This window comes from Ruegeria sp. D3, assembly GCF_056534465.1.
Genome location: NZ_JBQFPK010000005.1, coordinates 52,034 through 165,613, shown reverse-complemented (window position 1 = coordinate 165,613; position 113,580 = coordinate 52,034). Strand labels below are relative to the sequence as shown.

Sequence of the window (113,580 nt, the reverse complement as noted above, 5' to 3'; positions counted from 1 at the left end):
CCTTCTCTGACCGTCACAAACCCTCGACAAGGGGAATGATCAAGCGGGCCTTGGCGGGTTTGTTTTCCAAAACTTGACCTGCCGCAAGGTGCTGACGTCCACTGGATGGCATACCAGACCCGGAGCCAGCCATGACCGAGCACGGACACAGCCAACAGGAAATAGCCGAGCGTATCAACGCGCCACCCGGCCGCGGCGTGCTGCGCGATGTCGTGTATGGGGGCATCGACGGATCAGTGACCACCTTTGCGATCGTGGCCGGGGTTGCTGGGGCTGGCCTTTCTCCGTTCATTATCGTGGCGTTGGGGCTGGCCAATGTTTTGGCAGATGGCTTCTCGATGGCGGCGGGCAACTACTCTGGCACAAAAGCTGAATTGGACAACATTCGCCGCATCCGCGCGATCGAGGAACGGCATATCCACTTGTACCCCGACGGCGAGCGAGAAGAAGTGCGCGAGATTTTGGCGCAGAAAGGTCTGTCGGGGCGGGTGCTGGACGAGGCGACCGACGCAATCACTGCAAACCACGACAACTGGATCGATCTGATGATCGAAGGGGAATACGGGCTGGGCAGTGTCGACCCTCATCCTCTCAAGGCGGCGATGGCGACCTTTTGGGCATTTCTAATCGCGGGGATGGTGCCGCTGTTGCCCTTCCTCGCCGGGGTGGATCAGGCTTTTACCATTTCCGCCTGGATGACGATGGCCGTGTTTTTTGCCATCGGTGCACTCAAAAGCCGGTGGTCGCTGGCACCTTGGTGGCGGTCCGGGGGCGAGACGTTTCTGATCGGCGGAGCTGCTGCCTTGATCGCGTATCTAGTCGGGTCGCTGTTTCATCCTTGACGGGCTAGATTGATCCGGCTTGGCGCAGGTGCTTGTTGACGGTAACAAAAATAAACTCGGGCCTTTCATTACCTGTCCAACAACTACTTTAGTTGCGGGTTTCCGGCGATTGCGGTGGTGCAGATCATCTTCGGGCAGTTAATCGTGCGCCTCACGTCTGGCTGCATTTAGACCTGAGTTATACCTGCGAACTGGCGGATTTTCTGACTGTTGCCCAACGGGCGTCTCGGGTAGCCTGACGGTGAAACCAACCGGAGAGCCCATTGGAATCCTTGCTTGTTCTTGTTGGATTGATCGTGCTGGCCATCCCGGTAGGCATCGTTTTTCTGATTGTAAGTCACACCCGCCTGCGCCGTCGGGTTGAGCAGTTAGAGCAGGATCTTCGCGCGCTGGGTGGGGATGTTTCCAAAACCAGCGTTGCACCACCCCGACCCGAACCGCGCAAGCCGACCGAAAAACCGGACAAAGCGCTGAAACCCGCCCCGTGGTCCAAGGCGCAGACACCCCAACCCGCTGCCGAGCAGACACCGCCTGCCGCCGTAGTGTTTCGTGAGGACCGGTTTACCGCGCTTTCGACCTGGTTGCGAGAGAACTGGTTTTATGTGGTGTCCGCCCTTTCACTGGCGTTGGCAGGGATATTCTTGGTTCAATACGGTGTCGAAAATGGGATGTTGCCTCCGTCCGCCCGTGTGATTGCCGCGTTGAGTTTCGGTGTGGTGTTGATCGTGGCCGGAGAAGTGATCCGCCGCAGGTTTGGAGATGATGAAGCCTCGGCCACCGCATATTTGCCCTCGGTTTTCTCGGGCGCCGGTCTGGTTACCCTGTTCGGAGGCATTCTGGCTGCTAGGCAGCTCTACGACTTGATCGGCCCCGAAAGCGCGTTGATTGCAATGGTCGTTGTTGCCCTGTTGGGGTTGATCCTTGGCTGGTTCCACGGCCCCTTGCTGGCTGCTGTCGGTCTGATCGGGGCCTTTGCAGCCCCCTTTGTTGTTGGCGGTACGTCCAAGGATCCGGGCTGGCTATATGCCTATTTCTTTGTGATCGCCGTTTTGGGATTGGGGATCGACACAGTGCGCCGCTGGGCGTGGATATCCGTCCTGACTCTGTTTGGTGCCTATGCCGCTTGCCTGCTGCTGGTGCTGTCCTCACCGCTGACAGAACCGTATTACCTGATCTGCGTCACAGCGTTGGCCGTGATTTCCATTGCGATACCAATTCGGCGTGTCTGGCCCGATCATGAGGGCGCGATGATCAGCCAGATCATCAGTCGCAAAACGGGCGATGCATGGCCCGAATTTCCCACGCGGGTTGCCTTTGGCGCGGTCGCCGTTAGTTCCGCGATTCTTTCGGTGCATTGGGCTGATAGCCCGGCGGAGTTCTGGCTGGGCGTTACCTTGCTGGCGGGGCTGGCGCTTGGCTTGATGCTGTGGGGCAGGCGGGCGGAGGCATTGCAAGATGCGACGATATTGCCAGCGCTGGGCCTTGTCTGGTTCGTTCTGATGCATGGCTGGGATAACGGCATCGTTCTGCGCCACTTCGCTGAGACCTATGCCGAAACCGCCGAAGCGGATTACCCCTGGGTGGTCACAGTCTTGATAATTCTGGGTGGGGTGATTTCCGTCACTGCGGCCTGGCGCTCGATGCATGCGCACAAATATGCGGCCGGGTGGGCTGGCGCCGCTGCGGTCTTTGCGCCCGCGTTGGCCATCGCTCTTGAGGCCGGCTGGCACCCTGCGACTGTGATCGGAGCCTACCCGTGGGCACTGCATTGTATCGCATTGGGTGCGTTGATGGTCATCTTTGCCGAGCGTTTTTCGCGCGTTGACGGAGATCAACGGATGCGCGCGTCGCTGGCGACGCTCTCGGCTTTATCCTGTTTGACCTTTGCCTGCGGCATTGTCCTGAGTTCTGCGGCGCTGACCATTGCTCTGGTCGCGATGGTAGTCGTGGCCGCCGCGCTGGATCGCAAATTCAACCTGCCGCCGATGAGCTGGTTCATCTGGGCTGGTGTCTTCACGGTCACGGTGCGGCTGGTGTTGAACCCGGGGCTTGACTGGGCCGGTACCGCCGCGATCCTTGAAATGACACTGGTCTACGCGGTCGCAACCCTTGGTTTCCTGTCGGGTTGGTTGCTGATCCGCTCACTGAATCGGCCTGTTGCAACTCTATTGCTAGAGAGCGCCACCTGGGCCACCGGGGGTATATTGCTGTCTTTGCTGCTGGAACGCTGGTTGCAGAGTTTTGGCGAGGGCAACGCCACTAATAGCCACTGGGGGCTGGGCTTACTGGCGATAATCTGGTTGCTTCTGGCCTATGCGCAGGTTCAGCGGTTCGAACTGGGCGGAAAGCTGAACTATGCTCGCTATTTGCTTGCGGCGTTTTTTGCTGGGCATGGTCTTTTCCGATTGGTTCAGGCGTTGGTTGATGCGAACCCGTTGCTTAACAAGGTTGCGTCACCGGTTCTGGGTCTGCCGTTATTGAACACGCTCGCGGTCGCTTACTTGTTGCCTGCACTGGCAGTTGGGCTCTCGGTCTGGAGGATTCATGCGACTCCGCTGTGGCTGAAGCGCGCCAGTTGGGGCTTGAGCGGTGGATTGACGGCTGTCTGGTTAGGGCTGATGATCCGTCATGTTTGGCAGGGCGCGGCCGGCATGTATGAGGGCAACGGCGTGACCCAGCCCGAGCTTTACACTTACACCATTGCTCTTCTGGTAATCGGGGCGGTGGTTTTCTACCAGTCGCTGGCGCGCCGATCCGACCTGATGCGCAAAGCCGGGCTGGCGGTGATCGGGCTGGCGGTGGCCAAGGTGTTCCTGATCGATATCGCCGGGCTTGGCGGACTGATCCGGGTGTTCTCGTTGCTGGCTTTAGGGTTGGCTTTGGCGGGTCTGGCTTGGCTTAACCGCTGGGCGCAGTTGCGCCATTCGCCGCATGGGCCGGAACCTCTGGACCATTGAGGGCGGGCGTCCTATAAGCGCGGCCATGTATGACCGGATGGCCATCATTATTCGAATTATATCCCCGGCGCTCTGACATCCTGAGACGCCGGGCAAAGGTGTTTGAGACCTCGCACCGACCGCTTCGATCCACACGACCAGATCATCCAAAGGACGCCCCCAATGTGCGCCGAAACACCTGATTACAAAGACACGCTGAACCTGCCCAAAACCGATTTTCCCATGCGCGCTGGCCTGCCCAAGCGCGAACCCGCATGGCTGGAGCGTTGGGAAACCATCGGCGTCTATGACCGCCTGCGCGAGAAGGAAGGCCGCACGCCCTTTACTTTGCACGATGGCCCTCCCTACGCGAACGGCCACCTGCATATCGGACACGCGCTGAACAAGACCATCAAGGACATGATCGTGCGGAGCCATCAGATGATGGGCCACGACGCGCGTTATGTTCCCGGCTGGGACTGCCACGGCTTGCCCATCGAGTGGAAGATCGAGGAGCAGTACCGCAAGAAGGGCAAGAACAAGGACGAGGTGAACATCGTCGACTTCCGTCAGGAATGCCGCAAATTCGCCGAGGGCTGGATCGACATCCAGCGCGAAGAGTTCAAGCGCCTTGGTATCACCGGCAACTGGCCCGATCCCTACATCACCATGGACTACCACGCCGAGGCGGTGATCGCGGATGAGTTCATGAAGTTCCTGATGAACGGGACTTTGTATCAGGGTTCCAAGCCCGTGATGTGGTCGCCCATCGAGAAAACCGCGCTGGCCGAGGCCGAGGTCGAGTATCACGACAAGGAAAGCTTCACAATCTGGGTCAAGTTCAAGGTTGTGAATGCGGGCGATCTGGATGATGCGTTTGTGGTGATCTGGACGACGACTCCATGGACCATGCCGTCGAACAAGGCGGTCGTCTTTGGCAAGGACATCTCGTATGGCCTCTACGAAGTCACCGGCGCGCCCGAGGAATGCTGGGCCAATGTGGGTGACAAGTTCCTGCTGGCCGATAATCTGGCTGCTGATGTGCTAGGCCGTGCCCGTTTGAACGACGACCAGTGGACCCGTGTCCGCGACGTGACCACGGATGAGCTGGCAGGTGTGCAACTGACCCACCCGCTGGCCGGGGCCGAGGGCGGCAATGGCGAATGGGACGACATCCGCGACTTCCGCGCCGCTGAGTTTGTGACCGATACTGAAGGTACGGGGTTCGTCCACTGCGCGCCGTCCCACGGGATGGAGGAATTCGAACTCTACCGTGATCTCGGGATGCTGGAACAGGTCATCACCTATAACGTGATGGACGATGGCTCTTTCCGTGCGGACCTGCCGTTCTTTGGCGGCAAGTACATTCTGTCCCGCAAAGGCGGTGAGGGTGACGCCAACAAGGCCGTGATCGACAAGCTGGCCGAGGTCGGTGGGCTGCTGGCGCGCGGCAAGATCAAGCACAGCTATCCGCATTCGTGGCGCTCGAAGGCTCCGATCATCTATCGCAACACGCCGCAGTGGTTTGCATCCGTGGACCGCAAGCTGGACGATGGCATGGGAGAGATGGGCGACACCATCCGCGAACGCGCCCTGCGCTCGATTGATGAGCTCGTGAAATGGACCCCGCAGACGGGTCGTAATCGCCTGTATTCGATGATCGAAGCCCGTCCGGACTGGGTGCTGTCTCGTCAGCGCGCCTGGGGTGTTCCTCTGACCTGTTTCACCAAGAAGGGCGCCTTGCCCACCGACGCGGACTACCTGCTGCGCAACGCCAATCTGAACGCGCGGATCAAGGCTGCGTTCGAAGAAAACGGCGCGGATATCTGGTACACCGACGGGTTCAAGGAGCAGATCCTGGACGGTATCGCCAACCCGGATGAATATGATCAGGTGTTCGACGTGCTGGATGTGTGGTTCGATAGTGGCTCGACCCACGCCTTTGTTCTGCGCGACCGCGAGGACGGGACCGAGGATGGTATCGCCGACGTTTATATGGAAGGTACCGACCAGCATCGCGGGTGGTTCCATTCGTCCATGCTGCAGGCTTGTGGCACCAAGGGCCGTGCGCCGTATCGCAACGTCGTGACTCATGGCTTTACGCTGGATGCCAAGGGCAACAAGATGTCCAAATCGCTGGGCAATACCATCGTGCCGGAAGAGGTCATCAAGCAATACGGTGCCGATATCCTGCGTCTTTGGGTGGCCCAGACCGACTATACCGCCGACCAGCGGATCGGGCCTGAGATCCTGAAAGGCACTGCCGACAGTTATCGCCGTTTGCGCAACACGATGCGGTTCATGCTGGGATCGCTGGCGGATTTCACCGAAGCCGACCGGGTCGAACCGCAAGACATGCCGCGCCTGGAGCGCTGGGTGCTGAGCCGTCTGGCCGATCTGGATGAACAGGTCCGTAAGGGCTATGCCGCCTTCGATTTCCAGGGCGTGTTCAGCGCCGTGTTCACCTTTGCCACGGTCGATTTGTCCTCGTTCTATTTCGACGTGCGCAAGGATGCGCTCTATTGCGATGGCGACAACCTGCGCCGCCGCGCCGCGCGAACTGTGCTGGACATCCTGTTCCACCGCCTGACCACATGGCTGGCCCCGGTTCTGGTCTTCACCATGGAAGAGGTCTGGCTGGAGCGGTTCCCGGGCGATGACAGTTCGGTCCATCTTGTGGATTTCCCGGACACACCCGCCGATTGGCGACATGCCGAGCTTGAGGCCGCCATGGCCAAGGTGCGCCGCGTGCGCCGTGCCGTCACCGCAGCGTTGGAAATCCAGCGTCAGGACAAAGTGATCGGGTCCAGCCTTGAGGCTGCTCCGATTGTGTATGTCGAGGATCAGGAAACCCGCGATCTGCTGGCCACGTTTGATGTAGACGACATGTGCATCACCTCAGGCCTGACAGTCAGTGGTGATCCTGCTCCGGCAGAGGCTTTCCGTGTGCCCGAGATCGAGGGCGTTGCGGTGGTGTTTGAAAAGGCTGAAGGCGAGAAATGTCAGCGGTGCTGGAAGATCTTGCCGGATGTGGGTCTTCATGCCCATGCGGGTGTTTGCGGTCGCTGTGACGAGGCTTTGGCTTAGCGTCCGGCGTTGGAGTTTTGCGAGGCTCTGCCTCGCGCTCCGAAGTATTTTTGAACAGAAGAAGGGCGGATCGCCCTGAATGGGGTTGCGGGTGTGGCGAAACATCTGCAACCCTTTTTCTATGCCGATGATTGCCGTTGATACTCAGTTTGGCCGCCTTGGGGTTGAGGAAACCGATGGGGCGCTGACGCGTCTGGTTTGGGACGGGGTGGATGACGGGCCGGTCACGCCTTTGTTGCGTGAGGCTGCGGCGCAATTGCGGGCCTATGACCGAGGCCAGTTGGACCGGTTTGATCTGCCATACCACATCGCCGGATCGAAGTTTCAGCGGCAGGTTTGCGACCTGATGTTTGCCATTCCGCTGGGCGAAACGCGGACCTATGGCGAGATCGCCAAAGAGCTGGGTCAGCCGCCGCAACCCGTAGGACAAGCCTGCGGAGCCAATCCAATTCCCGTTATCATCCCGTGCCATCGGGTGTTGGCGGCAAACGGGCTGGGCGGGTTCTCGGGCGAGGGCGGTGTGGAGACCAAGGTCGCCTTACTGCGACACGAAAGGGCGGCGGGTTTGCTGATCTGAGGAGCGGATTTCTGTTGCAATCCCGTTGCTTGAAGCTCAATTTATCTCATATTGAGAACTCAAGGGATCAAAGATCATGACAGCTCATACAGACCCTGCCGCTCGTAAGAAGGCCATTATTGACCGCTTGATGTCGTTGGAAGAACAGGAACTGGCAACCGCTCAGGCCCACTACGATGCGTTCATGAAAGAGTCGCAGCTGGATGATCGCGAAGGACATGACAAGGACGACATTGCGGCCTCTCGGGAAAGTGCCGATCTGGCGGCGGCGTTTGATGCGCCGGTTCAGGCGCATCACGCCAAGATCGACGTGATCGAAAACACCGATTTCAGTGTGACTGATACGGTCAAGCCCGGAGCCGTGGTCAAGTTCAACAATCGGCGCTTTGTCGTCTGTGTATCGACCACGCGGTTCGAGGTTGAGGGCAAGACCTATATGGGCATCTCAACCCAAAGCCCGATTTATCTGACGATGACGGGGCTGCAAGAAGGCGACGTTTTCACCCATAATGGCACCGAGTTCGAGGTGCAGGAGGTTCTTTAACTCTTGCGCTGGGGGATCACCTGCTGGGCGATCCCTGCAAACACCAGGTAGAGGCTGGTGATCACGAGCCCCCAGTGTGCCCAGCTTTCGGGGTGGAAATCGACCCAGGCGGCCCAACCTGCGAAGAAGGTCCAGGCAAGCGCCATCGGCAGGGTCAAATTGCGCCAGCGCTCGGTGCGGACGGGGTGGACGAATTTCAGCGGTAGGAACATCGCCAGCGACAGCAGCGAGACCAGCAGCAGGATCACCCAGAAATTCGGCTCGAGCGCGAAGATCACGATGACGAACATATTCCAGCAGCCGGGAAAGCCGGAGAACGAGTTATCCTTGGTCTTCATCCGCGTATCCGCGAAATACATGGCGCTGGCAAAGGTGATGACGATGATGGCGAACCAGCCAGTCCAACCGTCCATCAGTCCGGATTTAAACAGGGCGAAGGCCGGGATGAAAACATATGTCAGGTAATCGATGATTAGATCCAGCAGAACACCATCGAATTCAGGCGCATTGTGCTTGACGTGGTAATGCCGCGCCAAAGGGCCGTCGATTCCATCCACGATGAAAGACACAACCAGCCACAGATACATCAGGCTCCACTTTTCCTCGACGGCGGCCAGCATGGCGAGCATGGCAAAAACTGCACCGGTTGCAGTGAAAAGATGAACGGATAGAGCTTTGAATCTGAGTGTCATTCGCGTGTCATGTACGAAGCGTGCCCAAGATGCAAAGCAAAAAGCCGGGACATGCGAAAATGCATTGCGTCACGCCTTGGGATGGGTGCGGTCGTACACCTCCATCAGGCGGGTTGTGTCGACGGCGGTATAGGCCTGTGTGGTTGAAAGTGAGGCATGACCCAGCAATTCTTGTATCGCGCGCAGGTCCCCTCCAGCGGACAAAAGGTGGGTTGCAAAGCTGTGCCGCATGGCGTGTGGGGTCGCTGTAGCAGGAAGCCCAAGTTGCTGACGGGCTTTTGCCATAACCGCCTGAATGGCGCGAGGGTTCAGCGCACCACCCCGCACACCGCGAAACAGAGGTTTGTCTTTGGCCAGCGGATGCGGACACAGGGTCGTGTAACGATCGACGGCCGCCTGTGCGGCAGGCAAGACCGGCACGATCCGTTCTTTGTTGCCTTTGCCGACGATTCGCAGCGATTGGGGTAGAGGAGCGTCGGCACCAGTCAGGGAAAGGGCTTCGGAAATCCGTAGGCCGCAGCCATAAAGCAAGGTGACTACGGCCGCATCGCGGGCCGAAATCCAATCGCTGGTCGATTGCAGCTCGACTGTTTCTATCAAGGCGCGGGCGGCGTCTTCGGCCACGGGGCGGGGTAGCTTTTGGGTGAATTTGGGGGCACGCGTTGACAAAACGGCTGTCGGCTCGAACCCTTCCCGTTCCGCCAGCCAGCGATAAAAGGTTTTAACTGCAGATAGCTTGCGCGCCAAGGACCTTGCGCCGACGCCGGAACTGCGCTGATCGGCCATCCAGGCGCGCATGTCGGATACTGTAATTCGCGCCAAAGCGGCCAGCCCCTGGCGTTCGCTGTGGTGCAGAGTCATGAACGACAAGAATTCGGCCACGTCGCTGCGATAGGCGGCCTGCGTATTTTCCGAGCGCCCGGACAGGGCCACAAGTCCCTCAAGCCAATGCTGCAACGCGTCGCGGCAGGCCGGAGAGATCAGGCTCATGACAGCCAGTTGCGCATTGAACGTTCGAACACGCCGGCGAAAAAGGTCAGCAGATCTGTTCCCAGTTGCGGAGTGAAATGGTTGGGGTCCTTCGCGCTCATTATAATCATGCCCGGCAGGCGACCCTCGCCAAGATCCAGTCTCATGCACGCCTCAGACCGCAGGTGGTCGGCTTGCTCGCCGAATATGCGGTGGGTGGGATGAATGACTTCACGTAACACGACCTCACGTGCGGGGCCGCTGCGGTCGAATGTCAGGTAGTTGTCGACAAAACCGGGTTCGACAACGGCCAATGCACCGCCCAGTTTCTCGATAGCCGGGTCTTGCTGCAGGGCAGTGGTTTCCAGCACCAGAGTGATGCGATCAACGCGCAATATCTCGGCCACATCCGTACCGAGCGTGCGCAGGAAGTCTTCGAACCCTGTGGGCTCCAGCAGGCGCAAGATTGCGCGGTGGACCTGATTGGTGCCTGCAAGGTTTTCGTAAGCGGCGGCGATCACCGAACGGTGCGTGTCTTCAAGCCGATCCAGTCGTGCTTCGAGACGTTGCATGGCGATGCCACGCAGGTCGATGATGTTGTCTCCGCGCGCCCGTTCGTTGGCGGCGACAAGCGCCTGCATCAGGTCCTTGTCGTCGAGAACTGCGTCAGGCTCGGCCAGAATCGCCTCGCGGAGAGTGTCCTTGAGTTTGGTATTGCTGCTCATGTCCCGTCCGGTTTTTTTTATGTTTTGCCGCCTTATAGCACGGCTGGACCGATTTGCCTTGGGAAAAGTGAGCTTGCGGAAGGATTTCCCGTCTTTTGCGCAACGGGGGCCTCTCCCGCCTGCAAGACCCTGATCTGCGATCAGGGCTGGCAGTTGAGCCGGGCGCGGTGCCTTGCAGCACCGCGCGGCAGCTTCAGGGGTCAGAGGATTTTCTGACCGGTCTTGGCCCAGTCGGCCAGGAAGGTTTCAAGCCCCTTGTCGGTCAGCGGGTGATCGGCCAGTTTCTTGATTACGGCAGGCGGAGCGGTGATCACGTCGGCGCCGATGCGGGCGCTGTCTGTTACGTGGTTCACGGTGCGGATGGACGCGGCCAGAATTTCGGTCTCGAACCCGTAATTGTCATAGATCTGGCGGATATCGGCGATCAGGTCCATGCCGTCGAGGTTGATGTCGTCCAAACGTCCGATGAAGGGCGAGATGAAGGTCGCACCTGCCTTGGCGGCGAGCAGCGCCTGATTGGCCGAAAAGCAGAGCGTCACGTTGACCATCTGGCCTTCGTCAGAAAGGGTTTTACAGGTTTTCAGCCCTGCCCATGTCAGCGGAACTTTCACGGCGATGTTCGGCGCGATCTGGGCCAGCTTGCGGCCTTCGGCGATCATGTCGTCGGCTTCGGTGGCGACGACTTCGGCGGATACGGGGCCGTCGACCAGATCACAGATCTCTTTGGTGACTTCCAGAATGTCACGACCTGATTTCAGGATCAGCGAGGGGTTGGTGGTCACACCGTCCACCATGCCCAGATCGTTCAGTTCGGCGATGGCGTCGATCTCGGCTGTGTCTACGAAGAATTTCATGAGGGCAGTCCTTTGATGGGTTGGCCTTGGTCGCGGATGGCTTTACCCCAATAACACCGATGCTGAAACCCCCGACCCGAGGAGATGCGGTGAGCGCGCAGGAGTATTTCGACCAGGGTGAGCTGGTGGCTGTGCTGACCACACAGCCCTTGGACCGGACGCTGGACTATAAAGCGCCCGAGGGCGGGTGTTTTCTGGGCGCGTTTGTCGAGGTGCCGCTGGGCCCGCGCAAGGTACTGGGTGTGGTTTGGGGGCCGGGGCAGGGCGGTTTTGATCTGGCCAAGGCGCGATCCGTGATCCGTGTGCTTGAGGTCGCGCCGATGCGCGAAGAGATGCGTCTGTTTCTGGGCAAGGTGGCCGATTATACGCTGACACCGATGCCTGCGATGCTGCGGCTGGCAACCCGCGCGCCGGGGTTGGGCGATCCGCCGTCGATGCGAAAAATCTATCGTTTGGGTGATGCCGAACCCGACCGTATGACCGACGCGCGGACCCGAGTGCTTGAGGTGCTGCGCGAATACGGAGGGTTGGCGTTCACGTTGAAGGAACTAGCCGAGCAGGCGGGGGTGACGTCCTCGGTCGTCAAGGGGTTGGTCAAGCAAGGCGCGGTGCGCGAGGAAGACAGCCCACGTGATTTGCCCTATCCCCGGCTGGATCCGGACTTGCCGGGCAAGACGCTGACCGGGGATCAGGCCGACGCTGTCGCGCGATTGCAGGCCGGGCAACGGTCCGGCGACTATGGCACGACACTGCTGAAGGGTGTCACCGGCTCGGGCAAGACCGAGGTTTACCTAGAGGCCGTCGCCGAAGCCCTGCGCATGGGGCGGCAGGCGCTGGTTCTGTTGCCCGAGATCGCCCTGACTGCCGAATTCCTGACGCGGGTCGAGGCGCGGTTCGGCGCGCGGCCTGCCGAATGGCACTCGGGTGCCACCATGACCGAGCGCCGCCGGGTCTGGCGCATGGTCGGGCAGGGGGAAGCGCAACTGGTCGTCGGCGCGCGCTCGGCGCTGTTTCTTCCGTTCCGCGATCTGGGGTTGGTGGTGGTCGATGAAGAACACGACACCTCTTATAAACAGGAAGACGGCGTGCATTACAGCGCGCGGGATATGGCGGTCCTGCGGTCCTCGATCTGCGGGGGACGCGTGATTCTGGCCAGCGCGACGCCGTCGCTGGAAAGCTGGGCCAATGCCGAGGCCGGAAAATATGAGAGGTTGGACCTGACCTCGCGCTTTGGGGCGGCAGTGCTGCCCGAGATGAAGCCCATCGACATGCGGGCCGAGCAGATGCAGCCGGGGACATGGATTTCGCCGTCGTTGCGGCAGGCGGTGCGGCAGCGGATCGAACGCGGGGAACAGTCGCTGCTGTTCATCAACCGCCGTGGCTATGCGCCAGTGACGCTGTGCCGGGCGTGCGGCGAACAAATTGCCTGTGATCATTGCGATGCGCGGATGGTGGAACACCGGTTCCTTAAACGCCTGATGTGCCACCAATGCGGTGAGACCAAGCCGATGCCCGACACCTGCCCGTCCTGCGGGGTCGAAGGCAAGCTTGCTCCGGTTGGTCCGGGGATCGAACGGCTGGCCGAAGAGGCGGAGGCGACCTTCCCCGAGGCCAAGATCGCGATGCTCAGTTCTGATCTGTTCGGTTCGGCCCGCGCGCTGAAGGCCAAGATCGAAGAGATTGCCGAGGGCGACGCGGATATTGTCATCGGCACGCAGCTGGTAGCCAAGGGGCACAACTTTCCAAAGCTGACTTTGGTGGGAGTGATTGATGCCGACCTGTCGCTGCACGGGGCCGACCTGCGGGCAGCGGAGCGCACATTCCAGCTTATGCGGCAGGTTGCAGGCCGGGCGGGACGGGCGGATAAGCCGGGGCAGGCGCTGTTGCAGACGTTTCAGCCTGAACACCCGGTGATCCGCGCCATCCTGTCGGGCGATGAGGAAGGGTTCTGGAAGGCCGAGGCCGCCGGGCGTCAGGCCGCAGGCGTCCCGCCCTATGGGCGCATGGCCGGGATCGTGCTGTCCGGGCCCGAGGTCGGTCCGGTTTTCGACATCGGCAACGCGATGGCACGCAACGATGCGCCGCTACGTGCCATAGATGCCCAAGTCTTCGGACCTGCGCCCGCGCCAATAGCTCGAATACGCGGGCGGCACCGTGTACGCCTGCTGGTCAAAGCCCCCAAAGGCGCGCCGATTCAGGATGCTATCGCCCGCTGGATTGCGCCCCTGCGTCTGAAGGGCGATATCCGCCTGACCGTCGATATCGACCCGCAGAGTTTTTACTGACCTCTGCACCGGTGCAGACCGCCTGTGCGTCTGCCCCCTCGCCAAACCGAAAAAATGAGCGTAGAGCGGTGTCATGCTGAAACCCATGCCGCTCTCTGATGCGCAGAGCCTTCCGTTCTGGCGCCGTCCCATAACGCTCTTGTTCATGATGGCGTTGATGATGCCCATTGCGTTCAACGCGTGGAGCGCGCTGCTGAACAATTTCGTCATCGAAGTGGCGAATTTCGACGGAGCGGATATTGGTCTGCTGCACACCGTTCGCGAAATTCCGGGCTTTCTGGCCGTTGGTGTGATTGCGGTGATCATCTTTATCCGCGAGCAAGTGTTGGCGATGATCTCGCTGATGATGCTGGGCGTTGCGACTGCGATCACGGCGTGGTTCCCCAGCCTTGGCGGGCTGCTGTTTGTGACCTTGTTCAGCTCGATCGGGTTTCACTATTACGAGACGGTAAACCAGTCGCTGCAGCTGCAATGGTTGCCCAAGGATCGCGCACCGCAGGTGTTGGGCTGGCTGGTGGCCATGGGTTCAGCGGCGACAGCAGTGGTTTACGGGTTGATCGTGCTGACATGGGACCGGTTCGATCTGTCCTATAACCTCGTCTTCATGGCAGCGGGCGGCGTGACGGCCTCGTTGGCGCTGTTCTGCCTGCTGGCTTACCCGCAATTCGATGCGCCAACGCCGCAGACCAAGAAACTGATCCTGCGCAAACGCTATTGGCTGTATTACGCGCTGCAATTCATGGCCGGTGCCCGGCGGCAGATCTTTGTCGTCTTCGCAGGCTTCATGATGGTCGAGAAATTTGGGTTCGAGGTGCATGAGCTGACCAGCCTGTATCTGATCAATCTGGTGATCAACATGGCCGCCGCTCCGATGCTGGGCAAAGCCGTGTCCGTGTTCGGCGAGCGCCGCACGCTGATCTTTGAATATGCCGGTCTGGCCATCGTGTTCGCGGCCTATGGCGGCATCTATTGGTTTGGCTGGGGCGTGGTGCTGGCCGCGATCCTTTACGTGATCGACCACGTGCTGTTCGCGCTGGCATTGGCGCTGAAAACCTATTTCCAGAAAATCGCCGACCCTGCCGATATCGCACCAACCGCAGCCGTGGCGTTCACGATCAACCACATTGCCGCTGTATTCTTGCCTGCGTTGCTGGGTTTGCTGTGGGTGGTCTCGCCCGGCGCGGTGTTTACGCTGGCGGCAGCGATGGCGATGATCTCGCTGGCCTTGTCGTTGCTGATCCCGCGCCATCCCGAGCCGGGCAATGAAACCATCCTGTCAAAATACGCCCCGGCTCCTGCCGAATAAGCCAGCGCTTGACCTTGCCTGCCCGGCGGCCTAGGCGCAGGGGAAACCCAAACAGGAGGCCCCCATGCCCACATTCACTGCGCTGACCACTCTGATGGGCAAGAAAGCCGCCGAAGGCTTGGGCGAAGCAATGGAGCGTCTGGAGCCGGAACCCACCGGCGTTGGTGTGTTCGAGGTCGAGGATGGCTCGGGCCTGTGGGAAGTTGGTGGCTATTTCACCGAAACCCCGGATGAAACCGCGCTGGCCGTTCTGGCCGCCGCATTCGAGGCCAAGCCCTTTGTCGTCTCGGAACTGCCCGAAACCGATTGGGTCGCTCATGTGCGACGCGAACTCGCCCCGGTCGAGGCCGGGCGGTTCTTTGTCTATGGCAGCCACGACGCGGACAAACTGCCCGAAGGCCGCATTCCCCTGCTGATCGAGGCCGCGATGGCTTTTGGCACCGGACACCACGGTACGACGCTGGGGTGCCTCAAGGCGCTGGATCATCTGCTGAATGAGGGGTTCCAGGCGACGAAGGCGGCCGATATCGGCTGCGGCACCGCTGTTCTGGCCATGGCCGCGGCGCGGGTCTGGCGGGGTGATATCATCGCCAGCGATATCGATCAGGTGGCCGTCGATGTGGCCGAGGCGAACCTGAAAGCCAATGGCATGGCCGGACAGGTGCAGTGTGTCGAGGCGGCGGGGTTCGACCATCCCGACCTGAAAGCGCATGCGCCCTACGATCTGATTTTTGCCAACATCCTGAAAGGCCCTCTAGTCGCGTTGGCACCCGAGATCGGGGCGAATCTGAACGCTGGCGGGTATGCGATTCTATCTGGAATCCTGAACGAACAGGCCGATGATGTGGTCTCGGTTTATTCTCAAAACGAGTTCAATCTTACCCAAAGATCCCAGATTGGCGAGTGGACGACGCTAATCTTAAGCAAACAGGGCTAAATTCGGGCCATTTACAGGAGTTTTGTGGATTCCTGCCACTTTTTTGGCGCAATCTCTTTTTACCGTTCAAGCATGGATATCGGGGGCGGTTTGTGGAGGCTGCCATGACTGGAAAACAACTGGAATTTGATCAGCGCATTCATCGCCTGAACAAAAAGCACGCAAAACTCAGCCGAGGCTATCGCGCGACGATGCGCAAAGATGGTCTTGTCGTTATGAGGCCGCAGCGTGTTCAGTCGGCTGTGCCGTTCAAAGTTCTTGTGATGGCTTTTTTGGGCTTTATCGCATTCAAAACTTTCTTGCTTACGAGCTTAGGTTCTGGCGGGTATCAGTATCGCGTGGACAGCCTTGCCGAAGGCACTCAGGTCGAAAAAGCTGGTGCGTGGATCATGCAGATTGATCCGCTTTCTTCGTTTCTCTCAACTCAGGTCGCCAAATATTTGCCCTGAGTTTCGTCTGCTCTGACGAAAAACGCCGCGCATAGATGAATGCGCGGCGTTCTTCTTTGCCCCCGAGGGAGAAAGGGGCTTGTGAGTGGTGGGGGTGTGCTAATCCCTACCGGCGGCCTTCTGCCACGACGTCGATGTCGCCCCGGCACAGACCGATATCTTCCAGTTCGCGATCTGTCAGACCGCTCAGCGCATTACGGGTCATGCGGGCGTCATTCCATTCGATAACGGCGCTTACGGCCGATGCAAAAATTCCGCCGATACGGCCAGCAGGGCCGAGTGAGCCAGTGGTGGCGCGGGTGGTATCCAGTGCAGCCATATCCTGTTTCCTTCTGGTTAGAGTTCCATGAGTGTCATTCGATTTGACGGGCATTTAGGGATGTCGTTCTGACACTGCAAGTGATGAAAACGCATGTGTCCTATGCGTTTTTTGCAAGTCTCGGAATTTGTGAAAACCCCTTAATATTATGGCCATTTTACGGTCATAAAACATGTCGAAAACAGGCTTTCTGCTGTCGTAAATTGACTGATTTGTCGGTGGCGAAACAGGTCTGTCGTTTTTAGCCCGCCCGTCAATTCGCTTGGAAAATGTTCACGCTTCGTGCTAACCCGTAAGAAAGATCACAAAAACCCGAGCAGGCTGGGGCACAACATGCGGATTTTGGGCATTGATCCGGGGCTACGAACCCTGGGATGGGGCGTCATCGAATCGCATGGCAGCCGCCTGAGCCATGTGGCCAACGGGCTGTGCAAATCGGATGGGGATGATTTGGGTGAGCGTCTGTTGTCTCTGCACAACCAGATTGTCGAGGTGATCGCCGAACACGCACCCGATCAAGCCGCGATCGAGCAGACTTTCGTGAACAAGGATGGCGCTGGAACGCTGAAACTGGGTCAGGCGCGCGGGGTTGCGCTGCTTACTTTGGCGCAGGCGGGGTTGCCAGTAGGGGAATACGCGCCTAACCGGGTCAAGAAAACGGTGGTAGGTGTCGGGCACGCCGAGAAAGAGCAGGTCTTGCACATGGTAAAGCTGCAGCTGCCCGGTTGTCAGCCCAAAGGTGCGGATGCGGCAGATGCGCTGGCGATTGCGATCTGTCATTCCTACTACGGCACGGCGCCGCAGGCGCGGATGAAAGAGGTACGCGCATGATCGGAAAACTCACAGGACGACTGGATTACCGCGCGGCGGATCACGTCCTGATCGACGTGCGCGGGGTTGGGTACATCGTCTATTGCTCGGACCGGACCATGGCGGCGCTGCCGGGTGTGGGTGAGGCGGTCTCGATCTATACCGACATGGTCGTGCGCGAAGACCTGATGCAGTTGTATGGTTTCTTGTCTCTGGTCGAAAAGGAATGGCATCGGCTGCTGTGTTCCGTTCAGGGCGTGGGGGCCAAAGTGTCTTTGGCGATCTTGTCGGCGCTTGGCCCAGATGGCGTCAGCCGCGCGATTGCCTTGGGCGATTGGGGCGCGGTCAAGGCGGCCAAGGGTGTGGGGCCGAAGACGGCGCAGCGCATCGTTCTGGACCTGAAAGACAAAGCGCCGGGTGTGATGGCCATGGGCGGCACCGTGACCGAGGCGATGGATGGCCCTGTGCTGGAAACGGTCGAATTGGTTGAGCCCGCGCCTGCGCCGAAACGCGCTGCGAAACCGGCCTCGGGCAATGCGGCGGCCTCGGCTGGTGCTTTGTCGGCGCTGTCCAACCTGGGGTACGGCCCGTCCGAGGCGGCCTCGGCCGTGGCTGAAGCGGCCGCCAGCCTGCCGGATGCGGGCGAGGCCGAGTTGATCCGGGCTGCGTTGAAATTGCTGGCTCCGAAAGGCTGAATGAATGACTGACGCCGATCCCACTCTGCGCCCTGACCCTTTGCCCGAGGATAACGATCGCGCCCTGCGCCCTCAGGGTCTGGACGAGTTCATCGGTCAGGCCGAGGCGCGCGCGAACCTGCGCATTTTCATCCAATCGGCTCGTCAGCGGGGCGAGGCGATGGATCATACACTGTTCCATGGTCCTCCGGGCCTTGGCAAGACAACGCTGGCGCAGATCATGGCGCGCGAGCTGGGGGTGAACTTCCGCATGACCTCTGGCCCGGTGCTGGCCAAAGCGGGCGATCTGGCGGCGATCCTGACCAATCTGGAATCGCGCGACGTTCTATTTATCGACGAAATCCACCGCCTGAACCCCGCCGTCGAAGAGGTTCTGTACCCGGCGATGGAGGATTTTGAGCTGGATCTGGTGATCGGCGAAGGCCCCGCCGCGCGCACCGTTCGGATTGAGTTGCAGCCCTTTACTCTGGTCGGAGCGACCACGCGAATGGGTCTGCTGACCACGCCCTTGCGCGACCGTTTCGGCATTCCGACAAGGCTGCAATTCTACACCGTCGATGAACTGCACGAGATCGTCACCCGTAATGCTCGCAAGCTGGGCGCCCCAGCGGATGACGCAGGCGCGCGTGAAATCGCGCGCCGGTCGCGTGGCACGCCGCGCATCGCGGGGCGGCTGCTGCGTCGGGTGGTGGACTTCGCCATCGTCGAAGGCGACGGGCGGATCACGCAGGAACTGGCCGATGGCGCGCTGACCCGTTTGGGCGTGGACAATCTGGGCCTGGACGGTGCGGACCGGCGCTATCTCAAGCTGATTGCCGAAAATTACGCTGGGGGACCGGTGGGGATCGAAACGCTCTCGGCGGCGCTGTCAGAAAGTCGGGATTCGCTGGAAGAGGTGATCGAGCCATACCTGTTGCAGCAGGGTCTGATCCAACGAACGCCCCGTGGGCGGATGCTGGCGCAAAAGGCGTGGACGCATCTGGGTATGGCCGCGCCCAAGGGGCAAAGCGATCTGTTTGGTTGAAGCCTGAGACCAGAACTTTTATGGGTGCGCCATGGCAGCCACCCAGTGTCGAGGATTGCGTGTGACCCCTGAAGACATACAAACCCTGTTCACCCGCGAAAGCGGAGAGTTCCTGTTCGCCCGCTGGGGGCGCCCAATCGTCCCGATCGTTTTTGGGGTGCAGGACGATACGCTCGCCACCGTCAAAGGCGCGTTTGAGGCGGTTGTAACCTTGGCCGGGCACAAGATGGCCGAAACCGACCCCGAGTTGGGCGCAAACTGCATGGTCTTCTTTTTCCGCGACTGGAAGGAGTTGCTGGAGGTTCCCGATCTGGACCGCCTCATCCCTGACCTTGCGCCTTTGGTGGATCGACTGGTCGCGGCAGATGCCAATCAATACCGCGTTTTCCGGTTCGAAGAGGATGGTGCAATTCGGGCGGCGTTTGTCTTTCTGCGCATGGACAATGAGCTGTCGAAAGTTCCGGCTGAAACCCTGGCGCTTAGCCAGGTGGCACAGACAATACTGCTTTGGTCTGACACCGCTTTTCGGGCGCAATCACCGTTGGCTGTGGCAGGTGAATCAACAGTGTTGCGCCCCGATGTCGCCGCGTTGATCCGGGCCGCTTACGACCCCGTGTTGCCAGGGGCAACGCAGGATTCCGCACATGCTTTACGATTGTTCGCGCGTCTGCAAGCAAGCCACTAGGTCGAACTTCAGGGGATTTTGCTGTGGAACGCTGACAGCAATGCGGTCTCGTCGGTGAAAAAGGCTTCCTCTCCGACCAGATCGGTGACGCCGTACCTGTCCAGTTCCGCGCGCACCTTTGGTGAGACAAGCAAGAAAACTAACCGAATGCCCTGTGCGTCCAGCATCCGGTACATGTCGCGCAACGTGAAACCGGCGGAGTAGTCCACGTCATCTACGGCCGATGCTTCAAGGCAGAACCAGCGTATATCGTTTTGTGGGTCCGACGTGATCGCCCGGATCTCATCTGCAAGCCGCTGCGTGTTTGCATAATACAGGCTGTGGGAAAAACGATAGATCACCAGTCCGGGGTCAAATTGGTTGGGTGGCGCGATGGATTTGGCACGCCAGCCTTCGCCAGTTTTATTGCGCACGATCACGGTGTTTCTGGGGTGATAGCCGCGTCGCGTATGGTCGATCAGGGATAGGGCCATCGCCAGAATGATCCCTTGTTCGACTCCAACCAGCACAACAACTGCGGCGGTTGCCACTGCGATCCAGAATTCGGACCGCGCCTGGCGATAGATCGCTATCAGACCCTTTACGTCGATCAGTTTAAGCCCGATCAGAAACACGATGGCAGACAGGGCGGCGTTAGGCAGATACGCCAGTGGACCGGTCAGGAACAGAATGACAATAAGCACGATCAGCACGGTGGTCAGCTGCGCAATCTGACTGCGCCCACCCGCGCTTGCGACCATTTCGGTTTTTGTGGGGCTACCGTTAACCACAAAAGTCCCGCTGAACGCAGCGCCAATATTGGCCAGACTCAACCCGATCAAATCAGTGTTTTCGTTGAAGCGCTCTTCATACCGGGCAGCGTATGCGCGCGAGGTTGCTGCACTTTGTGCCAGGATGACAACAAAGATCGAAATGGCCGTCGGCAGCAATTGTTTGAACAGGTTCCAGCTCCAGTCGACGTTTGGAATGGACAAGGAGGGCAAACCGCTGGGGACAGGGCCAAGCACTGCAATTCCTGATGCGCTGAGTTGGAACGCCCAACTGCACAGGATGACGCCGATAATGGCGATCAAAGGCCCCGGAATTTTGTTCGACAAGCGTTTGCAGCCGAAGACGATGACTAAAACGGCAGCGGACACCAGTAGCGTACCGGAACTGATCTGATCAATCTGTTGCACGGTATCTGCCAGCTTTGCGATTGTGCCTTGTCCGGAAGTCTCGATCCCCAATAAGCCGGGGAGTTCACCGCACGCGACCTGGATACCGACGCCGGTAAGGAATCCAACAAGCACCGTTCTGGACAAGAAATCCGCAAGAAAACCTAAGCCGATAACTCGGGCAACTATCAGCAATACCCCGGCCATCAACGCCAGGAGTGAGGCAAGGGCCAGATATTCGTTGGATCCCGAAACCGCCATGCCCGCCAGCGCCGAAGCCGTAATTGCCGCCGTCGCTGAATCTGCGCCCACGACCAAATGCCGCGAAGATCCGAAGATTGCGAACAGCGCCATCGGTATAAGGATAGTGTACAGGCCAGTCACGACCGGAGTGCCTGCGATTTTGGTGTATCCCATCACCTCAGGGATCGCGAGGCAGGCAAAAGTCAGCCCTGCCAGAACCTCGGCCGGCAGTCTGGGCAGGTTCAGCGGCAGAATGCCCTGAAAAATCGGTAGCGCCCTGTTTTCTCGGCCTTTACCTGCCACGTTGCCCCCTATGCAATGTCGGTTTCTTGAGTGAGAGTGTATCGGGAGGAGCGTTGGAATACGAGCATCTGTACCTGATCACGAAAATTAACAGGTCTTGGGGATTGCAGGTGGCACGGCGGACATGCATCTGTTTGGAGTGGGGGATGCCCCGTTTGTTCAGAAGTCCTTATGTGGCCGGAATTCAGATCATGAACCAAGATTCAGACGCGTTGAAAAAGCACATTTTCCCGATCCGGGTTTATTATGAAGACACCGATATGGGCGGCGTGGTCTACCACGCGAACTATCTGAAATACATCGAACGTGCCCGGTCAGACTATGTACGCAATATTGGTAACGACCAGAACGCGATGCGGGATGCTGGCATCGTCTGGGTCGTGCGAAAAATCGAAGCTGAATACCTGGCCACAGCCAAATTCGATGATGAACTGCAGATCGAAACCTGGATCACAGCACTTTCGGGTGCCAGATTAACGATGGCACAGCGCGTGACGCGAGGGGAAACCGAGGTATTCACTGCCTCGGTCACGGCAGTTTGCATGAATGGGCAGGGTAAACCGGTGCGTCTTCCGGCAGAGATTCGCGCATTGATGTAACAATTTTGACCGCCCGGGTGGTTCTGTTGGCTTTTCATACCCAACTGCGTTAGCGTTCATCAAAACAAGGCCAAAGAAACGGCCGTCAGGCAAAAACTAAAGAGCAGGTTCATGGAAGCTGAAACGCTGGCGCTGGCGCAGGAGATCGACTTCTCCATGTGGGGGCTGTATGCCCGCGCGACCTTTATCGTAAAATTGGTGATGCTGATGCTGATCGGTGCGTCGGTTTGGTCTTGGGGGATTATCATTCAGAAAATCATCAACTATCGGGCCGCCCGGCGCGAGGCGCAGGTGTTTGATGAGGCGTTCTGGTCCGGAAACCCCCTGGATGAGTTGTTCGAACAGATCGGCACACAGCCTGACGGCAGTTCGGAAAAGATTTTCGCCTCGGGTATGATCGAGTGGCGTCGCTCGCACCGTACAGATGGTGGGTTGATTGCCGGCGCAACGGCCCGGATCGACCGGTCGATGGATGTTGCCATCGCGAAAGAGGCTGAGACTCTGCAAAAGGGTCTGCCTGTCTTGGCAACGGTAGGTTCGACCGCACCTTTTATCGGCCTGTTCGGAACTGTTTGGGGCATCATGAACGCCTTTATCGAGATTGCCGAACAACAAAACACCAATCTGGCGGTTGTGGCCCCCGGTATCGCCGAGGCTTTGCTGGCGACCGGTCTGGGCCTGTTAGCCGCGATCCCGGCGGTGATTTTCTACAACAAACTTAGCGCGGATAGTGATCGGATCGTGGGCGGTTACGAGGCTTTTGCCGACGAGTTCGCCACCATCCTGTCGCGACAGTTGGACAGCTAAGATGGGTGCGGCGGTTCAGCAAAGCTCGGGCGGGAATGGGCGCAGACGCGGACGGCGTCGCGGTCGTGCGCAGCCCATGGCCGAGATTAACGTGACCCCGTTTGTGGACGTAATGCTGGTGCTGCTGATCATCTTCATGGTGGCCGCACCTTTGTTGACGGTTGGGGTGCCGGTGGATCTGCCCAAGACGGCGGCAAGCGCATTGCCCGGTGACAACGAGGAACCCTTGACCGTGACGCTGACCGCTGATGGGCAAGTGCAGATCCAAACCACTGACATTCAGCGTGACGAACTCATCGGAAGACTGCGCGCCATCGCGTCCGAGCGCAGCAGTGACCGCGTGTTCTTGCGGGCGGATGGCTCGATCCCTTATGCGCAGGTGATGCAGGTAATGGGTGCGTTGAATGCGGGCGGGTTTTCCAATGTCGGGCTTGTGACTGACACCGGCGGTCCGACGCTTGACGAAGGTGGAGAGTGAGGCGGCACGGTGGATACCGGCACCAAGATCTCGGCTATTGCCCATGTCAGTCTGATCGGATGGGCCTTGTTCGGCGGCACGTTCCGGTCCGAACCCTTGCCTATGGCCGTACAGGATGTCTCTGTGATTTCGGCTGAGCAATTTGCGGCAATGACCGCCCAACGGGACGCGCCCGAAGTGGCCACCCCAGCCGCTTTGCAGCAACCCGAAGCTCCGGTCGAAGATGCAACGCCCCCCGCACAGGTCGAAGAAGAGCAGCCGGTGCCAGAGGTATCGGAACCGGCTGAGCCGGAGCCTGATACGGTTCCCGAAGCGGTTGAGCCCCCTCCTGAACCAGTTGTGATAGAACAACCCCCGACGCTTGAGCCTCCCGAGCCGGACGTAGTTGCCTTGCCAGTACCGCCGGGGCCCGAAGCACAGCCGCGCCCTGCGGACAGGGTTGCGCCCGAGCCCGTCGCGCCGCCTCCGCCCGAGGCCGCACCGGATGATATCGAAACACCCGCTGTGTCTTTGGACGAAGGCGCCGAGGTTCAGCAGGAACAGCAGGATCAAACCGCCCCCGAAGAGGCGACAGATGAGATCGTGACCGAGGCCGAGGAATCCAAGGAATACGCGCCCCGCAGCTCTCCGCGTCCGCAGGTTCGGCCAAACCGACCGACCCCTCCGGCGCAGCCCGAGGTGGCGGAAGCGCCTGAAGCCGAGCCCGAGACGCCTGCACCTCAGCCTGCGGATGAAAGCGCCATCGAGGATGCGTTGGCTGAAGCGTTGGGGCAGGGCAACGAACCCTCGGGCCCGCCACTGACCAGCGGTGAGAAAGATGCGATGCGTTTGGCAGTGTCCAAGTGTTGGAATGTAGGGTCGCTATCGACCGACGCGTTGCAGACTGTGGTCGTCGTCGGGTTTTCACTTACGCCGGATGGCAATGTGGTGGGCGGCAGCTTGCGCCTGATCGAGAGTTCCGGCGGATCTTCCGGCGCTTCAAGACAGGCCTACGAAGCCGCCCGGCGTGCTATCTTGCGCTGTGGAGCCAGAGGATATGACCTGCCTGCTGACAAGTATGAGCATTGGCAGGATATTGAGATTACATTCAATCCCGAGAGGATGCGGATCAAATGATAAGATTTCTGACCAGCCTGTTGCTTGGCCTGACGCTTTTGACAGCGCCGGTTTATGCCCAGAACGGACCGCTGCGCTTGGAACTGGATCAGGGGATCATCGAACCCTTGCCCTTCGCGGTGCCCAGTTTCGTGCCCGACGGTCCCGCTGCGGCTCAGTACGCGCAAGATATCACACGGGTTGTCGCAGCGGATCTCACCGGCACCGGGCTGTTCCGCGAAATCTCGTCTGATGCGTTTATCAGCCGGGTCAGTAGCTTTGAAGCTCCGCTGCAATTTGCCGACTGGAAAGCGATCAATGCCGAGGCGCTCGTGACTGGGGCGGTTAATGTTTCGGGCAACCGGTTGACGGTTCGATTCCGGGTATGGGATGTGTTTTCCGGGCAGGAGCTTGGCAACGGTTTGCAGTTCGCAGGCACTACGGATGGCTGGCGGCGCATGGCGCATAAGGTGGCCGATCAGGTCTATAGTCGCGTGACGGGTGAGGGCGGTTACTTCGACAGCCGAGTGGCCTTTGTGTCGGAAAGCGGTCCCAAGGATCAGCGCCTGAAACGTCTGGCGATCATGGACTACGATGGTGCAAACGTGCAGTACCTGACTGACAGTGCCGCCATCGTGCTGGCCCCGCGCTTTTCGCCGACGGGGGATCGGTTACTCTATACCAGCTATGAGACGGGCCAGCCCCGCATCTATGTGCTGGATGTCGACCGCGTGCGACGCAGCGAGTTGAACACGCCCGGCGGCACCATGAGCTTTTCGCCCCGCTTTTCGCCGGATGGGCGCTCGATCGTCTATTCGCTGATACAGGGCGGCAATACGGATCTGTGGAAAATGGATCTGGCCTCGGGGCAGAGCACTCGTCTGACCAACACACCTGCGATCGAAACCGCGCCCAGCTATTCGCCGGATGGATCGCAGATTGTATTCGAAAGCGACCGGTCGGGCACGCCGCAACTGTATATCATGCCCGCGAATGGGGGAGAGGCGACGCGGATCAGCTTTGGTGCAGGCCGCTATGGCACGCCGGTCTGGTCTCCGCGCGGCGATCTGATCGCGTTTACCAAGCAGAACAAAGGCCGGTTCCATATCGGCGTGATGCGCACCGATGGCAGTGAGGAACGCCTATTGACCTCGTCCTTTCTGGACGAAGGGCCGACATGGTCGCCCAATGGTCGGGTGATCATGTTCACCCGCGAAACCCAAGGGGCGAGCGGACGGGCGACTTTGTATTCGGTGGATATCTCGGGCCGGAACCTGCGCCCGGTGCGCACGCCGGATGGTGGCAGCGATCCGTCCTGGGGGCCTTTGCAGAATTGATCGCGGGGGCGGTCGGAAAAGTTCACAAGAAACCCGCGCTGTGATACACAGGCGGCAATAAACAGATAAAACAACGAGGCACTTGAAATGAACGTATTGGGCAAAGTGGTAGCAGTGGGCGCGCTTGGCATTCTGGCTGCCTGTACCAGCAACGATCCATCCGATTTGGGCGGGGGCTTTGGCAATGGCGCGAATGGTGGTGGATTGGCGGCTGGGTCACCAAGTGATCCGCGCTCGCCTGCCTATTTCCAGCAGACCGTCGGCGATCGTGTGTTGTTTGCGGTCGATCAATCAACGCTGACACCGCAGGCGCAGACTGTTTTGCAAGGGCAGGCGGATTGGTTGCTGGCAAACCCGGATTTCGTGGCGAACATCGAAGGTCACGCGGATGAACAAGGCACCCGTGAATATAACCTCGCATTGGGCGCACGCCGGGCGAATGCGGCACGGGAATATCTGATCTCGCGCGGGGTGGCAGGCAATCGCTTGACTACGGTCAGCTTTGGCAAGGAACGCCCGATCGAGATTTGCAGCACCGAGGATTGCTATTCCAAGAACCGCCGCGCGGTTACTGTGCTGACCGGCTCAACACTGGGGTAAGGCGATGAAAGTTGCAGGATGGGTCCTGGCGGCGGTTCTGACTACCGCCAGCGTGGCGCAAGCGCAAGATCAGCAGACTCTGGCGGATATTCGGCAAGAACTGACTGTGTTGCATGTGGAAATCCAGCGTCTGAAGCGTGAGTTTTCGACAACGGGCTCTCCGGCACCGAACCTGTCCGGCAGTTCGATATTGGAGCGTGTGGACGCGATCGAGGCCGAGTTGCAGCGCCTGACCCGTCAGACCGAGCAGTTGAACCAGCGGGTGCAGAATATCGTCACCGACGGCACCAACCGCATAGGCGATCTGGAGTTCCGTCTGGTCGAACTGGAAGGCGGTGACCTCAGCGCGCTAGGAGAGACCTCGAGCCTTGGAGGGGACACCGAGATTGCTACCGCGGCCCCGACCTCGCCCAGCGCACCGGTTGCGATTGATCAGGGAGAGCTGGCAATCGGTGAACGGGCGGATTTTGATGCTGCGGTGCAAGCATTGGCTGAAGGTAATTTCCAAGCAGCCGCCGACCAATTTGCCAATTTTGACGTCTCTTACCCGGGCAGCCCACTGGCGCCTGAAGCCAATCTGAAGCGCGGGCACGCTCTTGAGGGCCTGGGCGACACGCGTGAAGCTGCGCGTGCTTTCCTGGCCAGCTTTACCGGCGACTCCGAAGGCGCATTTGCGCCTGAAGCGTTGTTTGAACTTGGCTCGGCCCTTGGGCGTCTTGGGCAGCGGGATCAGGCGTGCATCACGCTTGGGGAAGTCGGGGTGCGGTTTCCCGCCTCTCCTGCGGCGACTAGCGCAACGCAGGAAATGACCTCGCTGGGCTGTCCTTGAGCGAACTTGCCGACAGGTTACGATCCGAGCTTCGTGCAGGTTTGCCTGAACGATTGCCTTCTCGACTAGGTGTTGCCGTATCGGGCGGAGGCGACTCGCTCGCCTTGTTGCATCTGATGAATGATCTCGCTCATGACGAAGGTATTGAACTGAGTGCGGCGACAGTAAACCATCATCTGCGCGCGGAAGCCGCGACCGAGGCGCTGTGGGTTTCGGACCACGCAAAGTCTATGGGTGTGTCGCATGACATTCTGGAGTGGCACGGTTGGAAAAAATCGGGAAACCTTCAGGATCAGGCGCGTCGCGCACGGTACGATTTGCTGGCGGACTGGGCGCGGCGAAACCAGATCGGTGCGGTTGCTTTGGGTCATACTGCGGATGATCAGGCCGAGACCTTTCTGATGCGTTTGGGTCGCGCGGCAGGTGTAACCGGTCTGTCCGGTATGTCGACTGTTCGTGATCGTGACGGGTTCGTCCTGTTACGTCCAATGCTGAAGATCACCCGACAAACCCTGCGGGAATACCTGACCGAGATCGGTGTCGAGTGGATCGAAGACCCTTCGAATCAGGATCGCCGGTTTGATCGTGTCAAAGCCCGTGATGGGTTGGTCGGACTTGGTGAAATCGGCATAACGGTCGAGTCTTTGGCACGGGTTGCTGATAATCTTGCACATGCCCGTGATGCCTTGGATCACTTTACGCAGGAATCCGCTGCCAAGGTGTTGGTTCCGGTGTCCGGTGATGTCTGTTTGGATCGCGAGGGCTTTGATGCTCTGCCCCAAGAGATTCAGCGCCGTTTGTTGATTGGCTGCATCCGATGGATTGCGGGCGGTGACTACCCGCCGCGCCAATCAGCGGTAGATGTGGCCCTGCATGCGATCAAACAGGGAAACGGGGCGACATTAGGCGGTTGTATTCTTGTTACAAAAGCGCAGAAAACATGGATTTGTCGAGAGCTAAACGCGATTTCGCACGAAACATGCGATCCCGACCAGACTTGGGATAAACGCTGGATTCTGTCCGGCCCCTCCGGAAGCGATTTGCAAGTAAAACCACTTGGTGAAGAAGGTATCGCGCAGGTTTCAGGTTGGCGTGATTTTGGAAAACCACGTGCGGCTTTAGTCGCCTCGCCCGCGATTTGGCACAAAGATGTGTTAATTTCGGCCCCATTGGCCGGTTTTGGCAACGGATGGCGCGCGGAAATCGTGTCGAAATGGCCCGACTTTCACTCTTCGTTTTTATCGCATTGAACCTGCTTGAATCCTCTCTATTTTAAGAAGCAACCCGGCGGACACGCATCCGCCGAAATCTTTTGGGAGATTTTCCTTGGGCAACGCTCGTAACATCGCCTTCTGGGTCGTTCTGTTTTTGCTGATCCTTGCACTGTTCAATTTGTTCAGCGGACCGGGTGGAACGCTTCAGAGCAATGAAAGAACCTATTCCGATTTCGTGGCCGCCGCGCAAAGCGGTGAAGTCAAAAACGTTACGCTGGATGGTGAACAGATTCGCTATACCACGCAAAGCGGCGCAAATTATGTGACCATCAAGCCAGCTGACGCCGAAGTCACAAAACTGCTGATCGATGAAAACATCCCTGTGCAGGCAGTCAAACAGCAGCAGTCGGGTTTCCAGTCCTTCCTGATCACTCTGCTGCCGTTCCTGCTGTTGATCGGCGTCTGGGTCTACTTCATGAACCGGATGCAGGGCGGCGGCAAAGGCGGCGCGATGGGCTTTGGCAAGTCCAAGGCTAAGATGCTGACCGAAAAACATGGCCGCGTGACCTTTGACGACGTGGCCGGTATCGACGAGGCCAAGGAAGAGCTGGAAGAGATCGTAGAATTCCTGCGCAATCCGCAGAAGTTCAGCCGTCTGGGCGGCAAGATCCCGAAAGGCGCGCTGCTGGTTGGCCCTCCGGGTACTGGTAAGACACTTCTGGCCCGTGCGATTGCAGGTGAGGCGGGCGTGCCGTTCTTCACCATTTCAGGCTCGGACTTTGTTGAGATGTTCGTGGGTGTAGGTGCATCCCGTGTGCGCGACATGTTCGAACAGGCCAAGAAAAACGCGCCCTGTATCGTGTTCATCGACGAGATTGACGCCGTGGGTCGCCATCGTGGTGCCGGTTATGGTGGCGGGAATGACGAACGCGAACAGACGCTCAACCAGTTGCTGGTTGAAATGGACGGGTTCGAGGCCAACGAAGGCGTGATCATTCTGGCGGCCACCAACCGTAAAGACGTGTTGGACCCCGCGCTGCTGCGTCCGGGCCGGTTTGACCGCAACGTAACGGTTGGCAACCCTGACATCAAAGGCCGGGAGAAGATTCTGGGCGTACACGCGCGCAAAACCCCCTTGGGGCCGGATGTCGATTTGCGGATCATCGCGCGCGGTACTCCGGGGTTCTCGGGTGCGGATCTGGCAAACCTCGTGAACGAGGCCGCGTTGATGGCCGCGCGTGTGGGCCGCCGCTTTGTCACTATGGAAGATTTCGAAAACGCCAAAGACAAAGTGATGATGGGTGCCGAGCGTCGCAGCATGGTGCTGACGCAGGACCAGAAGGAAAAGACCGCGTATCACGAGTCCGGCCACGCTGTGGTTGGTTTGGAACTGCCGCTTTGCGATCCGGTCTATAAGGCGACGATCATTCCGCGCGGTGGTGCGCTGGGTATGGTTGTGTCGCTGCCGGAAATGGATCGCCTGAACTATCACCGCGATGAGTGCGAGCAAAAGCTGGCCATGACCATGGCCGGTAAAGCCGCCGAGGTCATCAAGTATGGTGAAGATCACGTCTCGAACGGCCCTGCTGGAGACATCATGCAGGCCAGTCAATTGGCGCGCGCGATGGTGATGCGCTGGGGCATGTCGGACAAGGTTGGCAATATCGACTATGCCGAAGCGCATGAGGGCTATCAGGGCAACACTGCAGGTTTCTCGGTCTCGGCCCATACCAAAGAGCTGATCGAGGAAGAGGTAAAGCGCCTGATCCAGCAAGGGTATGAGCGCGCTCACCAAATCCTGACCGACAAGAACGAGGAATGGGAGCGTCTGGCCCAAGGTCTGCTGGAGTATGAGACCCTGACCGGCGATGAGATCAAGCGCGTCATGAACGGTGACAAGCCAACCGAAGATGATGACGAAAGTGACAAGCCGGACGAAGGCAGCGCACCCAGCGTGACGGCTATCCCAAAGACCAAGGTCAAAAAATCTCCACCCGATGGCGGGATGGAGCCGGAACCGACGGCATAGTTCAAAAACCCGGGCTAAGACCCGGGTTTTTCTTTTCTTTCCCGTGTGCCTGCATTCTAGTGGCGGCTGGAACAGAGCGAAGGAGAGAGAGACGATGCCGGTCTTACGCAAAACGGAATTCACGGCCGAAGTTGTCTGGCTTGGTCAGGTGCCGGCTGGGGCCTCCATCAGGGCCGAGGCCGCGGCCTCATTGTCTCTTGGGTTCGCGGGGGTTGCAGGAGAGCGACACGAGGGGGAAAACCGCGCGTCCTGTGTGCGCATGACAAACATCTATCCGAAGGGCACGGAAATCCGAAATGTACGGCAGCTCTCGGTGTTGTCCCAAGAGGAAATGCAGGAAACTGCGGCCGAGATGGGGCTGGACACGCTTGATCCGTCCTATCTTGGGGTCAGTATCCTGTTGAAGGGTATCCCCGATTTCACCCATGTGCCTCCGTCATCGCGCCTGCAAGGGCCGGATGGAGTAACGATCACGATCGACATGGAGAACCGCCCCTGTGTGATACCGGGACGCGAGGTCGAAGCCGATCTGCCCGGTCACGGTGCCGCTTTCAAGCCTGCCGCGCAGGGACGGCGCGGTGTGACGGCTTGGGTCGAACGCCCCGGAGTTCTGAGCTTGGGTGATTCCCTGACGTTGTTTGTTACCGATCAGCGCGCTTGGGCACCTTAAGACACAGGCTTTCCGATGCGAAACGATCAAAGTTACGTGACGCCACCCTGTAAGTGACGCTACGCCGTTTCAAGACATGATTATGTCGGAATCCACATCTATCGCCACGGTACACGACGGTATGGGTTGACCAGCGCCGACGCCCTGCGTCGGTTTTGCACGGCATTCAATCAGGGACCCTGCCCAATGAGCTATAAATCCGACATCGAAATCGCCCGCGAAGCGAATAAGAAGCCGATTCAGGAAATCGGTGCCAAGATCGGCATCGACTCTGCCGATCTGCTGCCTTACGGCCATGATAAGGCCAAGGTCAGCCAGGACTTCATCAACTCGGTTCAAGACCGCGAAGACGGCAAGCTGATCCTTGTCACCGCGATCAACCCGACCCCTGCGGGTGAAGGCAAGACTACCACCACCGTTGGCCTGGGCGACGGTCTGAACCGCATTGGCAAGAACGCGATGATCTGTATCCGCGAAGCCTCGCTGGGCCCGAACTTCGGCATGAAGGGCGGCGCTGCGGGTGGCGGTTACGCACAGGTTGTTCCGATGGAAGAGATGAACCTGCACTTCACCGGCGACTTCCATGCCATCACCTCAGCCCACTCGCTGCTGTCGGCGATGATCGACAACCACATCTATTGGGGTAACGAGTGCGACATCGACATTCGCCGCGTTGCATGGCGTCGTGTGGTCGACATGAACGACCGTGCTCTGCGTCAGATCACTGCCTCGCTGGGTGGCGTGTCGAACGGTTTCCCGCGTGAAGCAGGCTTTGACATCACCGTTGCGTCGGAAGTTATGGCGATCCTGTGCCTAGCAAACGACCTGAAAGACCTGGAAAAGCGTCTGGGCGACATCATCGTTGCTTACCGCCGCGACAAGACTCCGGTCTACTGCCGCGACATCAAGGCCGAAGGCGCAATGACCGTTCTGCTGAAAGACGCGATGCAGCCGAACCTGGTGCAGACACTGGAAAACAACCCGGCCTTCGTCCATGGCGGCCCCTTCGCGAACATCGCGCACGGCTGTAACTCGGTCATCGCGACCAAGACCGCGCTGAAAGTGGCTGACTATGTTGTCACCGAAGCGGGCTTTGGCGCCGATCTGGGTGCCGAAAAATTCATGAACATCAAGTGTCGCAAGGCGGGCATTGCTCCGTCGGCGGTGGTTCTGGTTGCCACCGTACGCGCGATGAAGATGAACGGCGGCGTCGCCAAGGCTGACTTGGGCGCAGAAAACGTCGAAGCGGTTCAGTCCGGCTGCGCCAACTTGGGTCGCCACATCGAGAACGTGAAATCCTTCGGTGTGCCGGTCGTTGTCGCCATCAACCATTTTGTCACCGACACTGATGCCGAAGTTGATGCGGTCAAGAAATATTGCGCCGATCACGGAGTCGAAGCGGTTCTGTCACGTCACTGGGAACTGGGCTCGGAAGGCTCGGCACCGCTGGCCGAAAAAGTCGTGGAAATCGTCGAAGGTGGCACTGCTAACTTCGCGCCGATCTACCCCGATGACATGCCGCTGTTCGAGAAGGTTGAAACCATCGCCAAGCGCATCTACCGCGCCGATGAGGTTCTGGCCGACAACAAAATCCGTAACCAGCTGCGCGAGTGGGAAGACGCGGGCTATGGCAACCTGCCGGTCTGCATGGCGAAAACCCAGTACTCGTTCTCGACCGATCCGACCTTGCGCGGTGCGCCCACCGGCCACTCGGTCCCGGTGCGTGAAGTCCGCCTGTCCGCTGGTGCCGGCTTCATCGTGGTTGTCTGCGGCGAGATCATGACCATGCCCGGTCTGCCCCGCAAACCGGCCGCGGAAACCATCTGCCTTAACGACGCAGGCGAGATCGAGGGCTTGTTCTAAGCCCCCAAATAAGACATCTCGTGGTCCGGGGATATCCCCGGGCCATGAGGAGACGAACATGCCCACTCTGACACCTCCGCAGGACTGTCATTCAATGCAGGAACTGCGGGTTCAGATCGACAAGCTGGACCGCCAACTGATCGAGATGTTGGTGATGCGTGCGGGATATATCGACCGCGCCTCGCAGTTGAAACCGGCCGAGGGGCTGCCCGCCCGCATCCCGGACCGTGTCGAGGAAGTGGTGCAGCGCGTGCGCGCAAGTTCGGACGATCTGGGTATGGACCCGGACCTGGCCGAACGGCTGTGGCGCATATTGATTGATTGGTCGATCGCACGCGAGGAACGTGTGCTCGGCGCCGACTGATCGGGCGTTTCAGGCGCCTGATCCGTTTTTGATAGAAGGGATGACAGGATGGTAGCCGAGGTTATCGACGGTAAAGCTTTTGCTGCGAAAGTGCGCGCGCAGGTGGCGGATCAGGTTGCGAAGCTGAAAGAGCAAAGCGGCATCACGCCCGGTCTGGCCGTAGTTCTGGTTGGTGAAGACCCGGCCAGCCAGGTCTATGTCCGCTCGAAAGGCAAACAGACCGTCGAGGTCGGCATGAACTCGTACGAGCATAAGCTGGATGCCGAGACCTCGGAAGAAGATCTGCTGGCGCTGATCGACAAGCTGAACAACGACCCCGCCGTGCACGGTATTCTGGTGCAGTTGCCTCTGCCCAAACACCTGAACGAAGACCTTGTGATCAACTCGATCGACCCGGCCAAGGATGTGGACGGCTTCCATATCTCGAACGTGGGTCTGCTAGGCACCGGTCAAAAATCGATGGTGCCCTGCACCCCGCTGGGCTGCTTGATGATGCTGCGTAACTACCACGGGTCGCTGTCGGGGATGGACGCGGTGGTTATTGGCCGTTCGAACATCGTGGGCAAGCCGATGGCGCAGCTGCTGCTGGGTGACAGCTGTACCGTGACCATCGCGCATTCGCGCACCAAGGACTTGCCAGACGTTGTGCGCCGGGCCGACATCGTCGTCGCTGCCGTTGGCCGCCCCGAAATGGTGCCGGGCGACTGGATCAAAGAAGGCGCAACCGTAATCGACGTAGGCATCAACCGGATCGAGCGTGACGGCAAGAACAAGCTGGTCGGTGACGTGGACTATGCCAGCGCGGCCGAGCGCGCAGGCGCAATCACCCCGGTTCCGGGCGGTGTCGGTCCGATGACCATCGCCTGCCTGCTGGCCAACACCCTGACCGCCTGCTGCCGTGCAAACAGCCTGCCGGAACCTGAAGGGCTGACTGTCTAGCGCGTACGATCCGCGCAAACCAAAGAATACGACGGGCCGGGAGTGGAAACACTTACCGGCCCGATTGTTTCACGGAACAATCAACGAAACTTAATCTGGCAGGGTTTGAATATGGCGAGAACGATGATAAACCTATGATCTCAGCGAGTTAGGCGCTTGAGTGTCATGCTCGACTGGAAACAGGAGAGAGTATCTGAGCTGTCATGCCGAATAAACTAAGCTCATTGGTTGCCGAGTTTACGATGCGCCGGGTGGTTGCCGGTGCGATTTTCCTGCCCTTAATGGCCATTGCATTTCAACCGTTCCAGAATATGGATCTGAGCTTTTCCTTGCGCCTGATATTTTGGACCGGGGTCACAGCCTTGGCTTTGGGGGTGACATGGGCGGCGCGACAACTGCTGAAGAAATGGTTCGCTGAAACCTCTTTCACGGGGTGGGATCTTGCTTTTACGTTTGTTGCTTTTGCGCTGTTCGTTCCTTCGCTGTGGCTGATGACCTTGCTTGTCTTCTCGGCTGGTGGGCAGCAGGCACCAGACGTCCTGTCAGTGGTATCTTACGGAGCTTTGTTTACGACCGGGCTGTTGATCATCCGGCGGGCTCCGGTTCAGTCAGCTACGGATCATGACATCGACCGCTTTGCGCCACGACTTTACAGGCGATTGCCGCAAGAGTTCACGGGGCAGGTTCTGCGTCTGGCAGTCCGGGATCATTCCGTTGACGTCGTCACCACCGAGGGACTTTTCACCATCCGATCAAGGTTTACTGATGCCATTGCCGAGATGGAGCCCGAGCGTGGGCATTGCACCCACCGCTCGCACTGGGTGGTCGACGCTGCTGTGACCGGGATTGAAAAGAGTCACGGAAAGACTTTTCTACGCCTGACAAATGGCGAACTGGTCCCAGTCAGTCGCAAGTACAAACCCATACTTGAAAAAGACGGCGTGATCTAAACGCCTCAGCGAGGCATCGGGATCATCTGCGGGGATTGGCCCGTTAGAATCGCCATAGCGCGGTCGCTCATTAGTCCTTTTAGCGCTTCGTCAGAGCTGTATAGACCGCCGGTGTATGTACCATACGCGGGCAACAGTAGGCGCGTTTCGTCGACCAGAAACGCAGCACGCGTGATTGTTCGTCCGCGCAGCCGGAACCGTGCCTTGGGATGGTAGTGACCTGAAACCTCTGCTTGACCGTCCGGTAGGGCTATGTGTCGGAACACAAGCGATCGCAGCTTGTGCTCAGCCAGATGGGTGCCACCCAATTCGACCGGGCCGGGGTCGTGGTTGCCTTCGATCCAAATCCAGGTCCGACCGGCTTGCAATGCCGCGATTTGCAGCTTTTCCCGATTTCCAAGGGCAGAGGCCGCATCTAGGTCGTCAAAGCTGTCACCAAGGCAAATCACTGTGGTTGCTTTGGTGTATTCCACATCGTTTGCTAACCGCACCAGCGTGTCCAGCGTGTCGTAGGGCGGTAGTGAAGCGCCTCCTCGCCGTGCGATGCGTTCTGCCTTTCCCAGATGCAAATCCGACACGCATAGAAGGCTTTCTTCCGGCCACCACAAAGCCCCGGTTCCAAGTGCGCGCAGGTCATGACCGGCGAAGGAAAACGACAATTCGTTCATGGTACGTTCTTTGCTTTTTTACGCGCCCGAGGCAAGTGATTCCAAGCCCGCTTCTTGCAGCAAACGCGCGCTCTCTTCGGCCAGCAGGCGCTCTTCGGCTGATCCTTTGACTGGGACCTTTCCAACCTCAAGAAACAGCGGTGCCGCAAGGGGCGACACCCGGTTCAGCCGTTTCAAGTCGATCTGGTCGCCGATACGCGCAATCATGGCTTCGATCCGTCCGAAGTCGACCAGGCCTCGCATGGCTTCTTCACGGGTAATTTGCATCAGCAGGTGATCGGGGTCGTATTTCAGCAATGTGTCGTACAAAATATCCGAAGAAAATGTTGCCTGACGACCGCTTTTGCGTTGTCCGCCCGTGTTCCGTTCGATTAGCCCTGCAATAGTGGCTGAGGCGCGGAAGGTTCGCTTCATAACGGCGTTCCCGGCCAACCAAGTCTCAAGCCCATTGCGCAGAGCTTCTAGTTGAAAAAGTGGGCGGGGGTCCGTTACGGCATCCAACCCCCAAATCAACGTTGCGTAGTCGGTCGCGACAAAGCCCAAGGGGGCAAGGCCGGTTTCTTCCATCCGTTTTGTCAGCAACAAGCCCAGTGTTTGCTGCGCGTTGCGACCCGCAAAACCGTAGACGCAGAGGTGTTCGCGCCCATTATCGGGAAAGCTTTCGATTAGCAGCCTGTCGCGGCTGGGCAGGCGCGAGACCTGCCGCTGGAGCGTCAGCCATTCGGCCGTATGCGCGGGCAGTTGCGGCCAGTCGGGTTGCGCGAACATGCGCAGAATACGATCGCTCAACTGGGTTGAGGTGGCAAATTTGGTGCCCGAGAAGGTGGCGATCTTAGGCTTTTTGTCTGCGCGGCGGCTGACCTCGACCGTCATCTCGCGCAGCCCCTCATAGCGCACGATCTGACCGCCGATCAGGAAGGTGTCGCCGGGGGTGAGCGAGGCGGCAAAGGCCTCTTCGACCTCGCCCAGTGGCTTGCCGCCCCGGCTGCGTTTCAGGCGCACTTTCAGCGTATCGGTGTCCTGAATTGTGCCCAGATTCATGCGGATACGCTGCGCGGCACGGGGGTCACGCAGTTGCCACAGACTGTCAGGGCGCTGTTGCAGCCGCTGCCAGCGGTCATAGGCGCGCAGGGCGTAGCCGCCGGTGGCGCAAAACTCCAGACAATCATCGAACTGCATGCGGCTGAGATCGGCAAAAGGCCCGGCGGTCGTCATTTCGGAATAGAGCGTATCCGCATCAAACGGCCCCGCCGCCGCCGCGATCAGGATATGTTGGCACAGCACGTCACGGGGGCCTGTGCCGCGTGGCTCTCCGTCCAGATCATGCGCGCGGGCGGCCTCAAGCGCTGCGACGCATTCTACCACCTCGAACCGGTTGGCCGGCACCAGTAGGGCCTTGGAGGGCGCGTTGTATCGGTGATTGGCCCGCCCGATCCGCTGGACCAGCCGTTTGACGTTCTTCGGCGCACCGATCTGGATCACAAGGTCCACGTCGCCCCAATCGATGCCCAGATCAAGGCTGCCGGTGCAGACGATGGCGCGCAGATCGCCGCGCACCATGGCGGCTTCGACCCGCTCGCGCTGTTGCCGGTCAAGGCTGCCGTGATGGATACCGATAGGCAACGCATCGTCATTGGCCAGCCAGAGATTGTGAAAGAAAATCTCGGCTTGCGCGCGGGTGTTGTGAAAGATCAGCGTGGTCTTGTGCTGTTTGATCTGCTCCAGCACAGCGGGGATGGCATAGGCGGCACCACCTCCGGCCCAAGGCGGCAGCTCCTGCGTTTCCAACATCCGAATGTCGGGGTCCGGACCTGGATCGGCCTGCACGATCTGGCAGGGATCAGGGTGGCGTGCCAGAAAGCGCGCGATGGCCTGCGGGTCTTCGACCGTGGCCGACAGACCCACCCGGCGCAGATCAGGGCACAATGATTGCAAACGCGCAAGCGCCAGCATCAACTGATCACCGCGCTTGCTTTCGGCCAGCGCGTGAATTTCGTCGATGATCACCCGCTGCACCCCCGCGAACATGCGCGGCGCGTCCTCATACGAGGTCAGCAGAGCAAGACTTTCCGGCGTCGTCAGCAGGATATGCGGAGGGTCCACCCGCTGACGTTTCTTCTGCGTGGCCGAGGTGTCGCCAGTGCGGTCCTCGATCCGGATGGGCAGGCCCATTTCGTCAGCAGGGCCGCGCAGGTTTCGGCGGATATCTGCGGCCAGCGCTTTTAGGGGCGAAACATAGATCGTGTGCAGACCGCTATGCGCGCCATCGGCCAACTGCGCCAGAGTCGGCAGAAATCCGGCCATGGTCTTACCCCCACCCGTCGGCGCAATCAGCAGCGTCGCCGGATCGGCAGCCCGGTCGAACATCTGTTGCTGATGAGGGTGGATCGACCAACCTTTGGCAGTGAACCAGTCGGTGATCCGGGCGGGAATCTGCGTCATGGGCGCAGACTACCTGCCCGGCATCGAAATGACAGTGGCCTAGTGAACGATCTTTTCTTCGCGCACGAACATGTTGGCCCAGGCGCGGTCGATCAGGTCGGGGCTCATCTGATAGGGGATGCCTTCGAATTCACAGATCGAGATCATCTGGTCGATCAGGAAGATCGGCTGATAGTTTGCATAGATATTGTTGATGGTCGGGTATTTGACCTTCAGCAGATGCACCAGCGCGGCCTCATCCAGCGGCATCCCGCGTTTGCGCGCCACCATGGCAAAGATTTTCAGGAAGTTCTCCTGGTTCGGCCCGTCGATCTTGATCTTGAAGAAGATCCGGCGCAGGGCCGCTTGGTCGAAGATCTCATTCGGGTGGAAGTTGGTCGAGAAGATGACCAGCGTGTCAAAAGGCACCTCGAATTTCTCACCTGACTGCAGGCCAAGGATATCTTTGCTTTCTTCCAGCGGAACGATCCAGCGGTTGATCAATGCCTGAGGAGGCTCGGCCTGACGTCCAAGGTCGTCCACGATAAAGATGCCGCCCGTCGATTTAAGCTGCAGTGGGGCCTGATAGGTCCGCGCAGTGGGGTTGTAGACCAAGTCCAGCATGCTGAGCGACAGTTCACCACCGGTCACAACGGTGGGGCGCTCGCATTGTACATAGCGTGAATCGAACCGTTTGCGGCGGCGTAGGCTGTTGGGGTCGTCGGCCTCTTGCTCGATGGCTGTGTGAACGATCGGATCATAAACGGTGATTACCTGACCGGCATACTCAATTGCGCGCGGGACATAGACATTGTCGCCAAGCGCGTCACGAATACCGTTTGAGATGGACGACTTACCGTTACCCGGAGGACCATACATCAGGATCGAACGGCCTGCGCTTACTGCAGGTCCAAGGTGATCCAAAAGACTGTCGGGCAGAACCAGATGCCCCATTGCCCCGGTTAGCTGGTCGCGGGTGACCTGAATGTTTCGGATGGATTGGCGTTTGACCTGTTCGCGGTAGACATCCAGTGGAACCGGCATGGCACCGAAATATTCCGACTGGCTGAGCGCGTCCAGTGCACGGGCTTTACCTGCATCTGTCAGCTGATAGCCCATCTCGTTGCCGCTGTTGGCGTTCAGGGTACCTGTCGCCTCGATCAGTTTCTGTTCGCGCGAGATATCGATCAGTTCTTGAGTCACCGAGCCCGGCAGGCAGATCGCTTCCGCCACTTCCGAGACCGTATCAACGTTCTTGCGAAAAATGGTTTTCAACAAAATGTCCCGCATCATCACGATGGGCAATTGCATTTCGCCCAAGCCTTTGGGGGCAGGGGGGGCCATTACCGAGGTCGTCTGCATATTCATGAGGGGTGCTCATCCATCCAGTATTCACGCCATTGGCCCACTCGGGCCGCTTGCGAAAAATCTGGTCCCGCTTTGTGGCATCACCAAGGCGGGGACAAGGCGGAGTAATGATAGTTTACGAGCCGTAAACAGTCCCAAGGATCAGGTAGATGGCGAGGCTGCCGCCAAGTGCAAATCCCATGGGAAACTGTTTGTCGCGGGACCAACTTTCCCAATTAGGTGCGATAGCGCGCAGAGCAGTGTTTTTGGCCAGCCTGTGCGTTACAAACGCTGCGAGCGTTGTGGACATTAGAATGAACATCATCGTCACATAGTCGCCGCTCCAAACGAACGCGGAAGCAGCCGCAATAAATTTGGCGTCGCCCGCTCCCATGACCCCGGCTGCGTTGGCAAGAATGCCTATTACTAAAGCGACAAGAATGTGCAGCAACTGCCAAAGGTAGGGCGGAAGCGTTACCGCAAAGGGGCCGATCCAGCCTTCGGACCAATCGGTCGTCCATGGCGGAACGACGATCAGACCGACAAAGGCAAATACTCCGGCCAAGGCAATAACCGCGTGGTTCTTGATCAACATGTCGCGCATATCAGTGAACGCGACATAAAAGCAGATCGGCAGAACGAAAGGCAAAAACCACCCCGCCGCGGCTGCCGGAATTTGCATCAACTTAGGCTTCCTCGAGCGCGCGCAACGAGCGGACGGCTTCTTCGAAGTGTTGCGGATGCGTTGCAATTGCTTCGCGGAACAGGTTCTTTGCAGTTGTTACATCGCCCTGTTTGACCGCGGAAATGCCCATAGTATTCAACAGCATGGCCCGTTCGGCCTGTGTCAGCGGCACGACCGGCATGCTGTAATTGCCCTGCGCCGCGCGGGCAAGAACGAGGTTGTTTTTGGCTGTGAACAGAGACTTGTCCTGTCGAATGGCTTCAGCGAACAAGCGCTCGGCTTCTTCATATTGACCGCGTGTCAGTTTGGAATAGCCCCAGTTGTTCATCACGCCGCCAGGCCGCGTGGTCAGGCCAATCGCCGTTTCATAGAATTGATCCGCCCGTTTCCAGTCCTGGTTTGAGTCGGCGACAACAGCCTCTAACCGATACCTTTTGAAGGTCTCGAAAGTCGGCGGAACGGAATCCAGTACTTTTTTCGCCTCGGTCCAGTTTCCTGCGCGAACCAGTGCGTCGGCATATTCGACCCGATCAACACTGGCCGAGCCCTTCATGTTGGTCACTTTTTTCCAGGCGGCTGCTGCCTCGGTGGTGCGCTTTGCCCGCGCCAACGAAATCGCCAGCCCTCTTTGCAGGTCAATGCGACCGGGATTTTTGGCTGCAGCACCCTGAAAATAGGTGACGGCCTCATTAGGATCGGCTGCTGTTAGCAACACTTCGTTCAGGTTTGTTTCGTCGATAACGTTCACTTCCTGAAACGTCTTTTCGACCTTTTCTTCTTCGGTTTCTTTCGCGCAGGCGGACAGGATCAGCCCGCACGTCACCAATGACATAATCAAGAATTGTTGGCGCATTTTTGCGTCCCTTACTGCTCTTGCCTGTTTTCCTGAAGCTTGCGAAGCTTGAATTGCCCGTCGCCTTGTTGCTCCAGCGTGTATTCTTGTTCTTCGACGTCAGTATTATCAGAATTTTCCATTTTTGCGAGTGCTAAGCGCAGATTGTCCCGAATTGCGTCACTTTCGCCATTGTCTAACGCAAAAGCCCGTCGAAACACCTGAGCCGCCTCTGGATACTCGCCTTTCTCCATCAGAATGACGCCCAGATTGTTCCATGCAACCGGCCAGTCGGGTTCCTCGGAAACGGCGCGACGCAGCAGAGTTTCGGCGGGCTTCAACTGGCGTAATCCCAGGTTGGCAGTACCCATGGCAGCCATGATTTCGGCGGTCATGCCTTGGTTCAGCGCGGCACGGGCAAGGGAATCCAGTGCCAAGTCATACTCACCGGCACGCAGCAGTCGGTTCCCGACCACCAAAGGATCCTGACCTTGGCCTTGTGGATCAATGCCCGGAGCATCCAAATCACCAGGCAGGTTTTCTGTGCAAGAGGCCACCATGGCACATACCATGGCGGCCCCGATCACGTGGCGAATCCTTGGCCGGACACACCTGAGTGTTGAAATCATAAGGCTATCAGCCCCCTGGATTACCGCCTGCAAACTCTGCGATACCTTTTGCCGAAGGTCCAACCAGAATGACCAGCAACGGCGGCACCGTCAGCATCATTGTGGCAAGTGTCATTTTCGTTGGCAACTTGTTAGCAGCTTCTTCTGCACGCATCACGCGTTTGTCACGCATTTCGCCGGCATAAACACGCAGGGCTTCGGCAATCGAAGTACCGAATGTGGCCGATTGGATCATAACGGTCACAAATGAACTGACGTCCTGAACGCCGCAACGTGTTCCGAAATCCCGAAGAACAGTGTCCTTGTCCTTACCAGCTTTCATTTCGTGGGCTACAACCTCGAATTCCTGCGCAATGTCAGGATAGGAAGCCTTCATCTCAGCCGCGACGCGCACGATAGCCTGATCCAAAGACTGGCCTGCCTCAACACAGACAAGCATCAGGTCAAGGGTATCAGGAAAACCGGCGACAATCGCTTCTTCCCGTTCTGCGACACGGCGGGTGATCCAATACCGTGGAAGGAAGTATAAGGCGATGGCGGGGAAACCAATGCGGATCGCCATTTGTTGGCCGGTAAACTCGTTGTCCCCAGCCAAAACGGTCACCAACATCACGCCGATCGCGATACCGACCATCCCCAAAGCAAACTGGGCGAAGTGAAAGAACCGTACCGCGTCCTTAGAGTGATATCCCGCCTGCCGCAGTTTAAGCTGCATCGCTGACAGCTCTTCCTGGTTCTGCGGTTCCAGGAACGTAGAAAACTTTTCAAGCTGTTCGTTGCGGCCGGCGTTGCGCAGGCGATCCTGCTTGCCCATTTTCGTTTTCTTCGGAGCTGCCGTTGAACGCTGTAGCTTTTTCAACGGATCTTCTGGTTGGTTCATCATCAAAGGAACCGCGACCAGGATCATGATCAGGCCGAGGACACCGACGACAATAAGCGGACCGAACTGTCCAAGGTTTTCAGTCAGTAAGGTGTTGATTTGGGTCAAAAATTCCATGGCACTGCCCTCAGACCTTAATGTTTGTCAAAATGCGCATGACGATCAGGTTCAACGTCAGCATGATGCCGACAAAGAAGCAGGCCGGAATGAACCACGGATGGTCAATCACCTCGTCATAATAACCGGGGTCTTTCACAAGGATGAAGACAAGACAGAAGACAGGGAAACCTGACAGGAACTTGCCCGACCATTTGGCCTCGGCAGTGATGGCCTTGACCCTTCGGAACAGGCGGAAACGAGCGCGGATCACCTGTGCCAGACCGGCCAGAATTTCCGCCAGGTTACCACCGGATTGCTGTTGGATGCCGACCGCAACAGACAAGAAGCGAAGGTCCTGCATGTCCAGCCGCTGCGCGAGGTCTTTCAGCGCTTCGCCGACGTCACGGCCATAGGCGCACTCATCTGCGATGACGCCAAACTCGGTTGCCAGGGGATCCTGAACTTCGTTTGCAACAATCTGGATCGAGGATACAAACGGATTGCCCACCCGCAAAGAACGAACCATCAGCTCTACTGCGTCGGGCAGTTGTTCCTCTAGCAAAGCCATCCTTTTCGAAGCTTTATGATTGACCCAAGCATAAACGCCACCGACACCGATAGCGATCGAGATGGCTATCCTCAGAAATGTTGCAGTGGCGGTGCCGATGCTGAGCCCGACAAAGGCGAAAGCAGAAACCAGCACCATTATCATGATCAATTGGCGCGGCGAGAACGCAATCGCAGCCTTCTGCGCCTTATCCGCGAGCAGTGAATAAAGCGGGATGGACTGCGTTTGCATGTGCTGCTGCATCTCTTTACGCAGCTGCTCAAGCACTTGTTCTCGGCCGACGCCTTTGTCCAACATGTCCAAACGCCGGTTTACGCGGCTGTTCAGACTGATGGATTTGCCGAATGCGACCAGATAAATACCTTCGACCAGAGCCAGAACGGCGACGAAGATCACGACATATATGAGAGCCTCAATAGGCAGTTGCATCTCAGGTTCTCCTTACATCGTAGTTGGATCATAGATGGCGGCGGGCAGGTCAAAGCCCCACAACCGGAAGCGTTCGGAATAGTGGCTGCGCACGCCGGTGGCCGTGAAATGGCCTATAATCTTGTTGTCGGGCGTAAGGCCAACACGCTGAAATCTAAAGATTTCTTGCATTGAGATAACATCACCTTCCATGCCCGTGATCTCGGTGATCGAGGTCATTCGGCGTGAACCATCCTGCAGACGGCTGGCCTGTACAATCAGGTTCACAGCGCTTGAGATCTGGCTGCGGACCGCTTTGATCGGCATTTCGATACCTGCCATTGCGATCATGTTTTCCAAACGCGAAATGCCATCACGGGCCGAGTTGGCGTGGATTGTCGTCATCGAACCATCGTGGCCAGTGTTCATGGCCTGCAACATGTCGATCACCTCGGCGCCACGCGTCTCACCCACGATGATGCGGTCGGGACGCATACGCAGGGCGTTCTTCAGACAGTCGCGCGGGCTGACTTCGCCTTTGCCTTCTACGTTTGGTGGACGGCTTTCCATCCGGCCCACATGGGTCTGTTGCAACTGAAGTTCCGCCGTATCCTCGATGGTCAGGATGCGTTCGGCATCGTCGATAAAGCTGGACAGAGCGTTCAGCGTGGTCGTTTTACCAGAACCCGTACCACCCGAAACGATCACGTTCAGGCGTGTCGACACCGCAGCTTGCAAATAGGCGGCCATTTCTTCGGTGAACGCACCAAAATTGACCAGGTCGTCGATGCCCAGTTTGTCCTTTTTGAACTTACGAATGGACACCAACGAGCCATCAACCGCAATCGGCGGCACCATGGCGTTGAAACGCGACCCATCTGCCAAGCGGGCGTCAACATAAGGGTTGGATTCATCAACACGGCGACCCACAGCGGATACGATCTTGTCGATGATCCGCATCAGGTGCTTCTCGTCCTTGAAGGTGATGTCGCTGATTTCCAGCTTACCGGCACGCTCCACAAAAATCTGCTGCGGACCGTTCACCAAGATATCGTTGACCGTGTCGTCTTGCAGCAAGGTCTCAAGCGGGCCAAGACCGGTAACTTCGTCATAAAGCTCTTTGTTCAGTTGGAAACGATCGTCCCGATTCAGAACAATGTTCTTGGTCTCAAGGACTTCACTTGCAATGGCACTGATTTCTGAGCGAAGGTCGGATTCGTTGGCGTTTTCCAGTGCAGCAAGGTTCAGGTTTTCAAGTAGTTCACGGTGCAACTCGATCTTGATCTCGCTCAACCGCTCTTTGCGCTTGCGCTCGCGATCGGATGCTGTCGGCTCAGCGGCCTTTTTTGCCACAGGCTTGCGGATCATCGCGTTTGCTGTGGGTGCCTGTGGGGCTGCAGAGGTGGGCGTTGTCGCCTTGACCTCGGCCTGAACAGGCTGCGCTTCGGGCTGTTTTTTGTATCTTGAAAACACGGCGGTTCCCCTTTCGGACCTGTCTTACGCAGCTTCTGCGTCGCTGCTGCCAAGGCTGTGGAGCGATTTTGCCAGCTTTGCGATTTCACGGCGCAGCGGGTTTTTGGCGGCTGAACTTGCCAGCGGTAAACCATGGTCACCGCTTTGCATGACGGGTTTTCCCCCATCCGGCAGTTGCAGGTCGATGGATATTCCAAGGCTTTCACCCATCCGTTTGACGCGGCTTTTCCCGTTCAGATCGGTAAACTTCGGAGCTCGGTTCAACGCGAAACGCAGTTTGTTGAACGGTAGCTCTTCCGCTTGAAGAGCGCGCTTCAGACGCAGGGCGTTTTGTGCCGAGCGCATGTCGAGTTCGATGACTGCAAAATACACATGGGCCGCTTGCAGGATGGTCTCGGACCATTGCACCAAAGTCGACGGCATGTCGACAATCACGTAGTCAAAATGCTTGCGCGCAGTGTCAATAACGCGCTGGATATCTTCCGGAGTGATCAGATCCAACGGCACCATGTCAGACGGCGCGGTCAGAACCTCCATCTTGTCCTCGTAGGACTGCAGCGCCTGAGAGAACATGTCGTCATCCATGGACGCCGTGTCAGACAGCATTTCGAACACTGTTTCTCGGCGCGGTAGATCCAGGTAAGTCGAGACCGTACCAAACTGTAGATCCAGGTCGATCAGGCATACCTTGGGAGAAGTCTTGTCCGACGTGGTCGCAAGTTCCCAAGCCAGGTTCACGGCCATGGTGGTAGATCCGACTCCACCGGCCAATCCGTGAACCACAAACAAGGCACCTTCCTTTGATGCCCCTTGGGGCAGAGACACGGCCGTTTCCTGTGTCACAACCGCGGGATCAGGTTTGTTCATACGCGCAATGGCTTCCTGCAACTCACCTTCCGGAAGCGGGTAGGGGACGAATTCATCAGCGCCTTTCCGCAAGAGTTGGTGCAACGCTGCAGGAGTCACGTCCTCGGCGATCAGAACCACTTTGATCCTCTTTTCCTTCGCGCGAGAGATGATTTCACCCATCATGGTCAGGTCATCTTCGTCCTCACCATCAATAGCTAGGGCCACGAATTCTAAACTGTCGGCTTCAGGCTGGCCGAAAAACGCAAGAGCTTCTGCAAATCCCAGGTCGCCCCAACGCTCACCCAGTGCCGCTTCCATATCTTCAATCAGCAGATCAAAGTTCTGGACGTCACGACTGATCGTGCAGGCCAGAATGGCGTTGTTGTCTTCGTTTGTCGTGGCGTTCGTCATTAACAAAATCCTCGTCCAGAGGGCAGCAAACCGCGACGAACCGTTCAGGTTTGCCTCGGCGAGCTGATGCCCGGTTGCGGCTTTTTTTGCCGCACTACACCCAATTGTTGAGAATTTGGCTTGGAACTTAGGCGAGAATGGGGCGCAAAAGAACCAATTGTTGGGAATTGGGCGACGATGTCGCCCAATTCGCGTTATTATTACTCAGATGCCTCGGCGGCGTCTGTGTCTACGATGAAGCTCTCGGTTGTCGCGCTTTCAACGTATTCGCGGTAGATGACTTCCGCGTACTTGCCGTCAAGTAACTGAGGTTTGCGATCTACAAAGCCAGACACTTCTGTAATCGTACGGCGGTTGCGTCGATCCCTGTTCGGCGTGTCGATCAGAGGCTGCGTTTTACCGAAGGAAACAACAGCTTCTAGCCGCGAGCGCGAAATACCTTGCCGTGTCAGGAACGCGACCGCTGCATTGGCGCGACGCTGGCCTAGGCTTTGGTTATACGACTGAGAGCCGACTCGGTCCGTATGGCCGTAAACGCGGAATCGCGCTTCGGGGAACTGCTTGATCCAATCGGCTTGCCGTAACAGTACACGCTGTGCGTTTGCGTCAAGCTGTGCGCTGTCGAACGCAAAGTTGATCTGCGTTGGCACTTCCGCCGCGAACCTGCGACCTAGGATCTGAGCATAGGTGAGTTCACCTGTCATAATCTGCCGGTTGTTCAGAGTTGCGTTTCCGAAGGCACCTTGGTCGACTTCATATCCGGCCTCACGCGTACAAGCGGCGACAGCGACCGAAAGACCCAGTGCTATAATCCACTTCTGCATTGGTCCTATCCTCCTAATCATTCCAGGATGTAGCCGTAGGAGCTACCAAAGTCCTGTTTGGCGACTTCAGACGCACCACCTGATCCTAAACGTTCGGTGCGTGCTGTCTTGCCGTTGATGAACAGATCAAACTCGCTTGGGGGCTTGACCCGGTCGGTCGGCAGAGCCAGCGCTTCACCACGTGTGGGCGAGACCAGATGCGCAGTGACAATCACGACGAGTTCCGTTTGCTGGCGCTGGTATTCAGCACTGCGGAACAGCGCACCCAGTACGGGAACATCGCCGAGCCACGGAACCTGATTGTTCAAGTCGCTGAAGTCATCCTGAATCAGCCCCGCAATCGCAAAGCTCTCACCATCCCGCAGCTCAACCGTGGTTCTGGTCCGACGGGTGACAAAGGACGGTACGTTGTTACCCGCAATCGTGAAGTCCGAGCTGTTGTCGATGGCCGACACTGACGTACCCATTTCCAGGTTAATCAAGTCGCCGTCCACAACGCGCGGAACAAACAGGATCTGAACACCAAATGCGCGGTATTCAATCGCGATGTTGCCGTCATCCGCGGGAACCGGGATCGGCACTTCGCCACCTGCAAGGAATTCTGCTTCCTGACCCGACAGCGCGGACAGGTTCGGTTCCGCAAGGCTACGCGCCAAGCCTTTAGCTTCGAGCGCTTCCAGCAACAAGCGAACCTGTGTGGAGCCTGCGCCAAAACCGAACAGAATCGCACCTGTGTTGGTTTGTTGCAGAGGAATGTTATTATTCAACGCGTTAGCCAAAGCACCGGCAGAGTTAAGTGTGTTGAAACCCCCGGTTACGTCGCTTCCTCCAAAGCCCAGCGACGCCGTCAGGCTTTTTGCCACTGATCGGCTCATTTCGGCAAAGCGCACTTTCAGCATAACCTGCTGGACGCCGCCGACCGACATCAGGTTGGAAACACGCTCGGGCGCGTAGCGCTCGGCCAGTTCCAATGCCCGCGCCAGTTTGGCTGAGCTAGAGATGGTGCCCGACAGTACAATACCGTCATTTGCGGTCCGCACTTCGATCGGCTCATTCGGCAGGATCTGCCGCAGCCGTTCTTTGAATTCGGATACATCCGGGGAAACCCGAACGCGCACGTTGGCCAGCAAATTGCCAGCACCGTCGAACAATGTCAGAGTGGTCAGACCGGGCGCCTTGCCCAATACATAAATGGTACGGTCCGAAAGCGACGAAATATCAGCGATTCCCGCGTTGGCAATGCTGAGTTCGGCAAACGGTTCCTCACTCTCAACAACAATTGCGCGGTTCATCGGGACGTCCAGCGTTTCCGCTGTGCCCTTCTTTACCACACGAAGATTTTGAGCCCAGGCTGCATCGCCGATGGAACTCACTACAAGCGTCAACCCCAGAAGGGTTGCGCTAATCCAAGAATGTATTTTCATGTGACCTGCCTCTCCGATCACGCCTCGTTTTAGGGCTAATGCCTTATGTGCAATAACACTGCGTCAATTGCTAATTTATTGCAATAATCAATGGTTTCTGGAATTTTCCTTATGTGGACAATTCGCAACAACCAAAATGAAACAAGCCGCGCTGGGTGCGCGGCTTGTGCCAGTAAATCCCTGATTTAACGTTAGTTTGTACAGGGAATTTGACTCTGAACAATTTCTGCACCACGCCGGATATTGGTGTAGCACTTGCGCTCTTCCACCTTCGCCTCGACAGGCGCGGCTTCCTTGATTCCCAATAGCTTTCGCTGATCAACCTCAATCGCGCTGGCGACCGTTTCGTCCTGAACACCCACCAAGGCCAGAGACATCCGTCCGGTGTTTTGTGCCTGCGCCAAAGACGCAATCTGTTCAGGCGTTGCAGCTACGGTCACAGTACGCGCGATGCTCGCGCCCGTCAGATCAGACCCTGCCGTTTGGTCGACGGCAATCAGTTCGACGTTGGTTTGGATCAGGCGCGTGATTTCACCACCTTCACCCGTAAGGGCCCCTGAAACTGAACCAGTCCAGTAAACATCGACATTGTCACCTGGACGCAAAAAGCCGGATACTCCTGACGCAACGTCGACCCTGATAGCAAAGGCGCGCATTCCCTTTTGGAGGCGCGAGGTCAATCCAGCAGATTCTCCAGGTTTGGTGACCTTGACTTCCAGCAGAGCCTCATTTTTCTCCATGGCTCTCAGAATATACCTGTCGCCCTTTGCGTCTTCGGGAAACAATGTGGCCAGTTCCTGGAAGGTACCTTCTGGAAGTGCGTCTTCAGGCCATTTGACAAGTCGGACATCCTCTTGAACCAGGCGCTCTCCATATTTCAACGGGCGGTTCGATACAAAAACGTCCACGGTGGCGATGTTGGTGGCGTTTGCCATCGCGTCTTGCGCGGCTTTTTTCTCTCGTTCTAGCTGGGCTTGAGTTTGTGCGATGTAGTCTTGCGCCAGATAAACAGCGCCACCGGCCAAAGCGACCCCGACAATCAGGACAAGTCCAAATACTGCGCGCATTTGCGTACCCTCGTATTTCTCTGTTTTGGTTTTGCTGCCGTCATGCGCAGCTAATCTCAATCACAGCTATCGACGAATTGTGTCGAAAAGGGGGACAATCTTTGATTTTTTTTTCGTCAGTGCCAAATCATGAGTTTGGTCACCGACTGATGAGTCAGTAGCTGATATTGAATTCAGGTTGATGAACTTCCATCGATGAAAGCGCAGTTCCTGTTTCCGAATCAACGTGTTGAATCGGATCTGAAAGGTTCAGGAAAATGATTGACCCAAAACCAACCAAGCCGGCCGTTAGAACCACCCAATCAACGGTAACGGCCCCATCTTCGTCTGCAGCAAAGTTTGCAATTCTGTGCATCATGAGAGACCCAACTTAAAAAGAAAGTTTATAAAAAAAGGGCCACGCTCTGAAACCGTGGCCCCCTTCAAGTACGTTAAGTACTAAACTTAGCTTTGCGGTGTGATGGTGGTCACCGGAGTCGAAACTGCAGTACCCGACAGCGCGCCTTCGACGGTGTTCGCCAGCTGGTTGGTACCTTCACCAACCTGGGTGTAAGCAACTGCTGCCAGGCCAACGATGGCTGCGGTCAGAACAACCCAGTCAACTGTTACTGCGCCGTCTTCGTCTTTGCGGAAGTTCTTGATGAACTTGATCATGTTACGTCCCTCCTAAAGGATCAAAAAAGTCAATTAAACCTTGGCGTCTTTCAGAGCTTTCTCTCTCAGTCCGCTCTCGACCGTCTCGGTATGGCATTATGTTTGACGGTCAGGCGTGGCAGGAATTGGGCCAAATCACATTTTTTTTCGCGGAAGTTTAACTTTTTCGCAGGAGTTTAGGTAACGCATTGAAAATAAATAAATAAAAAATCGAAAAACGTATTTCGACCTCACTGTTCCGATGTAATTTTACGGCAAATGAGGCGAAAATGCCCCAATTCACGTTGTTTTTATGGCTTTGAACGCAGATTCTTGGTTCAAATCAGTCAAAAGATAAAATTCATGAGGCGGGCAAAATGAATCTGCGGGACGCAATACTCTGCGCCGGTGCGGTGGCAATGCTGTTAACAGGGCCGGGCTCTGTTGTTGCTCAGACAATTGAACCACGTGGCGTCTATAAAAGGGTGAAGCCGCCGAAACCTGGGTCGCGGCCCAAGATCACCGTGCAGATATCGCCAGAGGAACACGCAGCCCGACCTTCGGCGCCCAGCACTGGTGCGGACCTGGAAGAATCCGAGATTATTACACGTACACGAGTCGCGCCGCCGAGTTTGCCGGGCGGGGCTGACAAACCCGCCGGGTCCTATACGGCTTTTTGGGAAGAAGTGTCGCCCGCGCTAGATCAAGCCGGCGCAGGACGTCTTGATCAAGCGATACAGGCATTGGCAGCCGTCAACGTGTCCTCTCCGCGATTGCAGACTTTGCAGAACATCGCTCAGCAGCAGGGGGTCGATATCCTGCGTTCGACAGTTGGTACGAATGTTTCGCCTGCGCTGGTGTTGGCCGTGATATCGGTTGAATCTGCTGGCCGGGCTGACGCGGTCAGCCACGCGGGTGCCCAGGGGTTGATGCAATTGATGCCAGCAACGGCAAGGCGGTTTGGCGTTGAGGACAGCTTCCATCCGGGTCAGAACATCTCGGGCGGGGTGAAGTATTTAAACTGGTTGATGGAAGAGTTCGGAAACGACCCGATCCTTGTGTTGGCTGGTTATAATGCAGGTGAAGGGGCCGTCCGCAAACATGGCGGCGTACCGCCCTATAAAGAGACGCGCAACTACGTGCCCAAAGTGCTTGCCGCGTTTCAGGTCGCGCGGGCTTTGTGTCTGACCCCTCCGCAGCTCATCTCGGACGGGTGCGTTTTCCAGACGGCAAACTAAAAAGGCCCACGCGGGTTGGTGGGCCTTCTTTGGTTCAGGCGACGATTGTCGCCTCGGTGGCGGCGCGCATCTCGTCTTCGCTGACGCCATCGGCCAGTTCGACGATCCGCAGGCCGCCTTCAACCACGTCCAACACGCCCAGATTGGTGATGATGCGATCGACCACACCCTGACCGGTCAGGGGCAGGGTGCATTCTTTCAGCACTTTCGAGTCGCCGTGTTTGTTGGTGTGATCCATAACGACGATCACGCGGCCTACGCCAGCCACCAGATCCATCGCGCCGCCCATGCCTTTGACCAGCTTGCCGGGGATCATCCAGTTGGCCAGATCGCCTTTCTCGTCCACCTCCATCGCGCCCAGAATGGCCGCTGCGATCTTGCCGCCGCGGATCATGGCGAATGAGGTCGCACTGTCGAAATAAGCGGTGCGAGACAGTTCGGTGATCGTCTGCTTACCCGCATTGATCAGGTCGGGGTCTTCCTCGCCCTCAAAAGGGAAGGGGCCCATGCCCAGCATCCCGTTCTCGGATTGCAGGGTAATGTCCTTGTCACCAACATAGTTCGCCACCAGCGTTGGGATACCGATGCCGAGGTTCACATACATACCGTCTTCCAGCTCATCCGCCGCGCGGGCGGCCATCTGATTACGATCCCAAGGCATTATGCGTCCTCCTTCTTGCGGGTGGTGCGCTGTTCGATGCGCTTTTCGTGGCTGCCCTGAATGATGCGGTGCACATAGATGCCGGGCAGGTGGATGCTGTCGGGGTCCAACGACCCGGTGGGCACGATCTCTTCGACTTCGACCACGCAGACTTTGCCGCAGGTGGCGGCAGGCACGTTGAAATTACGAGCTGTCTTGCGGAACACCAGATTGCCGGTCTCGTCCGCCTTCCACGCTTTGACGATGGCGAGGTCGGCAAAGATGCCTTCCTCCATGATATATGTCTCGCCGTTGAAGTCCTTATGCTCTTTGCCCTCGGCGATCACGGTGCCTACGCCTGTCTTGGTGTAGAAACCGGGAATACCCGCGCCACCTGCGCGCATCCGCTCGGCCAGTGTACCCTGCGGGTTGAACTCCAACTCCAGCTCGCCACTGAGATACTGACGCATGAACTCGGCGTTTTCTCCGACATACGAGCTGATCATCTTTTTGACCTGACGGGTCTGCAGCAGAATGCCGATACCGAAATCGTCGACCCCCGCATTGTTCGAGGCAAAGGTCAGATCCTTCGCGCCCGAGGCTTTGATCGCTTCAAGCAGAAGTTCCGGGATGCCGCACAGGCCAAACCCGCCCGCTGCGATCAACATGCCATCCGAGATCACTCCGTCGAGCGCCTCAGAGGCATTGGCATAGATTTTCTTCATGGAAAACTCCCCCAATGACATGGTGTTGGGCGAGTTGTGCCGCCACGTCACGGGGAAGTCAATGAAACCAAGGGGGTGGTGGTATTTCTACCTATTCCGCCTTGTTGGTCGTCTTTTTGGCGGCTGCGGTTTTCTTTGGCGCGGCTTTCTTCTTGGGGGCAGCCTTCTTTTTGGTGCCTTTTTTGGCGGCGCGTTCGTTGACCAGTTCGATGGCCATTTCCTGCGTCACGTCTTCGGGCTTGATGTCCTTGGGAATGGTCGCGTTGACCTTTTCCCACCTCACATAAGGCCCATAGCGCCCGTCCAGCACCTGCATCACGCCGCCATCGGGGTGATCACCCAGCTCTTTCAGCGGTTTGGCCGCCGCCCGCCGCCCACGCCCCGGATTGGCGCGTTTTTCAGCCAGCATCTCAACCGCGCGGTTCATACCAATTTCAAAGACGTCATTGGGGTCTTTGAGGTTCGCGTAGACCGGCTTAGCCTCTTCCGGCATCTGGTGCATGATATACGGCCCGAACCGCCCGAAATTCGAGCTGATCATGCCGCCCTCGGGGTGTTCACCGATCTGGCGAGGCAGGGACAGCAGGGTCAGCGCCTTGTCCAGATCCATGTCGTCCTTGCTCCAGCCGCGAGGCAGGGATGCGCGGGGCGGTTTCTTGTTCTCAGGCGTGGGTTCGCCACGCTGGACATAAGGCCCGAACCGGCCGGATTTCAACCAGATCTCATCGCCCGCATCTTCGCCCAGCAGACGTTCGTCGCCCTCAGCCCCTTCGCCCGCGATGGGGCGGGTATAGGTGCATTCGGGATAGTTGCCACAGCCCACAAACCCTCCTGTGCGCGAGGTTTTCAGGTGCAGTTGCCCCACGCCGCATTTCGGGCAGACGCGCGGGTCGGAGCCGTCTTCGCGCGGGGGGTACAGCTGAGGGGCCAGCGCTTCATCCAGCTTGTCCAGCACTTCGGAAATCCGCAGCTCGGATGTCTCACCAATCGCGGCCGAGAAATCACGCCAGAACTTGCCCAACAGGTCTTTGTAGTCACGGTCGCCGGCGCTCACATCGTCCAGCTCGCCTTCCAGATTGGCGGTAAACTCATAACCTACGTATTGCCGGAAGAAATTCAGCAAAAAGATTGTGACGATCCGGCCTTTTTCTTCGGGGATCAACCGGTTCTTGTCCTTGCGCACATATTCGCGGTCCTGAATCGTGGTCACGATGCTGGCATAGGTGGACGGGCGCCCGATCCCTAGCTCCTCCATCCGTTTGACCAAAGTGGCCTCGGTATAGCGCGGGGGTGGCTGCGTGTGGTGTTGCAGGGCCAGCACAGCTTCATTCTCGGCCAGCACGGCCTGTTTGTCGTCGCTGGTGGCTTTGACGAATTGATCCTTCAGCGAGGTCTTGGCGAACCGCGCCGGATCGCCTTGCGTGATCTGCGGCAGGCGCTTGTCGTCGTCATCGGCCACGTCGTCGCGGCCTTCCTCATAGACGCGCATGAATCCGTCGAACATGACCACCTGACCAGTGGCGCGCAGGCCGACCTGACCGTCACCGCTGCCGATCTCGACCGTGGTGCGTTCCAGCCGTGCGGCGGCCATCTGACAGGCAATGGTGCGTTTCCAGATCAGATCATAAAGCTTGCGCTGATCCTCATCCGTCACCTTCAGGTCGCTGGCATCGCGGGTCATATCCGTGGGGCGGATACATTCGTGCGCTTCCTGCGCGTTCTTGGCCTTGTTTTTATAGATGCGCGGGCTGTCGGGCACGTAATCCGCGCCATAGCGGTCGGTGATTGTATCGCGGGTGGCGGCCACGGCCTCGGGGGCCATGTCGATGCCGTCAGTCCGCATATAAGTGATGTAACCCGCCTCATACAGGCGCTGCGCCACCTGCATCGCGTGACGCGCGCCCATGCCGAACTTGCGGCTGGCTTCCTGCTGCAGGGTCGAGGTCATGAATGGCGCGCTGGGGTTCCGAGCCGCCGGTTTCGCCTCGACCGAGGTTACGGTTAGCGCGCGGCTGGTGATCGCCTGAACGGCCAGTTCAGCCTGCGTGGCGTTCTTCAGATCATGCTTGTCCAGCTTGTTCCCGGCCAGCGTGACCAGACGCGCCTCATAAGTCTGGCCGCGCGGAGTTTCGAACAACGCTTTGACCGACCAGTATTCGACTGGTTGGAACGCCTCGATCTCCATCTCGCGCTCGACGATCAAGCGCAGGCAGACGGATTGTACGCGTCCTGCCGACTTCGCACCGGGCAGCTTGCGCCATAGAACGGGTGACAGGTTGAACCCCACCAGATAGTCCAGCGCGCGGCGGGCCAGATAAGCCTCGACCAGCGGCATATCGACCTGACGCGGGTTCTGCATCGCTTCGGTCACGGCGTCCTTGGTGATGGCGTTGAAAGTCACACGGCTGACGGGCGTGTCCTTCTTGATCGAGCGGCGCTTGGTCAGCGCCTCTTGCAAGTGCCAGCTGATCGCCTCGCCCTCGCGATCGGGGTCAGTGGCGAGGATCAGGGCGTTGTCTTCTTTCAGCGCGTCAGCGATGGCTTTGACATGCTTGCGGCTGTCATTGCCGACCTCCCATTTCATCTCGAATTCATGTTCGGGATCGACGGATCCATCCTTGGGTGGAAGGTCGCGCACATGGCCATAAGACGCCAGAACCGTGTAGTCGGGGCCAAGATATTTATTGATCGTTTTGGCCTTGGCAGGGGATTCTACAACAACTACAGGCATTTAAGGTGAAACCTCGCTCGACGGATTATGCGCCTTCTATGATGGTGCAAAATGTGGAGGGCAAGAGCGAATTGTCAATGCGTTCCTTGAGGCACAGGAATTTGGGGGGAATTTCAAATTGATACGCACAGAATAACGGTGCGTCCGGCAGGTCAGGTCGAGAGGGACAACAACCCGCCGGGCTGTCTTTGTATGCGTCCATCCAACTCCAGATCGACAAGCGCGGGGCCGATTTCGCCCGCCGTCGCGGCGATATCGCGGATAAGTTGATCTTCGGCCATGGGCGAGGGGCCAAGGCATGCTAAAATCGCCTCGTGCAACGCTGCAACCGTCGTGGGGGTTGTCGATTGAACGGGCGGTTCTTTGGGTTGGTCGGCAGTAAGAAGATCGCGTTTCGGCAAGGATTCGATCACATCCTCGGCCGATCGCACCAAAGTTGCGCCATCGCGGATCAACAGGTTGCAACCGCCCGCGCGGGCATCAAACGGGTGGCCGGGGACGGCCAGAACCTCGCGCCCCTGATCCAGCGCGTCGCGCGCGGTGATCAGGCTGCCGGATTTTGCGGCAGCTTCGACCACCACAACCGCTTGGGCCAGACCCGAGATGATCCGGTTGCGGCGCGGAAAATGCCGGGCTTGCGGTGTCACGCCCATGGGCTGCTCCGATACACGCAACCCGGATTCGGCGATTTTATGGGCGAGATCAGTATTCTCGGCGGGATAGATCACATCGACGCCACCGGCCATTACAGCAACAGTACCTGTATCCAAAGCGGCCATATGCGCCGCAGTGTCGATCCCGCGTGCCAGGCCCGAGACGATGACATGTCCCTTTTTGCCCAGATCCGTCGCCAGCCCTCGCGCCATCCGCGCGCCGAGTGACGAGCAATTGCGCGCGCCAACCATCGCCACCGTAGGGCGGTGCAATATCGACACGTCGCCGATGGCCCACAGTATTGGCGGGGCATCATTGAGATCGTTCAAAGCGTCAGGAAAATCGGCGGACCCAAGGCACAAAAGCTGCGCTTTGGCAGCTTTTGCGGCCTTGAGTTCCGCCTCAATCACGCCGGGCGGGCACGTTTCATACCCTTCAATACCGGCGGCGCGTGCCATTTCGGGCAGCGCGGCCAGCGCATTCTGCGCTGAGCCATGTTCCCGCAGCAGCCGACGAAACGTCGCCGGACCAACCTTGCGAGAGCGCAACAGACGAAGCCAGGAAAACCGATCCTCTTCCGTGGTGGGTGGGAGTGTGGGGTGATAGGAAGAAAGCTGCTCTTCGGTCATCCGTTGCTCCGCCTGATTGCAGAACTGGTTTACGACTGCAGGAGTTAACAGCTTCTGAATCGCTTCAAATTTTCCCAATATTCTTTCGAATTGAGTCGTGAAGATGCTATAGTGCTATGAAAAGAATGGGAAAAATTTCGAGGTGCTGCGCGATAAGCCGAAGTTTTTCTGGAGTCAATAAGCGGTCATCGGGGCGCCGTGTTAACCCTGCACCCCGAGAAAACCGTTTTGATTCTGACCTATGCCGCCGATCCGCCGACGGTTAGCCCATTCATTAAGACCGTCGGCTGTCCAACGCCTACAGGCACCCACTGACCGTCTTTGCCGCACGTTCCCATGCCGGGGTCCAATTCCATATCATTGCCCAACCCTCGAATGCGGTTCAGCGCGGATGGTCCATCCCCGATCAGGGTTGCGCCCTTTACCGGCGCTCCGATTTTGCCGTTTTCCACCCGATACGCCTCGGTGCAGGAAAACACGAATTTGCCATTGGTGATGTCGACCTGACCACCACCAAAACCGACGGCCCAGATTCCGTCTTTGATTTCGGCCACCAGTGATTCAGGGGCGGCATTTCCGCCCAGCATCACAGTGTTGGTCATACGTGGCATAGGTTTATGTGCATAGCTTTGGCGACGGCCATTGCCGGTTGGCGAAACCCCCATCAGGCGAGCGTTCTGGCGGTCATGCATGTAGCCGGTCAGGACGCCGTCCTCGATGAGGACGGTGCGCGAACTGGGCGTGCCCTCATCATCAACCGAGATCGAGCCGCGCCGATCCACAATCGTGCCGTCATCCACAACCGTGACCCCTTTTGAGGCGATCTGCTGCCCCATCAGCCCGGCAAAAGCCGAGCTGCCCTTGCGGTTGAAGTCGCCCTCTAGTCCGTGGCCGATCGCCTCGTGCAACAGGATGCCTGGCCAGCCAGGGCCGAGCGCGACTTCCATTACACCTGCCGGGGCAGGGACGGCGTCCAGATTGACCAATGCGATCCGCAGCGCTTCGCGTGCTTTGTCCTGCCAGTCGGCGGGGTCTATCAGACCGTCCAGGCCCACGCGACCTCCTCCGCCCGCCGAGCCGCTTTCGCGCCGTCCGTTCTGTTCCACGATGACCGAGACATTCAGACGGGTCATAGGGCGCACGTCCCGAACGATCAGGCCGTCGGGGCGTAGAATCTCGACTTCTTGTACTGACGCGGCGATAGTGGCGCTGACCTGTACGACCCGCGTGTCCAAATCACGGGAAAAAGCATCGATCTCGCGCAACGTTTCGATCTTGACCGGAAAGGTGGCGGATTCGATCGGGTCTTCGTCCGTATAAAGCCGCGTGTTGGTGGCCCGAGGCGCATCCGCCAAGGTGCCGCCGCCATCGCCAACCGCCAGGCGAGCCGTTTCCGCGGCCCGTTTCAACGCACCAATCGAGACATCAGTCGAATGGGCGTAACCGGCCACTTCACCCTGCACGGCGCGCAGGCCGAATCCTTCGGAGGCGTCGTAGGATGCCGTTTTCAAACGCCCGTCGTCAAAGATCAGCGACTCGGATTTCCTGCGTTCGACAAACAATTCTCCGTCCTCGGCGCCGGCAGTGGCAGAGCGCAAAACCGCAAGCGCTTCGTCGTGTGGTAAAGCGCTTTCAAATGGTCGAAACGGGTCGTTGGGCATGGGTTGGGACCTTTCGGGTTTGATCCAGATCAAAAATAGCGTCTGTTTGACGCAAGCATTTTGCTTTATCTACCCACCGGAATATGGTTTTTAACGCGGCTAAAGACAACGGGAGAGGTGCGACTGATTCACACCTTTTCGCCAGGGACGCAAAGATCAAACGATCAGGACAGAATATGAAGAATGCTTTGATGCTTTCGGGCTTTATGACAGCCCTATCCAGCCTGCCCGCCATGGCTCAGGAGCTTGAGATTATTGGCAAACCGGTCGCAGGCGGTGTTGGCTTCCAGCCCGCTGTGACGGATTTGGCAACAGGAATCCAAAGGCTGGACGGGATGATTCTGGTGATCATCACCGCAATCTGTATTTTTGTTGCGGGCCTGCTGGTTTACTGCATCGTGCGCTACAATCAACGTGCCAACCCGACACCGGCGCGGTTTTCGCATTACACTCCGGTCGAGATCGCCTGGACGCTTGGCCCGATCCTGATTCTTGTTTTCATCGGCGCGTTTTCATTGCCGGTTCTGTTTAAACAGCAGGAAATTCCCGAAGGCGATGTGGTCATCAAGGTCGTGGGTAACCAGTGGTACTGGACCTATGAGTATGTCGATCACGACTTCGCCTTCGACAGCTATCTTTTGGGCCATCCTGCGACACTGGACGAAGGTGCGCGCCCGGCTGATGCTGATGTGACGCCGTTCGTTTTGGATGATGCGATGCGCGCCAAACTGGCTGACGCAGGTTACAGTGATGACGAGTGGCTGCTGGCAACCGATACGGCTGTTGTCGTCCCGGTCGGCAAGGTGATCGTGATGCAGGTTACGGCCTCAGACGTGATTCACTCGTGGACCATTCCCTCGTTCGGTGTGAAGCAGGATGGTGTGCCTGGTCGTTTGGCCGAACTGTGGTTCCAGGCCGATAAAGAAGGCATCTATTTCGGTCAGTGTTCCGAACTGTGTGGCAAGGATCACGCTTATATGCCGATCACCGTCAAAGTGGTCAGCGAAGAAGCGTACGAGGAATGGCTGCAAGGTGCTCTGGAAGAGTATGCTGGCCAGCCTGTCTCGTACCAAGTTGCCTCGAACTAAGCCCTTCGCGGCCTAGGTTGAAACACGCAGGCTGCGCGGGGAGCGCGCAGCTTCTGCCCCAGAAGGACCCGACATGAGCGACGCAAGCATCAATGCCAGCCAAGTGACCGCCCCGGCGCACGCGGATGAGGCCAGCTTTGGCGATTATTTCGCCCTGCTGAAGCCGCGCGTGATGTCACTGGTCGTATTCACGGCCTTGGTGGGTCTGCTGGCCGCGCCGGTGCCGGTACACCCTTTTGTCGGGTTCTGTGCCATTTTGTTCATCGCCATCGGCGGCGGCGCGTCTGGCGCGCTGAACATGTGGTGGGATGCGGACATTGATCGGGTGATGAAGCGCACCAAGGGCCGACCGATTCCGGCAGGTAAAGTGCAGGAAGGCGAGGCGCTGTCGTTGGGGCTGGCACTGTCGGGCCTGTCGGTGATCATGCTGGGGCTGGCGACCAACTGGTTTGCCGGTGCGTTTCTGGCGTTCACCATCTTCTTTTACGTCGTCGTCTACACGATGTGGCTGAAACGCTCGACGCCGCAGAACATCGTAATCGGAGGTGCGGCAGGGGCCTTTCCTCCGGTGATCGGTTGGGTTGCGGCTACTGGGACGATGTCGATCGAGCCTTGGCTGATGTTCGCCCTGACCTTCATGTGGACCCCGCCGCATTTCTGGGCGCTGGCTTTGTTCATGCGCTCGGATTATGACGATGCGGGAGTGCCGATGCTGACCGTGACCCATGGTCGCCGCGCGACGCGCTGGCATATTCTGGTCTACACGGCTCTGCTTGCCACATTGGCCGTGGGCACCGCGTTCTCGGGCATTGGTGGTCCGATCTATCTGACCGTCGCCGTGGTGATGAACGCGCTGTTCCTGCGCGGCGCGTGGCAGATCTCGCGCCGGACCGAGGAAGATTCCGAGGCGGACAACTTCAAGGTCGAGCGGAGCTTTTTCAAACTGTCGTTGCTGTATCTGTTCCTGCATTTCGGCGCGATTCTGGTTGAGGCTTTGCTGAAACCCTACGGGCTGGGAGGTTGGTCATGAGCCTGCGCAAAAGCCATGAACTGCACGAACGCCGCTTTAGCCGCAATCTGGGCGTGGGCCTGACGCTGGCTGCGTTCATCGTGATCATTTTCGGTCTGACGATCGTGAAAGTCTCGGGCACGGATTTCAACGTGGCGCCGCAGCAGGTGCAGAACTGATGGCTCTGTCCGGTCCTCAAAAGACGGTTGCGCAGACCGTGGGCGTCGTGGTGCTGATGGGCAGCCTCGCCTGGGCGGCTGTGCCGTTTTACGATTGGTTCTGTCGCGTCACCGGATTCGGCGGCACAACTGGCGTGGCCGAAACTGCGCCCGAGGATATTCTGGACCGCAGCGTGACCGTCCGCTTTGACGCGTCGAAAGCCAAGGATATGGCGTGGGAGTTCAAACCGGTCGAGCGCGAAATGGAAGTGCGCATCGGCGAGACCGGCTTGGCTTTCTACGAGGCGTACAACCCGACCGACCGCCCGATCGCGGGGCAGGCGTCGTACAATGTCGCGCCTTATTCGGCGGGTGGGTATTTCCAGAAAATTGCCTGTTTTTGCTTTGAAGAACAGGTGCTGCAACCCGGCGAACGGGTTCAGATGCCGGTAAGCTTTTTCGTCGACCCTGAAATGGTCGAGGATCTGGAAGCGAAATATGTGCATACGATCACTCTGTCGTATACATTCTACGAAATTGACCTGCCCGAGGGCTATGCCGCCCTTGATGCGCAGGCTGATACAAACACGAACTAACGCCTGTAGGTGAGGGACGCTGATGGCACACGCTAAAAACCACGATTATCATATTCTGCCGCCGTCGGTATGGCCGCTGATAGGGGCCATTGGTGGCTTTGTGATGCTGTTCGGTGCTGTCCTTTGGATGCACGGCGTCACATCATTCATGTTCTGGATGGGGCTGGTCGCCGTTCTTTACACCATGTTCGCCTGGTGGTCCGAGGTCGTAGCCGAAAGCCGCGCGGGCGACCACACGCCGGTGGTGCGCATCGGTCTGCGCTATGGCTTCATCCTGTTCGTCATGTCCGAGGTGATGTTCTTCTTTGCCTGGTTTTGGTCGTTCTTCAAACATCGCATGTACCCGATGTACGACTATGCCGGAACAGAGTACATCCAGCCCGATATCCACGCAGTTGACCCGTTCCACCTGCCGCTGATCAACACTCTGGTCCTGCTGCTGTCGGGCTGCGCGATCACCTGGGCGCACCACGCTCTGGTACATGACAACGACCGCAAGGCGCTGATCAACGGTCTGGCCATCGGTATCGTTCTGGGTATCCTGTTCACTGCGCTGCAGGGCTACGAATATTACGAACTGTTGGCCCATGAAGGTTGGGAGTTTGGTGGTGATCAGTTCTATTCGAACTTCTTCATGGCAACCGGTTTTCATGGTGCCCATGTGATCATCGGAACGATCTTCCTGACGGTCTGCCTGATCAGGGCTCTGCGCGGGGATTTCACGCCTGAGAAACATGTGGGTTTTGAGGCGGCTGCATGGTACTGGCACTTCGTCGACGTTGTCTGGCTGTTCCTGTTCTTCGCCGTCTACATCTGGGGTCAGGCCCCGCTGTTCTGATCCGCTCAGATCGGTAAATTGCAAAAGCCGCCCGATGGGGCGGCTTTTTCACTATCCGGGGCGCAAGATTGCGCCCCATACAATTGCGCGGTTGCAATCCTGGCCGCTCCGCCCTTAACAAGACGCCGGTTTCTGTAACAAGGCTTCACCTGACTATGCGCCGCATTCTGTTCCTGCTGATCTTTGGCTTTGCCGGTCTCGGTGTGCTGATCTCGCTGGGCCTCTGGCAGGTGCAGCGACTGGCCTGGAAAGAAGGCGTTCTGGCCGAGATCGACGCGCGTATCGCGGCTGAACCTGTGAGCCTGCCCCAGAGCGTATCAGAAGATGGCGACAAATACCTGCCCGTGACAATTTCGGGCGATATGGAGCCGGGGGAAATCCACGTTCTGGTCTCGGTCAAGCAGGTTGGCGCGGGCTATCGGATCATCCAGTCTTTCAGCACTAAGGACCGCACCATTCTGGTGGATCGCGGCTTTGTACCGACCACGGCAAAACAGGCCGAGCGTCTCACCGGTCCGATGACAGTGACCGGCAACCTTCATTGGCCGGATGAGATCGACAGTTATACGCCGGAACCCGATATCGACGACAACATCTGGTTCGCGCGGGACGTGCCCAATCTGGCCGCCGCGCTTGGGGCCGAACCCATCTTGTTGATCGCACGGTCGGAAACTGACCCGGGCATCACACCTTTGCCGGTGGACACGGCGGGCATTCCCAACGATCACCTGCAATATGCAATCACATGGTTTGGTCTGGCTCTGGTCTGGGCCGCAATGACCGGTTATTTCCTGTGGCGCAACCGCGCCCCTGCACAGAGTGAAGAGCAATGAAATATATCTCGACCCGTGGCCAAGCGCCGGAACTGACCTTTGAAGAGGCGATGCTGACTGGCCTTGCCCGTGACGGCGGCCTGTACCTGCCGGCCGAGATCCCGGTGATGAGCCACGATGAGATCGCCGCACTGGCCGGTCTGCCCTATGAAGAGATCGCGTTTCGCGTGATGTGGCCCTATGTCAGCGGCTCGTTCACCGGGCAGGAGTTCAAGAACATCATTGCCCGCGCTTACGAAGGTTTCGGTCATGACGCCCGCGCGCCGATAAAGCAGCTGAACGAGAACCACTTCCTGCTGGAACTGTTCCACGGCCCCACGCTGGCCTTTAAGGACTTTGCCATGCAGTTGATTGGTCAGCTGTTCCAGGTGGCCCTGAAGCGGCGCAATGATCGTGTGACCATCGTGGGTGCGACCAGTGGCGATACGGGTTCCGCAGCCATTGAGGCGTTTCGCGGGCTGGACGCGGTGGATGTGTTCATCCTGTTTCCGCATGGCCGCGTGTCCGAGGTGCAGCGCCGCCAGATGACGACGCCTGCGGACAGCAATGTGCATGCGCTCGCCGTGGATGGTGATTTCGACGATTGCCAGGCCGCGCTGAAAGATATGTTCAACGATTTCGATTTCCGTGACGGGGTGAAACTGGCCGGTGTGAACTCGATCAACTTTGCGCGGGTGCTGGCTCAGATCGTCTATTACTTCTCGGCGGCTGTCAGTGTTGGCGCGCCGCATCGCAAGGTCAGCTTTACTGTGCCCACCGGCAACTTTGGCGACATCTTCGCGGGTTATCTGGCCAAGCGCATGGGTTTGCCCATAGATCGTCTGGTTGTGGCCACCAACCAGAACGACATTCTGCATCGCTGCCTGTCGGGTGAGGGGTATTTCAAGGGCGACACCATCCCTTCGATCAGCCCGTCGATGGATATTCAAGTCAGCTCGAACTTTGAACGGGCGCTGTACTATGCCTATGGCGAGGATGGCAGCGCTGTGGCGCAGTTGATGGATGAGCTGAAAAGCGGTGGCTTCAATGTCAGTCAGGGCGCAATGGAAGCCTTGCGCGAAAGCTTCGACTCGGGTCGTGTCTCCGAGGATGAAACGCTAGAGACGATCAAACACACGCTGGTCCATAGCGCTGAGCTGGTTTGCCCACACTCGGCTATCGGCATCAAGGTGGGTGAAGATCACCGTACGGTGGATGTACCGATGATCACGCTGGCCACTGCCCACCCAGCGAAATTCCCGGCGGCGGTCGAGAAGGCGAGCGGGGAACATCCGCCTCTTCCATCCCGCATGTCTGATCTGTATGAACGTCCGGAACGGGTGACGCGGATTGCCAATGATCTGGGTGCCCTTGAGGATCATATCAAAGGGCATATCGCCGAGTGACTGTCAGACAAGACCAACTGAAGAACGGATTTCGGATCGTCAGTGAGAACATGCCGGGGCTGCAATCTGCGGCCATCGGCATCTGGGTGACCGCGGGTGCGCGGAACGAGCGGATCGAACAGAACGGGATCGCGCATTTCCTTGAACACATGGCGTTCAAGGGAACCGAGCGCCGTTCGGCGCTGCAAATCGCCGAGGCGATTGAGGATGTGGGCGGCTATATCAACGCCTATACCTCGCGCGAGGTGACGGCCTATTACGCGCGTATTCTGAAAGATGACGTTGCGCTGGCGATGGACGTGATCGGCGACATCGTTCTGAACCCCATCTTCGACCCGCGCGAGATCGAGGTCGAGCGCGGCGTTATCCTTCAGGAAATCGGTCAGGCTTATGACACGCCCGACGATGTGATTTTCGACTGGTTGCAAGAACAGAGCTATCACGATCAGCCCCTGGGCCGCACCATTCTGGGGCCGACCGAGCGGGTCAGCGCGTTTTCGCGCGAAGACCTGTCGGGCTTTGTGTCCGAGCATTACGGCCCCGAGCAGATGATCCTGTCGGCAGCAGGTGCCGTGGATCATGATGCGCTGATGAAAATGGCCGAAGAGATGTTCGGTCATCTGCAACCGCGCAAAGGGTTGATTGCTGAGGCCGCGAAGTTCACCGGTGGCGAAGCGCGGCAGGAAAAGAATTTGGAGCAAGCGCATTTCGCGCTGGCAATCGAAAGCCCGGGCTATCGTGATGATGCGATCTATACGGCGCAGATTTATACCACGGCTTTGGGCGGGGGCATGTCTTCGCGCCTGTTCCAAGAGGTGCGCGAAAGCCGCGGGCTTTGCTATACAATCTTCGCTCAGACCGGGGCCTATGCGGATACCGGCACGACGACGATCTACGCAGGAACCTCGGCCGATCAGGTGGGCGAGCTGGCGACGATCACCATCGACGAGATGAAGCGCGCTGCCCAGGATATGAGCCCGGAAGAAGTCGCCCGCGCCCGCGCCCAGATGAAAGCTGGGATGCTGATGGGGTTGGAGAGCCCATCGAACCGGGCCGAACGTCTGGCGCGGCTGGTGCAGATTTGGGGCCGGGTGCCCTCGCTTGAGGATACGGTCGCCAAGATTGACGCGGTCAGCACCGAGGATGTGCGCGCCTTTGCCGAAACCATGGCGGTGCAGGCCCCGGCGGCGCTGGCGCTTTATGGTCCGGTCTCGGGCGCGCCCACTTTGGTGGAATTGCAGGAGAGGCGCGCGGCGTGATGCTTCTGGGCCGACGCAAGCTGAAACTCGAGACAGCGCGCCTCAGCCTGCGCCCGCCAGTGCATTCTGATTTCAACGATTGGGCGGCTCTGCGGCGGGCCTCGAAAGAGTACCTGACCCCCTGGGAGCCGATCTGGGCCAAAGATCACCTGAGCCGCAAGTCATTTACCAACCGGGTCTATTGGGCGCAGAGGTCGGTGGCCAGCGGCACGGCGATCCCGCTGTTTTTGTTTCGCCGGGAAGATGACACGCTTGTTGGCGCGATCACTTTGGACAATGTTCGACGTGGCCCTGCACAAGCTGGGACACTGGGGTACTGGACTGGTCAGGCCTATGCCCGCAACGGGTATATGCGGGAAGCGATCGGGGCGGTTGTTCACCACGCCTTTACCCGGCTGGACCTGAGCCGGATCGAAGCAGCGTGTCTGCCCGAGAACAAAGCGTCGCGGGGATTGTTGGAGCGGTCCGCGTTCAAATACGAGGGCGTGGCGCAGTCCTATTTGCAAATCAACGGGCGATGGCGGACGCATGTTTTGTATGCCTGTCTGCGATCCGACCGGCGGGGCAAGACGGACGCCGGTTAGGGGTATGGCACGGGGCGAGAGGCCAATGATCTGGATCAGCTATGCGATGATGAGCGTTTCGAGCATCAAAGGGTTTGAAGCTGACGTCGTCCTCAATGACAGAAAGCGCGCTATCGAAGCGATGAAGCGAAACAGACTTGGTGAAGTTCAGCCAGACGAACTTTTCCCAAAAGAAGCTTACGCGAAATACAAAGACAAAAAGGAAAAGAAGCAGCACGACCTGTTCATGGCCGGAGGTTTCTGGACGGTATCTTCTGATTGTGCCGCTGTTCTGCGTCAGTTCGAACTGGGCGAGGGAAAACTCTATCCTGTCAAACTCTTTCAGCATGACCGTACCACTCCGGTTGAGGGTGAATACTTCTGTTTGAACTTTGGAGCACAGAAGACGGCCGTGCTGCCATTTCAATCACCACGTATCCGTAAACCCCATGAAAATAACGACATCTGGGAACCCCCGTTAGCAATGCAAGACAATGACATAGCTATCAGTGCTTCGGCACTCGATGGGCCGGACATCTGGATGGATACTCAACTAGAAGATGCTTTTTTCGTCAGCGATCCGCTGGCACAAGCCTTGCGGGCCGAGAAGGTCTCTCGTGCATTCAAACTGCGCAAGTGCATCGTGATTTGATCGCCTGCCAAGGCTAACCCGCTGTTTTTCCCAATAATGAATCTGAAGGCGTGACATACGCACACGCTGCGCTACACTCCCCTCATGCGCTGGGTTGTTGCGGTATTGGTTTTGATCTCGGGCGGGGCTGCGGCGCAGGAGCGTCGGCCAAGCCATTGTATTGCCATCGCCGATGCGGCGCCCGGCATTGAATATGTTCACAAGGCGGCTTGGACGGATTCGGTGCCTGAGTTCTCGGTCCGGATCAGCTATGTCGCTCATGCTTCGTTTCTGATCCAGACGCAGGGGGGGCTGAACGCGGTTACGGACTTCACGGGTTTCATTGGCGGTGCGGACCTGATCCCGGATGTGGTCACGATGAACCATGCACACAGCACCCATTGGACCGCGAACCCGGATCCGGCGATTCCCCATGTGCTCCCAGGCTGGGGAGAGTTCGGGCAAGGGATCGAGCATCATCTGGATCTGGGTGAGATGCTGGTGCGCAATGTCTCGACCGATATCCGATCTGTCTATGGCGGGGTCGAAGAGCGTGGGAATTCGATTTTTGTCTTTGAGATTGAAGGGCTCTGCATCGGGCATCTGGGACATTTGCACCATATCCCGTCAGATGCGCAGTTTGCGGCCTTGGGACGGTTGGATGTGGTCATGGCAGCCGTGGATGGGGGGACGACCATGCCTTTGCCCGAGATGGTGCAGGTGCTGAAACGGTTGAAAAGTTCGGTCATTATTCCGATGCATTGGTTCTCAGGCTTTTCGTTGGATCGGTTTCTCGTCGATATCCGGGACGAATTTCCAGTCGAGCGGGAAGGTGTTTCTGAGTTGGTCGTTTCGCTTCGCACCCTTCCGGACCGGCCAACGGTCGTGGTTTTGGAGCCTCAGTACCTGATTGACATCGAATAAAGCTTGTCGGGTCTGCCGGAGTTGGGCAAGGAAAGCCTATGACTTTGAAACCCGCTGATGACGCCTTTGCCCAATCCGTCCGTGACGCCCTTGGCGGCGAGGTCTTGCGCAAGCCTGAACCGCGCTATTCTGAGGAGCCCCGTCGCAGGTTTTCAGGGCAGGTCGGTCTATTGGCGGCCCCACGCAGAACAGAAGAGGTCGCGGCCCTGGTGCAGCTGGCTTCTGCCGCGTCGGTGCCTGTTGTCCCCTATGGAGGCGGGACTGGATTGGTTGGAGGACAAGTCATGTCCGCCGGACCTGCGCCCCTTTTGATATCGCTAGAGCGGATGACCGCGATCCGCGCTGTTCATCCGACGGAGAATATCCTGATTGCCGAGGCAGGCGCGGTCCTTGCTGATGTGCAGGCCGCCGCCCAGAGTAACAACCGCCTGTTTCCTTTGTCCTTGGCTGCAGAAGGATCGTGCCGGATTGGCGGCAATCTTGCGACCAATGCGGGCGGGGTCAATGTGCTGCGCTATGGCAATGCGCGCGATCTGTGCCTGGGGCTTGAGGCGGTCTTGCCGAATGGTGAGGTCTGGCACGGGCTCAGCCGGTTGCGCAAGGACAATACCGGCTATGATCTGCGCAATCTGTTGATCGGGTCCGAGGGGACGTTGGGCATCATCACGGCGGCGTCTCTCAAGCTGTCCCCGCGTCCGGCTGGGGTCGGAACGGCGATGGTACAGGTTACGTCGCCCGAGGCGGCCATAGATCTGCTGGCTCTGGCGCGGGATCAGTTGGGCGATGGCGTCAGCACGTTCGAACTGATCCACAGGCAAGGGCTGCAGTTTTTGTCCGAGGTATTGCCAGACGTTCGCCAGCCTTTCGCGATTTCACCCGAATGGTCGGTGCTGATCGAGGTTGGTTTGTTCGGCGGATTGGACCCTCAGACAGCGCTAGAGACGCTTTACGCTGCTGCGGACACACGGGGCCTTGTCATGGATGCCGTGATCGCGCAAAGCGAGGCCCAGCGGGCGGACTTATGGGCAGTACGCGAGCGCATTCCCGAGGCGAACCGGTTGATCGGCTCGGTTTCTAGTCATGATATTTCAGTGCCAATTTCGGATATTCCCGAGTTCATCCGGCAGGGTCCGGACGAAATTGCGCGGATTGGACTGTTCCGCATCAATTGCTTTGGGCATCTGGGGGATGGGAATCTGCACTACAACGTGTTCCCTCCGGCCGGGCGCCAACGGTCGGACTATGATGCGCAGCGCGGACAAATAAAAAGCGCTATCCACGATCTGGTGGATAAGTTCGGCGGGTCAGTTAGCGCCGAGCATGGGGTTGGCCGCCTGAAAACGGATGAATTGGAAAGATATGGGGATCCGGCCAAGCTGACCGCCATGCGGGCAATCAAGTCTGCGCTTGATCCAAAGGGTATAATGAACCCCGGGGCTGTTCTGAAGTCATAGAAGCGGCTCGGGTGTCCCCGAGCCGCTTTTGGCCGTTTTACGAGGCCGGCAGAATCACTTTGTCGATGACGTGGATAACGCCATTCGTTGTTTCGATATCTGCCTGAACGACAGACGCGTCGTTGACCATCACGCCATTGTCCAGATCAATCGTCACTTCGCCGCCTTGAACGGTTGCAGCCGTCATGTCATCGGACAGATCGCCCGACATCACCTTGCCCGGTACCACATGATAGGTCAGAACGGCGATCAACTGATCTTTATTCTCGGGCTTCAACAGCGTTTCGACAGTACCTTCGGGTAGTGCTGCGAAGGCTTCGTCGGTCGGGGCGAAGACAGTGAACGGGCCATCGCCTTTCAGCGTATCAACCAGCTCGGCGGCTTGAACGGCGGCGACCAGAGTTTCAAAGCTGCCCGCGCCGACAGCAGTGTCCACGATGTCTTTCTTGGCTCCGGCGAATGCAGCCGATGCGATCAGAGCGCCGGACACACCGGCAATAGCGAGTTTGCGAAACATGGTAACAGATTCCCTTGTTGGAATGCCGTCAGTGGCATCGACAAGGGGTACGGCGCCCAATCACAACAAGATCACTGAATATTTCGATAAATTGTTATTGAATATGCAGTGACCCGCGCTAAGCCGACGCGGGTTGGAATTTCCACTCACGTTTTTGTGATCGAAGGGCCTTCAAAGACCTTCGAATTCACACAAAACATGCACATCCATGTCCAGATCTTCCAGAACTTTGCGGCCGCCTAGCTCGGGCAGGTCGATGATGAACGAGCAGGACACGATCTCTCCGCCCAATCGTTCGATCAGTTTGATGCCAGCCGCTGCGGTGCCACCTGTGGCCAGCAAGTCATCCACGACAAGAATCTTCTCGCCGGGCTGGATCGCGTCATCGTGGATTTCGACGATGGCCTCACCATATTCCAGTTTGTAGTCTTGGCTGATCGTGGTGCCGGGCAGCTTTCCCTTCTTGCGGATTGGAACGAAGCCAACGCTAAGCTGATGAGCAATTGCGCCACCCAGAATAAAACCACGTGCCTCTAGGCCCACGACCTTGTCGATGCGTTCGCCCGCATAGGGATGCAGCATCTGATCAATTGCCATGCGAAACCCGCGCGGGTCTGCGAACAGGGTGGTCACATCGCGGAACATGATCCCTTCATGCGGGAAATCGACGATGGTGCGGATGTAATCCTTGACCGACTTGTTTCTGGACATGGCGGACCCCTTTGGCGTCAGAATACGCTGGGCTGTTTGGCCCATTGGGGTCAGTCATGCAAGGATTGATTGTGTGATCTTATTTGCGGCGTTTCAAAAGAACGTTCGGCAAACTCTTGTATCGGTACAGAGACGAAGGCAGCCACGACAAATGGGGTTTGCGCCAATTGCGTTGGTCTCGCAAAAGAAATGCCTGAGCAGCATGCAGATTCATTGCCATAATCCTTTTTTATTGTTAGGTGCTCGATAACTACAATTTCTATGCTATGTATATACATTGCATCGCAAAAAGAATCAAGGGTCTGTCAGGGATAGGGCGCGTGGCTAAGAAAGACGGTAAAGGTTCTACCAAGAAAAACAGTCAATTGGTTCTGCGTTTAGACAAAGACGAGCGTGATGCTTTCGTTGAGCTGTGCAAAGAATTGGATACCTCGGCCGCACGGGAAATCCGGCGGTTCATCCGCGGTTTCATGAAGGAAAACGCCGAGGATTAGGTCGGGCGTCGCAGGACTGCGGTCGCCACGCCCATTCCGATCAGGGTCAACCCTCCGAATTTTGTCATGGCATTCAGGACGCCTGCGCGTCCAATCATCATGCGCAACCTGTCAGCCATCAACGCATAGGCCAGAGCGTTCAGCCATGCGAGGCCGACAAATGTCGCGATTAAGATGGCGAATTGCGGGCCCAGGGGGTCTGTCGGACGAATGAACTGCGGGACAAATGCGATGAAGAACGCAATGGATTTCGGGTTCAGGGCCGTGACAGCCACAGCGTGCCCAAAGACACTGCGCGTTGTAACATCGCGACCGGTCTCTAACGTCTCTACGCCGCCCACGGGCGCGCTGCGTAAAAGCTTTACTCCAAGCCAGATCAGGTAAGCCGCGCCTACCCATTTCAGCACCGAAAACAAGGTTGCTGATGCCAGAACCAACGCCCCCAACCCAAGCAATGACGCTGTCATCGCGACCAGATCGCCTAAAGCGACCCCTGTGGCCGAGGCGACAGCGACGCTGCGCCCTTTGGACAACGCATAGCTGAGAACCAGCAGAACGGTTGGGCCGGGGATCAGCAGCAAAGCGGTCGAAGCAGCCACAAAGGCAAGCCAGAGATCAAGGGACATAGGGCATCCTGTTAAACGTTTTGCACCACAAAGCCTGTGCGCTGGCGTCAGGTCAAGCCCTCGAACGATCCGTCACGAAGCGCATCAAAGCTTCAAGCGGACCGCGATGGAAACGCCGACGCCAAACCAGTGCAAATCCGGAGGATGCGACACAGAATCCAACGCCATACCCTAAAATCTGAACCGCGCTCAGGGAACCGTTCAGCAATCCGGCTTCGTCCAGAATACCCATGCCAATCAGAATATGCGCCACATACAGCGTCAAGCTGATGCGTCCCGGTGCTGTCAGGGCTGCAGCAATTCCCAGTCGCTGAATGCGTGGCCAAAGCTTCAGCAGCAACCCGATTACGACGCAGGATGATCCGGTTCCTGCCAGGATATAGAACGGGCCGGGTGGTATCGACGCGGTCCCAAGATAAGGGTCCGAGACCAGTATCCTGGGAAACAGGGCCAACACTGCAGCTCCAAATCCCCTCATGATCAGGCGGTGTTGAATGCAGATCGTATGCAGTTGCGACCGCCCGATGGCCATGCCGATCAAAAGGAAAGCAGCCCATGGCAACACTGGGTGCCAGCCATTGAAAACAGCGTTGCGCAGAAAGCCGGGCAGGGTCCACAGGTCGGTGTAGGTCAGTGTGCTCCAATCCCAACCCCGATCATAATCGAAGATCAGGTGCGCCAGAGCAGATAGCCCAACGATTCCCAGTGCCCCAAGCCACAAGCCGCGTGGAGAGGATGCCAGAAATGCGGCTCCAATCAGGAAATACAACGCGTAGAAATGCAGGATATCGGCGTCAAACACCGTCAAGTTGATTAGGCCGAGCACAAACAGAAACGCCGCGCGTCGAAGCAACAAGCTGACCGAGAGCCGGGCCAACCCGATCCCAATGCCGGCCAAAATGACAAACAAGGCCGCCGCGCGCCCTTCTAATGCGTCTATAAAACCAGAGGCCCAATCCTGACCCGGAACGACCTGTGCTGCGATGCGGAAGTTCACCAACACCATGCCGCAATAGGCCAGAAACCTGGCTGCGTCCAAAGCCTCAAATCTTTGCATACTGCCCTCTGATGCGGTCTCGACTGCGGTTTGACACGCCATTGTGGCGCAACTGCGGCTTAAATTCCCAAGCGGGATAAACAAATCGCGAGCGCGGGCAACGGTTCATTTTGGGTTCGGTACACAAGAGGTGGCCTGCCCCACCGCCGCAGATAAAGATTGGATTAAACCCGCGAGTTGCGCCTTGAAACGTGGCACGTGATGCACGACCTCGGACGAAACCACGTGCTGCGCAAAGGAGTTGAAAATGGTGACCGAGACGACAGATACGAACGCGCGCACAAATTCTGCGCGGTCCGGGTTCGGGCGGCTGAAGCTGTGCCTTGTAGTGGCTTTTCTGTTGGTCGGAGTGGTCTATTCAGGCGTGCTTGGGTACATCTATTTCAACCAGCAATCATTGGTTTTCAAACCCGATGGTGAATTGCCGAAACCATCAGAAGTTGGGTTAGCGGACATGGAGGTTGTGTCTCTGCCCATGTCTGATGGCACTTTGCTCACAGCATGGTCAGCCCCTGCGGTGCGAGAAGGTGCGCCGACGGTACTGTTCTTTCATGGTCAGAGCGGGAACCTAAGCGACCGATCCGACAGGTTGCGCGAAATTCTCAACAGTGGGTTTGGCCTGTTCGCCCCAAGTTACCGTGGTTTTCCCGGCAGTGCCGGCGAACCTTCAGAGGAGGCGCTGATCGCGGATGCGATTTTGATGTATGACCGGCTAGAGGCCGATGGTGCCTCGGTCATTTTGCATGGTCAAAGCCTAGGGACAGGAATTGCAGCCGCCGTAGCAGCCGAACGCCCGAATGCCCGAATGCTGGTGCTTGAGGCTCCTTACACAGCGACAGTGGACATCGCGGCCGAGCGCTATCCTTTTCTGCCTGTCTCTGCCCTGATGAAGGACCAGTTTAGAACTCGGGACCTGATTGAGAGTGTTAAAGTGCCGACTCTGATCTTCCACGGAACTCTGGATGAGACCATTCCGGTTGCGCACGGTCAGGCTTTGGCCGCACTGGCAGGCGAGACCGTTCAGTTGTTCGTCATCCCGGGCGGAACGCATAACGACCTATGGTCACATGGCCTGTGGGATGAGGTGCAAACAGCCCTGTCGCGGTAGGCCGGATTACAATACCCGACCAGCCACAGCATCCAGTTTAGCCAGCAGGGCCGGGTCGCGTTTTTCAGGCGCGGTCAGGATCGCATATTCCAGCGCCCGGTCACAGCCATGAGGACAAGGCGCACGGTCCGGCCCAAGCAGATCGGGCAACCCCTTGACCAGTGCGCGCCCTTTCTCGGCATTCCCGGTCAGAGTTGCAATGATTGCGGTCACGTCGACTTCGCCATGGTCCGGGTGCCAACTGTCGTAGTCGGTGACCATCGCGATCGAGGCGTAACACAGCTCGGCCTCACGGGCGAGCTTGGCCTCGGGCATGTTGGTCATTCCGATCACGTCGCAGCCCCAGTGTTCGCGGTACATTTTGGATTCCGCCAGCGTCGAGAATTGCGGTCCCTCCATCGCCAGATAGGTTCCGCCCCGGCGGATGTTTATCCCTGCCGCCTTGCCAGCGGTTTCGCATGCATCCGACAGGCGGGGGCACGTCGGGTGGGCGACGCTGACATGGGCTACACAGCCAGTACCGAAAAAGCTTTTGTCGCGGGCAAAAGTCCGGTCGATGAATTGATCCACGATCACGAAATCACCCGGCGCCATATACTCGCGAAATGACCCGCAGGCCGAGACAGAGATGACATCGCTCACGCCCAGCCGTTTCAGCGCATCGATATTCGCGCGATATGGAACCTCGGTCGGGGAATGCACGTGGCCGCGCCCGTGGCGCGGCAGGAACGCCATCTCGACCCCGTTCAGTGATCCCGTCAGGATTTGATCTGACGGATCGCCCCATGGTGTTTCAACCGTACCCCATTCAGCGTTCTCTAGCCCGTCAATGTCGTAGATGCCTGATCCGCCGATAACCGCAATCTTGGTCTGGGTCACTTGTTCTCTCCGGGTTGTGGTGCCTGATCCGGGATTTGTGCGCCGCAGTTTTGGGTTTGACAAGGGTCAATACGAGTTACTGCAGCGTCAAAAGGTTACGGGTTTGCGCCTGCTGCTGAAAATCACTCCACGCTGCATCAAATTGCTGCAATGGCCATGTCAGGTCCTGCGCCTGTCCATGTCGGTCACGGAAAACAAAGCGATAAGCGTCTCCGTCCAACATGGCAGCGATGATCTCATCCGCGCCGCTTCCGTCGAAGGTGCAACCAAGGCCGGTAAGGCATCCAGGGCTGCGGGTGCGCCAGACAACGCCGTCGCTGCCGTCAATGCGGAAGCCGGACGGCCAGAACAAGGTGCCGGGTTCTATTCCGAATTCGACCTGAACTCCGGTCGGGGCAGGGGTAATAAAGACGTATTGTGCGCCGAATTTGGGGCGGTACGAGAAGACCTCGGCCCGGCGAATATAGCAGCGCTGCTTCAGCGCGCCGTATTCTTCACGTTCGTCGCAGATCGAGTTCCATACGCCGAACGATTCATAATGGGTCACGCGCCAATTGCTGGCCGTGTCATTGCCCCGCAGGTCCTGTGCGAACGCAGCCATCGGGGCTAGTAGGAAAAGGATCAACCATCGCATGGCCAATAAGTGCGTATCCGTGACGCCCGGTTCAACTCACGACTCTGCGATCGCTCGGTATGCGCTTTTTGCATAGCAGCCTCCCACCTGATGCGGTGGCTCCAAGGTTCGATGACGGGTAGAAAGCCCCTTTCGCGCGCGCACCAACCGACAGGACATCTTATGCCCCGAGCCATGCTGGCAAGCTTTGCCAACCGTATCGCCAAACCCGACCTGCGTTGGGTGCCGGATGAGGGGTTGACCGCCTCGCGCCTGCGGATCGAGCTATTGTCCGGCCTGACTGTGGCCCTTGCGCTGGTGCCCGAGGCTGTGGCCTTTGCCTTTGTTGCCGGGGTTCATCCGTTGGTGGGGTTGTACGCGGCTTTCATGGTCGGATTGATCACGGCGCTGATCGGGGGGCGTCCGGGTATGATCTCGGGCGCGACCGGGGCGCTTGCGGTGGTAATGGTGGCGCTGGTGGCAGAACATGGGGTCGAGTACCTGTTTGCGACCGTCGTTCTTATGGGAATTTTGCAGGTGATCGCAGGGGCGATGCATTGGGGGCGGTTCATCCGTCTGGTGCCTCATCCGGTGATGCTGGGCTTTGTGAACGGTCTGGCCATCGTGATCTTTCTGGCGCAGCTGGGCCAGTTCAAGGTGCCCGGCACCATGGAGAACACCGGCCATGGCATGGGCGGAGGTGAGTGGCTCTCGGGTCTGCAACTCTATACCATGCTGGGTCTGGTCGCGCTGACAATGGCGGTGATCTGGGTCATGCCGCGCATCACGCGGGTTGTTCCGGCCCCGCTGGCCGGGATTGTCGTCGTTGCCGCATTGGTAATCGGCTTTGGCCTGGACGTGCCGCGCGTCGGTGATCTGGCCTCGATCGAAGGTGGCCTGCCGCCCTTCCACATCCCGATGGTGCCGCTGACCTGGGAAACCTTTGAAATCATCCTGCCCTACGCCGTCATTCTGGCCGCCATCGGCCTGATTGAATCGCTGCTGACCCTGAATCTTGTGGGTGAGATAACGGGCAAACGAGGCGGTGCATCGCAGGAATGTATCGCGCAGGGCGTTTCCAACGTCGCAACCGGGTTCTTCGGTGGCATGGGCGGCTGTGCGATGATCGGCCAGTCGATGATCAACGTGAAATCAGGGGGGCGGACTCGCATCGCCGGGATCGCCGCTGCGCTATTCCTGCTTATCTTCATCCTTTTTGCCTCACCACTGATCGAACAGATTCCTCTGGCCGCTCTGGTCGGCGTGATGTTCATGGTGGTGATCGGCACCTTCGCTTGGAATTCGTTTAACATCATGCGAAAAGTGCCTCTGATGGACGCGTTCGTCATTGTGCTGGTGACGGTTGTGACGGTGATGGAGGACCTCGCAGTCGCAGTTGTCGTTGGCGTGATCGTCTCGGCGCTGGCTTACGCATGGAACAACGCAAAACGCATCCACGCGATTACACGTGACTCGGCGACCGAGAAAGGCGCCAAGGTATATGAAATCCAGGGCCCGCTGTTCTTCGGATCGTCCGACGGGTTTGTCGAACTCTTCGATGTCTCGAACGATCCTGAAACCGTCATTGTGGATTTCGCAGAAAGCCGCGTTGTCGATCAATCAGCACTTCAGGCCATCGAGAACATCGCCGGAAAATACGAAGCCGCAGGTAAACGGGTCATGTTGCGCCACCTGAGCCGCGATTGCCACAAACTGCTGAACAAGGCCGGCCATCTGATGGTCGATAGTGATGACGACCCGGATTATGAAATCGCGGTGGACTACTCAGTCCGCACCGGCATTCTGGGTGGCCACTGAGGCTTTAGCGTGGCTCTGCCTCGCGCTCCGGGGTTGTTACAGCCAGATGGATATAGGATCCCTAGCTTCATCTGGCTAAAAGTACCTCGGGGGAGACGCCCGCAGGGCGGCGGGGGCAGAGCCCCTTTTGCGATCAGTCATCGGGACGGTTGAGGGAAAACAGTTCCGTGACCACGGAGTAGTCACGGTACCCTAGCCGTGCCAGTGGCTGGAATGTGGTGACGTCGAATTTACCGTCTTTCAAACAGTCGTCTCTTAAATGCACGCCAGTTACTTCTCCGAAGACAACCCGGTTTGCTTCTCCGGGCAGCTTCACGATCTGGGTCAGCTTGCATTCAAGGGCGGCAGGCGCCCCCTGAATCCTGGCGCAAGGAATGGTTTCACACTCTATTGCAGTCAAACCTGCATGGTCGAATTCATCCACGTGTTTCGGCAATCCCGCAGAACTTGCGTTCATTGCATCCCGATGCGCATGCGCCACGACATTCACACAAAAAACACCTGTGGCTTCGATGTTGGCGATACTGTCTTTGCCACCTTCCTGATCTGGTTTCGTGCCCGTCGTGGCGAACATAACCTGCGGAGGAGTATATGCGACGCCGTTAAAAAACGAATACGGGGCCAGATTGTTCACTCCATCCATGTCGCGGGACGAGATCCAGCCGATCGGGCGTGGCGTGATGATGGCGTTGAAAGGGTTATGCGGCAGACCGTGGCCGTCTTCGGGGCGATAGAACATATGTACTCCAAGCGTTTGCCCAAGGCGTAACGAAGTGCTAGGGCGAATTCCAGCAAGGAAAAGAGGGCAGGGGTGCAGCAATTCGCGATCAAGCCGGAGGAACCGGACGATTGGTGGGAGGTCGAGGCTTTGTACGACCTGTGTTTCGCGCCGGGGCGCGAGGCATTGTCCTCGTACCGTTTGCGTGATGACGTGCCACCTGTTTCCGGGCTTTCATTGGTCGCACGGGATGGGCAAGGGATTTTGGCAGGAGCGATCCGGTTCTGGCCCGTGCATGTCGGGGGTCATGATGCCCTGCTTTTAGGGCCCGTCGCCGTGCACCCAACACACCAGGGCGAGGGTTTGGGCGGATTCCTCATTCACGAAGGCCTGCAAGCAGGGCGCGAAAAGGGGTGGCAGCGCGTTATGCTGGTTGGTGATGCGCCTTATTACGCAAGGTTCGGGTTCTCACGTTTGGAACACATCAAGATGCCGCCGCCAACCAACCCAGATAGGGTTTTGGGCGCGGAGCTGACTGAAGCGGCATGGTTTGGAGTCACGGGTTCGGTGACCCGATGGTCGCGCTGAGCTATTGAAAATCAGTCAACAAGTTCCGATGTTTCTGTCAGGAGGATTTCATGCAGGACATCGCTCTTGTAGAAAAACTGGATACAGAGGCCGAGTTGGATCGGCTTGCCGCGCATTACAAATATGCAGGGGGTGCTGGCGTCAAACTGCTCAACAGTCTTGGCGGTTCGGCTGAAACCTTGCTGGATCAGCTGCCAGACCCGGTCAGGCGGGGGCTGACAGGCGCGACTGAACAGGCACTATGGGCTGCTATGCACGCGGCAGAAGGTTCGCGCCGTGCGGTGCCGGATCAAAAGCCATGGGTAAACACAGCCGTGACCACAGTAATGGGCGCGGCAGGTGGGATAGGCGGTGTGTCTTCCGCATTGATGGAGCTGCCAGCGACCACAACAATGCTGCTTCGTGCGATACAGGGTGCCGCCGCGTATGAGGGGTTCAATCCTTCAGAGGACGGAGTGAAGTTCGATTGTGTTCGCGTTCTTTCGGCTGCCGGGCCACTTTCATACGATGACGGCGCCGATCTGGGCTTTTTCTCGGTCCGCCTGACTCTGACAGGGCCGGCCATGCAAAAGCTGATTGCTGCGGTCGCGCCGAAACTGTCGGTGGTTCTGGGGCAAAAGCTTGCGGCGCAATCTATTCCTGTCCTTGGGGCGTTGGCTGGCGGCGGGACGAACTTCGTGTACAGCCGGTATTACCAACAAATCGCCCGGGTCCATTTTGGCTTGCGCCGCCTTGCCGTTGACGCCGACATTCCTCATGATCAGCTTTTACGTAAGCTCTCTGCGCGAATGTAGGATATTGGACAGCGCATCGCTTAACCGTGAAGCGACAGCGGTGCCCATACGGTTACCTGCAGCCATAGAGGTATTGATATTGCGCTGATGGGCGGTATCTATTCCGCATCTGAAGTCTGGACTGATCATGATTCAATACGCGTTGAAATGCAGTAACGGTCACAGTTTTGACAGTTGGTTTCAATCGGCTGCAGCTTACGACAAGCTGGCAGCTGCAGGGATGGTGTGCTGTGCTGTTTGTGGTAACAGCGGGGTCGAAAAAGCGATTATGACGCCGCGTGTCCGGCCAGCCCGAACCATTGAGGCGCGCTCGGAACCCTCTGAACGTTCGGAAAAGTCGGTGGATATGGCGACGCCTACACCGGATGTTGAGCAGGCTCTTGCCGAACTACGTCGCAAGGTCGAAGAGAACTCGGATTATGTCGGCAAGGACTTTGCCAGTGAGGCCCGTAAAATTCATTTGGGTGATGCGCCCGAGCGGGCGATCTATGGCGAGGCCAAACCCGAAGAGGCAAAGGCCCTGATAGATGACGGCGTTCCGGTGGCGCCTTTGCCCTTTGTTCCAACGCGAAAGACCAACTGACCCATGCATATTATGATCACCGGAGCAGGCCGTGGAATCGGACGCACTCTGGCGGATCGTTATCGGGCGCAGGGGCATAGTGTGACCGGAACCGCTCGCGATGGCAGTGCCGAGATCGTTTTGGATGTCACAAAGCCTGACCAGCAGCGCGCGATGGCGTCACGGCTTAGAGACACTGCCGTCGATCTGCTGATCTGCAATGCAGGTGTCTATCTGGATAAGTCGGAAAGCATCGCGGGTTACCCAGCCGAAATGTGGGCCCAGACATTTGCGTCCAATGTGACCGGAGTATTTCTGACAGTTCAGGCGCTTTTACCCAATCTGCGCAAGGCCAAGGGGAAAATCGCCATCCTGTCTTCGCAGATGGCCTCGCACACGCGGGCGCCGGGTGGCAGCTATATTTACCGCTCTTCAAAGGCGGCTGTGTTGAATTTGGGTCGCAACCTGTCAACGGACCTTCGTCATGACGGCATTGCTGTCGGAATCTATCATCCGGGTTGGGTTCAGACAGATATGGGCGGGCCCGCAGCTGAGATTACCGTAGATCAGGCCGTGGATGGCCTGATGGCTCGGTTCAAAGACCTGTCTTTAGAAAATACGGGCTGCTTTGACACCTTTGACGGACAGGCCCATGCTTACTGAGCGGTCAGGGCAGCCGTCGGGATCTCATAAACTTCGCCGGGATCGACGAAGATCACCATGACATTGCCTTGCGTCTCATAGCTAAGGCGCGCGGCTGAATTTGTTGAATCCGGCACGCCATCGGTGAAATAGATGTTGCGGACTTCGCCGTTGCCCATTCCAACAGCCAGAGTGATTTGCCCATCGTCATGGCGGCGCAGCTCGGCATTGCAACTGCGCAGCGGTTCTCCGGCATTTGTTGCGCAAGGGACAGTTCCCAAAGCATTTTTCCCGTCTGTTCCTGCCAGTGTTGAAACCTGGGCCAGCGCTGGTGTGGACAATAGAGCAAAGACAAGAGCAAGACGGGGCATGTTGGATTTCCTGAAATAACGGATGAGAGCAAGCTGACACCGCTAGGAGCGGTTGTAAAGCGACCGTACGACGCGACCGAACAGGTTTTGAACACTTGCCCTTAACGCCCCCCTGACTTAAGACGCACGGGATCTGAATTCCAAGGCGCGGAGACGACTGCCCCCATGCCCTTACTCGTGATGAAATTCGGCGGCACATCCGTCGCCAACCTGGACCGTATCCGCCGTGCGGCCAAGCGTATCGGCGTTGAAGTGGCAAAAGGCTATGACGTAATCGTCATCGTCTCGGCCATGTCCGGCAAAACCAACGAGCTGGTGGGCTGGGTGAACGAAACCTCTCCGTTGTTCGATGCGCGCGAATATGATGCTGTTGTGTCCTCGGGCGAGAATGTGACCGCTGGTCTGATGGCGTTGACGCTGCAAGAAATGGATATCCCTGCGCGCAGTTGGCAGGGCTGGCAGGTGCCGCTGATGACCACCAGCGCCCACAGCCAGGCCCGAATTGAGGAAATCCCGACCGACAATCTGAATCAGAAGTTCGGCGAAGGCATGCGGGTTGCCGTGGTCGCCGGGTTCCAGGGCATCAGCCCCGAGGGTCGTATCACCACGCTGGGCCGCGGCGGTTCGGACACGACGGCGGTGGCCTTTGCCGCAGCTTTTGGTGCCGAGCGGTGCGACATCTATACGGATGTGGACGGCGTCTATACCACCGACCCGCGAATCTGTGAAAAGGCGCGCAAGCTGGACAAGATTTCGTTCGAGGAAATGCTCGAACTGGCCTCGCTGGGGGCCAAGGTTCTGCAGACCCGCTCGGTCGAGCTGGCGATGCGCTACAAGGTGAAACTGCGCGTTCTCTCAAGTTTCGAAGAACAATCCGACGAGGCCGGCACGCTGGTCGTCGATGAGGAGGATATCATGGAATCCAATGTTGTGGCCGGTGTGGCCTATTCCCGCGACGAAGCCAAGATGACCGTCGTGTCCGTGGCCGACCGCCCCGGCATCGCCTCGATCATCTTCACCGCGCTTAGCGATGAAGGCGTGAATGTGGACATGATCGTTCAGAACATCTCGGACGAGGGGCGCACGGACATGACCTTTTCCTGCCCCACCGATCAGGTGGCACGCGCTGAAAAAGCCCTGTTGGCGATCAAGGATGCTGGTGAGCTGAACTACGCCGAATTGGTCGCTGACGAAGACGTCTGTAAGGTTTCGGTGGTTGGCATCGGCATGCGGTCACAATCGGGTGTTGCAGCCAAGATGTTCAAAATTCTCTCGGATGAGGGGATCAACATTAAGGTCATCACAACTTCCGAGATCAAAATTTCCGTGCTTGTGGACAGGAAATACATGGAACTTGCGGTTCAGGCACTGCATGATGCCTTTGAATTGGACAAGGCGGCCTGAGCGTTTCAGCCAAGGGTCTTGCCTGACGCACTAATTTGGGTGGGCCATGGCGGACGGTACCGAAACAGAATCTCGTAAGCTGCTGGGGCGGCTGCGCGAAGAGATGGCGAGCGAGGCCGCCGGTCAGGAACGTCTTGACCGGATCACCAGCCTGATTGCGGATAGCATCAGGGCCGAGGTGTGCTCGATTTACCTGTTCCGCGATGAAGATACGCTTGAACTGTGCGCGACCGAGGGGCTGGCACCCGAAGCCGTTCACCAAACCCGGATGCGCATGGGCGAGGGGCTGGTTGGGCGGGTCGCCAAATCCGGCCAGATCGTCAATACGGCGGATGCACCTTCAGCCAAGGGCTTTCGGTATATGCCCGAGACGGGCGAGGAGCGGTTTTCGTCTTTCCTTGGTGTCCCGATTCAGCGCCTGGGCGAAAAGCTGGGCGTTTTGGTGGTTCAGTCGCGGGACGCGCGGGAATACTCAGCCGATGAGGTCTACGCGCTGGAAGTGGTGGCCATGGTTCTGGCCGAAATGGCCGAGCTTGGCGCCTTTGTGGGCGAAGGCGCGGCCTTGTCGCCCCGTCATCAGCAATCTGTACAGTTGACCGGAGGGCCGGCGCAGGAAGGATCTGCCGAGGGTCATGTCTGGTTGCATGAGCCTCGTGTCGTTGTCACCAACCCGATCGCCGAAGATCCACACCGCGAACGTGAACGCCTGATCGAAGCGGTGGATGAATTGCGGGTGGGCGTCGATAAGATGCTCGAGATTTCCAAGGATGGCGATACCGAGCAGTTGCAGGTTTTGGAAGCCTATCGGATGTTTGCCAATTCCAAAGGCTGGATGCGCCGGATGGAGGAAGACATCGCGCGTGGCCTCAGCGCCGAGGCCGCCGTGGAGAAAGAGCAGTCTCAGGCGCGCGCTCGCATGGGCCAAGTGACAGACCCTTATTTGCGCGAACGGCTGGCCGATCTGGATGACCTGTCGAACCGTCTGCTGCGTATTCTGACGGGGCAGGGCAATACCAATGGCGCAGATCTGCCCCCTGATCCTATCCTGATTGCGCGCAATATCGGCCCCGGCGATCTGTTGGAATATGGCCGGTCACTGAAGGGCATCGTGCTTGAGGAAGGCTCGGTCGGCAGTCACGCCACCATCGTCGCCCGCGCGCTGGCGATTCCGCTTGTGGTGCATGTGGGCCGCATCACGACCGAGGCGCTGAATGGGGATCATATCCTGGTCGACGGCGACAACGGCACCGTGCATCTGCGCCCCGAAGATACGGTGGTCTCGGCCTTCCGCGATAAGATCGCGATGCAGGCGAAGGCGCAGGAACGCTATGCCTCGATCCGCGAAACCCCGTGCGTGACCCGCGATGGTGAGCGGATCAATCTGGTGATGAACGCGGGACTGATGGCCGATTTGCCGTCGTTGAACAATTCCGGGGCCGAGGGTGTGGGCCTGTTCCGGACCGAGCTGCAATTCCTGATCCGCACGCAGATGCCCAAACGATCCGAATTAGTTACGCAATATCAGCGCGTGCTGGATGCGGCGGGCGAAAAGCGGGTCGTGTTCCGAACGTTGGATATCGGTTCGGACAAGGTGTTGCCCTATATGAAACACGTGGCCGAGCCCAATCCTGCGCTGGGTTGGCGCGCGATCCGAGTGGGGTTGGACAAGCGCGGCGTGATGCGCATGCAGTTGCAAGCGCTGCTGCGCGCCGCCAACGGCCGCCCGTTGTCGATCATGTTCCCCTTCGTTGCACAGGCGGATGAGTTCCGCGAAGCCCGTTGGGAGGTCAACAAAACCATCGAACGCGAAAAGCGTCTGGGTCACGTCCTGCCGGAAAAGATCGAAGTAGGGGCGATGCTGGAAACGCCTTCGTTGGCTTTTGCGCCGCAGAAATTTTTTGACGAGGTGGACTTCGTCTCGATCGGCGGCAACGACCTGAAACAGTTCTTCTTCGCCGCTGACCGCGAAAACGAGCTGGTGCGCCGCCGCTATGATACTCTGAACGTCAGTTTCCTCAGCTTCATCGAGCGTATCGTCGAGCGCTGCAATATCTCGAACACGCCACTTTCGTTTTGCGGCGAGGATGCCGGTCGCCCGGTCGAGGCTTTGTGCCTGGCCGCTATGGGCATCAGGTCTCTGTCGATGCGCCCGGCCTCGATTGGTCCGGTCAAAAGCGTGTTGTTGCGTGCCGATCTGCAATCGCTGCGCAAGATCATCGCTGATGCCCGGCACCGTGGTGAACAATCTGTGCGACCCGCAGTGATGGAATGGCTACGTAATCAGGGGTGATCGCAGCGCCGCAGGGGGCATAATTCAAATCTGATGTTGATTTTAACGCTGGTTTTGACTAGTTCCTCGGTAAATGTTAGCGATAACATGTCTGGCGATGCCATTGAATCTGAAGGAGGCCGTCGATGGTTTCACGCGTTATTCCCGTTAACCCCTTTGATCTGGTGCTTTTTGGCGCGACCGGGGATTTGGCGCAGCGCAAGATTCTGCCCGGACTTTATCATCGATTCGAGGTTGGCCAGATGCCGCCTGATGCACGGGTGATTGGTACAGCGCGGTCTGACATGGACAGTGACGGGTTCCGCGAGCAGCTTCGGGCGTCGATGCAGGAATTCGCACCCGGGTTCAAAAAGGATGTCCTGGATCGATTTTTGGCACAGGTCGAATATGTGCCGGTGGACGCGTTGGGTGATGCGGGGTGGTCGGATCTGGCCAAGACATTGCGCCCCGATGTGGTGCGCGCGTTCTACCTGTCCGTCGGGCCCAGCCTGTTTTCCGGGATTGCGCAACGCTTGAATGATCACGGACTTGCGACGCCGGACAGCCGTATCGTGGTCGAGAAGCCGTTTGGGCATGATTTGACCTCGGCCAAGGCGCTGAACGAAGGGTTGCGGGCTTGCTTTGAAGAGCATCAGATTTACCGGATCGATCACTATCTGGGCAAGGAAACCGTACAGAACCTGATGGCTTTGCGTTTCGCCAATTCCCTGTTCGAGCCGCTGTGGAATGCCACCCATGTCGACCACGTCCAGATCACCGTGGCCGAAACCGTGGGAGTCGAGGGGCGGGGGGCCTATTACGATCAGTCTGGTGCAATGCGGGACATGGTCCAGAACCATCTGGTTCAGTTGTTGTGTCTGACCGCGATGGAGCCACCCTCGAAATTTGCGCCCAACGCGGTGCGCGACGAGAAGGTCAAGGTGATTGAGGCGCTGGAACCGGTCGAGCCCAAAGACATCGCCCGCGGTCAGTACCGCGCCTCGGATGGTAAAAACGGCTATGTCGATCATGTGGGCGATCCGGCCAGCCGCACCGAAAGCTATATCGCACTGAAGGTTCATATTGGCAACTGGCGCTGGGCCGGCGTGCCGTTTTACCTGCGCACGGGCAAACGCCTGCGCGCGCGCGAATCCGAGATTGCGGTGTTCTTTCGCGACCCGCCGCATACGATTTTCCCGAATGTTGGCCCTCTGCACGGCAACGTGCTGGTGATCCGTCTGCAACCGGACGAAGGCATCACCCTGCGCACCACGATCAAAGACCCGGGTCCGGGTGGGTTCCGTCTGTCCGACGTGGCGCTGGACATGAGCTTTGCCGAGGCGCTGGGCGCGGATGCACGGGCGCAGGACGCCTATGAACGGCTTGTCATGGACGTCATTCGCGGCGACCAGACCCTGTTCATGCGTGGGGACGAGGCCGAGGCCGCCTGGGCTTGGGTTGATCCCATTATTCAGGGTTGGGAGGACCGCGGCGACCGGCCTGCACGCTACGATCAGGGCAGTTCCGGACCCGAAGAAGCCTTGATGCTAATGCATCGCGACGGGCGCCGTTGGCGTCAGATCGGAGGATAAACATGGTTCATTCTGTAATCACCGACGTCACCCAACGTATCATTGACCGCAGCGCCGATCTGCGCGGCTCTCACTTGGAACGGATGGAACAGGCCAAGTCCAAAGGCCCGGCCCGAGCGCACCTGTCCTGTAGCGGTCAAGCCCACGCCTACGCGGGCGCGGGCGAAGACCAACAATCAATGGCCACCGGAACAGCGGGCAATCTAGGGATCGTCACCGCTTACAATGACATGCTCTCGGCCCACCAGCCGTTCGAGCGTTACCCGGCCCTGATCCGCGATGCGATCCGCGCAGCGGGTGGTACGGCGCAGGTCGCGGGCGGCGTTCCCGCCATGTGCGATGGCGTCACGCAGGGTGAGGCGGGGATGGAGCTGTCGCTGTTCTCGCGCGATGTGATTGCGCTGGCCACCGGCGTGGCACTCAGCCACAACACCTATGACGCTGCTGTTTTCCTGGGCGTCTGCGACAAGATCGTCCCCGGCCTGATCATCGGGGCGCAGGCGTTTGGCCATCTTCCCGCTGTTTTCCTGCCCGCAGGTCCCATGACCAGCGGTCTGCCGAATGATGAAAAGGCCAAGGTTCGCCAAAAATTCGCGACCGGAGAAGTCGGCCGCGACGAACTGATGAAAGCCGAAATGGCCGCCTATCACGGCCCCGGCACCTGCACCTTTTATGGCACCGCAAACACCAATCAGATGCTGATGGAGTTCATGGGCCTGCACCTGCCGGGCTCTAGCTTCGTCAATCCCAACACACCCCTGCGCGATGCGCTGACCGAGGAAGGCGCGCGCCGCGCCCTGTCTCTCAGCGCTCTGGGCAATCACTATACGCCCGTATACCAGATCCTCGACGAACGCGCTTTTGTGAACGGGATCGTAGGCCTGATGGCCACAGGGGGTTCTACCAACCTGCTGATCCACCTGATCGCCATGGCCCGCGCGGGCGGGATCGTGCTGGACTGGCAGGATTTCTCTGACATTTCCGCAGTGTTGCCTTTGGTCGCGCGGGTCTATCCCAACGGTTTGGCTGATGTGAACCATTTTCACGCCGCAGGCGGGCTTGGCTATTGCATCGGCACATTGTTGGACGCCGGCCTGCTGCACCCCGATACGCTGACGGTCGCGGGTCAGGGGCTGCACAATTACACCAAAGAACCCAAGCTGAAAGATGGCGAGTTGGTCTGGGAAGAAGGCGCGGGCCAAAGTCTGAACGAAAAAATTCTCCGCCCGGCCAGCGACCCGTTCCAACCCACCGGTGGCCTGTCACGCCTGACGGGCAACCTGGGAACGGGCGTCATGAAAGTCTCGGCTGTCGCGCCTGAACATCAGGTGGTCGAGGCCCCGGTACGCGTGTTCCACGACCAAGACGCGGTCAAAGCCGCGTTCAAGGCTGGAGAGTTCACTGGCGATGTCATCGTAGTCGTCCGCTTTCAAGGGCCAAAGGCCAACGGAATGCCCGAACTGCATTCTCTGACGCCCATGCTGTCGATCCTGCAGGGCCGAGGCCACAAGGTCGCGCTGGTCACCGATGGCCGCATGTCGGGCGCATCCGGCAAGGTCCCCGCTGCGATCCATGTGGTTCCCGAGGCGCTGGACGGTGGTCCCATTGCCTGCCTGCAAGACGGCGATATCCTGCGCGTTGATGCGGTAAAAGGCGATTTGGAAATCCTGACGCCCGGCGTGTTGGATCGCCCGCCCGCCACCGCCGACCTCAGCGCCAATCAGCACGGCGTCGGGCGTGACCTGTTCGGCGCTTTCCGCCAGAATGTCGGGTCCGCCGATACCGGCGCCAGCATTTTCGGAGTGTAAATCATGTCCAAAACCCAACGCACCCGCGAGATTTGCGCGCTGGCTCCAATCGTGCCGGTTCTGGTCGTGGATGACGCGGCTCAGGCGCGGCCGCTGGCCGAGGCGCTGGTCGCAGGTGGCCTCCCCGCGCTTGAGGTCACATTGCGCACCCCCTCGGCGCTCAGTGCGATCCGCGCCATGGCGCAGGTGCCGGGCGGTGTGGTCGGCGCAGGCACGCTGATCACTCCCGAAGACGTCCGCGCCGCGAAAGAGGCAGGTGCTCAATTCGGTGTCTCACCGGGCGCTACCGATGCTTTGATCGCAGCGTGTGAGGCCGAGGGCTTGCCGTTACTACCCGGTGCTGCCACTGCCTCCGAGGCGATGCGTCTGCTGGAACAGGGCTACGACATGCTTAAATTCTTCCCGGCCGAAGCGTCCGGGGGCGCCCCGGCGATCAAGGCTATTGGCGCGCCCCTTCCGCAAATCACATTCTGCCCAACAGGTGGCGTGTCTCCGTCAAATGCACGCGATTACCTGTCCTTGTCGAATGTTGCCTGCGCAGGCGGTAGCTGGGTCGCGCCCAAACAAATGGTCATGGATGGCGACTGGACTGGCATCGAAAAACTTGCACGTGAAGCGTCGCAGCTGATGGATTGACGCCGCGCCGGACGTCACTAAATTGGGCGTCAATTCAGACAGGTTGACCCCATGACAAACCACATCTCTCTCGCGCAGGGGCGCGAGTATCTGGCCATTCCTGGCCCCTCAGTAATGCCCGACGCAGTGTTGCAAGCAATGCATCGGCCTTCGCCCAATATCTATGATGGCGAACTGATCGAGATGATGCCCGCCCTGACCGCCGACCTTAAACGTGTGGCCCGAACCGACCACCATGTGGCGATTTACATCGCCAACGGTCACGGCACGTGGGAGGCAGCCTTGTCCAACGTGATCGCCCCCGGCGAAACGGTGCTGGCCCCTGCGTCGGGCCGGTTCACCTATGGCTGGGCGGAGATGGCCGAAGGGATCGGGGCCACGGCGCAATTAATCAATTTTGGTACATCCTCGGCGTGGGACTTCGACCTAATTGCCGAGGCCCTGCGCGGCGACAAAGCGCATGAGATCAAGGCCGTACTGGCGGTGCATGTGGACACGTCCAGCTCGATCCGCAATGATATCCCGGCTCTGCGGGCCCTTTTGGATGACCTGAACCACCCGGCGCTGCTGATGGCAGATTGCATCGCCTCGCTAGGCTGCGACCGGTTCGAGATGGACGCCTGGGGCGTCGATGTCATGGTCACCGCCTGCCAAAAAGGGCTGATGACTCCGGCTGGCATCGGTTTTGTCTATTTCAATGAAAAAGCCGCTGCCAAACGCGCCACAATGCCCCGCGTTTCACAATATTGGGACTGGATACCCCGCACGCAGCCCGAACTGTTCTACCAGTATTTCAATGGCACCGCGCCGACGCATCATTTGTATGGGCTGAGGGCTGCACTCGACCTGATCCACGCCGAAGGGATCGAACATGTCTGGGCCCGCCACGAACGTCTCGCCACAGCTATTTGGGCGGCCTGCGAGACATGGGCCGATGGTGGAGCCCTCCACCTCAACGTCGCCGACCGTACCGACCGCAGCCATGCCGTCACCGCGCTGCGCCTGACCGACGGGCAGGGAACCCCGCTACGCCGCTTCACCGAAACCCAACTTGGCCTCACCCTTGGAATCGGGTTGGGGATGGAGGATTGGGACGGCTGTTTCCGCCTTGGCCATATGGGTCACGTAAATGGCCAAATGGTGATGGCGATGCTTGGCGGGATGGAAACGGCCATGGCAGCCCTCAACATACCTCGCGGCACAGGCGCGCTGGAGGCCGCTGCCGCGATTCTGGCTGCCTGAACAGAGGATTCGCTCTTCATCTGGCCAAAAATATCTTCGGGGGGAATCGCGCATCGGCGCGATGGGGGCAGACTGCCCCCCCTATGCGATCAGCCGCCTCGCGCTACGGCCAATGCCTCTGGCAGCGCGGCTGCAAACAAATCCAGATCAGAAACCGCGCCACAGCTGACCCGAATGCAACGATTCTGGGGCGCCACAAACGGCATCCGAACAAAAATACCCCGAGCGACCAGCGCCTCCAGCACAGCTTTGGAAAAAGCCCCATCCCGGCCACAATCGATTGCCACGAAATTCGTGGCCGAGGGCAAGGCTTCCAACCCATTGTCCCGCGCGATCTGTCCAATCCGATCGCGCGCGTCGGTGATCTTCGCCTGAACCCGCTCCAACCATTCGGCATCCTGCAGTGCCGCCAGCGCACCGGCTTGCGCCGCGCGATTCATCCCGAAATGGTTGCGAACCTTGTTGAACGCCGAAATTAAACCGGGTGCAGCAATCGCATATCCCACCCGCGCACCCGCCATGCCATAGACTTTGGAAAACGTGCGCATTCGGATCACCCTAGGATCACCGGCATCAATCGGCGCAGCAGTACCTTCTGGCGCGCATTCTACGTAGGCTTCATCCAGTACCAATAAGCATCCTGCGGGAAGTTTCTCCATTGCAGAAACGATGTCTGCGCCCATGTGCCAACTGCCCATTGGGTTGTCTGGATTGGCCAAGTAAACCAACTTGGCGTCAACCTCTGCCGCCTTAGCAAACAACGCGTCAAGGTCTTCATGGTCACCACGATAGGGTACCTTGTGAAGGATCCCTCCGAACCCGGCCACGTGATAGTTAAAAGTCGGATACGCCCCGTCTGAGGTCACCACTGCATCGCCGTGACTAACGAACAAGCGCACAAGATATCCAAGAAGACCGTCAATTCCTTCGCCCACGACGATATTCTCAGGCGCGACGCCGTGATGGTCGGCCAAGGCGTTACGCAGATCATAGTTCTCGGGATCGCCATACATCCAGATGCCGGTGTCGGCCATCGCTTCGATCGCCCGTGGTGAGGGGCCGAAAACGCTTTCATTCGCACCTAATCGGGCCACAAATGGTGCGCCCTGCTGCCGCTCCTGCGTTTCGGGGCCGACGAACGGCACTGTGGCAGGCAAAGACAGGGCAAGAGGAGTGTATCGAGGTTGGGTCATGTGGGCAGATAAACGTAAGGTCACCCTTCAGGCAAGCTTGTGTTCCAAACCGTCGCCGCGCAGTCTGCTTGCAAGGCAGCGGGAGGAACATTCATGCGCATCGTATTCGGCCTGATTCTGATCGGGCTTGCCTATCTGGTATTCTGGCCGGTTGATGTTGATCCCGTTGCATGGGAGCCCCCAAAAGCCCCGGAATTTTCCGGCGAATTCGCGGAAAATAACGCGCTGGACAAGCTGGAGCTGATCAACCTGCCCGAAGATGCAGAAGGCCCTGAAGACCTTGCAATCACGGCAGATGGGGCGATCTACACGACTGCGTTGTCCGGTGCGCTGTACCGCATTGATGGAAACACGCCTGAAAAAGTGGATGATCTTGGCGGTCGCCCGCTGGGGCTGAAGGCCGGACCGGATGGGGCGCTTTACATTGCCGACAGTTTCCGTGGCCTGATGCGCTGGACCGCCCCCGGTACGCTGGAAACGCTGGTTTTCGATATTGCGGGTGCGCCGGTGGTTTATGCCAATCAGCTGGATGTGGCGCGGGACGGCACGGTCTATTTCTCGAATTCTTCCGATCGGTTCGACCCCGAGACAATGGGCGGCACCAAGCCAACCTCGGTACTGACCATCTGGGAGCAGTCGGATACAGGCTATGTGGCCCGACGCAATCCTGACGGCAGCACCGAGAAAGTGGCTGAGGGGTTTGTCTATACCAACGGGGTCGCCCTGTCCCCGGACGAAGACTTTCTGCTGATCGCCGAAACCGGTCGCGCGCGCGTCCACAAGCTGTGGCTACAGGGTCCGAAATCTGGCCAGCGCGAGGTTCTGTTGGATAACCTGCCGGGCTATCCGGACAATATCGAAGCGCAGGGCGACGGGACCTACTGGATGGCGTTCGCCAGTCCGCGCGTGCCAACCGAGGCGCTTATGCCTTATCCATTTCTGCGCAAGGTGATCTGGCGACTTGGGCCAAAGGTAAGGCCGGCACCGATTCACAGGGGAATGCTGATTCAGTTCGACGGCGAAGGAAACATCCTTCAGAACCTGCAAGATCCGGGCGGACGGCTGGGTATCACGACCGGTGGCCGGGTCGTGGGGGACGATTTTTATGTCATGACGCTGGATTCGCCGTGGTTTGGTCGGATGTCTGCGTCAGAGCTGCCCCCACGTTGATCTGGAACTTGACGATCCTTCGGGGCATTGTTGTGCAAACCTGAATTGAGAGGCTCGCATGTCACGCGTATCCGTCGAATACAAAGATCATATCGCCCACGTCACGCTGACACGCGGCGACAAGATGAACGCGTTGGATGATGCGATGATCAAAGCCATTCTGAACGCGGGTCAGGAAGTGGCCGCCTCGGACGCGAGGGCGGTAGTCCTGTCGGGTGAAGGCAAAAGCTTTTGCGCCGGGTTGGACATGGCAAGTTTTGCCAAGATGGCGCATATGGATCCGTCGGAATGGTTGATGACACGCAGCCATGAAGACGCGAATGAGATGCAGGAACTCGCTTTGATCTGGCGGCGTTTGCCTATGCCGGTGATCTGTGCGGTCCAGGGCGTGGCCTATGGTGGTGGTTTGCAGATCGCGCTGGGCGCAGATATTCGGATCGCCCATCCCGACACCAAACTGGCGGTGATGGAGATGAAATGGGGCATTATTCCCGACATGGGGGGGATGGTGTTGCTGCCCAAACTGGTGCGTACGGATGTGCTGCGCCTGCTGACCTATACTGCGCGACCCATCGGCGCGGCGCAGGCGGAGGAATGGGGACTGGTAACCAAGCTTTCAGATGACCCGCTGACCGAAGCGATTGCGCTGGCTGAAAACATCGCCGGGCAAAGCCCCTCAGCCGTGCGCGCCGCAAAGCGCCTGATCGACTTGGCCGAAACTCAACCGCGTGCCGAGGTGCTTTTGGCCGAATCCTCAGAACAGGTGGAGTTGATCGGCAAGCCCGAGCAGATGGAGGTCATCGCAGCCCAGATGCAAGGCCGCAAGCCGGTCTTCAAGTGATCACCGCATGAAGGTGCGTCGCGCATCTCGGGCCATGTTATAGCGCATTTCCAGATCTGCGATGCGCGCCATCGCCCGCTTGCGGGCATTCGGATCGGTCAGCTTGGCATAGTTCTTGCGGGCGGTATCGAGGTCTTTCTTGATCGCAAACTCTTGGGGCAGAACACCCGCCTGTGCCATAATCCTGTGACCAGCTGCGATGGCTGGATCGCACTGCGCCTCGGACGAACGATCAGGCAGAGGTTTGCCTTCCCCTTTAAGGCCCTTCAATTGCCCTTCGGCTTGCGCCTTCCTGATCTGGCGTTCAATGAGATTTCCAAACGACCCAAACATGGGCTGATTATAGGTCAGAGTAAGGCTAAGCGCTAGCGGGTGCGGTTCGACACCAGATAGGCGAGCCCCCCGGCCAGCAAGCCCCAAACCGCTGCCCCCAGACTAAAGACCGAGATACCCGAGGCCGTGATCGCAAAGGTCAGAATAGCGGCCTCGCGCTCGGCCGGAACCTCCAGTGCGGCGGCGGTGGCGTTGGCCAGCACTCCGATCAGCGCAATTCCGGTCAGGGTGCCCATGAGCAGCGGATCAGCGTGTAAGGCAAAGCCGGTTATGGCCACAGCGAACACGCCGAAGATGCAATAGAACATGCCCGCCATCACTGCCGACCAATAGCGTTGGGCAGGGTCGGGGTGACTGTCCTCGTTCGAACACATTGCAGCGGTGATCGCAGCCAGACAGGTGGCCGGAGCGCCAAACGGCGCCGACAGGATGCTGGACGCGCCAACGGACGAAAACAACCGACCCGATGCGGGGTCATAGCCAAAGCTGCGCATCACCGCGATACCGGGGATGTTCTGGGTGGCCATAGTGACGATGAAAAGCGGGACGCCGATTCCGATGACCGAGGCCAACGAGACTGTGGGCATCGTCCACACCGGGGCCGACACCCATTGCGCTGGCGCTACCGATGCCTCACCCGCGTTCAAGATGACCATGATCGCTGCGGCCACCACAGCTGCGGGCACGGCAAACAGGCGGTTGATCCGACCGGCGATGAACCATGTCAGGATCACGGGCAGCGCCTGCCAGGGCAACTCGACAGCGGCTTTGAACGGGACGATACACAACGGCAGCAACACGCCGCCCAGCATCGCCTGCGCCAGTGTTGTGGGGATCGCGGCGGCGAGCCGGCCCAAGGGTCTCCAAAGTCCGGCCAGTACCGTCAATGCACCTGCACACAGGAAGGCCCCCGTGGCCTCGGCAAATCCGGCGGTGGGCATGGCGGATACGGCCAGCAGCGCAGCGCCCGGCGTGGACCAGGCTACGCTGATCGGCTGCCGGTACCACAGGCTTAACCCGATTGCCGTCAGCCCCATCGCAATCGCCGCCATCATTAAACCGGACGCGGATTGCGCGGCCGATGCCCCTATCGCGGCCAGCCCTTGCAGCACGATTGGGAAGGAACTGAAAAAGCCGACAATCGCGACGACCAACCCGGTCGAGACGGTCTGAAGCGGAGGGGCTGCGCGTGTCATCTGGGCCTCGGGCGTTGTCATGTGCCAGAGCTAACAAGCCTTTGAACCACGCGGCAAGCCCTTTGATGGCAAAAGAAAACCCCGCCAAAGGGGCGGGGTCTGCTTTAGCGCATATGCCTGAAGATCAGGCGATCTCGGCCAGACGGGCCAGCGCCTCGTTTAGTTTGGCCTCTTCTTCCTCGCGGGCGGCTAGGTTGGCTTTGGCTTCCTCAACCACCTCTTCCGGGGCTGAGGCCACGAATTTGGGGTTGTTCAGACGCCCGCGCAGGCCGCCCAGTTCCTTGGCCAGCTTGTCTTTGGCTTTCTCCAACCGTTCCTTTTCAGCCCCGATGTCGATGATATCGGCCAGCGGCAGACCGAACGACGCGCCGGGGGCGGCGATTGAGATGGTGCCTTTGGGCAACTCATCTGCCTTGTTCAGGCTGTCGATGCGGGCCAGACGCTTGATCAGTGCCTCGTTGCGGTCCCATGCGGCTTGGCCATGGGCGTCGATCTCTGTCACCAGCATCGGCACATAAAGCCCCGCCGGAACCCGCATCTGCGCACGGGCCGAGCGGGTGTTTTCGATGACCGAGATCACCCAGTTCATCTCACGATCCGCATCGGCATCGACCAGTTCGGTGCCATACGTCGGCCAGTCGGCGTGGACGACCATTTTCGCGCGGTTGCCAGTCAGTCCCCAGAGTTCCTCGGTGATGAAGGGCATGATCGGGTGCAGCAGGACCATGCACTGATCCAGCACCCAGCGCATGGTGGCGCGGGTCTCGGCCTGAGCCTCGGCATCGTCGCCTTGCAGCAGAGGTTTCGACAGCTCCACATACCAGTCGCAGACCTTGCCCCAGACAAAAGCATAAAGCCCGTTCGCGGCGTCGTTGAAGCGGTAGCTTTCCAGTGCCGCGTCAACCTCGGCCCGCACGCGGGCGGTTTCGCCGATGATCCAGCGGTTCACGGCGGCTTTGGGTTTCAGGTCGGCCACGTCCAGTTGCGGGACGGCGTCGGTGAAGACCTCGTTCATCTCGGCAAAGCGGACGGCGTTCCACAGCTTGGTGCCGAAGTTGCGATAGCCGGTGATGCGGTCGCGGGATAGTTTCAGCACGCCTCCGATGGCTGCCATCGAGGCGTTGGTGAAGCGCAGCGCGTCGGCGCCGAATTCGTCCACGATCTCTAGCGGGTCGATGACGTTGCCGGTGGTCTTGGACATCTTTTTGCCCTTCTCGTCGCGGACGAGCGAGTGCAGGTAGACGGTGTGAAACGGGATTTCGTTCACCACGGCCAGTTGCATCATCATCATCCGGGCGACCCAGAAGAACAGGATATCCGCGCCGGTGATCAGAACGTCCGTAGGGAAGTAGCGTTCCAGTTCTTCGGTCTGCTCGGGCCAACCCAGTGTCCCGATGGGCCAGAGGCCGGAGGAGAACCACGTGTCGAGGACGTCGGGGTCGCGCCACACCGGATAGACCAGCTTGGTCGGGTCTTGTTCGACCGCGTAATGGGCAAGGCTTTCAGCGAACTGATGGATCGCTTCATGCTTGTCTGCGACTTCGATGACCGTCGCGTGGCTCAAAGGGCTAGGAATGTCAGCGTTATCGTCGAGGAATTTTTCAGTGACGGCCTCAAGGCTTGCGGCACATTCCATGACATTGCCACGATGCAGCATGCCGCCTTCGTTCAGCAAACGGCCCAATTCGACCAGATCAAGGTTGCCGTCGTTTTCGTCATCCTTGAAGTTCTCGGCCGACAGATCGAGCCCATACCAAACCGGAATCTGATGCCCCCACCACAGCTGACGCGAGATGCACCAGGGCTCGATGTTTTCCAGCCAGTGGTAATAGGTCTTCTCGCCCGACTCCGGGATGATCTTGACCGTACCGTTCTTGACTGCATCCAGCGCAGGGCCGACGACCTTTTCGGCATCCACAAACCATTGGTCGGTGAACATCGGCTCAATCACCACCTTCGAACGATCGCCGAAGGGCTGCATGATCGGTTTGCTCTCGACCAGCGGCACCAGCGCCGACGGGTCGTCATCCTCGCCCAGCTTCACACCCAGACGAGGGTCATCTGCGCGGGTCATCACGGCCAGGCCGTCAGCAGTGATCTCTTCGACGACTTTCGCGCGCGCTTCGAACCGGTCGAGGCCGCGCAGGTGATCGGGAATCAGGTTGATCGCGTCGATCTCGTTCTCGGTGAATTCGCGACCACGCGCGTATTCCTGTGCCTTGTCGGCCTCATCGGCATAAGGCGCGCCATCGGCCCGCATCGCGCCTTTGGTGTCCATCAGGCGGTACATCGGAATGCCGCCGCGCTTGGCGACCATGTTGTCGTTGAAGTCATGCGCGCCGGTGATCTTCACCGCGCCCGAGCCGAAATCGGGATCGGGATAGTCATCGGTGATGATCGGAATCTGGCGGCGATGCTCTTTCGGGCCAACCGGGATTTCGCAGAGTTTCCCAACGATTGGGGCGTAACGCTCATCCGACGGATGAACCGCAACCGCGCCGTCTCCTAGCATGGTTTCGGGGCGGGTCGTGGCGATCGAGATATAGTCGCGCTCTTCCTCAAGCACGACGTCCCCGTCCTCGTCCTTTTCGACATAGGTATAGGTCTCGCCCCCGGCCAGCGGGTATTTGAAGTGCCACATGTGGCCGGGCGTTTCGATATTCTCGACTTCCAAATCCGAGATCGCAGTCTCGAAATGCGGGTCCCAGTTGACCAACCGCTTGCCGCGATAGATCAGGCCCTTTTCGTACATATCGACGAAAACCTTGATGACCGCGTCGTGAAAATTCGCAGAATTTTCGTGGCCGGTACGCGGATCACGCGGTGCGCCCGCCATGGTGAAGGCGTTGCGCGACCAGTCGCAGCTGGACCCCAGCCGTTTTAGCTGTTCAATAATAGTGCCGCCATATTCGCCTTTCCATTCCCAGACCTTGTCCAGAAACGCCTCGCGTTCCAGTTCGCGGCGACCGGGTTGCTGGGTAGCAGCCAGCATCTTTTCCACCTGCATCTGGGTGGCGATACCGGCGTGGTCCTGTCCGGGCTGCCACAGCGTGTCGAAGCCGCGCATCCGGTGCCAGCGGGTCAGGATATCCTGCAGCGTGTTGTTGAACGCATGACCCACATGCAGCGCGCCCGTCACATTGGGCGGCGGGATCATGATGGTAAAGCTTTCGTCGCGCGAGCGGTTCGCGCCTGCCTTGAAGGCTCCGGCCTGTTCCCAGGCCTCGTAGATGCGGGCCTCGGCCTCGGCCGCGTTGAATGTCTTTTCCATCGCCATGGGGTGCGTCCTGCGTCATCAATCTCGGGTCAGCGATTGCAATAGCGAATGGAGGCGGGAAGGGGAAGGGTGCGTGTGCTATCCGGCCTGTGCAAAACGGGCGTGGAAGTAGTCCTGCACCCTCTGATAGGCCGGTTCGTGGAAATCCAGCGTCAGCAGAGAGTGATCCTTGCCCTCATATTCCTGCGTTTCAAGGTCGTCACCAAAGGCGTCTTGCAGAGCACACATCAGACGTTTCGGGGCCAGCTTGTCATCCGCATAACGCATCGCAAGCCCAGGGCCTTTGGCAGCCATGTCCCCGCGGGCTTGTGCGATGTCATCGGGGCTCATGTGCAGTTCATCGCCGCCAAAGATCGGCAGGGCGGGCTGACTGGCAACGCCGCCCACAACCGCATCCTCGGCCATCAGGGTCAGGGCAAAGCTTCCGGTCAGGCACATACCGATGACACCCACGCCTGCTGCGTTGTCGCGGGACTTGATTTCGGCCGCCAGCGACCGCATCCAGCCTGCGATGGGGCTTTGGCGACCTTTGAGGAACATGTTGAACTCGCGCCGGACGCAAAACAAGCGAGCCATGTTGCGGCCCATTGTGACTTTGCCATAGGTTCCGAACATATGCGGCAGGTAGACACGAAACCCCGCCCCGTTCAGGCGTTTGGCCAGATCCAGCGTTTCCGGCCCAATCCCGGGCAATTCCTGCAGGATCAGGATGGGTGGGCCTTCGCCCCCGGCATAAACGTCATGGGTTGCGGTCTTGCCGCTCGTCATCGCGGCAGAGAAAGGGAAAACGGTATCATGTGTCCAGGTCATGGGGTCTGAGGCTATCGGAATCCCGCAGAACTTAAAGTCCAAACCCCTGTCTTTTTCTGGACATCGCCCACACGCGGGCTAGGGTCGCCTTCGGAACCGCGCAGGAGGGTCGCCCCATGGAAAAATTCGGCAGAAGCCAGCCCGTCAAACGGACCGAGGATCAGAGGTTTCTGACCGGGCAGGGGCACTACATGGACGATGTCGTGCCAGATGGCGCCCTGCACGCCGTGTTTGTCCGCTCGCAGGTGGCAAACGGAGTGATCACGGCGCTTGATCTGGACGCGGCGCGCGCAGCTGATGGGGTTCGGCTGGTGATGACGCTGGAGGATCTGAAAGAGGCCGGGATTGACACCGTGATCAACGCGACGACGGTCAAGAACCGGGACGGCTCGCCCGCAGCAGCGCCTGCGCGTCACATGCTGTCGACCGACCGCGTGCGCTTTGTTGGCGAACCGATCGCGGTGGTCATTGCTGACAATCAAGCCCAGGCCCGTGACGCCGCCGAACTGGTCTTGGTCGAGATTGACGAACGCCCCGCCAAGCTGGACGTGGACGCGGGTGGAGAGACCTTGCACCCCGAAGCGCCGGATAATCGCGCCTTTGACTGGGGTCTGGGCAACGAGGCCGCGACCAAGGCCGCGTTTCAGGCTGCGGCGCATACTGTATCGCTCAATGTGGTGGATAATCGGGTCATCATTGCCTCGATCGAGCCGCGCGGCTGTCAGGCCAACTGGGTCGATGGTCGCCTGCATTTTGCCTATGGCGGACAGGGGGTTTGGGCCATGCGCGCTCAACTGGCGCAAAAGCTGCGGGTCGAGCCTGAAGACATCCGCGTCACCACTCCGGATGTGGGTGGCGGCTTTGGTATGAAGGTGATGCCCTACCCGGAATATTTCTGCACGGCCGTTGCGGCGAAGAAGCTGGGAAAACCCGTGCACTGGATTTCCGACCGGTCCGAGGCGATGCTGTCTGACCATCATGGCCGCGACCTGACCTCGCTGGCCGAACTGGCGTTTGATGCCGATCACCGGATCACGGCCTATAGCGTTCACAGCAAGATCAATCTGGGGGCCTATAACAGCCATTTCGGGCAGGCGATTCAGACAAGCCTGTTTAGCAAGGTTTTGATGGGCGTTTACAACGTCCAGACGACCTATCTGCGGGTTGAAGGGTTCTTTACCAACACCACACAGGTCGATGCCTATCGCGGTGCGGGCCGCCCCGAGGCGATTTATGTGCTGGAGCGCGTCATGGACCGCGCCGCGCGCGAATTGGGCGTGGACCCGTGGGAGCTGCGCCGCAAGAATTTCATCCGCCCCGAGGCGTTTCCCTACACTTCTGCCACGGGCGAGACCTACGATGTGGGCGACTTCAATATGATCCTGTCCCGCGCGGGCGAACAGACTGAGGGGTTTGCTGCCCGCAAAGCCGCCGATGCCGAACGCGGCCTGATCCGGGGGCAGGGGCTGTGTTACTATATCGAAAGTATTTTGGGTGATCCTTCCGAAAACGCGAAAGTGGAGTTCTGCGAGGGTGGCACCGTGAACCTCTATGTCGGCACCCAATCGAACGGGCAGGGGCATGAGACGGTTTATGCCCATTTCCTGTCAGATCAGACCGGGATTCCGGCGGACCGGATTAATGTGGTGCAGGGCGACAGCGATCAACTTCCTCATGGTGGCGGTACTGGTGGGTCTCGGTCCGTTACGGTGCAAAGCACGGCCACATTGGCGACAATCGACGTCATGATCGCCGCATTCACGCCCTATCTGGCCGATAAGATGGGTGTGGAGGAGAGCGATGTGACCTTCGATCACGAAACCTTTCGCGCGTCGGGGTCGAACCTGACGCCTACCCTGACCGAGGCCGCGGATATGGCCCGCGCCGATGGCCGTACTGATCTGCTGCAACATCACGCGCGCGCCAACCTGGATGCGCGCAGCTATCCCAATGGCGCACATGTTGCCGAAATCGTCATTGATTCGTACACCGGAGAAACCTGGGTCGACCGCTATACAGTGGTCGATGATTTTGGTAACCTTATCAACCCGATGCTGGCCGAAGGGCAAGTACATGGCGGTGTGGTCCAGGGGATCGGACAGGCGCTGACCGAGCGTGTTGTGCATGATGCGCAGGGGCAACTGCTCACGGCTTCGTTGATGGACTATGCCTTGCCGCGCGCCGCCGAGATACCCATGATTAAGTTTACCTCGGCGCCGGTTCCGTCAACTTCAAACCCGATGGGTATGAAGGGATGCGGTGAGGCAGGCACCGTGGGCGCGCTGGCCGCAGTGGCAAATGCGGTTCAGGATGCGCTCTGGGATCACGGGGTGCGACAGGCGGATATGCCTTTCACACCTCAAAGAGTATGGGAGTTGCTGACGCATGGATCTGTCGCGGCTGAGTAGAAAGGTACTGGGATGGCTCGGACGGCCTCTGCGGTCCGAACACTCAGCCGAGTCGCGCCACCGTGAACCGATCAGCCATGTGATTATCCTCGACGGGACCATGTCGACGCTGGAACCGGGATATGAGACCCACGCGGGCCAGACCTTGCGCCTGTGTTGTGAAATGGGCAGCAAGGTTTCTGTCTTTTACGAATCCGGGGTGCAGTGGGAAAGCTGGAAGTCCTCGCTGGACGTGATGATGGGGCGGGGGATCAACCGCCAGATCAGGCGTGCTTATGGCTATCTGGCATCGCGCTACAAACCCGGCGACAGGATTTACTTCATCGGCTATTCGCGCGGGGCATACGGCGTGCGCAGCCTTGCCGGGGTGATCGATTTGATCGGGTTGCTCAAGGCCGAACACGCGACCGAGCGGAACATCAAACAGGCCTATCGCCACTATGAATGCAACGCCAACGGCAAAGCGGCGGCTGAATTCCGGCAAGCCTTCTGCCACGAGGATGTGGCGATAGAAATGGTTGGTGTCTGGGACACGGTTAAAGCGCTGGGCCTGCGCCTGCCGCTGCTGTGGCGCTGGGCTGAAGAACGCCATTCCTTCCACAACCATCAGCTCGGCCCCGCCACGCGACACGGCTATCACGCCATGGCGCTGGATGAGACCCGCGAGGTGTTCGAACCGGTTTTGTGGAAATGTACCCCCGATTTCAAAGGTCATGTAGAGCAGGTCTGGTTCCGCGGTACGCACGGGGACGTCGGCGGCCAGTTGAACGGGTTCGAAGAGGCCCGTCCGCTCAGCAACATTTCCCTGATCTGGATGCTGGACAAGGCCGAGATGCACGGTCTGCCTCTACCTGACGGGTGGCGCGAGCGGTTCCCGACCGATACATCGGCGCGGTCGGTGGGCACATGGCGCGGCTGGGGCAAGATTTTCCTGTTGCGTAAGTACCGAAAAGTGGGGCGCGACCGGTCCGAGCGACTGCATGTCTCGGTCTCGCCGGATGATCTGCCGGGGTGGGTGCCGATTCCGGATTTGCCGTCACATCCGGCGCAGTGAGAGGTTGAAGGTGGGCCAGTGCCTCCAGGATTACCGGAACCTAAATGTCGGGGTTTATCCCAATCTTACTTCGCCTTGCTCGAAAGCTACTGTACTGATATCCTCACTATGCGCTTAGCACGGAAGCTGGGCAGTGGAGATTTCATGTTTACGATTGCGGGAAACCGCTAAGTCCTGAATGCAGGACGACCAAGCCAAATAGAGCCTGCACGAAAGTGTTAGGCTTTCATTTTCGCATGGCTCGTGAACGCTCAAACTAACATCACCGATGCATGAGCTTTGCGCCCGTCACATCACGCGTATTTGCTTGATTGACGGCACGAAGAAAGACGGAAAATCAATGAAAATTCGACTAACAAAGCAAAACGATATCGGTGCCTTGCAGGAGGTGCTTAACGGCACAGAGCTGTTCCCCAGTGAAATGCTCCCTGACATGGTGGATGGATTTCTATCCGACGGTCAAAGCCTCGAGATTTGGCTGACATGTGAAAAAAAACAGTAAGGCTGTTGGGTTTTGCTATGCTGTCTCCGAGGAACTTGCCGAAGGTGCATGGAACATGCTCGCCATCGCAATTCTGCCAACCGAGCAGGGTAAAGGTTTTGGCGGCGCCATCGTTAAGCATCTAGAAGTCGAACTCAAGAAGCGTGGACAACGCATTTTGATAGCCGACACTTCAGGTTCAGACGAGTTCGCAAAGACACGCGCGTTCTATCGCAAAAACGGCTACAGCGAGGAAGCTCGTATCAGGGATTTCTGGGCGGCGGGGGATGACAAAGTCGTTTTCTGGAAGTCGCTGATCTAATCCCCAGGTGTCGTTCTTGACCTGTCCTCAGACAGGTCAGTTTCACGTGTTTGCCCAACTTGGTAACGGCAGTTACGTCATGCACGTCCGACGCCTTGACTTGAAACACCCTCGCAGCTTTCTGCGAGGGTGTCTTCCTCGAAAGAGTCCGTGATTTTGCAAAAATGCCGATAAGAGGGTCTGAGAAACGGCTAAAGCCTTTCCACATCCCACAATACAGAATTGGGTTCTGTCGTTCCCAATCACCGCCGCCGGTCGCGGCGTGAACTCATGGGCTGGAACGCCACGCCCACATGCGCCTCGCAATAGGGTTTGCCGGCTTCAACCGGCAGGCCGCAGAACCAGAAATCCTCGGTCGCGGGGTCGCCGACGGGCCATTTGCAGGTTTTCTCGGTTAGTTCCATCAGCGTTAGCTTCTTGGCCTTTTTCTCGACCTCGTTGACCTTGGCCAGCGCCTCGGGGCTGATTTCGTTGGCCGAGGGCTGCGGCGGAAGCGGCTGACCGGCCGGGATGATCTGGCGGCGGGCGGGCACGGCGGGCTTCGCCTCGGCCGCCGGGACAGGCGCGGGGCGCGCGGGTTCGGTCTTTGGTGCAGGTTTCGGCTTGGCCTCGGCCTTGGGGGCTGCGGGGGCGGGTTTTTCCTTGGGCTCGGCCTTGGCGGGGGTGGCTCCGGTGGCGCGGTTCGACAGACCCAGACGGTGGACCTTGCCAATAACCGCATTGCGGGTCACACCGCCCAGTTCCTTGGCGATCTGGCTGGCCGACTGGCCCTCGCCCCACATCTTTTTAAGCAGCTCTACACGCTCGTCAGTCCAGGACATCATTTGCCTTTCAAAAGCGGAAAGCGGCCCCGGATTCGGGCCGCCTTGGGAAATCGTCTCAGCCCCCTATTTTAATCACTGCCGCCCGAGTTACAAGCGGTCTTCGAATCAGGTCAGAGGCAGAGCATGCAGATTCCCGCAGAACACACCGAACGTCGCTTTGGCAGGGTCAACTGGATGGGTCTTTACACGCTGTCCAGACGTGAGACCCTGAGGTTCATGTCCGTTTGGACCCAGACTTTACTTGCCCCGTTGGTCACTGCCGGATTGTTTTTGCTGATCTTCAATATTGCCATCGGCCCCAGTCGATCAGCAGTGATGGGGGTACCGTTTTTAACTTTTCTGGCGCCAGGGATCATGATGATGACGGTGATCCAGAACGCGTTTGCCAATACTTCCTCTTCGATGATGGTTGCTAAAGTACAGGGCAACATCGTTGACACCCTCATGCCGCCTCTGTCACCGTTGGAAATCCTTCTGGGCTATCTGGCCGGAGCCATCGTGCGCGGGGTGCTTATCGCATCGATCGTGGCCGTTGCGCTGGCTTTGGTGTTGGGAATCGTGCCGAAATATCCTCTGATCGCGCTGGTATTTGTTGTCTTCGGTGGAGCATTGATGGGTGCTTTGGGCTTATTGGCTGGGATTTTTGCCAACAAGTTCGACCAGATGGCCGCGATTACCAACTTCATCGTGACGCCTTTGGCCTTCCTGTCAGGCACGTTTTACTCGGTTCAGGCATTGCCACCAGTGCTTAATGTCCTCAGCCATGCAAACCCGATTTTCTACCTGATCGACGGATTGCGCTTTGGAATGATCGGGGTTTCTGACAGCCCAGTATGGGTAGGGGTGGTGATCTGCGGTGTGGCTACGCTCGTGATTGGCGGTTCGGCGTGGACAATGCTGCGGACAGGCTACAGATTGAAATCGTAGAAGCGGAAAATCTTTAAAGTGAGAAAATTTGGTTAAATGTTAACGGCTTGTGTGTTAGGCGGTCGTTGCAGATAACAAGGCGCGGTCTGAAAGGCTGAACATGCAGGAATTGATTGTTGGGGGCGACTTTGAAAGCCCCGGTATTTCGAATGCCAGCAATTTCCAGATTTTCGGATCCTATGGGTCATGGACAGGCACGGAAATTGAGATTGGCCGCGAAAACCTGTTTCTAAACACAGGCGATACGACGAACTTGGTTCTGGAACTGGATGGGAACCGAAACGAAACCTCTGTCGCGGAACAAACCTTTACAGTCACTGGTGACAACAAATCCGCAACACTGAGCTTTGATATCGCAGCTCGTCAAACCGGCAGCGGTGGCCCTTTTGATGATCCTGTGTTGGTCGAAGTTCTCGATTCCAATAACAACGTCATTTTTACGCAGACCGTGACGCCGACTTCTGACGGGTCATTCACGCGGGTAGAGTTCAATTTCGATTTTGGCGCCGAAGGCGACTATACTTTGCGATTTACCGAAGGGGGGGATGACAACAGCCTTGGCAGCATCCTCGATAATATTTCGCTTATGGTCTGTTTTGCCGCCGGCACGCGGATCAAAACACCGCGCGGTGATGTAAACGTCGAAGACTTGCGGGTCGGTGATCTTGTTTCGACGTTGGAAGGTGAAGCAAAACCGATCCGGTGGATTGGCTCTAGAACCCTGGACCGGTTTGATCTTTTGGCCAATCCGAACATGCGTCCGGTTCTGATCCGCCAGGGCGCTCTGGGGCAGGGGATGCCCAATCATGATCTGAAAGTGTCACCACAGCACCGGTTGATGCTGCGATCCAAGGTGGCTCAACGGGTTTTGGGCGACGCGGAGGCGCTGGTTCCTGCCAAAAAGCTAACTCACCTGCCCGATATCGACGTTCAGGCGGACTGCACTGAAGTCCAATACTTTCATTTTGTCCTGGAAGAGCATTCGATCGTCATTGCTGAACACGCCTACACCGAGTCGCTGTACACCGGAAGCGAAGCGCTAAAGATGCTGGGTCCTGACGCTTTGGAAGAGCTGGCATTCCTTTTCCCGGATCTGGCCGTTGGAAAAGATGGTGCGATTACTGTCGCTCAAGTCCTGAAAATTGTTGAGGTATTGACTGATCAATACCGCGAAGTTGCTCTTTCAGACGTAAGAAACAATTTCCCGGATGCACAGATTGGCCAGTTTGTTGTCAATGCAATTGACCCGGTCCACCCACCTAAGGTCGCGCATTGGCTCTGCCCGCGCGCCACGGATATCAGCGGTTTAGATCTTTCCTTGAGGTGATCGGGGGGGTGGTACGCGCCTCGCGCCAGACCAGCACCAGTCCACCGGACAGGATGATGGCAGAGCCGGTCAGGCTGATATAATCCGGCACTACCCGAAACACGGTAAAATCGTAAAGCGCAGCGAACACCAAGGTGGTATAGCTGATCGGCGCCACAAACGACGCATCGGCGCGTGCCATGCCATTGACGAAGCACGCTTGCGCGCAGGCCATCAACACGCCGATTCCCGCCAATGCTGCCCATTGTTCTGATGTAGGCGTTCGGAAAACGAAACTGACTGCGACTGAGGCGATCGTTAGTCCCATCGCGTTGTTGATCAGCAGGATCTGCAATGGCACCTCGCGACCCGCAAGTTTTTTAATGAAAATTAGTTCCATCCCGATTGATGCAGCAGCTGCCAGCGCCAACAAGGCCGCAGGTTGAAAGCTGTCGGGCGTAGGGCGCAGCAGAACGAGAGCCCCGGCCAGAGCGACGGCGGCGGCGAGCCAGCGCCACGGGCCAATGCTCTCTTTTAGGAGTGGTATGGCCAGGATCATCGCAAAAACCGGGTTCAGGAACGAGATCGCCGTGGCATCCGAGATTGGTATATACGCAACGGAAGCAAACATCAGCGTGATGCCGACCCACCCAAAGCTGGTGCGCCCGATATGTAGACCCCAATGTGGACGACTGAGGCGCGGACGCAAAACGCCAACTGTGCAGGCGATCACCAGAAATGCGAACAGAAAGCGGCCGTGGCTGATCTGCATCGGGTGCAGGGGCGGGCCAAGCTCGTCGGTTCCAAGGGCTTTGGCCAGGAGGGTTGTTCCTGCCAACAGCGCACTGGCGGCAAGGATCAGAAGTGCCGCAAGGGGCGGGTTGTGGCGCGCAGGTGTCATGCTCAAGCGGTGGGGCACTCTTGGTCAAATGACAAGTGTCAATTTCACACAACAATCGCATTTTGAGCCGTGCGCAATTTTGGGGTTCCCTGACCGCGCGCGCGCCGTTATACGACGGGCATGATCAAAAACGCGCATATTCTGCTACTCCGACGCCGACGCATCGCTGCGTAACCGGCCAGTTTGATCTATTGCGCTGTAAATCCGCGCAAACCTCACCAAATCAGTTGACGACAAGGGCCTTCGTGTATCACTCACGGGGCTTAACATATCGAAAAGGATGATCCGATGATCCCGTCCGTTCTGCCGACCTATAACCGCGCGCCCCTGACCTTTGTGAAGGGTGAAGGCGCTTGGCTGACCGAGGCGGATGGCCGACGTTTTCTGGACTTAGGCGCCGGGATCGCGGTGAACGCGCTGGGGCACGCGCATCCGGCACTGGTCAACGCGCTGACGGAACAGGCGCACGCGCTGTGGCATGTTTCGAACCTTTATCACATCCCGCAACAGCAAGCGCTGGCCGACAAGCTGGTTGAACATACCTTTGCCGATACGGTGTTCTTCACCAATTCCGGGACGGAATCGTGCGAGTTGGCCGTAAAAATGGCGCGCAAGCATTTCTACGACAAAGGCCAGCCCGAGCGGGTCGAGATCATCACCTTTGACGGCTCGTTCCACGGTCGGTCTTCGGCCGGGATCGCAGCGGCCGGGTCCGAGAAGATGACCAAGGGCTTTGGCCCTCTGCTGCCCGGTTTCGTACATGTCACGTTCGGCGATCTCGACGGTGTGACCAACGCAATCACCGCCCAAACTGCTGCGATCATGATCGAGCCGGTGCAGGGTGAGGGCGGTATTCGCCCCGTGCCAGATGCAGAACTAAAAGCCCTGCGCCAGATTTGCAACGACAACGGCCTGTTGCTGATCTTTGACGAAGTGCAATGCGGTGTTGGCCGCACCGGCAAGCTGTTCGCCCATGAATGGGCAGGTGTGACGCCGGATGTCATGATGGTCGCCAAAGGCATTGGCGGAGGCTTCCCCTTGGGTGCCGTTCTGGCTACCGAGGATGCGGCCAATGGCATGACTGCGGGCACGCATGGGTCGACCTATGGCGGCAACCCACTGGGCTGCGCCGTGGGGTGCGCGGTGATTGACCAAGTATCGACGCCTGCATTTCTTGAGGGTGTGAACCGCAAGGCGGGCCTGCTGCGGCAAAAGCTGGAAGGTCTGATCGCCGATCATCCTGATGTATTCGAAGAGGTGCGTGGCGCCGGCCTGATGTTGGGTCTGAAGTGTAAGCCCACCAATATCGACGTGGTGAACGCAGGTTATGACAACGAAGTTATCACCGTGCCTGCCGCCGACAACGTGATCCGCCTGTTGCCACCGCTGACCCTGACCGAGGACGACATCGCGCAGGCCGTGATCCGTCTGGAAAAAGCGGCCGCGCAGGTTGCTGCAAACATGGCCTCGGCCTGAGAGATACTTGAATAAAAAGTGACATGATATGAACCACTTCCTTGATATCCACAAAACCGACGCCGCCGCGCTGCGTGGCATGATTGATCAGGCCAGCGCAATGAAACAGGCGCGCCTTGGGCAGCCCAAAGCGGCGCTGGATGATGAACAACCGCTCAAAGACCGTATGGTCGCGCTGATCTTTGAAAAACCCTCGACCCGAACACGTGTGTCTTTTGATGTGGGCGTGCGCCAGATGGGCGGGCAGACAATGGTGCTGTCCGGAAAGGATATGCAGCTGGGCCATGGCGAAACGATCGCCGACACCGCCCGCGTGCTGTCGCGCTATGTGGACATGATCATGATCCGTACATTTGACGAGACGATCCTGACCGAAATGGCCGAATATTCGGACGTGCCCGTTATCAACGGCCTGACCGATCGTACCCACCCCTGCCAGATCATGGCCGACGTCCTGACGTTTGAGGAACACCGTGGCCCCATCGCGGGTAAAAAAGTGGTCTGGACCGGCGACGGCAATAACGTCTGCGCATCGTTCCTGCACGCGGCGGGTCAATTCGGCTTCAACCTGACCTTCACTGGCCCTGCGCAGTTCGATCCCGAGGAAGAATTTATGGGATTTGCCCGTCAGAAGGGGGCGCGGATCGTTGTGGAACGTGATCCGTTCAAAGCGGTTGAGGGGGCCGATCTGGTGGTCGCTGACACTTGGGTCTCGATGCATGACAGCCAATCTGCCAAAGAGCGTCGCCACAATCTGCTACGCCCCTATCAAGTCAATCCCGAACTGATGTCCCATGCCAAGGCCGATGCACTTTTCATGCACTGCCTGCCTGCCCATCGTGAGGAAGAAGCCACGTCCGAGGTCATGGACGGTCCGAATTCGGTGATTTTCGACGAGGCCGAGAATCGCCTGCACGCGCAAAAGGCAGTCATGCGCTGGTGTCTGGGCGTTTAACGTCTGGAAACATCCCAGACGCGTAATCTGACGAGCGTTCGCGCGCTCGTCAGTAAGATCAAAACGCAGAGTATGATCTTGCTCATGATCTCCATCGTGCCTTCGATCAGTAGCGCGTGGATGATGCTGCCTGCGATAGTTACTGATGCCAGCGTGGTGTGTGTCAATCGCCAGACTCGAAATCGAAGGGCTGTGCGCTGACGCAATATCCCCAACGCAGCGGCCGCGAACGCCGTCCACATCGCGATCACGCCCCAAGCCGAGAATGGCGTAGGCGACGTGAAGGTGAGGGCATCGACGACGTCCGGCGGGCTGGTGATCCATAATCCTCCGACGTGGATCACAATCGCGCCCACCAATGCCAACCCAACCCAGCGATGCAGATGGCGGCCGAAAACAGGCGTAAGACCGGGCAAGTCTTTTGCGGCCAATAGTGGCTGCAACAATAAAAGGCTCAGGCAGGCGACACCCGCAAAACCCGCCGCGATATAGACCGGATCCCGCCACGCGAGGTATGGGCTGAACCCAGCGGCAATGACCGGGATCAAAACGACGGCGATCAGAACCGCCCAAATCGCCGTGATCTGACGCATGTATCAGGCAGGTTGAAGTACGAAATGTGCGGCAAGTGTTTTGTCCCTCGCACTGGACATCACCGGGCGCAGGAACACCGTTTTGAATTCGCCGCTGTCATAGGCAAGATGGCCATGCGGTTGGCCAAATGCAGGCACAATCTGCGGCATCTCCAGCCGAAACTCTCCGTTAGCATCTGTCAACGTGGCCCCGTGGCTTTGAGGGTCGCGTTCATGGCCTTCGGTTGTGTGGGCCCAGATCTGGATGCGCTGACCGGGCAGGGGCGCGCCATTGCCGGCGCGGCGTACAGTTCCGGTCATCCAGAACCCGCCGCCTCCGATCCGTTCAACGATCGGCGCGCCCGCGCGATAGTTGTTGGACCCGCCCCTCATGGAGGGTGTTGCCGCCAAGCCCTTTGCCCGAGCAGGCACAAACAGACCCGAGGCCAACACGGCCCCTCCGCCCGCGATCAGAGAGCGACGGTTGAGTGATGAACGGGTCATGGAGACCTCCTGAAGCCAGCAACCATGTAATAGATAGCACGCTTGCCATCCATTCCGAGGGCTGTTTGCGAATTGTGAATTCCTTTGACGGATGGCCAGTCGGCTGCAATCCTGACCTACAGGACGTTGTTGCCCATGAGGCCCGCCACATGACCCAAACAGATCGCATCACCTCAGACGAAATTGCCGCTTTTCAGCGCGATGGGGCAGTTGTTCTTAGATCCAAGTTCTCGACCAATTGGCTTGATCTTTTGCGCGCCGGGATCGATGCCGATCTGGCCAACCCGACCGACAATTTTGCCCGTCATACCAAAGACCTGCGTGCGCCCGCGTATTTCGAGGATTACTGGGCTTGGAACAAGATTCCTCAATTCCGGGATTTCGTCCATAACTCGCCCTGTGCGTCGCTTGCTGCACAGCTTTTGGACGCCGAAGCGATCAATCTGGTCATGGACAACTGGTTCCTGCGAGAGGCGGGATCCACCTCGCGCCCACCGTTTCATCAGGATTTGTCCTATTTCGATTTCGAAGGGACAATGTGCGTTTTGTGGCTGCCGCTTGAACCCGTCACCAAGGAAAACGGTATTGCCTTCGTCAAAGGCTCGCATTTATGGGACAAACTGTTCATGCGCGTTCGTTTTGCTGACGGCCACCCAAGTTATGAACCGACCGAAGTTGCCGGACGTACATATCATCCACCGCCCGACGTAAACGCGGACCCAGATGCTTTTGAACTGTTGCAATGGGATATGGCGCTTGGGGATTGTATCTTTTTTGACATGCGAACTCTGCATGGTGGGCTGTCCTCGGTCACACCAACCCAGACGGTTCGGCGGTTTACTTTGCGAATGACGGCACCGGACGGGGTGATCCGGTATCGTGGGGACTGGGCCAAAGGCGAACGCGCAAAGTTCGAGGCTGCAGGATATCGCGAGGGTGATCGCATCGCGGGGCCGTTTTTTCCGCAGTTGTGGCCTCGTCAGGCTAGCTGATCTCATCAACTGGGGTGGGGGCCGGCGCACTGGTGGTGTGCGTATATGATGATATTATTGCCAATCAATGTGCCGTACATTGCAAAAATGCACTAAACTCAGATCGCAGGAGCATAGCAATGAGTTGGAACCCGACCCACAGCCCCGAATGCATGTCCGAAAACACCTCTCTTGAGACGTTGATCATTCCTCGCGCGCGTGATCTGGGCGGGTTCGAGGTGCGCCGGGCTTTGCCCTCGGTTCAGCGGCAGCTTGTGGGGCCGTTCATTTTCTTCGATCAGATGGGCCCGGCTGAATTCATAACCGATGGCGGCATCGATGTGCGCCCGCACCCTCATATCGGGTTGGGCACTGTGACCTATCTGTATCAGGGAGAATTTGAACATCGCGACAGTCTGGGCACCCATCAGATGATCTATCCCGGTGAGGTCAACTGGATGGTGGCCGGGCGCGGCGTGACCCATTCCGAGCGGACAAGCGACCAGACTCGCGGTACACGTCACAGCCTGTTCGGCATCCAGACCTGGATCGCCTTGCCTGAACAACACGAGGATATGGCGCCGGATTTTGAACATCACAAGCAAGGCGCGCTGCCCCATATCCAGGATCACGGCGTGTCCGCCCGCTTGATTCTGGGTTCGGCCTATGGAGAGACCAGCCCTGTGACGATGCTGTCCGAAACGTTTTATCTGGATGTGCAGCTAGATCCGGGCGTGTCCTTTCCCTTGCCAGATGATCATGAGGACCGAGGGGTCTATGTCACCCAAGGCGCGGTCGAGATCGCAGGCGATACATTTGATGCGGGCCGCATGATGGTGTTCCGCCCCGGCGACCGGTTGTCTGTGAAGGCCGGCCCGACAGGGGCGCGCCTGATGCTGCTGGGGGGCGCAACGCTGAACGAGGATCGTTACATCTGGTGGAACTTCGTGTCGTCCTCGAAAGAAAAGATCGAGGTCGCGACACGGGAATGGAAAACGGCAGATTGGGCGAACGGGGCGTTCCACCTGCCGCCCGGCGATGATCAAGAGTACATTCCGATCTCGGCCGAGCTGGAACGCACCCGCCCAAGGCTTGCGCGCTGACGAGGCGTCAGGGGGCCTTGTCCACGACTTCGATCCTGGCGATCTTTACCGAAAGGGGAGGGTCGCCATGAAAATCGTGATCGCTGGCGCGGGCAGTATCGGGTGTTATTGCGGGGCTTTGCTGTCTCAGGGCGGCCACGATGTCACACTGCTTGGACGTGCGCGCATCTTTGCTCCGATCAAGGACCGAGGTCTGACGGTCACCGACTTCTCGGGTCTGCAGCAACATGTCTCGGACCTGACTCTCTCCGAGGTTCCGGACTGTCTTGCAGATGCCGAAGCCGTCATCGTGACTGTCAAAACCCCGGCGACGGCCGAGATGGCTGAATTGATCGCGCGATACGCACCTTCGTCAGCGCCAATATTGTCGTGGCAGAATGGGGTGGAAAACACCCGGACTTTGCGCGCGGCCCTGCCGGGGCGGGACGTGCGGGCCGGGATGGTTCCGTTCAATGTGGTCCCGACCGACCCCGGCAGTTTCCATCGGGCGACTTCGGGAGAGATTGTGATCGAGAGCGGTGCTGGCGCGCTGGGGCAAAAGCTGAGCAATCCGAACCTGCCAGTTGTTGAAAGCGATCAGATCGAGGCGGTGCAATGGGGCAAGTTGCTGATCAACCTCAATAATGCGCTGAATGCCTTGTCGGGACTGACGTTGAAGGACCAGCTTTTGGATCGGGAATGGCGTAAGCTGATGGCCGATCAGATGGCCGAAGCCCATGCGGTTCTGAAATCAGCAGGTCTTTCCGTGGCCTCGACCACACCGCTTCCGGCTTGGATGACGCCTTTCATCCTGCGCCTGCCGACCCTGCTGTTTAGTCGAATAGCCGCCCGGATGTTGACGATTGATCCTTCGGCGCGCACATCCATGGCCTATGATCTGATGGACGGTAGGCCAACCGAGATTGACAGCCTGCAAGGCGAGATCATTCGCCTCGCAGCTGTCCAGGGCCGGGCTGCGCCGATTTGCCAGAAGGTTCGCGACCTTATCGAAGGTCGACCCACCACTTCGATGACCCCGCGGCAAATCAGGGGGTGAGCATTGTTTTATTGAAAGGCCGTC

General features: G+C 58.4%; 111 protein-coding genes (2 of these 111 only partly in view). 67 read left to right on the top strand and 44 right to left on the bottom strand.

Annotation, left to right across the window (positions count from 1 at the left end; all coding sequences use genetic code 11):
- The 6 genes from ACR0DX_RS09620 to ACR0DX_RS09595 form a co-directional block, all read left to right on the top strand.
- A protein-coding gene (locus ACR0DX_RS09620; protein WP_480845946.1) for a YcjF family protein crosses the window boundary here: on the top strand, positions 1-77 show its 3' portion. The gene continues 913 nt to the left of window position 1, outside the view; 77 of the gene's 990 nt are visible here — the last part of the coding sequence; its start codon lies beyond the left edge, outside the window; it ends in the stop codon at positions 75-77.
- Positions 78-131: 54 nt separating this feature from the next.
- Complete coding sequence (locus ACR0DX_RS09615) at positions 132-842, top strand: VIT1/CCC1 transporter family protein (RefSeq protein WP_170354897.1); 711 nt, start codon at positions 132-134, stop codon at positions 840-842.
- A gap of 263 nt (positions 843-1,105) precedes the next feature.
- Positions 1,106-3,799, top strand: coding sequence for a DUF2339 domain-containing protein (locus ACR0DX_RS09610; protein WP_170354898.1), 2,694 nt, complete (start codon positions 1,106-1,108; stop codon positions 3,797-3,799).
- Between the two features lie 162 nt (positions 3,800-3,961).
- Positions 3,962-6,865 (top strand): isoleucine--tRNA ligase, encoded by a 2,904-nt coding sequence (gene ileS, locus ACR0DX_RS09605; RefSeq protein ID WP_170354899.1) that lies wholly within the window; start codon positions 3,962-3,964, stop codon positions 6,863-6,865.
- Positions 6,866-6,986: 121 nt separating this feature from the next.
- The gene (locus ACR0DX_RS09600; RefSeq protein WP_170354900.1) at positions 6,987-7,442 is read left to right on the top strand and encodes a methylated-DNA--[protein]-cysteine S-methyltransferase; all 456 of its coding nucleotides are present in this window, start codon (positions 6,987-6,989) and stop codon (positions 7,440-7,442) included.
- A 76-nt stretch (positions 7,443-7,518) separates the two neighbouring features.
- Positions 7,519-7,986, top strand: coding sequence for a hypothetical protein (locus ACR0DX_RS09595; RefSeq protein ID WP_170354901.1), 468 nt, complete (start codon positions 7,519-7,521; stop codon positions 7,984-7,986).
- Here the strand turns inward: ACR0DX_RS09595 and ACR0DX_RS09590 are convergent.
- The 4 genes from ACR0DX_RS09590 to fsa all read right to left on the bottom strand — a co-directional run bounded on the left by ACR0DX_RS09590 (position 7,983) and on the right by fsa (position 11,226).
- Positions 7,983-8,678, bottom strand: a complete 696-nt coding sequence (locus ACR0DX_RS09590) for a CDP-alcohol phosphatidyltransferase family protein (protein WP_170354902.1) — start codon at positions 8,676-8,678, stop codon at positions 7,983-7,985. The two genes, ACR0DX_RS09595 and ACR0DX_RS09590, sit on opposite strands and share 4 nt — an antisense overlap.
- Before the next feature lie 69 nt (positions 8,679-8,747).
- Positions 8,748-9,668 carry a tyrosine recombinase XerC gene (locus tag ACR0DX_RS09585; protein WP_170354903.1) on the bottom strand — a complete coding sequence of 307 codons (921 nt, stop codon included), beginning with the start codon at positions 9,666-9,668 and terminating at the stop codon, positions 8,748-8,750.
- Positions 9,665-10,372 carry a DUF484 family protein gene (locus ACR0DX_RS09580; RefSeq protein WP_170354904.1) on the bottom strand — a complete coding sequence of 236 codons (708 nt, stop codon included), beginning with the start codon at positions 10,370-10,372 and terminating at the stop codon, positions 9,665-9,667. Before ACR0DX_RS09580 ends, ACR0DX_RS09585 begins: the two co-directional genes overlap by 4 nt.
- 200 nt (positions 10,373-10,572) lie before the next feature.
- A complete protein-coding gene (fsa, locus tag ACR0DX_RS09575; RefSeq protein WP_170354905.1) occupies positions 10,573-11,226 on the bottom strand; it encodes a fructose-6-phosphate aldolase in 654 nt (217 codons plus the stop codon).
- A gap of 59 nt (positions 11,227-11,285) precedes the next feature.
- Here fsa and ACR0DX_RS09570 point away from each other — a divergent pair, with 59 nt between their 5' ends.
- The 4 genes from ACR0DX_RS09570 (at position 11,286) to ACR0DX_RS09555 (ending at position 16,203) form a co-directional block, all read left to right on the top strand.
- Positions 11,286-13,511, top strand: coding sequence for a primosomal protein N' (locus ACR0DX_RS09570; RefSeq protein WP_480845941.1), 2,226 nt, complete (start codon positions 11,286-11,288; stop codon positions 13,509-13,511).
- 73 nt (positions 13,512-13,584) lie between these two features.
- Positions 13,585-14,817, top strand: coding sequence for an MFS transporter (locus ACR0DX_RS09565; RefSeq protein ID WP_170354906.1), 1,233 nt, complete (start codon positions 13,585-13,587; stop codon positions 14,815-14,817).
- Between the two features lie 64 nt (positions 14,818-14,881).
- Positions 14,882-15,754, top strand: coding sequence for a 50S ribosomal protein L11 methyltransferase (locus ACR0DX_RS09560; protein WP_170354907.1), 873 nt, complete (start codon positions 14,882-14,884; stop codon positions 15,752-15,754).
- A gap of 104 nt (positions 15,755-15,858) precedes the next feature.
- The gene (locus tag ACR0DX_RS09555; RefSeq protein WP_170355063.1) at positions 15,859-16,203 is read left to right on the top strand and encodes a hypothetical protein; all 345 of its coding nucleotides are present in this window, start codon (positions 15,859-15,861) and stop codon (positions 16,201-16,203) included.
- 106 nt (positions 16,204-16,309) lie between these two features.
- On the opposite strand, the gene ACR0DX_RS09550 is transcribed toward ACR0DX_RS09555, so the two are convergent.
- A complete protein-coding gene (locus ACR0DX_RS09550) occupies positions 16,310-16,522 on the bottom strand; it encodes a DUF1127 domain-containing protein (protein ID WP_170354908.1) in 213 nt (70 codons plus the stop codon).
- A gap of 333 nt (positions 16,523-16,855) precedes the next feature.
- Here ACR0DX_RS09550 and ruvC point away from each other — a divergent pair, with 333 nt between their 5' ends.
- The 4 genes from ruvC to ACR0DX_RS09530 are packed head-to-tail and all read left to right on the top strand — an operon-like array spanning position 16,856 to position 19,736.
- Positions 16,856-17,353: a crossover junction endodeoxyribonuclease RuvC gene (ruvC, locus tag ACR0DX_RS09545; protein WP_170354909.1), complete on the top strand. Its 498-nt coding sequence runs from the start codon at positions 16,856-16,858 to the stop codon at positions 17,351-17,353.
- Positions 17,350-18,027, top strand: coding sequence for a Holliday junction branch migration protein RuvA (gene ruvA, locus ACR0DX_RS09540; protein ID WP_170354910.1), 678 nt, complete (start codon positions 17,350-17,352; stop codon positions 18,025-18,027). The genes ruvC and ruvA overlap by 4 nt, the downstream gene beginning before the upstream one ends.
- A gap of 4 nt (positions 18,028-18,031) precedes the next feature.
- A complete protein-coding gene (gene ruvB, locus ACR0DX_RS09535) occupies positions 18,032-19,051 on the top strand; it encodes a Holliday junction branch migration DNA helicase RuvB (RefSeq protein ID WP_170354911.1) in 1,020 nt (339 codons plus the stop codon).
- A 31-nt stretch (positions 19,052-19,082) separates the two neighbouring features.
- Positions 19,083-19,736 carry a hypothetical protein gene (locus ACR0DX_RS09530; protein WP_480845937.1) on the top strand — a complete coding sequence of 218 codons (654 nt, stop codon included), beginning with the start codon at positions 19,083-19,085 and terminating at the stop codon, positions 19,734-19,736.
- Positions 19,737-19,744: 8 nt separating this feature from the next.
- Here ACR0DX_RS09530 and ACR0DX_RS09525 read toward each other — a convergent pair whose 3' ends face one another.
- Entirely contained in the window at positions 19,745-21,439 is a 1,695-nt protein-coding gene (locus ACR0DX_RS09525; RefSeq protein WP_480845935.1) for a SulP family inorganic anion transporter, read from the bottom strand.
- A 191-nt stretch (positions 21,440-21,630) separates the two neighbouring features.
- Between ACR0DX_RS09525 and ybgC the strand changes: the two genes are divergently transcribed.
- The 14 genes from ybgC to ACR0DX_RS09455 all read left to right on the top strand — a co-directional run bounded on the left by ybgC (position 21,631) and on the right by ACR0DX_RS09455 (position 35,213).
- A complete protein-coding gene (gene ybgC, locus ACR0DX_RS09520; protein ID WP_170354912.1) occupies positions 21,631-22,038 on the top strand; it encodes a tol-pal system-associated acyl-CoA thioesterase in 408 nt (135 codons plus the stop codon).
- 111 nt (positions 22,039-22,149) lie between these two features.
- Entirely contained in the window at positions 22,150-22,845 is a 696-nt protein-coding gene (gene tolQ, locus ACR0DX_RS09515; protein ID WP_170354913.1) for a protein TolQ, read from the top strand.
- Position 22,846: 1 nt separating this feature from the next.
- Entirely contained in the window at positions 22,847-23,323 is a 477-nt protein-coding gene (gene tolR / locus ACR0DX_RS09510) for a protein TolR (protein WP_170354914.1), read from the top strand.
- 9 nt (positions 23,324-23,332) lie between these two features.
- Positions 23,333-24,439 (top strand): energy transducer TonB, encoded by a 1,107-nt coding sequence (locus ACR0DX_RS09505; protein WP_170354915.1) that lies wholly within the window; start codon positions 23,333-23,335, stop codon positions 24,437-24,439.
- Positions 24,436-25,755: a Tol-Pal system beta propeller repeat protein TolB gene (tolB, locus tag ACR0DX_RS09500; RefSeq protein WP_170354916.1), complete on the top strand. Its 1,320-nt coding sequence runs from the start codon at positions 24,436-24,438 to the stop codon at positions 25,753-25,755. The genes ACR0DX_RS09505 and tolB overlap by 4 nt, the downstream gene beginning before the upstream one ends.
- An 87-nt stretch (positions 25,756-25,842) precedes the next feature.
- Entirely contained in the window at positions 25,843-26,355 is a 513-nt protein-coding gene (gene pal / locus ACR0DX_RS09495) for a peptidoglycan-associated lipoprotein Pal (protein WP_170354917.1), read from the top strand.
- A 4-nt stretch (positions 26,356-26,359) separates the two neighbouring features.
- Positions 26,360-27,184, top strand: a complete 825-nt coding sequence (ybgF, locus tag ACR0DX_RS09490) for a tol-pal system protein YbgF (protein ID WP_170354918.1) — start codon at positions 26,360-26,362, stop codon at positions 27,182-27,184.
- 41 nt (positions 27,185-27,225) lie between these two features.
- Positions 27,226-28,434, top strand: a complete 1,209-nt coding sequence (gene tilS, locus ACR0DX_RS09485) for a tRNA lysidine(34) synthetase TilS (protein WP_480845931.1) — start codon at positions 27,226-27,228, stop codon at positions 28,432-28,434.
- Positions 28,435-28,510: 76 nt separating this feature from the next.
- Positions 28,511-30,427: an ATP-dependent zinc metalloprotease FtsH gene (gene ftsH, locus ACR0DX_RS09480; protein ID WP_170354920.1), complete on the top strand. Its 1,917-nt coding sequence runs from the start codon at positions 28,511-28,513 to the stop codon at positions 30,425-30,427.
- Positions 30,428-30,521: 94 nt separating this feature from the next.
- Entirely contained in the window at positions 30,522-31,097 is a 576-nt protein-coding gene (locus ACR0DX_RS09475) for an MOSC domain-containing protein (RefSeq protein ID WP_170354921.1), read from the top strand.
- 186 nt (positions 31,098-31,283) lie between these two features.
- Positions 31,284-32,960: a formate--tetrahydrofolate ligase gene (locus ACR0DX_RS09470; RefSeq protein WP_170354922.1), complete on the top strand. Its 1,677-nt coding sequence runs from the start codon at positions 31,284-31,286 to the stop codon at positions 32,958-32,960.
- 58 nt (positions 32,961-33,018) lie between these two features.
- A complete protein-coding gene (locus ACR0DX_RS09465; RefSeq protein ID WP_170354923.1) occupies positions 33,019-33,324 on the top strand; it encodes a chorismate mutase in 306 nt (101 codons plus the stop codon).
- Between the two features lie 48 nt (positions 33,325-33,372).
- Positions 33,373-34,263, top strand: coding sequence for a bifunctional methylenetetrahydrofolate dehydrogenase/methenyltetrahydrofolate cyclohydrolase FolD (gene folD / locus ACR0DX_RS09460; protein ID WP_170354924.1), 891 nt, complete (start codon positions 33,373-33,375; stop codon positions 34,261-34,263).
- Positions 34,264-34,466: 203 nt separating this feature from the next.
- On the top strand, positions 34,467-35,213 hold the full coding sequence (locus tag ACR0DX_RS09455) for a LytTR family DNA-binding domain-containing protein (RefSeq protein WP_170354925.1): 747 nt from the start codon (positions 34,467-34,469) through the stop codon (positions 35,211-35,213).
- Positions 35,214-35,218: 5 nt separating this feature from the next.
- On the opposite strand, the gene pdeM is transcribed toward ACR0DX_RS09455, so the two are convergent.
- The 15 genes from pdeM to ACR0DX_RS09380 form a co-directional block, all read right to left on the bottom strand.
- Positions 35,219-35,881, bottom strand: a complete 663-nt coding sequence (gene pdeM, locus ACR0DX_RS09450) for a ligase-associated DNA damage response endonuclease PdeM (protein WP_170354926.1) — start codon at positions 35,879-35,881, stop codon at positions 35,219-35,221.
- 18 nt (positions 35,882-35,899) lie between these two features.
- Positions 35,900-38,323 (bottom strand): ligase-associated DNA damage response DEXH box helicase, encoded by a 2,424-nt coding sequence (locus tag ACR0DX_RS09445; protein WP_170354927.1) that lies wholly within the window; start codon positions 38,321-38,323, stop codon positions 35,900-35,902.
- A gap of 39 nt (positions 38,324-38,362) precedes the next feature.
- On the bottom strand, positions 38,363-39,670 hold the full coding sequence (locus ACR0DX_RS09440) for an ATPase (RefSeq protein WP_170724506.1): 1,308 nt from the start codon (positions 39,668-39,670) through the stop codon (positions 38,363-38,365).
- A 115-nt stretch (positions 39,671-39,785) separates the two neighbouring features.
- Complete coding sequence (locus ACR0DX_RS09435; RefSeq protein ID WP_170354929.1) at positions 39,786-40,331, bottom strand: prepilin peptidase; 546 nt, start codon at positions 40,329-40,331, stop codon at positions 39,786-39,788.
- A 4-nt stretch (positions 40,332-40,335) separates the two neighbouring features.
- Positions 40,336-41,187 carry a tetratricopeptide repeat protein gene (locus ACR0DX_RS09430; RefSeq protein ID WP_170354930.1) on the bottom strand — a complete coding sequence of 284 codons (852 nt, stop codon included), beginning with the start codon at positions 41,185-41,187 and terminating at the stop codon, positions 40,336-40,338.
- An 11-nt stretch (positions 41,188-41,198) separates the two neighbouring features.
- The gene (locus tag ACR0DX_RS09425) at positions 41,199-41,753 is read right to left on the bottom strand and encodes a tetratricopeptide repeat protein (RefSeq protein ID WP_480845925.1); all 555 of its coding nucleotides are present in this window, start codon (positions 41,751-41,753) and stop codon (positions 41,199-41,201) included.
- A 49-nt stretch (positions 41,754-41,802) separates the two neighbouring features.
- Entirely contained in the window at positions 41,803-42,792 is a 990-nt protein-coding gene (locus ACR0DX_RS09420) for a type II secretion system F family protein (protein ID WP_170354931.1), read from the bottom strand.
- Between the two features lie 10 nt (positions 42,793-42,802).
- The gene (locus ACR0DX_RS09415) at positions 42,803-43,771 is read right to left on the bottom strand and encodes a type II secretion system F family protein (RefSeq protein WP_170354932.1); all 969 of its coding nucleotides are present in this window, start codon (positions 43,769-43,771) and stop codon (positions 42,803-42,805) included.
- A gap of 12 nt (positions 43,772-43,783) precedes the next feature.
- Complete coding sequence (locus ACR0DX_RS09410; RefSeq protein WP_170354933.1) at positions 43,784-45,223, bottom strand: TadA family conjugal transfer-associated ATPase; 1,440 nt, start codon at positions 45,221-45,223, stop codon at positions 43,784-43,786.
- Between the two features lie 24 nt (positions 45,224-45,247).
- Positions 45,248-46,483: a CpaE/TadZ family protein gene (locus ACR0DX_RS09405; protein WP_170354934.1), complete on the bottom strand. Its 1,236-nt coding sequence runs from the start codon at positions 46,481-46,483 to the stop codon at positions 45,248-45,250.
- A gap of 200 nt (positions 46,484-46,683) precedes the next feature.
- The gene (locus tag ACR0DX_RS09400; protein WP_170354935.1) at positions 46,684-47,307 is read right to left on the bottom strand and encodes an OmpA family protein; all 624 of its coding nucleotides are present in this window, start codon (positions 47,305-47,307) and stop codon (positions 46,684-46,686) included.
- A gap of 17 nt (positions 47,308-47,324) precedes the next feature.
- On the bottom strand, positions 47,325-48,731 hold the full coding sequence (locus tag ACR0DX_RS09395) for a type II and III secretion system protein family protein (RefSeq protein ID WP_170354936.1): 1,407 nt from the start codon (positions 48,729-48,731) through the stop codon (positions 47,325-47,327).
- A 191-nt stretch (positions 48,732-48,922) separates the two neighbouring features.
- Entirely contained in the window at positions 48,923-49,798 is an 876-nt protein-coding gene (gene cpaB, locus ACR0DX_RS09390) for a Flp pilus assembly protein CpaB (RefSeq protein ID WP_170354937.1), read from the bottom strand.
- A 154-nt stretch (positions 49,799-49,952) separates the two neighbouring features.
- The gene (locus ACR0DX_RS09385; RefSeq protein ID WP_480494323.1) at positions 49,953-50,153 is read right to left on the bottom strand and encodes a hypothetical protein; all 201 of its coding nucleotides are present in this window, start codon (positions 50,151-50,153) and stop codon (positions 49,953-49,955) included.
- Positions 50,154-50,242: 89 nt separating this feature from the next.
- The gene (locus ACR0DX_RS09380) at positions 50,243-50,452 is read right to left on the bottom strand and encodes a Flp family type IVb pilin (RefSeq protein ID WP_170354939.1); all 210 of its coding nucleotides are present in this window, start codon (positions 50,450-50,452) and stop codon (positions 50,243-50,245) included.
- A gap of 356 nt (positions 50,453-50,808) precedes the next feature.
- Between ACR0DX_RS09380 and ACR0DX_RS09375 the strand changes: the two genes are divergently transcribed.
- On the top strand, positions 50,809-51,669 hold the full coding sequence (locus ACR0DX_RS09375) for a lytic transglycosylase domain-containing protein (RefSeq protein ID WP_170354940.1): 861 nt from the start codon (positions 50,809-50,811) through the stop codon (positions 51,667-51,669).
- Positions 51,670-51,703: 34 nt separating this feature from the next.
- Here the strand turns inward: ACR0DX_RS09375 and ACR0DX_RS09370 are convergent, their stop codons facing one another.
- The 5 genes from ACR0DX_RS09370 to tldD form a co-directional block, all read right to left on the bottom strand.
- Complete coding sequence (locus ACR0DX_RS09370) at positions 51,704-52,330, bottom strand: 3-oxoacid CoA-transferase subunit B (RefSeq protein WP_170354941.1); 627 nt, start codon at positions 52,328-52,330, stop codon at positions 51,704-51,706.
- Positions 52,330-53,034 carry a CoA transferase subunit A gene (locus tag ACR0DX_RS09365; RefSeq protein ID WP_170354942.1) on the bottom strand — a complete coding sequence of 235 codons (705 nt, stop codon included), beginning with the start codon at positions 53,032-53,034 and terminating at the stop codon, positions 52,330-52,332. Before ACR0DX_RS09365 ends, ACR0DX_RS09370 begins: the two co-directional genes overlap by 1 nt.
- A gap of 91 nt (positions 53,035-53,125) precedes the next feature.
- Positions 53,126-55,765: a type I DNA topoisomerase gene (gene topA / locus ACR0DX_RS09360; RefSeq protein ID WP_170354943.1), complete on the bottom strand. Its 2,640-nt coding sequence runs from the start codon at positions 55,763-55,765 to the stop codon at positions 53,126-53,128.
- A gap of 152 nt (positions 55,766-55,917) precedes the next feature.
- A complete protein-coding gene (dprA, locus tag ACR0DX_RS09355) occupies positions 55,918-57,048 on the bottom strand; it encodes a DNA-processing protein DprA (protein ID WP_170724507.1) in 1,131 nt (376 codons plus the stop codon).
- A 239-nt stretch (positions 57,049-57,287) separates the two neighbouring features.
- Positions 57,288-58,709 carry a metalloprotease TldD gene (gene tldD, locus ACR0DX_RS09350; RefSeq protein WP_170354945.1) on the bottom strand — a complete coding sequence of 474 codons (1,422 nt, stop codon included), beginning with the start codon at positions 58,707-58,709 and terminating at the stop codon, positions 57,288-57,290.
- Positions 58,710-58,885: 176 nt separating this feature from the next.
- Here tldD and coxB point away from each other — a divergent pair, with 176 nt between their 5' ends.
- The 12 genes from coxB to ACR0DX_RS09290 all read left to right on the top strand — a co-directional run bounded on the left by coxB (position 58,886) and on the right by ACR0DX_RS09290 (position 69,447).
- Positions 58,886-59,797: a cytochrome c oxidase subunit II gene (gene coxB / locus ACR0DX_RS09345; RefSeq protein WP_170354946.1), complete on the top strand. Its 912-nt coding sequence runs from the start codon at positions 58,886-58,888 to the stop codon at positions 59,795-59,797.
- A gap of 73 nt (positions 59,798-59,870) precedes the next feature.
- Positions 59,871-60,827, top strand: coding sequence for a heme o synthase (cyoE, locus tag ACR0DX_RS09340; RefSeq protein WP_170354947.1), 957 nt, complete (start codon positions 59,871-59,873; stop codon positions 60,825-60,827).
- Complete coding sequence (locus ACR0DX_RS09335) at positions 60,824-60,985, top strand: hypothetical protein (protein WP_170354948.1); 162 nt, start codon at positions 60,824-60,826, stop codon at positions 60,983-60,985. The genes cyoE and ACR0DX_RS09335 overlap by 4 nt, the downstream gene beginning before the upstream one ends.
- On the top strand, positions 60,985-61,560 hold the full coding sequence (locus tag ACR0DX_RS09330; protein WP_170354949.1) for a cytochrome c oxidase assembly protein: 576 nt from the start codon (positions 60,985-60,987) through the stop codon (positions 61,558-61,560). The genes ACR0DX_RS09335 and ACR0DX_RS09330 overlap by 1 nt, the downstream gene beginning before the upstream one ends.
- Positions 61,561-61,582: 22 nt before the next feature.
- Positions 61,583-62,398 (top strand): cytochrome c oxidase subunit 3, encoded by an 816-nt coding sequence (locus tag ACR0DX_RS09325; RefSeq protein WP_170354950.1) that lies wholly within the window; start codon positions 61,583-61,585, stop codon positions 62,396-62,398.
- Positions 62,399-62,553: 155 nt separating this feature from the next.
- On the top strand, positions 62,554-63,231 hold the full coding sequence (locus tag ACR0DX_RS09320; RefSeq protein ID WP_170354951.1) for an SURF1 family protein: 678 nt from the start codon (positions 62,554-62,556) through the stop codon (positions 63,229-63,231).
- Positions 63,228-64,616 carry a threonine synthase gene (thrC, locus tag ACR0DX_RS09315; protein WP_170354952.1) on the top strand — a complete coding sequence of 463 codons (1,389 nt, stop codon included), beginning with the start codon at positions 63,228-63,230 and terminating at the stop codon, positions 64,614-64,616. The genes ACR0DX_RS09320 and thrC overlap by 4 nt, the downstream gene beginning before the upstream one ends.
- The gene (locus ACR0DX_RS09310) at positions 64,613-65,875 is read left to right on the top strand and encodes a M16 family metallopeptidase (protein ID WP_480845915.1); all 1,263 of its coding nucleotides are present in this window, start codon (positions 64,613-64,615) and stop codon (positions 65,873-65,875) included. The genes thrC and ACR0DX_RS09310 overlap by 4 nt, the downstream gene beginning before the upstream one ends.
- Entirely contained in the window at positions 65,875-66,459 is a 585-nt protein-coding gene (locus ACR0DX_RS09305; RefSeq protein ID WP_170354954.1) for a GNAT family N-acetyltransferase, read from the top strand. The genes ACR0DX_RS09310 and ACR0DX_RS09305 overlap by 1 nt, the downstream gene beginning before the upstream one ends.
- A gap of 25 nt (positions 66,460-66,484) precedes the next feature.
- Positions 66,485-67,090, top strand: a complete 606-nt coding sequence (locus tag ACR0DX_RS09300; RefSeq protein ID WP_170354955.1) for a hypothetical protein — start codon at positions 66,485-66,487, stop codon at positions 67,088-67,090.
- Between the two features lie 84 nt (positions 67,091-67,174).
- The gene (locus tag ACR0DX_RS09295) at positions 67,175-67,993 is read left to right on the top strand and encodes an MBL fold metallo-hydrolase (RefSeq protein ID WP_170354956.1); all 819 of its coding nucleotides are present in this window, start codon (positions 67,175-67,177) and stop codon (positions 67,991-67,993) included.
- Positions 67,994-68,031: 38 nt separating this feature from the next.
- Positions 68,032-69,447 carry an FAD-binding oxidoreductase gene (locus ACR0DX_RS09290; RefSeq protein WP_170354957.1) on the top strand — a complete coding sequence of 472 codons (1,416 nt, stop codon included), beginning with the start codon at positions 68,032-68,034 and terminating at the stop codon, positions 69,445-69,447.
- Between the two features lie 37 nt (positions 69,448-69,484).
- Here ACR0DX_RS09290 and ACR0DX_RS09285 read toward each other — a convergent pair whose 3' ends face one another.
- Both ACR0DX_RS09285 and ACR0DX_RS09280 read right to left on the bottom strand, forming a co-directional pair.
- Positions 69,485-69,964 carry a fasciclin domain-containing protein gene (locus ACR0DX_RS09285; RefSeq protein ID WP_170354958.1) on the bottom strand — a complete coding sequence of 160 codons (480 nt, stop codon included), beginning with the start codon at positions 69,962-69,964 and terminating at the stop codon, positions 69,485-69,487.
- Positions 69,965-70,135: 171 nt separating this feature from the next.
- On the bottom strand, positions 70,136-70,675 hold the full coding sequence (locus tag ACR0DX_RS09280; RefSeq protein WP_170354959.1) for an adenine phosphoribosyltransferase: 540 nt from the start codon (positions 70,673-70,675) through the stop codon (positions 70,136-70,138).
- 320 nt (positions 70,676-70,995) lie between these two features.
- On the opposite strand from ACR0DX_RS09280, the gene ACR0DX_RS09275 reads away from it, so the two are divergent.
- Complete coding sequence (locus tag ACR0DX_RS09275; RefSeq protein ID WP_170354960.1) at positions 70,996-71,169, top strand: hypothetical protein; 174 nt, start codon at positions 70,996-70,998, stop codon at positions 71,167-71,169.
- Here ACR0DX_RS09275 and ACR0DX_RS09270 read toward each other — a convergent pair.
- Positions 71,166-71,795, bottom strand: coding sequence for a LysE family translocator (locus tag ACR0DX_RS09270; protein WP_170354961.1), 630 nt, complete (start codon positions 71,793-71,795; stop codon positions 71,166-71,168). The genes ACR0DX_RS09275 and ACR0DX_RS09270 overlap by 4 nt on opposite strands.
- 52 nt (positions 71,796-71,847) lie before the next feature.
- Positions 71,848-72,852, bottom strand: coding sequence for a DUF418 domain-containing protein (locus tag ACR0DX_RS09265; protein ID WP_170354962.1), 1,005 nt, complete (start codon positions 72,850-72,852; stop codon positions 71,848-71,850).
- A 247-nt stretch (positions 72,853-73,099) separates the two neighbouring features.
- On the opposite strand from ACR0DX_RS09265, the gene ACR0DX_RS09260 reads away from it, so the two are divergent.
- Positions 73,100-73,960 (top strand): alpha/beta fold hydrolase, encoded by an 861-nt coding sequence (locus tag ACR0DX_RS09260; RefSeq protein WP_170354963.1) that lies wholly within the window; start codon positions 73,100-73,102, stop codon positions 73,958-73,960.
- Positions 73,961-73,966: 6 nt separating this feature from the next.
- Here ACR0DX_RS09260 and ACR0DX_RS09255 read toward each other — a convergent pair whose 3' ends face one another.
- Positions 73,967-74,839 carry an S-methyl-5'-thioadenosine phosphorylase gene (locus ACR0DX_RS09255; RefSeq protein WP_480845910.1) on the bottom strand — a complete coding sequence of 291 codons (873 nt, stop codon included), beginning with the start codon at positions 74,837-74,839 and terminating at the stop codon, positions 73,967-73,969.
- 76 nt (positions 74,840-74,915) lie between these two features.
- A complete protein-coding gene (locus tag ACR0DX_RS09250) occupies positions 74,916-75,473 on the bottom strand; it encodes a hypothetical protein (protein WP_170354965.1) in 558 nt (185 codons plus the stop codon).
- 162 nt (positions 75,474-75,635) lie between these two features.
- On the opposite strand from ACR0DX_RS09250, the gene ACR0DX_RS09245 reads away from it, so the two are divergent.
- The gene (locus ACR0DX_RS09245; protein WP_170354966.1) at positions 75,636-77,270 is read left to right on the top strand and encodes a SulP family inorganic anion transporter; all 1,635 of its coding nucleotides are present in this window, start codon (positions 75,636-75,638) and stop codon (positions 77,268-77,270) included.
- Between the two features lie 133 nt (positions 77,271-77,403).
- Here ACR0DX_RS09245 and ACR0DX_RS09240 read toward each other — a convergent pair whose 3' ends face one another.
- Positions 77,404-78,009 carry a flavin reductase family protein gene (locus ACR0DX_RS09240; protein ID WP_170354967.1) on the bottom strand — a complete coding sequence of 202 codons (606 nt, stop codon included), beginning with the start codon at positions 78,007-78,009 and terminating at the stop codon, positions 77,404-77,406.
- A gap of 72 nt (positions 78,010-78,081) precedes the next feature.
- Here ACR0DX_RS09240 and ACR0DX_RS09235 point away from each other — a divergent pair, with 72 nt between their 5' ends.
- The 4 genes from ACR0DX_RS09235 to ACR0DX_RS09220 all read left to right on the top strand — a co-directional run bounded on the left by ACR0DX_RS09235 (position 78,082) and on the right by ACR0DX_RS09220 (position 80,595).
- Complete coding sequence (locus ACR0DX_RS09235) at positions 78,082-78,576, top strand: GNAT family N-acetyltransferase (protein ID WP_170354968.1); 495 nt, start codon at positions 78,082-78,084, stop codon at positions 78,574-78,576.
- Between the two features lie 50 nt (positions 78,577-78,626).
- Entirely contained in the window at positions 78,627-79,370 is a 744-nt protein-coding gene (locus ACR0DX_RS09230; protein ID WP_170354969.1) for an EcsC family protein, read from the top strand.
- 127 nt (positions 79,371-79,497) lie between these two features.
- Positions 79,498-79,953 carry a DUF1178 family protein gene (locus ACR0DX_RS09225; RefSeq protein ID WP_170354970.1) on the top strand — a complete coding sequence of 152 codons (456 nt, stop codon included), beginning with the start codon at positions 79,498-79,500 and terminating at the stop codon, positions 79,951-79,953.
- Between the two features lie 3 nt (positions 79,954-79,956).
- Positions 79,957-80,595 carry an SDR family NAD(P)-dependent oxidoreductase gene (locus ACR0DX_RS09220; RefSeq protein WP_170354971.1) on the top strand — a complete coding sequence of 213 codons (639 nt, stop codon included), beginning with the start codon at positions 79,957-79,959 and terminating at the stop codon, positions 80,593-80,595.
- On the opposite strand, the gene ACR0DX_RS09215 is transcribed toward ACR0DX_RS09220, so the two are convergent.
- Positions 80,589-80,945 carry a hypothetical protein gene (locus ACR0DX_RS09215; RefSeq protein ID WP_170354972.1) on the bottom strand — a complete coding sequence of 119 codons (357 nt, stop codon included), beginning with the start codon at positions 80,943-80,945 and terminating at the stop codon, positions 80,589-80,591. The two genes, ACR0DX_RS09220 and ACR0DX_RS09215, sit on opposite strands and share 7 nt — an antisense overlap.
- A 165-nt stretch (positions 80,946-81,110) precedes the next feature.
- On the opposite strand from ACR0DX_RS09215, the gene ACR0DX_RS09210 reads away from it, so the two are divergent.
- The 6 genes from ACR0DX_RS09210 to ACR0DX_RS09185 all read left to right on the top strand — a co-directional run bounded on the left by ACR0DX_RS09210 (position 81,111) and on the right by ACR0DX_RS09185 (position 89,896).
- Positions 81,111-82,349, top strand: a complete 1,239-nt coding sequence (locus ACR0DX_RS09210; RefSeq protein ID WP_170354973.1) for an aspartate kinase — start codon at positions 81,111-81,113, stop codon at positions 82,347-82,349.
- Positions 82,350-82,395: 46 nt separating this feature from the next.
- On the top strand, positions 82,396-84,639 hold the full coding sequence (ptsP, locus tag ACR0DX_RS09205) for a phosphoenolpyruvate--protein phosphotransferase (RefSeq protein ID WP_170354974.1): 2,244 nt from the start codon (positions 82,396-82,398) through the stop codon (positions 84,637-84,639).
- A 125-nt stretch (positions 84,640-84,764) separates the two neighbouring features.
- On the top strand, positions 84,765-86,210 hold the full coding sequence (gene zwf, locus ACR0DX_RS09200; protein ID WP_170354975.1) for a glucose-6-phosphate dehydrogenase: 1,446 nt from the start codon (positions 84,765-84,767) through the stop codon (positions 86,208-86,210).
- A 2-nt stretch (positions 86,211-86,212) separates the two neighbouring features.
- A complete protein-coding gene (edd, locus tag ACR0DX_RS09195; RefSeq protein WP_480845903.1) occupies positions 86,213-88,018 on the top strand; it encodes a phosphogluconate dehydratase in 1,806 nt (601 codons plus the stop codon).
- A 3-nt stretch (positions 88,019-88,021) separates the two neighbouring features.
- Positions 88,022-88,654: a bifunctional 4-hydroxy-2-oxoglutarate aldolase/2-dehydro-3-deoxy-phosphogluconate aldolase gene (locus tag ACR0DX_RS09190; protein ID WP_170354977.1), complete on the top strand. Its 633-nt coding sequence runs from the start codon at positions 88,022-88,024 to the stop codon at positions 88,652-88,654.
- Positions 88,655-88,705: 51 nt separating this feature from the next.
- Complete coding sequence (locus ACR0DX_RS09185; RefSeq protein WP_170354978.1) at positions 88,706-89,896, top strand: aminotransferase class V-fold PLP-dependent enzyme; 1,191 nt, start codon at positions 88,706-88,708, stop codon at positions 89,894-89,896.
- A gap of 89 nt (positions 89,897-89,985) precedes the next feature.
- Here the strand turns inward: ACR0DX_RS09185 and ACR0DX_RS09180 are convergent, their stop codons facing one another.
- Positions 89,986-91,089 (bottom strand): pyridoxal phosphate-dependent aminotransferase, encoded by a 1,104-nt coding sequence (locus ACR0DX_RS09180; RefSeq protein WP_480845901.1) that lies wholly within the window; start codon positions 91,087-91,089, stop codon positions 89,986-89,988.
- Between the two features lie 93 nt (positions 91,090-91,182).
- On the opposite strand from ACR0DX_RS09180, the gene ACR0DX_RS09175 reads away from it, so the two are divergent.
- Complete coding sequence (locus tag ACR0DX_RS09175; RefSeq protein ID WP_170354980.1) at positions 91,183-92,259, top strand: SMP-30/gluconolactonase/LRE family protein; 1,077 nt, start codon at positions 91,183-91,185, stop codon at positions 92,257-92,259.
- 58 nt (positions 92,260-92,317) lie between these two features.
- Positions 92,318-93,100, top strand: coding sequence for a crotonase/enoyl-CoA hydratase family protein (locus ACR0DX_RS09170; RefSeq protein ID WP_170354981.1), 783 nt, complete (start codon positions 92,318-92,320; stop codon positions 93,098-93,100).
- Here the strand turns inward: ACR0DX_RS09170 and ACR0DX_RS09165 are convergent, their stop codons facing one another.
- From ACR0DX_RS09165 to ACR0DX_RS09150, 4 genes are all read right to left on the bottom strand, one after another.
- The gene (locus ACR0DX_RS09165) at positions 93,101-93,433 is read right to left on the bottom strand and encodes a DnaJ family domain-containing protein (RefSeq protein WP_170354982.1); all 333 of its coding nucleotides are present in this window, start codon (positions 93,431-93,433) and stop codon (positions 93,101-93,103) included. It lies immediately after the preceding gene.
- 32 nt (positions 93,434-93,465) lie between these two features.
- The gene (locus ACR0DX_RS09160; protein ID WP_480845897.1) at positions 93,466-94,650 is read right to left on the bottom strand and encodes a benzoate/H(+) symporter BenE family transporter; all 1,185 of its coding nucleotides are present in this window, start codon (positions 94,648-94,650) and stop codon (positions 93,466-93,468) included.
- A 103-nt stretch (positions 94,651-94,753) separates the two neighbouring features.
- A complete protein-coding gene (locus tag ACR0DX_RS09155) occupies positions 94,754-97,906 on the bottom strand; it encodes a valine--tRNA ligase (RefSeq protein ID WP_480845895.1) in 3,153 nt (1,050 codons plus the stop codon).
- Positions 97,907-97,984: 78 nt separating this feature from the next.
- Entirely contained in the window at positions 97,985-98,716 is a 732-nt protein-coding gene (locus tag ACR0DX_RS09150; RefSeq protein ID WP_170354984.1) for a dienelactone hydrolase family protein, read from the bottom strand.
- Positions 98,717-98,832: 116 nt separating this feature from the next.
- Here ACR0DX_RS09150 and ACR0DX_RS09145 point away from each other — a divergent pair, with 116 nt between their 5' ends.
- The 4 genes from ACR0DX_RS09145 to ACR0DX_RS09130 all read left to right on the top strand — a co-directional run bounded on the left by ACR0DX_RS09145 (position 98,833) and on the right by ACR0DX_RS09130 (position 102,981).
- The gene (locus ACR0DX_RS09145; RefSeq protein WP_480845892.1) at positions 98,833-101,124 is read left to right on the top strand and encodes a xanthine dehydrogenase family protein molybdopterin-binding subunit; all 2,292 of its coding nucleotides are present in this window, start codon (positions 98,833-98,835) and stop codon (positions 101,122-101,124) included.
- Positions 101,102-102,178, top strand: a complete 1,077-nt coding sequence (locus ACR0DX_RS09140) for a DUF2235 domain-containing protein (RefSeq protein WP_170354986.1) — start codon at positions 101,102-101,104, stop codon at positions 102,176-102,178. Before ACR0DX_RS09145 ends, ACR0DX_RS09140 begins: the two co-directional genes overlap by 23 nt.
- 268 nt (positions 102,179-102,446) lie before the next feature.
- Complete coding sequence (locus tag ACR0DX_RS09135) at positions 102,447-102,680, top strand: hypothetical protein (protein WP_480845890.1); 234 nt, start codon at positions 102,447-102,449, stop codon at positions 102,678-102,680.
- The gene (locus tag ACR0DX_RS09130; RefSeq protein WP_480845888.1) at positions 102,664-102,981 is read left to right on the top strand and encodes a GNAT family N-acetyltransferase; all 318 of its coding nucleotides are present in this window, start codon (positions 102,664-102,666) and stop codon (positions 102,979-102,981) included. The genes ACR0DX_RS09135 and ACR0DX_RS09130 overlap by 17 nt, the downstream gene beginning before the upstream one ends.
- A gap of 242 nt (positions 102,982-103,223) precedes the next feature.
- On the opposite strand, the gene ACR0DX_RS09125 is transcribed toward ACR0DX_RS09130, so the two are convergent.
- A complete protein-coding gene (locus ACR0DX_RS09125) occupies positions 103,224-103,802 on the bottom strand; it encodes a GcrA family cell cycle regulator (RefSeq protein WP_480845886.1) in 579 nt (192 codons plus the stop codon).
- A gap of 126 nt (positions 103,803-103,928) precedes the next feature.
- On the opposite strand from ACR0DX_RS09125, the gene ACR0DX_RS09120 reads away from it, so the two are divergent.
- Positions 103,929-104,732 carry an ABC transporter permease gene (locus ACR0DX_RS09120; protein WP_170354988.1) on the top strand — a complete coding sequence of 268 codons (804 nt, stop codon included), beginning with the start codon at positions 103,929-103,931 and terminating at the stop codon, positions 104,730-104,732.
- A gap of 100 nt (positions 104,733-104,832) precedes the next feature.
- Complete coding sequence (locus ACR0DX_RS09115) at positions 104,833-106,059, top strand: Hint domain-containing protein (protein ID WP_480845883.1); 1,227 nt, start codon at positions 104,833-104,835, stop codon at positions 106,057-106,059.
- On the opposite strand, the gene ACR0DX_RS09110 is transcribed toward ACR0DX_RS09115, so the two are convergent.
- Positions 106,031-106,939, bottom strand: a complete 909-nt coding sequence (locus ACR0DX_RS09110; protein WP_170355070.1) for a DMT family transporter — start codon at positions 106,937-106,939, stop codon at positions 106,031-106,033. The two genes, ACR0DX_RS09115 and ACR0DX_RS09110, sit on opposite strands and share 29 nt — an antisense overlap.
- Before the next feature lie 288 nt (positions 106,940-107,227).
- On the opposite strand from ACR0DX_RS09110, the gene ACR0DX_RS09105 reads away from it, so the two are divergent.
- Positions 107,228-108,415: an aspartate aminotransferase family protein gene (locus ACR0DX_RS09105; RefSeq protein ID WP_170354990.1), complete on the top strand. Its 1,188-nt coding sequence runs from the start codon at positions 107,228-107,230 to the stop codon at positions 108,413-108,415.
- 28 nt (positions 108,416-108,443) lie between these two features.
- Entirely contained in the window at positions 108,444-109,370 is a 927-nt protein-coding gene (gene argF, locus ACR0DX_RS09100) for an ornithine carbamoyltransferase (RefSeq protein ID WP_170354991.1), read from the top strand.
- On the opposite strand, the gene ACR0DX_RS09095 is transcribed toward argF, so the two are convergent.
- Both ACR0DX_RS09095 and ACR0DX_RS09090 read right to left on the bottom strand, forming a co-directional pair.
- Positions 109,367-109,963, bottom strand: a complete 597-nt coding sequence (locus tag ACR0DX_RS09095) for a ferric reductase-like transmembrane domain-containing protein (RefSeq protein ID WP_170354992.1) — start codon at positions 109,961-109,963, stop codon at positions 109,367-109,369. The genes argF and ACR0DX_RS09095 overlap by 4 nt on opposite strands.
- Before the next feature lie 3 nt (positions 109,964-109,966).
- Positions 109,967-110,446 carry a peptidase associated/transthyretin-like domain-containing protein gene (locus ACR0DX_RS09090; protein ID WP_170354993.1) on the bottom strand — a complete coding sequence of 160 codons (480 nt, stop codon included), beginning with the start codon at positions 110,444-110,446 and terminating at the stop codon, positions 109,967-109,969.
- A 149-nt stretch (positions 110,447-110,595) separates the two neighbouring features.
- On the opposite strand from ACR0DX_RS09090, the gene ACR0DX_RS09085 reads away from it, so the two are divergent.
- From ACR0DX_RS09085 to ACR0DX_RS09075, 3 genes are all read left to right on the top strand, one after another.
- On the top strand, positions 110,596-111,438 hold the full coding sequence (locus tag ACR0DX_RS09085; protein ID WP_480845880.1) for a phytanoyl-CoA dioxygenase family protein: 843 nt from the start codon (positions 110,596-110,598) through the stop codon (positions 111,436-111,438).
- 119 nt (positions 111,439-111,557) lie between these two features.
- Positions 111,558-112,520 carry a pirin family protein gene (locus tag ACR0DX_RS09080; protein ID WP_170354995.1) on the top strand — a complete coding sequence of 321 codons (963 nt, stop codon included), beginning with the start codon at positions 111,558-111,560 and terminating at the stop codon, positions 112,518-112,520.
- Between the two features lie 67 nt (positions 112,521-112,587).
- A complete protein-coding gene (locus ACR0DX_RS09075; RefSeq protein WP_170354996.1) occupies positions 112,588-113,556 on the top strand; it encodes a 2-dehydropantoate 2-reductase in 969 nt (322 codons plus the stop codon).
- Positions 113,557-113,564: 8 nt separating this feature from the next.
- On the opposite strand, the gene ACR0DX_RS09070 is transcribed toward ACR0DX_RS09075, so the two are convergent.
- Positions 113,565-113,580, bottom strand: the end of a protein-coding gene (locus ACR0DX_RS09070) for an inorganic phosphate transporter (protein ID WP_170354997.1). 1,463 nt of this gene lie beyond the right edge of the window; 16 of the gene's 1,479 nt are visible here — the last part of the coding sequence; its start codon lies beyond the right edge, outside the window; its stop codon occupies positions 113,565-113,567.

Bases quoted from the DNA above. Each gene is read 5' to 3' on its own strand.
- ACR0DX_RS09615 (WP_170354897.1), top strand. From the start codon at position 132: ATGACCGAGCACGGACACAGCCAACAGGAAATAGCCGAGCGTATCAAC.
- ileS (WP_170354899.1), top strand. From the start codon at position 3,962: ATGTGCGCCGAAACACCTGATTACAAAGACACGCTGAACCTGCCCAAA.
- ACR0DX_RS09600 (WP_170354900.1), top strand. From the start codon at position 6,987: ATGCCGATGATTGCCGTTGATACTCAGTTTGGCCGCCTTGGGGTTGAG.
- ACR0DX_RS09595 (WP_170354901.1), top strand. From the start codon at position 7,519: ATGACAGCTCATACAGACCCTGCCGCTCGTAAGAAGGCCATTATTGAC.
- ACR0DX_RS09590 (WP_170354902.1), bottom strand. From the start codon at position 8,678: ATGACACTCAGATTCAAAGCTCTATCCGTTCATCTTTTCACTGCAACC.
- ACR0DX_RS09585 (WP_170354903.1), bottom strand. From the start codon at position 9,668: ATGAGCCTGATCTCTCCGGCCTGCCGCGACGCGTTGCAGCATTGGCTT.
- ACR0DX_RS09580 (WP_170354904.1), bottom strand. From the start codon at position 10,372: ATGAGCAGCAATACCAAACTCAAGGACACTCTCCGCGAGGCGATTCTG.
- fsa (WP_170354905.1), bottom strand. From the start codon at position 11,226: ATGAAATTCTTCGTAGACACAGCCGAGATCGACGCCATCGCCGAACTG.
- ACR0DX_RS09570 (WP_480845941.1), top strand. From the start codon at position 11,286: ATGCTGAAACCCCCGACCCGAGGAGATGCGGTGAGCGCGCAGGAGTAT.
- ACR0DX_RS09565 (WP_170354906.1), top strand. From the start codon at position 13,585: ATGCTGAAACCCATGCCGCTCTCTGATGCGCAGAGCCTTCCGTTCTGG.
- ACR0DX_RS09560 (WP_170354907.1), top strand. From the start codon at position 14,882: ATGCCCACATTCACTGCGCTGACCACTCTGATGGGCAAGAAAGCCGCC.
- ACR0DX_RS09555 (WP_170355063.1), top strand. From the start codon at position 15,859: ATGACTGGAAAACAACTGGAATTTGATCAGCGCATTCATCGCCTGAAC.
- ACR0DX_RS09550 (WP_170354908.1), bottom strand. From the start codon at position 16,522: ATGGCTGCACTGGATACCACCCGCGCCACCACTGGCTCACTCGGCCCT.
- ruvC (WP_170354909.1), top strand. From the start codon at position 16,856: ATGCGGATTTTGGGCATTGATCCGGGGCTACGAACCCTGGGATGGGGC.
- ruvA (WP_170354910.1), top strand. From the start codon at position 17,350: ATGATCGGAAAACTCACAGGACGACTGGATTACCGCGCGGCGGATCAC.
- ruvB (WP_170354911.1), top strand. From the start codon at position 18,032: ATGACTGACGCCGATCCCACTCTGCGCCCTGACCCTTTGCCCGAGGAT.
- ACR0DX_RS09530 (WP_480845937.1), top strand. From the start codon at position 19,083: ATGGCAGCCACCCAGTGTCGAGGATTGCGTGTGACCCCTGAAGACATA.
- ybgC (WP_170354912.1), top strand. From the start codon at position 21,631: ATGAACCAAGATTCAGACGCGTTGAAAAAGCACATTTTCCCGATCCGG.
- tolQ (WP_170354913.1), top strand. From the start codon at position 22,150: ATGGAAGCTGAAACGCTGGCGCTGGCGCAGGAGATCGACTTCTCCATG.
- tolR (WP_170354914.1), top strand. From the start codon at position 22,847: ATGGGTGCGGCGGTTCAGCAAAGCTCGGGCGGGAATGGGCGCAGACGC.
- tolB (WP_170354916.1), top strand. From the start codon at position 24,436: ATGATAAGATTTCTGACCAGCCTGTTGCTTGGCCTGACGCTTTTGACA.
- pal (WP_170354917.1), top strand. From the start codon at position 25,843: ATGAACGTATTGGGCAAAGTGGTAGCAGTGGGCGCGCTTGGCATTCTG.
- ybgF (WP_170354918.1), top strand. From the start codon at position 26,360: ATGAAAGTTGCAGGATGGGTCCTGGCGGCGGTTCTGACTACCGCCAGC.
- ACR0DX_RS09475 (WP_170354921.1), top strand. From the start codon at position 30,522: ATGCCGGTCTTACGCAAAACGGAATTCACGGCCGAAGTTGTCTGGCTT.
- ACR0DX_RS09470 (WP_170354922.1), top strand. From the start codon at position 31,284: ATGAGCTATAAATCCGACATCGAAATCGCCCGCGAAGCGAATAAGAAG.
- ACR0DX_RS09465 (WP_170354923.1), top strand. From the start codon at position 33,019: ATGCCCACTCTGACACCTCCGCAGGACTGTCATTCAATGCAGGAACTG.
- folD (WP_170354924.1), top strand. From the start codon at position 33,373: ATGGTAGCCGAGGTTATCGACGGTAAAGCTTTTGCTGCGAAAGTGCGC.
- ACR0DX_RS09455 (WP_170354925.1), top strand. From the start codon at position 34,467: ATGCCGAATAAACTAAGCTCATTGGTTGCCGAGTTTACGATGCGCCGG.
- pdeM (WP_170354926.1), bottom strand. From the start codon at position 35,881: ATGAACGAATTGTCGTTTTCCTTCGCCGGTCATGACCTGCGCGCACTT.
- ACR0DX_RS09445 (WP_170354927.1), bottom strand. From the start codon at position 38,323: ATGACGCAGATTCCCGCCCGGATCACCGACTGGTTCACTGCCAAAGGT.
- ACR0DX_RS09440 (WP_170724506.1), bottom strand. From the start codon at position 39,670: ATGAATATGCAGACGACCTCGGTAATGGCCCCCCCTGCCCCCAAAGGC.
- ACR0DX_RS09435 (WP_170354929.1), bottom strand. From the start codon at position 40,331: ATGCAAATTCCGGCAGCCGCGGCGGGGTGGTTTTTGCCTTTCGTTCTG.
- ACR0DX_RS09430 (WP_170354930.1), bottom strand. From the start codon at position 41,187: ATGCGCCAACAATTCTTGATTATGTCATTGGTGACGTGCGGGCTGATC.
- ACR0DX_RS09420 (WP_170354931.1), bottom strand. From the start codon at position 42,792: ATGGAATTTTTGACCCAAATCAACACCTTACTGACTGAAAACCTTGGA.
- ACR0DX_RS09415 (WP_170354932.1), bottom strand. From the start codon at position 43,771: ATGCAACTGCCTATTGAGGCTCTCATATATGTCGTGATCTTCGTCGCC.
- ACR0DX_RS09405 (WP_170354934.1), bottom strand. From the start codon at position 46,483: ATGACGAACGCCACGACAAACGAAGACAACAACGCCATTCTGGCCTGC.
- ACR0DX_RS09400 (WP_170354935.1), bottom strand. From the start codon at position 47,307: ATGCAGAAGTGGATTATAGCACTGGGTCTTTCGGTCGCTGTCGCCGCT.
- ACR0DX_RS09395 (WP_170354936.1), bottom strand. From the start codon at position 48,731: ATGAAAATACATTCTTGGATTAGCGCAACCCTTCTGGGGTTGACGCTT.
- cpaB (WP_170354937.1), bottom strand. From the start codon at position 49,798: ATGCGCGCAGTATTTGGACTTGTCCTGATTGTCGGGGTCGCTTTGGCC.
- ACR0DX_RS09385 (WP_480494323.1), bottom strand. From the start codon at position 50,153: ATGCACAGAATTGCAAACTTTGCTGCAGACGAAGATGGGGCCGTTACC.
- ACR0DX_RS09380 (WP_170354939.1), bottom strand. From the start codon at position 50,452: ATGATCAAGTTCATCAAGAACTTCCGCAAAGACGAAGACGGCGCAGTA.
- ACR0DX_RS09375 (WP_170354940.1), top strand. From the start codon at position 50,809: ATGAATCTGCGGGACGCAATACTCTGCGCCGGTGCGGTGGCAATGCTG.
- ACR0DX_RS09370 (WP_170354941.1), bottom strand. From the start codon at position 52,330: ATGCCTTGGGATCGTAATCAGATGGCCGCCCGCGCGGCGGATGAGCTG.
- ACR0DX_RS09365 (WP_170354942.1), bottom strand. From the start codon at position 53,034: ATGAAGAAAATCTATGCCAATGCCTCTGAGGCGCTCGACGGAGTGATC.
- topA (WP_170354943.1), bottom strand. From the start codon at position 55,765: ATGCCTGTAGTTGTTGTAGAATCCCCTGCCAAGGCCAAAACGATCAAT.
- dprA (WP_170724507.1), bottom strand. From the start codon at position 57,048: ATGACCGAAGAGCAGCTTTCTTCCTATCACCCCACACTCCCACCCACC.
- tldD (WP_170354945.1), bottom strand. From the start codon at position 58,709: ATGCCCAACGACCCGTTTCGACCATTTGAAAGCGCTTTACCACACGAC.
- coxB (WP_170354946.1), top strand. From the start codon at position 58,886: ATGAAGAATGCTTTGATGCTTTCGGGCTTTATGACAGCCCTATCCAGC.
- cyoE (WP_170354947.1), top strand. From the start codon at position 59,871: ATGAGCGACGCAAGCATCAATGCCAGCCAAGTGACCGCCCCGGCGCAC.
- ACR0DX_RS09335 (WP_170354948.1), top strand. From the start codon at position 60,824: ATGAGCCTGCGCAAAAGCCATGAACTGCACGAACGCCGCTTTAGCCGC.
- ACR0DX_RS09330 (WP_170354949.1), top strand. From the start codon at position 60,985: ATGGCTCTGTCCGGTCCTCAAAAGACGGTTGCGCAGACCGTGGGCGTC.
- ACR0DX_RS09325 (WP_170354950.1), top strand. From the start codon at position 61,583: ATGGCACACGCTAAAAACCACGATTATCATATTCTGCCGCCGTCGGTA.
- ACR0DX_RS09320 (WP_170354951.1), top strand. From the start codon at position 62,554: ATGCGCCGCATTCTGTTCCTGCTGATCTTTGGCTTTGCCGGTCTCGGT.
- thrC (WP_170354952.1), top strand. From the start codon at position 63,228: ATGAAATATATCTCGACCCGTGGCCAAGCGCCGGAACTGACCTTTGAA.
- ACR0DX_RS09305 (WP_170354954.1), top strand. From the start codon at position 65,875: ATGCTTCTGGGCCGACGCAAGCTGAAACTCGAGACAGCGCGCCTCAGC.
- ACR0DX_RS09300 (WP_170354955.1), top strand. From the start codon at position 66,485: ATGATCTGGATCAGCTATGCGATGATGAGCGTTTCGAGCATCAAAGGG.
- ACR0DX_RS09295 (WP_170354956.1), top strand. From the start codon at position 67,175: ATGCGCTGGGTTGTTGCGGTATTGGTTTTGATCTCGGGCGGGGCTGCG.
- ACR0DX_RS09290 (WP_170354957.1), top strand. From the start codon at position 68,032: ATGACTTTGAAACCCGCTGATGACGCCTTTGCCCAATCCGTCCGTGAC.
- ACR0DX_RS09285 (WP_170354958.1), bottom strand. From the start codon at position 69,964: ATGTTTCGCAAACTCGCTATTGCCGGTGTGTCCGGCGCTCTGATCGCA.
- ACR0DX_RS09280 (WP_170354959.1), bottom strand. From the start codon at position 70,675: ATGTCCAGAAACAAGTCGGTCAAGGATTACATCCGCACCATCGTCGAT.
- ACR0DX_RS09270 (WP_170354961.1), bottom strand. From the start codon at position 71,795: ATGTCCCTTGATCTCTGGCTTGCCTTTGTGGCTGCTTCGACCGCTTTG.
- ACR0DX_RS09265 (WP_170354962.1), bottom strand. From the start codon at position 72,852: ATGCAAAGATTTGAGGCTTTGGACGCAGCCAGGTTTCTGGCCTATTGC.
- ACR0DX_RS09260 (WP_170354963.1), top strand. From the start codon at position 73,100: ATGGTGACCGAGACGACAGATACGAACGCGCGCACAAATTCTGCGCGG.
- ACR0DX_RS09250 (WP_170354965.1), bottom strand. From the start codon at position 75,473: ATGCGATGGTTGATCCTTTTCCTACTAGCCCCGATGGCTGCGTTCGCA.
- ACR0DX_RS09245 (WP_170354966.1), top strand. From the start codon at position 75,636: ATGCCCCGAGCCATGCTGGCAAGCTTTGCCAACCGTATCGCCAAACCC.
- ACR0DX_RS09240 (WP_170354967.1), bottom strand. From the start codon at position 78,009: ATGTTCTATCGCCCCGAAGACGGCCACGGTCTGCCGCATAACCCTTTC.
- ACR0DX_RS09230 (WP_170354969.1), top strand. From the start codon at position 78,627: ATGCAGGACATCGCTCTTGTAGAAAAACTGGATACAGAGGCCGAGTTG.
- ACR0DX_RS09225 (WP_170354970.1), top strand. From the start codon at position 79,498: ATGATTCAATACGCGTTGAAATGCAGTAACGGTCACAGTTTTGACAGT.
- ACR0DX_RS09220 (WP_170354971.1), top strand. From the start codon at position 79,957: ATGCATATTATGATCACCGGAGCAGGCCGTGGAATCGGACGCACTCTG.
- ACR0DX_RS09215 (WP_170354972.1), bottom strand. From the start codon at position 80,945: ATGCCCCGTCTTGCTCTTGTCTTTGCTCTATTGTCCACACCAGCGCTG.
- ACR0DX_RS09210 (WP_170354973.1), top strand. From the start codon at position 81,111: ATGCCCTTACTCGTGATGAAATTCGGCGGCACATCCGTCGCCAACCTG.
- ptsP (WP_170354974.1), top strand. From the start codon at position 82,396: ATGGCGGACGGTACCGAAACAGAATCTCGTAAGCTGCTGGGGCGGCTG.
- zwf (WP_170354975.1), top strand. From the start codon at position 84,765: ATGGTTTCACGCGTTATTCCCGTTAACCCCTTTGATCTGGTGCTTTTT.
- edd (WP_480845903.1), top strand. From the start codon at position 86,213: ATGGTTCATTCTGTAATCACCGACGTCACCCAACGTATCATTGACCGC.
- ACR0DX_RS09190 (WP_170354977.1), top strand. From the start codon at position 88,022: ATGTCCAAAACCCAACGCACCCGCGAGATTTGCGCGCTGGCTCCAATC.
- ACR0DX_RS09185 (WP_170354978.1), top strand. From the start codon at position 88,706: ATGACAAACCACATCTCTCTCGCGCAGGGGCGCGAGTATCTGGCCATT.
- ACR0DX_RS09180 (WP_480845901.1), bottom strand. From the start codon at position 91,089: ATGACCCAACCTCGATACACTCCTCTTGCCCTGTCTTTGCCTGCCACA.
- ACR0DX_RS09175 (WP_170354980.1), top strand. From the start codon at position 91,183: ATGCGCATCGTATTCGGCCTGATTCTGATCGGGCTTGCCTATCTGGTA.
- ACR0DX_RS09170 (WP_170354981.1), top strand. From the start codon at position 92,318: ATGTCACGCGTATCCGTCGAATACAAAGATCATATCGCCCACGTCACG.
- ACR0DX_RS09165 (WP_170354982.1), bottom strand. From the start codon at position 93,433: ATGTTTGGGTCGTTTGGAAATCTCATTGAACGCCAGATCAGGAAGGCG.
- ACR0DX_RS09160 (WP_480845897.1), bottom strand. From the start codon at position 94,650: ATGACAACGCCCGAGGCCCAGATGACACGCGCAGCCCCTCCGCTTCAG.
- ACR0DX_RS09155 (WP_480845895.1), bottom strand. From the start codon at position 97,906: ATGGCGATGGAAAAGACATTCAACGCGGCCGAGGCCGAGGCCCGCATC.
- ACR0DX_RS09150 (WP_170354984.1), bottom strand. From the start codon at position 98,716: ATGACCTGGACACATGATACCGTTTTCCCTTTCTCTGCCGCGATGACG.
- ACR0DX_RS09145 (WP_480845892.1), top strand. From the start codon at position 98,833: ATGGAAAAATTCGGCAGAAGCCAGCCCGTCAAACGGACCGAGGATCAG.
- ACR0DX_RS09140 (WP_170354986.1), top strand. From the start codon at position 101,102: ATGGATCTGTCGCGGCTGAGTAGAAAGGTACTGGGATGGCTCGGACGG.
- ACR0DX_RS09135 (WP_480845890.1), top strand. From the start codon at position 102,447: ATGCATGAGCTTTGCGCCCGTCACATCACGCGTATTTGCTTGATTGAC.
- ACR0DX_RS09125 (WP_480845886.1), bottom strand. From the start codon at position 103,802: ATGTCCTGGACTGACGAGCGTGTAGAGCTGCTTAAAAAGATGTGGGGC.
- ACR0DX_RS09120 (WP_170354988.1), top strand. From the start codon at position 103,929: ATGCAGATTCCCGCAGAACACACCGAACGTCGCTTTGGCAGGGTCAAC.
- ACR0DX_RS09115 (WP_480845883.1), top strand. From the start codon at position 104,833: ATGCAGGAATTGATTGTTGGGGGCGACTTTGAAAGCCCCGGTATTTCG.
- ACR0DX_RS09110 (WP_170355070.1), bottom strand. From the start codon at position 106,939: ATGACACCTGCGCGCCACAACCCGCCCCTTGCGGCACTTCTGATCCTT.
- ACR0DX_RS09105 (WP_170354990.1), top strand. From the start codon at position 107,228: ATGATCCCGTCCGTTCTGCCGACCTATAACCGCGCGCCCCTGACCTTT.
- argF (WP_170354991.1), top strand. From the start codon at position 108,444: ATGAACCACTTCCTTGATATCCACAAAACCGACGCCGCCGCGCTGCGT.
- ACR0DX_RS09095 (WP_170354992.1), bottom strand. From the start codon at position 109,963: ATGCGTCAGATCACGGCGATTTGGGCGGTTCTGATCGCCGTCGTTTTG.
- ACR0DX_RS09090 (WP_170354993.1), bottom strand. From the start codon at position 110,446: ATGACCCGTTCATCACTCAACCGTCGCTCTCTGATCGCGGGCGGAGGG.
- ACR0DX_RS09085 (WP_480845880.1), top strand. From the start codon at position 110,596: ATGACCCAAACAGATCGCATCACCTCAGACGAAATTGCCGCTTTTCAG.
- ACR0DX_RS09080 (WP_170354995.1), top strand. From the start codon at position 111,558: ATGAGTTGGAACCCGACCCACAGCCCCGAATGCATGTCCGAAAACACC.
- ACR0DX_RS09075 (WP_170354996.1), top strand. From the start codon at position 112,588: ATGAAAATCGTGATCGCTGGCGCGGGCAGTATCGGGTGTTATTGCGGG.